The sequence below is a fragment of the Cupriavidus numazuensis genome (assembly GCF_905397435.1).
GTDB lineage: Bacteria > Pseudomonadota > Gammaproteobacteria > Burkholderiales > Burkholderiaceae > Cupriavidus > Cupriavidus numazuensis.
Genome location: NZ_CAJPVI010000004.1, coordinates 1 through 115343 on the forward strand (window position 1 = coordinate 1; position 115343 = coordinate 115343).

Here is a 115343-nt window from a genome sequence, read left to right on the forward strand (position 1 = left end):
GAAGGTCGGGCCGGCAATCAGCGTGCCGGCGGTGATCACGCCCGGTTGCACGGTCGTGCCAGCCACCAGGCTCGGCGCGCCCGCCACGTTCACGTTGATCTTGTTGCTGGCGGACAGGTCGGCGGTGCCGGTGACGACCAGCTTGCCGTACGAGCCGCTTTCGCCAATGCCGGTCTGGAAGACGCCGTTGGCGGTCTGGATGTAGTTGCCGGTGACGGTGGCGGTCACGCCCGGCGCGACGGCCAGCGTGCCCGAGTTGGTCATTGCAGCGTCCGTCAGACTTACGCCGCCGCCCATGTTGAACACGCCGCCATCCGCGATGTTGAAGGCGCCGACATTGAACGTGTTCGCCAGGCCCGACGTGTAGGTGCCGTTGACGTTGACGGTGCCGCCGCCGCTAACCTGGCCGCTGATGCTGGCCTGGGTGCCATTGAGATTCAGCGTGGCACTGCCGAGCGTGACATTGCCAACCAGATGGCCCGTCAGGTTGATGCCGTTGGTGACGGTGCTCGTGTTGTCGACGGAGATCGCGGTCGCGGCGGTGATCGTGCCGGCAACATCGATCGAGCCCACCGTGCTGTTGGATGCGACATTGATGCCGACGGGGCTGCTCGACAGCCCGATGATGCCGACAACGCCGCCTGTCGCATTGATCGTTCCCGCGACATTGATCGAGCCTACCGTGCTGCCGGATGTCACATCGATGCCGACCGGGGTGGCCGACGGCCCGATGCCCATCGTGCTGCCGATCGTCGCGGTAATCGCACCATCGTTGTGGATCGCGCCGACCGAGCTGCCCTCGACACGGATGCCCGTTGCCGCGCCACCCGATGACGACGAGGCAGAGATGGTGCCGGTGTTGGTAATGCTGCCGGTCACAGTGGCGGCATTGAGCTTGATGCCGTACGCCGCGCCGCCGACGCCGATGCCCATGAGACCGGGAGCACCGCCGCTACCGGTGATGCTCCCGTCATTGCTGATCGAGGCAATGGTGCTGTTCCCGACATTGATGCCGATACCGGCGCCACCAGTGCCGCCGGCCATGCCCATGCCTGCACTTCCGCCGGTGCCTGAGATCACGCTGGCAGCACCGCTATTGACGATCGCCCCGGTAGTACCCGACTGGATATCAATGCCGGTACCTGCACCGCCAATACCGGAACCGCCGATGGCGCCGCCGCCGGCGCCACCCGTGCCGGCGATGGTGCCAAGGTTGGTCAGCGTATTCATTTGGCCCGCGCTCAGGCTGACTGCAGTGCCTGCGCCGCCGCCGGTCGCCCCCATCGTGATGAGGTCGCTATAGCCTGCCCCGCCTGTCGCGCGAATGGTGGCGCCGGCGGCATTGGTCAGGTTGTCCAGCAACAGTGAGGACGGTGGGCTGTTGTCGACAATGCGGATCGCCGTTGCGGCACCGCCGGCGAGTCCGGGCCCGGCGCCAGGCGTGCCCAGGCTTTGAAGCAAGCCTTCATTGTTGATCGTCGGCAGTCCGGCCGACGACGACGGGGCCACCACTACAGCCTCGGCACCGCTCACGCTGATCACGCCGTTCGGCGATGTGACATGCAGGCTGCTGCCCGAGTAGAGATAGCAGGTGCCACCGAACGTGGCCCCAATGGTATTCACCCCGTATGGATTGCAAGTGCCGATGGCCATGGCCGGCGTAGCCGCCAGCACCCCGACCGCCATCATCACGGCAGTGGCCATGATGCGCGGCACGGACGGCGGCAGTTGGGAAACGGCCGCGGCTACGTCAGCTTCGCGGGGGACTTTGCGGTACGACTGTTTTCTGGAATGCATTTCTTCTGTTAATGGCTGACTACATGAAATCCCGATGGCCGGAGTGCAAAAGGACTCGGTAGACTCCCGTGCTCCGGCCGACTGCTTTTCCGTACTGCTCCACATGCAAGGCATCCACACGGGCGTTGCCGCCCGGCTTCGCTTCCAGTCTCCGCGACAATGGCTGCGGCTACCGCTACTGCTGTCCTTCGTCCTTCTGCTGGCCGCATGCACCAGCGTGTCTCCCATCGCCCGCAGGCAGGGCGCCGACACGCTGGCCTCGTCACACGGCTGGCAAGCGCTGCGCCTGCCGGTGCGCGACTTCATGCTGGCCGGCTACGCGCCACCGGCCGCGATGGCAGACGTGCTGACCATCTACATCGAAGGCGATGGCATGGCCTGGCTCAGCCCCTCGCGCCCTTCCGACGACCCCACGCCGCTGCGGCCGGTCGCGCTGGAGCTGGCCTTACTGCACAGCCACGGCACGGCCGCCTACCTCGCGCGGCCATGCCAGTACGTGCAGGACGCCGAACGCAGGGGCTGCGCCACGCCGTACTGGACCGACCGCCGGTTCGCCGCGGAGGTGGTGGAAGCCGCCAGCGAAGCCATTGACGCGCTCAAACAGCGCTACCACGCCAGCCGGCTGGTCCTGGTGGGCTACTCGGGCGGTGGCGCCATCGCCACGCTGGTCGCCGCGCGGCGCCACGACGTGGTCCGCCTGGTGACTGTCGCCGGCAACCTGGAACCGCTCGCCTGGACCCGTCTGCACGACCTGCCGCCGCTTGCTGGCTCGCTCAACCCGGCCGACGCCTGGCGCCAGTTGCAGGACATTCCGCAAGTGCATTTCGTCGGCGCCGAAGACACCAACGTCCCACGGGACGTCGCTGCCGCCTACGCCGCACGCTTCCCGGCGGACAAGCGTCCGGAGATCCGGGTCATCGATGGCGCTTCGCACACCTGCTGCTGGGCATCACGCTGGCCGACGCTAGCCGGCATGGCCTTTCCGTAGTGACTTGCTCCGCCTCCCATGCGGATTACGGATGTCAATGTCTAAACTTGAGGACAATCAAACATAGGTTCCGGGCGATATCCGCCCATGCCGATCGGCGGCGCAAATGAAATCGCCGGACGCGAGCGGTCCGGCGATGTGTTCGGAGGGAAGTTAGTAAGTGCGATACGCGCGGCTCGGGTGCCGAAGCTAGCCCGGGCGTCCTGCGCAGCCCTGCGGTCAGGCGCGCATTGTCTTCATTGTCTTTGCTGTCTGCATTGTCTTATGCCGGCGCCATGCCAGACTGCCGAGGTCGCCGAAACGGCCCGTCAGCCGGCCTTCCCATCGATCCTCGGCCTCATCAGCCGCGGCGCGTAGACCACCGCATAGATCGCGAACCCGGCCACCCAGCAAACCGCCGCGCCATAGATCCAATGCAGATAGCCGGCCGGCCACGCCAGCGGCCCGATCACGCGCAGCACCGCCGCCGCGGCCACCAGCCAGTACGCCGCGGTCTCGGCAGTACCCGCCGCGAGCATCCTTCCCGTGTGACCGAGCGCCGTGCGCGTGACCATCGCGATGATCGCGCCGCCCAGCACGCCCACCGTGAACGCATGCGTGGCGATGCCTGCCATCACGAGCCCGAGCGCCGCAGCCGCCTGCAGCACGAAAGCCAGCGGCAGCCACGCATAGGCAAGGTGCAGCGACCATAGCAGCGGCCGGTTACCCACCGCATAGCCACGCCAGCCAGCCACGCGGATGCCGAGCACCACCGCCGCGGGCACGGACAGTGCCGCAGCAAGCCAACCCGGCAGCGGAGCCAGGCCGGCCAGCAGCCCAAGCACCGCTGCAGGCACAACAAGCCGATCCACCTTCGGATACTGCCGCAGACGGAAGCCCGGGACCGCATTCGTGGTGAACATCGGGATCACGCGCCCGCCGATCACGATCACGAACAGCGTGATCAATGCCACGCCGGCCTGGCACGCACGCAACGCGCCATCCGTGTGGCCGCCGGCCTGCAGTCCGAGGCTCGACACATTGGCCAGCGCGAGCAGCCACAGTGCAAAGGCCAACGGATAGTTGCGGCGATTGCCGCCGCGGACCAGCGTGCGCGTGAATGCGAGCGCGGCCAGCGGCAGGAACGCAGCGTCGATCCATGAGGCGGGCGCACCGGAACCGAACCACATTGCCCCGCGTCCGGCCAGCCACAGCAAGAACAGGCAGGCCAGCAGCGCGCCGGTCGGCGTCGGCTGCCCCGTCCAAGCACGTCCTGCCGTGAAGAGGAAGCCCACCACGATGGCCGCCGCAAAGCCGAACACCATTTCATGCGCGTGCCACAGCATCGGCGGCAACGCGGCAGACGGCGCTGCGGCCAGCGTGCCGCCAAACATCGCTGCCCATGCGGCCACGGCAATCGCCGCGAAGATCGCGCCACCCAGGTAGAACGGTCGGAAGCCAAGTGCGAACAGCGCAAAGCCACGCGGCGGCGGCCCCGCTTCCGGCGACTTGCGCGGACCGCGTGCGGGCAGGATAGGGATGGTTTCCATGATGGGCGCGTGCGAGAGGTTTGATCCTTGTCACGGGTTGATACCGTGTCCAGGCGGGCTGCATTCACGATATCACCGTGATGCGGCCGCCGTCCTCCGCCGATGGAACTAGCTCCACCAGCAGGCTCCGTGGCGTGGCGGCTTGTGCTCCCGGCGAATGGTCAGCCGCAGCGGCCATGCCTACGCTGGCGTCATCCGTCAAAGTTGACACAGGAGCATGGCCATGGCCACCCCCACACGCGCGGCGCGCATGCCGGAGCCCGTCCCTCCCGGCGCATGGACGACGCTGGCATCGAGCACCTTCGCCTTCACCATCTGCTTTGCCGTCTGGATGCTGTTCGCGGTCCTCGGCATCCCGCTCAAGAAAGAACTCGGGCTTAACGAAACCGAGTTCGGCTTGCTGGCCGCCACACCCGTGCTGAGCGGCTCGCTGATCCGTGTGCCGCTTGGCATCTGGACCGACCGCTACGGCGGCCGCGTCGTGTTCTTCGTGCTGATGCTGGCCACGGTGATCCCGATCTGGCTGATCTCGTATGCGCACACGCTGTGGCAACTGCTGGTGCTGGGCCTGTTCGTCGGGCTGGCCGGCGGCTCGTTCTCCGTTGGCACGCCTTACGTCGCGCGCTGGTTTCCGCGTTCGCGCCAGGGGCTCGCGATGGGCATCTTCGGCGCCGGCAATTCGGGCGCAGCACTGACGAAGTTCGTCGCCCCGGCACTGATCCTGACTGCGGGCACGTGGGAAATCGTGCCGCGCGTGTATTCGGTGGCCATGCTGGTGACGGCTCTCGTGTTCTGGGTCGGTTCGCGCAGCAATCCTGCCCACCGCGTGGCGTCCAGCACCGGCTGGCGCGAACAGCTCGCCGTGATGCGCGATCCGCGCGTGTGGCGCTACTCGCAGTATTACTCGGTGGTGTTCGGCGGCTACGTCGGCCTGTCATTGTGGATGACCAAGTACTACATCGGCGAATACGGCTTCGACATGAAGGTGGCCGCCTTCCTGGCCGCTTGCTTCTCGCTGCCCGGCGGCGTGCTGCGCGCAATCGGCGGCTGGATCTCCGACCGCTATGGCGCGCACCGCACCACGTGGTGGGTGATGTGGGTGAGCTGGGTCGGCTTCTTCCTACTGAGCTACCCGCAGACGGATTTCGTGATCCACACCACCACGGGCCCGCAGAGCTTCCGTATCGCGCTGACGCCGATGGTGTTCACGTTCCTGCTGTTCGTGGTCGGCATTGCCTTCGCGATCGGCAAGGCTTCGGTCTTCAAGTTCATCTCGAACGATTTCACGCACAACATCGGCGCTGTCTCCGGCGTAGTCGGGCTCGCGGGCGGGCTGGGCGGCTTCGTGCTGCCGATCCTGTTCGGCGTGCTGGCCGACCTGACCGGCGTGCGCAGCAGCTGCTTCATGCTGATGTACGGCACCGTGTGCGTGAGCCTGGTCTGGATGCACTACAGCCAGCGCGCCGAACGCCGGCGCAAGGAGCAGGCGGTCGGCCTCACCCAGGCCGCCTGACGGCCCCCCTGACATCCCTTTCCACTCGAGCACACTGTCATGTCCACTTCCGTACTGACCCGCTGGGAGCCCGAAAACGCGGCCTTCTGGCAGAACACCGGCGAGCGCATCGCCTATCGCAACCTGTGGATCTCGATCCCGGCGCTGATGCTGGCCTTCGTGGTCTGGATGCTGTGGAGCGTGGTGGCGGTCAACCTGGACCGCGCCGGCTTCCAGTTCACCAAGAACCAGCTGTTCTGGCTCACGGCGCTGCCTGCGTTGTCCGGCGCCACGCTGCGCATCTTCTACTCCTTCCTCGTCCCGGTGTTCGGCGGACGACGATTCACCGCGATCTCCACGGCGCTGCTGCTGATCCCCGCGCTCGGCATGGGCTTCGCGCTGCGCGACCCGTCCACGAGCTATCCGACGCTGCTCGCGCTCGCACTGCTGTGCGGCTTCGGCGGCGCCAACTTCAGTTCGTCGATGGCCAACATCAGCTTCTTCTTCCCGAAGGCAAAGAAGGGACTGGCCACGGGCCTCAACGCAGGCATCGGCAATCTCGGCGTGTCGGTCGTGCAGTTCGTCACGCCGCTCGTGGTATCGGTGGCTGTGTTCGGCACGCTTGGCGGCGACCCGCAGCAATACCAGGCCGGCGACGCCATGAAGAACCTGTGGCTGCAGAACGCGGGCTTCATCTGGGTGCCGTTCATCGTGGTGTCGTCGCTGGCGGCATGGTTCGGCATGCATGACATCGCCGACGCCAAGGCGTCCTTCGCCGACCAGGCCATCATCTTCAAGCGCAAGCACAACTGGCTGATGTGCTGGCTCTATGTGGGCACGTTCGGCTCGTTCATCGGCTTCTCCGCCGGCCTGGCGCTGCTCACCAAGTCGCAGTTCCCGGGCGTAAACCCGACCGCGTATGCATTCCTGGGGCCGCTGGTCGGCGCGCTGACGCGTCCCGTGGGCGGCTGGATCTCCGACAAGCTTGGCGGCGCGCGCGTCACGCTGTGGACGTTTGTCGGCATGATCGCCGCCGTGTTCGCCGTGCTGGCCGCACTGCCGCATGACGGCGTGGCAGGAAGCTTCCCGGCCTTCCTGGCAGCCTTCGTCGCGCTGTTCGCACTGACCGGGGTCGGCAACGGTTCCACGTTCCGCATGATCCCGGTGATCTTCCTGACCGAACGCCAGCGTGCCGCCAGGGGCAAGGGCGATGCCGCACAGAAGCAGGCATTGCAGGATGCCGGCAAGGAATCCGCCGCGGTGCTCGGTTTCTCCGGTGCGATCGGCGCCTACGGCGGCTTCTTCATCCCGAAGAGCTTCGGCACCTCGCTGGAACTGACCGGCTCCGCCGACGCCGCGCTGTACTGCTTCATCGCGTTCTACGTGAGCTGCGTGCTCGTGACATGGTGGTGCTACGCGCGCCGCAACGCGGCCATGCCCTGCTGATGTGCTGCCGGCCGGCCTAGTTCTGTCGAACTAGGCCGGCGCCCGCCGACTAGCCCGAACGCACCGCGCGGCCTGTTCCACCAGCGAATTGGCGCGCACTTTCCTCCCCCATAAGCTACGAGTGTCCCTGCAACGGCCCCACGCCGCGCGCAGCAAGCATTCGCGGAGAACAAGAGATGAGTCACTTTCTGGATCGACTGAAGTTCATGTCGCGCGTCAAGTCCACGTACGCGGACGGGCACGGCGCGGTGGTGAACGAGGACCGCAAGTGGGAAGACGGCTACCGCAGCCGCTGGCAGCACGACAAGATCGTGCGTTCCACGCACGGTGTGAACTGCACGGGCTCGTGCTCGTGGAAGGTGTATGTGAAGAACGGCCTGATTACCTGGGAAACCCAGCAGACCGACTACCCGCGCACCCGGCCCGACCTGCCCAACCATGAACCGCGCGGCTGCCCGCGCGGTGCCTCGTACAGCTGGTACGTCTATTCAGCCCAGCGCGTGAAGTACCCGATGATCCGCGGCCGCCTGATGGAAATGTGGCGCGAGGCCCGCAAGACCATGGACCCGGTCGCGGCCTGGGAATCGATCAGCCAGGATCCGGAAAAGGCGAAGCGCTACAAGAGCGTGCGCGGCCAGGGCGGTTTCGTGCGCGCCGACTGGAACACCGCGACCGAGATGATCGCCGCCGCCAACGCGTTCACGGTCAAGAAGTTCGGCCCTGACCGCGTGATCGGCTTCTCGCCGATTCCGGCCATGTCGATGGTGTCCTACGCCGCCGGCGCGCGCTACCTGAGCCTGATCGGCGGTGCCTGCCTGTCGTTCTACGACTGGTACTGCGACCTGCCGCCGGCCAGCCCGCAGATCTGGGGCGAACAAACCGACGTGCCCGAATCCGCCGACTGGTACAACTCGACCTACCTGATGGTGTGGGGCTCCAACGTGCCGCAGACGCGCACGCCGGACGCGCACTTCTACACCGAGGTGCGCTACAAAGGCACCAAGACCGTGGCCGTGTCGTCCGACTTCGGCGAGATGGTCAAGTTCGGCGACATCTGGCTGGCCCCGAAGCAAGGCACCGACGCCGCGCTCGCGATGGCCATGGGCCATGTCGTGCTCAAGGAATTCCACGTCAGCCGAAAGTCCACCTACTTCCGCGACTACATCAAGCAGTACACCGACATGCCGATGCTGGTGCTGCTGCGCGACAACGGCGGCACGCTCGTGCCTGACCACTTCCTGCGCGCGTCGAACCTGGCCAACAACCTCGGCGAGGCGAACCATCCCGAATGGAAGACGCTGCAGATCGACGATGCAACGGGCGATATCGTCGCGCCCAATGGTTCAATCGGATTCCGCTGGGGCGAAGCCGTGCACAACGATGGCGAAAAGGTCGGCCGCTGGAACCTGGAGATGAAGGACGGCGGCAGCGGCCGCAACATCGATCCGCGCCTGTCGCTGCTGGGCAGCCACGACGAGGTCGCCGAGGTCGGCTTCCCGTACTTCGGCGGCGAGCACGACGCGCTGCTGCGCCGCCGCGTGCCAGCCCGCCGCGTGACGCTGGCCGACGGCACCACCGCGCTCGTGGCAACTGTGTATGACCTCCAGCTCGCCAACTATGGCGTCGACCAGGGCCTGGGCGGCCCGAACGTCGCGGCCTCCTATGAGGATGATGTCCCCTACACGCCGGCCTGGCAGGAAAAGCACACCTCGGTGCCGGCCAAGCTCGTCATCCAGGTCGCGCGCGAATTCGCCGACAACGCGGACCGCACGCAAGGCAAGAGCATGGTCATCGTCGGTGCGGCGTTGAACCACTGGTACCACAACGACATGATCTACCGCGGCATCATCAACCTGCTGATGATGTGCGGCTGCGTCGGCAAGAGCGGTGGCGGCTGGGCCCACTATGTCGGCCAGGAAAAGCTGCGTCCGCAGTTCGGCTGGGCGCCGCTGGCCTTCGGGCTCGACTGGTCGCGGCCGCCGCGCCAGATGAACGGCACCTCGTTCTTCTACAACCACACCAGCCAGTGGCGCCATGAGAAGCTCGGCGTCGACGAGATCCTGTCGCCGACCGCCGACAAGGGCAAGTACGACAAGATGTCGCTGCTGGATCTCAACGCCAAGTCCGAACGCATGGGCTGGCTGCCGTCCGCACCGCAGCTCGGCAGCAACCCGCTCGACGTGGTCGATGCGGCAGAGCGCGCCGGCAAGGACCCGGTGGCCTATACCGTAGAGCAACTGAAGTCCGGCAACCTGCAGTTCGCGTGCGACGACCCCGACAACCCGGCCAACTTCCCGCGCAATATGTTCGTATGGCGCTCGAACATCCTCGGTAGCTCGGGCAAGGGCCACGAGTACTTCCTGAAGTACCTGCTCGGCACGCAGAACGCCGTGTTCGGCGACGAGAACGACGCGATCAAGCCCACCGAAGTCAAGGTACGTCCGGCCGTCGAAGGCAAGCTCGACCTGCTGACCGTGCTCGACTTCCGCATGAGCACGACCTGCCTGTACGGCGACATCGTGCTGCCCACGGCCACGTGGTACGAGAAGGACGATCTCAACACGTCCGACATGCACCCGTTCATCCACCCGCTGTCGGAGGCCGTGCAGCCGCTGTGGGAAAGCAAGACCGACTGGGAAATCTACAAGGCCATCGCGAAGAAGTTCAGCGAGATTGCCGGGCCTTACCTCGGTACGCGCAAGGATCTCGTCTGCACGCCGCTGCTGCACGACACCCCGGGTGAACTCGGCCAGCCGTTCGAGCCGAAGGACTGGAAGCATGGCGAGTGCGACCTGATTCCTGGCAAGACCGCACCGTCGATGACGGTGGTCGAGCGCAACTACGCCGACATCTACAAGAAGTTCTCGTCGATCGGCCCGCTGCTCGACAAGATGGGCAACGGCGGCAAGGGCATCAACTGGGATACCAAGCATGAGGTCAGGGAGATCGGTGAACTGAGCAAGACCGTCACCGAGCCGGGCGTGAGCCAGGGCCGTCCGAAGCTGGAAAGCGCGATCGATGCGGCGGAGATGATCCTGACCTTCGCGCCCGAGACCAACGGCCACGTCGCCGTCAAGGCGTGGGATGCGCTGTCGAAGATCACGGGCCGCGACCACACGCACCTCGCCGAAGGCCGCGAGCACGACAAGATCCGCTTCCGCGACGTGCAGGCACAGCCGCGCAAGATCATCTCCGCGCCGACATGGTCGGGGCTCGAGTCAGAGGAGGTCAGCTACAACGCCGGCTACACCAACGTGCATGAGCTGATTCCCTGGCGCACGCTGACCGGCCGCCAGCAGTTCTGGCAGGACCATCGCTGGATGCTCGACTTCGGTGAAGGCTCGTGCGTGTACAAGCCCGCGATCGACACCAAGACGGTCAGCCCGATGCTCGGCAAGAAGCCAAACGGCAACCCGGAGCTGGTGCTGAACTGGATCACGCCGCACCAGAAGTGGGGCATCCACTCCACCTACTCGGACAACCTGCGCATGCTGACGCTGTCGCGCGGCGGTCCGCACGTGTGGATCTCGGAGGTCGAGGCCAAGGCCAACGGCATTCGCGACAACGACTGGGTCGAGGTGTTCAACGTCAACGGCACGCTGACCGCGCGCGTGGTGGTGTCGCAGCGCGTGCCGCAAGGCATGTGCCTGATGTACCACGCGCAGGAGAAGATCGTGAACGTGCCCGGCGCCGAAACCAGCCGCATGCGCGGCGGCATCCATAACTCGGTCACGCGCGCCGTGACCAAGCCCACGCACATGATCGGCGGCTACGCGCAGCTTGCCTACGGCTTTAACTACTACGGCACCGTGGGCAGCAACCGCGACGAGTTCGTGATCCTGCGCAAGATGAACAAGGTCGACTGGCTGGAAGGGCCGCTCGTGGAAAAGACTGCGACGTTGACCGAGAAGGAAGGAGCCTGAGAATGAAGATCCGTGCCCAGGTAGCCATGGTGCTGAACCTCGACAAGTGCATCGGCTGCCATACCTGCTCCGTGACCTGCAAGAACGTGTGGACCAGCCGTGACGGCATCGAGTACGCATGGTTCAACAATGTCGAAACCAAGCCCGGCATCGGCTATCCCAAGGAATGGGAAAACCAGGACAAGTGGCAAGGCGGCTGGAAGCGCAATGCCAACGGCAGCCTCGAGCCGCGCCAGGGCGGCAAGCTGAAGATCCTGGCGAACCTGTTCGCCAACCCGAACCTGCCGCAGATCGACGACTACTACGAGCCGTTCACGTACGACTACGAGCATCTGCAGAAGGCACCGCTCGTGCAGACGCCGCCGACCGCGCGCCCGGTGTCCGTGCTGACCGGCCGCAAGATGGAAAAGATCGAATGGGGCCCGAACTGGGAAGACGACCTCGGCGGCGAATTCAGCTCGCGCGGCCGCGACAAGCTGTTCGACGACGTGCAGAAGGAGATGTACTCGACCTTCGAGAACACCTTCATGATGTATCTGCCGCGCCTGTGCGAGCACTGCCTGAACCCGGCGTGCGTGGCGTCGTGCCCGTCGGGCTCGATCTACAAGCGCGAGGACGACGGCATTGTCCTGGTCGACCAGGACAAGTGCCGCGGCTGGCGCATGTGCATCTCGGGCTGCCCGTACAAAAAGATCTACTTCAACTGGCAGAGCGGCAAGGCCGAGAAATGCCTGTTCTGCTATCCGCGCATCGAGGCCGGCCAGCCGACCGTGTGTTCGGAAACCTGCGTCGGCCGAATCCGCTATCTCGGCGTGATGCTGTATGACGCGGACCGTATCGAGCAGGCTGCGTCGGTCGCCGACGAGCGCGACCTGTACCAGTCGCAGCTCGACATATTCCTCGACCCGCACGATCCCACCGTGCAGGCCGAGGCGCGCCGCCAGGGCATTCCGCAAAGCTGGCTGGACGCGGCGCGCAAGTCGCCCGTCTACAAGATGGCGTGCGAATGGAAGGTGGCCTTCCCGCTGCATCCCGAATACCGCACGCTGCCGATGGTCTGGTACATCCCGCCGCTGTCGCCGATCCAGTCCGCCGCCGAGGCGGGCCATATGGGCATGAACGGCGTGATCCCTGACGTCAAGAGCCTGCGTATTCCGGTGAAGTACCTCGCCAACCTGCTGACCGCGGGCGACGTCATGCCGGTGCTGTCCGCACTCGACCGCATGCTCGCGATGCGCGCCTACAAGCGCTCGCAGGTCGTGGACGGCATGCAGGACCTGGCGGTGCTCGAACAGGTCGGCCTGACGCCGGCGCAGGTCGAAGACATGTACCAGACCATGGCCATCGCGAACTATGAAGACCGCTTCGTCATCCCGTCGTCGCACAAGGAAATGGTCGAGGACAGCTTCGGCGACAAGGCCAGTTGCGGCTTCACCTTCGGCAATGGCTGCTCCGGCGGCACGTCCGAAGGCACGCTGTTCGGCAAGAAGCCGAAGCCGGCCATCGCTTATGCCGCCCTGCCGCGTTCGCGCAAGGCGTTTGCAGGCTGACCAGACAGGAGAACTCACATGCCCCACATGCCGCTTTACCCAGTCCTCAGCGCCCTGCTCTGCTACCCGGAGGAAGCCCTGCTCGACTGTCTGCCCGAGATCGACGCGGCCCTGGCCGAATGGCCGCAGGCCCGCGAGCTGCTGGCGCCGCTGACCGCCCTGCTGCGCAGCGAACCGCTCATCACGCTGCAGGAAAACTACGTGGCCACGTTCGACCGCAACCCGGCCCATTCGCTTCACCTGTTCGAGCACGTCCACGGCGAGAGCCGCGACCGCGGCCAGGCCATGGTCGATCTGATCGAGGAATACCGGCGCGACGGCTTTGAACCAACGGCGTCCGAGCTGCCTGATTACGTACCGCTGTTCCTCGAATACCTTGGCGCGCTGGCCATGGACGCTAAGGACGCCCGGGCAGAGCAGTTGCTTGGCGATGCCATCCATGTGCTGGCCGCCGTGGGCGACCGCCTGGCGCGCAACGAAAGCCCATATGCGAGCGTCTTCGCCGTGCTGCGCACGCTGACCGACGTGCAGCCGGAACCGCAAACCGAGCCGCCCGTGCGCGACATGGATGAAGCGCTGGAAACCTTCGGCCCTGGCGCGGATGGCGTCGAGCCGCTGCTCGGGCCCGCGACCGGCGGCCAGGCCGTGAAGTTCTACCCGCGTGGCACAACAGCGCAGCGTGCGCCGGTGTCCCCCGTCTGCTGAACACGCCAAGGTGACGACCATGAACCTGATCAACCAATTCCTCTTCGGCATCTACCCGTATATCGCACTCGCCATCTTCCTGTTCGGCAGCCTCGCGCGCTTCGAGCGCGAGCAGTACACCTGGAAGACCGACAGCTCGCAGGTGCTGTATCGCGGCAACCTGCGCACGGGCAACATCCTGTTCCACGTCGGCATCCTCGGGCTGTTCTTCGGCCACCTGGCCGGTCTGCTGACGCCCGTGGCGGTGTGGGACGCGCTCGGTGTCTCGCACAGTCTCAAGCAGGCGGTGGCAATGACCGCCGGCGGCGTGATGGGCACCATGTGCCTGGCCGGCCTGCTGATCCTGCTGCATCGCCGCCTGACCAACGCGCGCGTATCGGCAGTGACCCGTACTGGCGACAAGGTACTGCTGCTGTGGCTGCTGGTGACGCTGCTGCTCGGGCTGTCGACCATCTTCGAATCGGCCAGCCATATGGACGGCCACATGATGGTGCTGCTGATGACGTGGGCACAGCACATCGTCACGCTGCGCGGCGACGCCGCGAGCTTCGTGGCCGATGCCCCGCTGCTGTTCAAGGCACACCTGTTCATGGGCATGTCGCTGTTCGTGATCTTCCCGTTCACGCGTCTCGTCCATGTGTGGAGCGGCTTCGCTTCCGTGGGCTACCTTGGCCGCGCGTGGCAACTCGTGCGCAGCCGTTAAGCGCACTACATCCGAACCGGAGAACACCATGCCAGTCACCGTCAATGGCGTAGAGCTGACCGACGACGATATCGAACGTGAAATGGACCAGCATCGCGATGCGCGCAATCCCGCGCATATGGCGACAGTGTCGGCGATCCTGCGCCGCCTGATGCGCACGGAGGCCGAGCGCCTCGGCATCGCCGGCGACGACACGAATGACGATGCGCTCGCACTGGCACTGCTCGCGCATGAAGCGCCCGTACCGGACGCGGACGAAAGCAGCTGCCGCCGTCACTACGACAGCCGGCCCGACCGCTTCCGCGAAGGCGAATGGGTCGAGGTCGAGCACATCCTGTTCCAGGTCACGCCGCGCGTGCCGCTCGACGCGCTGCGCGAGGTGGCGCAGCAGACGCTAGCGCTGATCAAGGGCGATCCGTCGAGCTTTGCGAGCCATGCTCGCGCACTGTCGAACTGCCCGAGTGGCGCGGGCGGCGGTCGCCTGGGCCGTGTGTTCCGCGGCGAGACCGCGCCGGAATTCGAGCGCGTGGCTTTCTCCGCTCCGGCCCAAGGCCTGTTGCCGCAACTCGTCGAGACACGCTTTGGCTTGCATATCGTGTGCGTGCTCGACCGCTGCGACGGCACCCGCCTGCCGTTCGACATGGTGCGTTCGGATATCGCAAGCGCCTTGACAGCCGCCGCACGCGACCGGGCCTGGAAGCAGTACGCCAGCCTGCTGATCGGCAGGGCCAGCATCACAGGCATCGAACTCGACGGCGCCGACAGCCCGCTGGTGCAGTAGACGGGTTCAGGAGGCTAGTGGCATGCACGAGGTCGAACGTCTGCTGAAAGGCTTCGAACGCTTCCAGCAGCATTACTTCGAGGATGAGCCCGAGCTGTTCGATACGCTGCGCGACGGGCAGCGTCCGCCGACACTGGTAATCGGATGCAGCGATTCGCGCGTCGACCCTGCGCTGCTGCTGGGTTGCGATCCCGGCGAGCTGTTCACGGTGCGCAATATCGGCAACCTCGTACCGCCATGCACGGGTAGCCATGAAGGCAGCCTGCATGGCGTGTCAGCCGCGATCCAGTTCGCGGTGGAACAGCTGCAGGTAGCACGCATCATCGTGATGGGCCATGCCGGATGCGGCGGCATTCGCGCCTTGCTGGCGCAACCTGCAGATGCGGGACGGGACGAAGCTCCTGCAGGCGACGACTTCATCGGGCCGTGGGTGCGAATTGCCAGTCCGGCAAGGCGGCACGTCGACGAGACCCTCGCTGGCGCCACCAGCGCGCAACGCCAGCGCGCGTGCGAACAGGCGGCCATCTTGGTGTCGCTGCGCAATCTCGAGACGTTTCCGTTCGTCCGACGCCAAGTGGAGCGTGGACGATTGACGCTGCATGGATGGTATTTTGACCTGCAGGCGGGGGCGTTACTGGCGTACTCGCAACGGGCGGATTGCTTTCTGCAAGTGGTTTGTTCGGTGGAGGGGAAGGGGGGATGATGGCTCTTGTTGGAGGGGGATTATCGCTTTTGGCAGGCGTGGCTGTTTCGCTGGTGTAGTCGGCGGGGGGTTTGGGGTTGGGATTGGGGTGTCGTGCTTGGCTGGCGCCGCTGTTTCGCCGGCGTAGCCGGCGGGGGTTTGTGGTTGGGATTGAGGTGTCGCTCTTGGCTCGCGCCGCTGTTTCGCCGGCGTAGCCGGCGACCTACTCTTTTGTCCGAGCGACAAAAGAGTAGGCAGAAAAGCGCGTCGTTGCCGCTGGCCATCAATTCCACGGCGCCAGTGGTTCCAACGGCTTTGGACGCCTGCGATGGTGGTCAGTGGTTCGAGCCTGCTAACGCTATGTGAGTCAGAACCTGTGCCTTGCGCGGCACGGCGTTTGGACGATCCCCAAGACGGACTCGGGTACAGCGTTCCAACACGGTCAGTGGTGGGACGCCTTCGGCTGCGCTGCGCGCACGTCGTCGTCTGGGGGCAAGCTCGTCAACGTCGCTAGCGACCGAGTCCCCGTTCCAGTTCCTGTTCCAGTTCCAGTTCCCGACCCCCTGTCTCTACGCGCATGCAATGCGCCCAAGGCTTCGTCACTGAGGCGAGGTTAGGACTAGACCTCAGCGGTCTTACTCCGAGCCGCGCGTAGCGCAGCCGTAGGCGTCCCCGTGAAGGCATTATTAGCAGGGACCACTCCGTAATCCGGGTTCGCTCGTACGCGCTGGCCCATCCTAATCATCTACGCGGCAGGCAGTCCAGCGGTCCTCTGATGCAACAATGGCATTGAGCTCTTGGTTGACCACGTAAACGCGCTTTTGCCTACTTTTACCGCTCGGGTAAAAGTAGGTCGCCGGCTACGCCGGCGAAACAGCAGCGCCAGCGAAGAGCGACACCCCATCCCAAGCGAGAAGCCCCCGCCCGCTACGCCAGCGAAACAGCAGCGCATGCCAAGCACCAAAGCCAGTTCAAACATCCAATAAAAAATCCTCTACCCACCCCATATATCCCTTTAAAAAATCCACTCCACTATCATTGTTATTTAAATAAATTCCCCATATCAACCTCCCGTTGACAACAGTCAACCCGGCCACCCGGATTCTTCACGATCATCCTCATGACAGCCGGCGCGGCCAGCGCCCCAGGAACCCGCCGGCAGAGCAGCTTTCCCCAACCCGCTGAAGAACAGCAACATGAAAGCGAAATCCTGGAGGTTCACTGCGCTTGCGGCATTGCCGCTCTCTCTGTGGCTCAGCCACGCCAGCGCAGACACACCGGCAGCTGCATCTGCCACGCCGCCGATGGCAGCGGCACCCACCCTCACCCCCGCCGAGTTTGACCATGCCCGGCAGATCTACTTCGAACGCTGCGCCGGCTGCCACGGCGTACTGCGCAAAGGCGCGACCGGCAAGCCCCTGACGCCTGACATCACACGCGCACGCGGCAGCGAGTACCTGAAGACCTTCATCAAGTACGGCAGCCCCGCCGGCATGCCGAACTGGGGCACATCGGGCGACCTGTCCGACAGCGAGGTCGACCTGATGGCCCGCTATATCCAACTCGATCCTCCGACACCACCAGAGTTCTCGCTCGCGGACATCGAGAAGAGCCGCAAGGACATCGTCCCCGTGGCGAAGCGCCCTGCGCGCAAGATGAACCAGTACAACCTCGACAACCTTTTCTCCGTCACGCTGCGCGATGCCGGCGAGGTCGCGCTGATCGACGGCGACAGCAAGACAATCATCAACATCGTCAAGACCGGCTATGCGGTGCATATCTCGCGCATGTCGGCGTCGGGCCGCTACCTGTACGTGATCGGCCGCGATGCGCGCCTGGACCTGATCGACCTGTGGCTGCCCAAGCCCGACATCGTCGCCGAAGTAAAAATCGGGCTCGAAGCGCGTTCGGTGGAAACGTCGAAGTACAAGGGCTACGAGGACAAGTACGCGGTAGCGGGCTCGTACTGGCCGCCGCAGTACGTGATCATGGAAGGCGACACGCTCAAGCCGCTCAAGGTCGTGTCGACGCGTGGCATGACCGTGGACAACGAGTACCACCCCGAGCCGCGCGTGGCCTCCATCGTCGCAAGCCACTTCCATCCGGAGTTCGTGATCAACGCCAAGGAAACCGGCAAGATCATGATGGTCAACTACGCGGACCTGAACAACCTCAAGACCACCACGATCGACTCCGCGAAGTTCCTGCATGACGGCGGCTTCGATGCGACGGGCCGCTACTTCCTGGTGGCCGCCAATGCGTCGAACAAGATCGCGGTGGTCGATACCAAGGAGGACAAGCTCGCAGCGCTGGTCGATGTGGGCAAGACGCCGCACCCCGGCCGTGGCGCAAACTTCGTCCATCCAAAGTTCGGTCCGGTCTGGGCCACGAGCCATCTCGGCGACGAGACCATCAGCCTGATCGGTACCGACCCCGTAGGCCACAAGGCGCAGGCGTGGAAGGTCGTGCAGACCGTCAAGGGTCAAGGCGGGGGATCGCTGTTCATCAAGACTCATCCGAAGTCGTCCAACCTTTGGGTCGATACGCCGCTGAACCCCGACACAAAGCTCAACCAGTCGGTCGCCGTGTTCGATACGCGCAATCTGGAAGCGGGCTTCCAGGTGCTGCCGATTGCCGAATGGGCCGGCCTGAAGGGCGAAGGCGCGAAACGGGTGGTGCAGGCCGAGTACAACAAGGCCGGCGACGAGGTGTGGTTCTCCCTATGGGGCACCAAGGATGGCGAGTCCGCGCTGGTGATCGTCGACGACAAGACGCGCAAGCTCAAGACCGTCATCAAGGATCCGCGACTGATCACGCCTACCGGCAAGTTCAACGCCTACAACACGCAGCACGATATCTACTGATCGTGCGTCCGGCGCGCGGGCAGGCACAAGCCTGCGCGCCGCACGCCACCACGAGCCAAGACATGCAATCCATCCGAATCGCCATCGTCGCAGCCGCTTGTGTGCTGCTTTCCGCAGCCGCACACGCAAGCCCCGAACTCGCCACGAGCAAGGCCTGCATGGCCTGCCACAGCGTCGACAAAAAACTGGTCGGCCCGGCCTTCAAGGACGTGGCCGCGAAGTACAAGGGCAGCAAGGACGCCGCCACCCAGCTCTCCGGTTCCATCCTCAAGGGCAGCAGCGGCAAGTGGGGACCGGTACCGATGCCCGCCAACCGTGTCACCGAAGCCGAAGCGGACACACTCGCCAAATGGGTACTTACGCTGTAACCGGCATCGCGCTCGGGCTGCTGCTGGCGGCGGCAGCCACGTCGGCGGCAGAGCCGCTGCCGGCGCGGCAGGCGGAACTCGCACGGCTGCTGCGCGATGACTGCGGTGCGTGCCACGGTATGACGCTGCAGGGCGGGCTCGGTTCGCCGCTCACGGCGGCCGCGCTTTCCGGCAAGCCGCGCGATGGCCTGGTGGCCACCGTGCTGCAGGGCCGTCCCGGCACCGCCATGCCGCCCTGGCAACCTTTCATGACGCAGGACGAAGCCACATGGCTGATCGAACGATTGCAGACTGGACAGGCACCCGCTGTTTCGGGCCGGTAATCAGGCTGCCGCAATGGATAATGATGTACTTGCTGAAGGCACTGCCAAAGACAAAGGGAGCGACTGTTGTCTCCCCTCTCCCATTTATGGGAGAGGGGCGGGGGAGAGGGCAGGAGTCTCGACGAAGTGGGACGCCACAGTGCTTGCCATGCGCTTGCCCTCTCCCCCGACCCCTCTCCCGCAAGCGGGAGAGGGGAGCAAGCAGTCCGGCATTCCGCCTCAATCAGCAATGGCGCTCAATGAAGTACCTGCTGGTCGCTTTCCTGACCGGCGCACTGCTCTCAGGATGCGCGATGCCCTTGCGCGGCACAGGCGATCTCGGCGTGATCATCGAACGCGCCGAAGGCCGCATGCAGATCGTGGAGACCACAGGCATGACGCAGCTTGCCACCGTGGATGGGCTCGGCGACCTCTCGCACGCGAGCGTGGTGTTCTCGCGCGATGGCCGCTTCGCCTACGTCTTCGGGCGCGACGGGGGATTGTCGCGCGTGGACCTGCTACAGGCACGCGTCACGCATCGCGTGATGCAGGCCGGCAACAGCATCGGCGGCGCCATCACGCAGGACGGCCGCGTAGTAGCGGCGCAGAACTATGCGCCCGGCGGCATCAAGCTGTTCGATGCGGCGACGCTTGAGCCCCTGGCGGATATTCCTGCCATTGGCATGGATCGCAAGCGCTCCAAGGTCGTCGGTCTCGCCGACCTGCCGGGCCAGCGGCTCGCCGCAAGCCTGTTCGAATCGGGCGAGATCTGGCTCATCGACATCAAAGACCCGCGCAATCCGCAAATCACGCGAATGCGCGCCGGGCGCGAGCCGTACGATGGGCTTGTGACACCGGATGGACGCTGGTACGTCGCGGGCCTGTTTGGCGAGGACGGGCTGGCGTTGGTCGATCTCTGGCAATCCCCGCCTGAGGCACGCCGCATTCTCTCTGGCTATGGCCGCGGCACCGAGCCGCTGCCCGTCTACAAGATGCCGCACCTGCGCGGCTGGGCCATGGCACAGGGCATGGCGTGGCTGCCCGCGATCGGGCGGCACGAGGTACTGGTCGCCGATGCAGCGCAAGGCTGGAAGGAATCCGCTCGCGTTGCACTGGCCGGTCAGCCGGTGTTTGTCATGGCGCGTCCGGATGCCCGGCAGGTCTGGGTCAACTTCGCGTTTCCGGACAACGGCACGGTACAGGTCATCGACACCGCGACGCGCCAGGTCGTGCGCACCATGCACCCGTGCCGTGGCGTGCTGCATATGGAGTTCACACCCAAGGGCGAAGCCGTATGGCTGTCATGCCGCGACGATAACCGTGTGGAGGTCTACGACACCGCCACCTTCACGCGCCTCGCCACGCTGCCAGCCGACAACCCGAGCGGCATCTTCTTCACCGTGCGCGCCCAGCGCTTCGGCATGTAACGGAGACCATCATGTACGACGAAGCCAAGCTTTACGACCGGATCCAGCGCGACATGCCACTGCACCCGCGCCCTTACCGCGAACTGGCTGGTGAACTGAACCTGTGCGAGCACGACCTGCTGAGCCTGCTCGCGCGCGATCTCGGCGCCGGACGGATCAGCCGTATCGGCGCCGTGTTTGCGCCCAATGTGATAGGCGTCAGCACGCTTGGCGCGCTGGCCGTCGACGCTGCGCACCTGGACCGCGTCGCCGCATGCGTGAGTACCTGCAGCGCGATCAGCCACAACTATGCGCGGCGCGGTCATCGCCACAACCTGTGGTTCGTGGCGGGTGCGCGCGACCGCGATGCACTCAATGCGGTGTTCGCCGATATCGCGGCAAAGACCGGCCTGGAGCCACTGGACCTGCCGATGGAACGCGAGTATCACATCGACCTCGGCTTTTCGCTGCGCGACAGCGGTGTCCGACGGCCCCGGCGGGTGGCAAAGGCTCCCGGCCGCGTGCAGCCGGATGCTGACGACTGGCGGTTGATCGCGGCGCTCGAAGCGGGCCTGCCGCTTGCACCGCAGCCCTTCCACGCGCTGGCCCTGCGGACACGCATTCCGCTGGACCGCATTCTCGAACGGCTCGCGCAATGGTGCGAAAGCGGCGTGATCCGCCGGTTGGGAGTCGTCCTCCATCACGGCCGTTTCGGCTACCAGCACAACGCCATGTGCGTGTGGGACGTCCCCGACAGCCGCGTCGACGCGCTTGGCATCCGGCTTGCGCGCGTGCCCGGTGTGACGCTGTGCTATCGCCGCACACGCAGCACGCCCGACTGGCCCTACAACCTGTTCGCGATGGTCCATGCACGCGACCCGCAGGCTTCGCTCGACACGCTGGCGCGCATCAACGAACAAGTGGGACTCGGTGCACTACAGCGCGCGGTCCTGGTCGGCACGCGCTGCTACAAGCAACGCAATACGCGCTACGCCCCGCAGCAGGAGCCATCATGACATTCGTCCCGGACGCGCTCGACCGCCGCATCATCAACAGCCTGCAGCGCGGACTGCCGCTGACGCCGCGCCCCTATGCCGCCGCAGCCGAAGTTCTGGAGATCGATGAAACAACACTGCTCGCGCGTCTGCAGGCGCTGCTCGACGCGGGCATCCTGACGCGCTTCGGGCCCCTGTTCCAGATCGAGCGTGCCGGCGGGCGCTTCGTGCTGTGCGCGTGTCACGCGCCGGAAGAGAGGCTCGAAGCCGTGATCGACACGATCAACGCTCACCCGGAAGTGGCACACCACTACGCGCGCACGCATCACCTGAACCTGTGGTTCGTGCTTGCTGTCCGGCACGCGGCAGACGTCGGCCCAGCCCTGCAGCGCATCGGCCGCGATGCCGGTGTGGATATCCTGCCGTTCCCCAAGGAACGCGAGTACTTCGTCAACCTCTACCTGCCCGTCTGAACCGCCATGGAATGCCCTGCCCACGATGCCATCGACATTGCACTGATCCGCGCTACGCAAGGCGGCCTACCGCTTGTCAGTTGCCCCTTTGCTGTCGTTGGCGCACAGGTTGGCATCGATGAAGCCGAGGTCATCGCGCGTCTGAAAGCGATGCAGGAAAACGGCACGCTGCGCCGCATTGCCGCCATACCAAACCACTATGCGCTGGGCTGGCGTGCCAACGGCATGACGGTGTGGGAGGTGGACGATGCTCGCATCGACGCACTCGGCGAGCAGGTCGGCGCGCTGCCGTTCGTGAGCCATTGCTATCGCCGTCCGCGCCGGCCGCCGCTGTGGCCTTACAACCTCTTCGCGATGGTGCATGCCCACACGCAAGAAGAGGCATTGCCACTCGTGGCCCGCATCGCGGCGGTGCTCGGTGATGCCTGCCGCGCGCATGACGTATTGTGGTCCACACGCATCCTCAAGAAGACTGGCCTGCGCCTGCCGCCGGCCAGTACCGAGTAAGGAAGTCACCATGTTTCGCCTGTCCAGATTCATGGAAGCCTTGCGCGATGGCAGCCCCGTGCCAGCGCCGCGCAAGCCCGCCGGTCCGGTCGTCATCTGGAACCTGATCCGGCGCTGCAACCTCAACTGCAAGCACTGCTATTCAACTTCCGCCGACACCGATTTCAAGGGCGAGCTGAGCACGGACGAAGCGCTGGATGTGCTCGCGCAGCTCAAGGCTGCACGCGTGCCGGCGCTGATCCTGTCCGGCGGGGAGCCGCTGCTGCGCGCAGACCTGTACACGATCGCCGCACGCGCACGCGAGATGGGCTTCCATCTTTCGCTGTCGTCCAATGGCACGCTGCTCGATGCCAGCCATGCCGCGCGCCTGGCCGCGTGCGGCTTCGACTATGTCGGCGTCAGCCTCGACGGCCTGCCGTCCACGCATGATCGCTTCCGCCGCAGCGACGATGCCTTTGGGCGAGCGCTCGGCGGCCTGCGCGCTGCGCGCAGAGCGGGCCTGCGTGTCGGCGTACGCATGACGCTGACCGAAGAGAATGCAAACGAATTGCCAGCACTGGTGGCCTTGGCCGAATCCGAGGGCATCGACAAGTTCTATCTGTCCCACTTCAACTACGCGGGACGCGGACGCAGCCACCGTGCCGACGACGCGCGGCACGCGGCCACGCGCGCCGCGCTCGACTGGCTGTTCGACCACGTCTGGGAGCGCGCACGGAAGGGCCGTGCCGGCGATTTCGTCACCGGCAACAACGATGCCGACGGCGTCTACCTGCTGCACTGGATCGCGCAGCGCAAGCCTCACCGGCTTGGCGATATGCGGCAGCGGCTGATGAACTGGGGTGGCAACGCGACCGGCGTCGGCGTGGCCAATATCGACAATCTCGGCAATGTCCACCCCGACACGATGTGGTGGCATGTCACGCTCGGCAATGTGCGCGAACGCGCGTTCGGCGATATCTGGCTTGACCGAAGCGATCCGCTCATGGCTGGCCTGGCAGCGTCGCCGCGTCCGCTACAAGGGCGCTGCGCGGACTGTGCGCACCGGGACATCTGCAACGGCAATACGCGTGTGCGCGCTGTCGCGGTCACTGGCAACCCCTGGGCTGAAGATCCCGGGTGCTACCTGACGGACGAGGAGCTTGCCATGCCGCTTGGCGCGGAGGTCCTCGCATGAACGGTATCCTGCGATGGATAGCGGCCTGCATGCTTGCGGGCCTGTGCCAAACGGTGGCGATCGGTGCACAGCCAGCCTCCGGCAGCGCTGCGGCGCTGTACAGCCAGCATTGTGCGGCATGCCACGGCCCCGACCGTCTTGGCGGCATGGGTCCCGCGCTGCTACCTGAGAGCCTGGAACGCCTGCGGTCTGCCGAACTGGCCACCGTGCTCCGCGAAGGCCGAGCGGCCACGCAGATGCCGGGCTTTGCAGGCCAGTTGGGCGACACCGAACTCAACGATCTCGCCGCATGGCTGCGCACCGGACCGGCAAACTCGCCGCAGTGGGCCGCTGCGGACATCCGCGCCAGCCATGTCGTCTACCACGCGGCGGATAGCCTGCCCGCCAGGCCCACATTCAACGCCGATCCGGCCAACCTGTTCCTCGTCGTGGAAGCCGGCAGCCACCATATCAGCGTGCTCGACGGCGACCGCCTCGAGCCGATCCATCGATTCCGCACGCGCTTCGCGCTGCATGGAGGGCCAAAGTTCAGTCAAGACGGCCGCTATGTCTTCATGGCAAGCCGCGATGGCTGGGTCAGCAAGTACGACCTGTGGAACCTGACGTTCACGGCAGAGATCCGTGTCGGACTCAACACGCGGAACGTGGCCGTCAGCGACGACGGCAAGTGGGTGCTGGCCGGCAACACCTTGCCGCAGACGCTGGTGCTGCTGCGCGCGGATGACCTGTCACTGGTCAGAATCATCGATGTCAGGGGCCGGGATGGCCAGGCGTCGCGGGTATCGGCAGTGTATGACGCCGCGCCGCGGCACAGCTTTATCGCGGCGCTCAAGGACATTGCGGAAGTCTGGGAGATTCCCTACGCGGGCGCGGGCGCGGACGCCGTGTCCGAACTAAAGAGGATCGCGCTCGACGACGTGCTTGATGACTTCTACTTCGACCAGTCATACGCGCACATCCTGGGCGCATCACGCGACGGTGGCGGGCAGGTCGTCGATCTCACGCAGGGCCGCAAGGTGGCTGACCTCGCGCTGTCGGGCATGCCGCATCTCGGTAGCGGCATCACGTGGGTGCGCGACGGACACGAGGTCATGGCCTCTCCCAACCTGAAGCAGGGCAACATCAGCGTCATCGACATGCAGAGCTGGCGGACCGTCGCCACGGTGGCGACAAACGGTCCCGGCTTCTTCCTGCGCAGCCATGAGAACACACCCTATGCCTGGGCCGACGCGATGATGAGTCCGAAGCGCGACACGCTGCAACTCATCGACAAGCAGACGCTCGCTGTGGTCGGCAGCGTGACGCCGAGCCCGGGCCACACCGCCGCCCATGTGGAATTCACGCGCGACGGCCGCTATGCACTGGTCAGCCTGATGGAGCGCGATGGCGCCATCGTGGTGTATGACGCGTGCACGCTGCGCGAGGTCAAGCGCATTCCGATGGACAAGCCCATCGGCAAGTACAACGTATTCAACAAGACCACGCGCTCGTCCGGCACCAGCCACTGACGTGCGGCGCAGGCAAATACCAGGACTCCCCATGCACCCTCCCCTCAAGCCCGGCAAGGTATGGCTCGTCGGCGTCGGACCCGGCAGCCCCGATCTCGTCACGGTGCGCGCGGCGCGCGTGCTTGCCCGGGCGCAGGTCTGGCTGGTCGATGACCTGGTGTCGCCGCAGATGGCGTGCCACGCCAGTCCCGGCACGCATGTCGAATGGGTCGGCAAACGCGGCGGGCGCTGCTCGGTCAGCCAGGACCGAATCCAGCAGCTCACGCTGATGCACGCGTTGGCGGGCAAGGAGGTCGCACGCGTCAAGGGCGGTGACCCGCTGCTGTTCGGCCGCGGCGCGGAGGAATCGGCATTCCTGCGTGCGCATGGCGTACCGGTCGAGGTCGTCAACGGCATCAGCAGCGGCCAGGCCGCCGCGCAGGCGCTGGGCGTGGCGCTGACCCACCGCGCGCACTGCCATGGTGTGAGCTTCGTCACCGCGCACACGAGCGACCATGGCAGCCCGGACTGGAGCGCGTTGGCCCGCAGTGGCACAACGCTGGTGATCTACATGGGGATGAGCCGGCTCGCGGCAATCCGCGATGCGCTGCTGGCGGCAGGTATGCTGCCTGGCACGCTCGCGGCTGTGGTCATGCACGCTGGCAGCGACGGGCAGCAGTGCTGGACCGGCACGCTTGCCACGCTGGGCGAGGCGCTGGATGCGGGACTGGCAAGTCCAGCAGTGATCATGGTTGGTGCAGTGCTGTCGGATGCCCAGCTGCCGGCTGCGGCTGGCAAAGGCGTGGTCGCATTCGCGTAAGGCCGATACGCGACGACTGCTGTGGGGATGGATCAAGCATTACGTGAGAAACGCAGGCCCAAGCGCGCCCACCCGGACCATGGCTTCAAACTGATCCGCGCTCAGCGGCTTGCTGACAAGGTAGCCCTGCAACTCGTCGCAGCCCTGTGCCTTGAGGATTTCCAGTTGCTCAAGCGTTTCCACTCCCTCTGCAATCGTGAGGAGACCGAGGCTTCCCGCCATATGGGTAACCGCCTCCACGATGGCCCTGTCATCCACGTCCGTGTAGATGTCCCGCACGAACGAGCGGTCTATCTTCAGCTTGTACACCTTGAACTTCTTGAGGTAGTTGAGCGACGAGTATCCCGTGCCGAAGTCATCGATGGACAAGCGTACACCGCGCTCGTGCAGTGCATCCATGATCGCAATCGCTCGATCCGGCTCCCGCATCGCCACGCTTTCGGTCAGTTCCAGCTCCAGATACTCCGCCGGGAGACCCTCTTCTTCCAGAATCGTCGTGACCTGGCTGGGTAGCCCAGGATGCCGGAACTGTATCGCGGAAAGGTTCACGGCAATGACCAGTGGCGGCAGCCCGTCCCGCATCCACGCGCGCGCCTGCCTCACAGCGGTCCGTAAGACCCATTCGCCGATCGGGATGATCAGGCCGCTGTCCTCGGCAATCGGGATGAACTCCGCCGGGGGAACCTCCCCGAGTTCCGGGTGCGTCCAGCGGATCAGCGCTTCCGCGCCTACCAGCGTGCCATCGCACGCCGAAACCTGCGGCTGGTAGACCAGGCGGAACTGGCCACGCGCCAATGCGTGCCTCAGCGCGTTCGCGATCTGCAGGCCGCGCACCTTGTGCGCCTCCAGCTGCATCGAATAGAAGGTGTAGCCGTGGCGCCCGTCCCGCTTGATCTGGTACATGGCGGCATCCGCGCGGCGCGAGAGCACTTCAAAGTCCTCGCCGTGAGACGGATACATCGCGATGCCGATCGACCCGGATACATTTAGCTCATGGTGCTCTACCTGGCACGGCGCCGCTATGACATCCAGAATCCGCTGCGCCGCACTGGCCGCGCCTGCTTCCGATGCACCAAAGAGCAGGAAGATGAACTCGTCCCCGCCCACGCGGGAAATTGTGTCATCGTCCCCTGCCAGTGCGCGTAGCCGCCTTGCGAGATCCACTAGCAGCGCATCGCCAACGCCATGACCAAGGGTGTCATTGATGTCCTTGAACAGATCCAGGTCCAGGAGCATCAGCGCAATCGGCTTACCTTCCTGCCGCGCGCGGCCGAACGCCTGCACCGCCCGCTCCTGCAACTGCAGCCGGTTCGGCAGCCCTGTCAGCACATCGAAGTGCGCCAGGTATCGGATTCTCTCCTCTGCGTCGTTCCGCCTGGCATCGATCCGCGCGAGGTTGGCCTGCGTCTCGGACAACCAGCCAAGAATGCTGAATTCCCGTCCCTTCGGCACGGAAATGCTGGCCGAGAAGTCCCCGCTGCCGAGTCGCGCGATGCGCGCATGCAGTTCCTGCACCGACCCGCCCAGGATGGATGCAATCCGGAAGCGCATCGCCGCAAGCAGGGACAGCAGCAGCGCGCAAAAGACCACAAATGCCGTGCGCAGCTTGTCGGCGTAGGACTCTGCGCTGTACACGGCCGCTCTCGTACGCACATCGGCTTTGCGGTTGAAGGCCCCGATAGCCGTCTTGATGCTCGCCTTGGCCTGGTTGTAGGCAGCGTCATGGAGCATGGCGATGGCCTGGCTTCGCTGGGCAATATCGGGCGCATAGGTGGGATTCGCGAGTTCCATCGCGGCATACTCGGTCGCGGCCAGCAGGTCAGACTGGTTCTTGGCGCTCTCCAGGTCTTCGAGCTCATCCTCCGTGAACCCGGCTTCGCGGATGACCGCGACCAAAGGAATCCCTCGGCAATCCGGGCAGGAGTTCTGCGCAGGCGCCTGCAGGAGCTCCCAGTAGATATTCTGGTATTCGGCGACCAACGCGGTCTTCCCGTCGCGGGCATCCAGGATCTCATCAAACTGCTGCCGGTAGGCGGAATCGCCCGTCACCACGTAGGCGCGCGCGATTCTGGTGAGATCGTCCGAAGACTGACGCAGCGCCTCTGCAATCAGGAACGAGCGCCTGCGTGACTCGCTGACGCGGTCGCGATCGCGTACCGCCTGCAGGTAAAGGAGAAAGGTAACGAGGAACAGGACAAACGCGCCCAGCGTAAGCCAGAGATATCGCGAGTATCCTGCAGGATTGCTTTTCGCATTCATGGTGGCCGTTGATGCGCCGAGGCGGCGCATCAGGAGTAAGACCGTCTGTCCGAAGGCAGCGCGGTACAACTGCCGGCACGCGCGTCCGGCCCTGTCGGCCTGATCCGAGAACAAGCCGTCGCAGCCGTACTGCCGCGCAATGGTGGAACCGCGCCTGCTGGTGTCATCCGGAGACTTGCGGCATCCCTACGGTGACGGAAGTGACAAGGCGTCAGGCCGACTTCAGCAGCATGGCCCGATCCACACGGAAAACGGCAATCACCTCCTTCAGGCCGTGGCTCTGCTCCTCGAGCGACTGCGCGGCCGCGGCCGCCTCTTCTACCAGCGCCGCGTTCTGCTGCGTGATCTGGTCCATCTGGCCGATGGCGTGGTTCACCTGCTCGATCCCTCCGCTCTGCTCCTGCGATGCCGACGCGATTTCTCCCATCAGGCTGGTGACATGACCGATCGCCTGGCTGATATCGCCCATGGTCCGCCCGGCTTCCCCGACCAGCTCCGCCCCGGTCTGGACATCGCATACGGCCACTTCGATCAGGCTCTTGATTTCCTTGGCGGCAGACGCCGAGCGTTGCGCAAGATTGCGAACTTCGCTGGCCACCACGGCAAATCCGCGGCCCTGGTCGCCCGCCCGGGCTGCCTCCACGGCAGCATTGAGCGCCAGGATATTGGTCTGAAAGGCGATGCCCTCGATCATCCCCGTGATCTCGGCGATCTTGTGCGAGCTCTGGTCGATCGCACTCATGGTCTGCACGACCTTGCCGACCACCTCGTTGCCCCTGGCCGCAACCTCCGACGCGTTCGCGGCGGAGGCGCTCGCCTGCCGCGCGCTCTCCGCGTTACTGCGCACGGCGGCCGTCAGCTGCTCCATGCTCGCCGCGGTCTCCTCGAGCGAGGCAGCCTGCTGCTCGGTACGGGACGAAAGGTCAAGATTTCCCGCTGCGATCTGACCGGTCGCCGTACCGATTGAGTCGGTGCGCTCGAGCACCGCACCGACTGTGCGGATTAGCGCCTGCTGCATGCCATGCAGGCTCTTCATCATTACGCCCATCTCGTCGTTGGCACTCGTGTCGATGCGGCGCTGCAGATCCCCGCCCGAAATGTGCTCGAATTCGACAATGGCCGAATCGATAGGGCGCAAGATCGCGCGATACGTCAGCCACAGCGTGACAGCGAGGATGGCCATCGACAGCGCCAGCAGCCCGTAGATGGCATGTCCCAGCCATTCCGAGCGCTGGCGCGCCGCCTCCACTTCCTGCGCCGTACGCGCATCGAGCATGGCAAAGAACTCGTCAACCGGCTTCATGATCCGGGCCTTGTTGACATGGTAATTGCGGTCATGCATGAGCTTGCGCGCCAGTTCGAGGTCCGGCGGACCGGAAACAGTGAAGCCGCCCTTGCCGTCTTCGAACTTGCCCTTGACCGCATTCATCGCGATCACCTCGGTCCGCACCAAGTCGTCCGAGTTTCGCTTGGCCTCCTCGAGTTTTTCCATCTCGTCACTGGTGAATCCGGTTCGCTTCATCAGATCGGTCAGCGCCACGGTTTCGCCATCCGGACGTGGAGGCTTGTCCGTCGCCGCGACGAAGTCCCAGTAGATACGCTCATAGTGCTGCGGGCGCGGCCGCTTTCCGTCCCGGATATCCAGGATCGCGAGATACTGGGCCTCGTAGCGCGGGTCACTGGTCACGACATACGTCCGTGCAAGCCGGGTCAGGTCATCGGAACTCTGGCGAAGCTCGACGGCCAGTTGGTTGGCCAGGTAGCGGCTCAGGTGCGCGCTGTTCAGCCTCTCACGACTTTCGTTGAGGGCCAGCACGACGGCCACGATGCCGGCCATGAGGGCACCGACGATGAGCGCGAGCAACAGAAATCGTTGCCGAATGGAAAGTCTGCGGGATTTTGCGTTACTCATGTCAGCTCAGCAGGAAATGAAGCGGAAGGTGCCGACACTGCAAAGGAAGGAGATGGATCGCACGCAGGCCGGCTCTCACAGAGAACGGCCCGCCATGCAAACCATTTAGAGGCTGCGCGCAAATATCATGGATGTGATGGATTCTCCGTCGGAGTCTTTCCTGTACGGATTCGGGAAATGCATCGCAGCTTGCCGACGGTACCAACGGCTACGTGCTGATGGAGGCGCGCGATGCCGGGCGCGCCAACTCTTGTTCAGAGTCAGATGGTGTGGATCGGCGTCGTCGGGTCGATCTCGATCTGTACGTCAGGCAGGCATTCGCGCACGACGTCGTTCACGGCCGTGATGATCTCGGGCAGGCGAGCTTCCAGCACGTGGCGCTTGCCCGCCAGCGCCAGCCCCAGCAGGCTGGACTCGCGGCCAAAGTCGGAATCCCGTCCGCCAGACCGGCCCAGGCCGAACGAGAACGACGCCCTGCCGGCGTTTTGCAGCCGCGTGGAATAGGCAAAGCCAGTCCGGCGGACCTGTTCGACCATCTCCGTGACCTGCTCGACACTGCGCACAACGCTGGCCTGCATCTGAGGCAACAGGCAGGCTGTTGCCACGCGTCGGACCTCCTCGTCCGGCAAGGCTGCCATCAGTGAGTAGCCGAGCCCGGTTTCCACCAGTGGGCGCACGACGCCGATCGGTACGTCGTCATCACGCGAGCTGGACGCGAACACTACGTGCGCGTACTGCACGAAGCGGCCCATGCGTTGGCCCAGCACCACGCTGACCCCCGTGCGCCGGCTCAGCTCCTGCATGGCCAGCCGCAGATTGCTGCGCGGTAGCGCGATGTCGTGGACCCAGCCGCCGAGCATGTTGAGGCGCAGGCTTGGGACGTAGGTGCGGTCGTCCGGGTTCCAGCACAGGTATCCCATGCGGTGCAGGGTCTGCAGCAGCATGGACGTGCTGGATTGCGGAAAGCCAGTGGCTTGCACGATCTCCGATACGGTCGCCGGCCGGTTCATCTGCTCGAACAGCTCGAACAGTTCAAACACGCGGCGCGCCGACTTCACCACGCCCGAGCCGAGGTCACGCTCGCGATCCCGCACGGATAGCTGTGGCAGGCGGAATGTGTCCCGGGTACGTACCATGTCGTTGCTCTGCTTTTTTCGATCCAACCGCAAGCCCGAGCCGACCGGAAGTGCGCAACCGGCGCGGAGTGGTCCGCCGGGCCTGGAAGATGTGCGGCTGATCGTAGATTTGCCGCCCCCCCTGATGCAATCACATATGTGATATCGAAACGGCTGTGCCTGGCATGGGCTTTGGGGTCCTATCCCTTGCCTGCTTGCGCCCGTAAGGAAGCACCAAATGAAAGCGACGAAGGCAGGTTCTCCGCCTTCGCCGCTTTCCGCCACCGTCAGTGGCTATGCTGCGAGCCTGGTCGCACTCGGAATGCGGACGACTCTAGGAGTGCCGCCTCAACAGGTCCAATGCATATTTCGTATTCGCTCAATGTGCATAGCGCATACGTGCCGATGAAACCGGCGTAAGCCCGACACCGCGGAGCAATTTGTGATCGAGGGCGCGCGCAAACTATGGGTTTTCCTCTTCATCCTCTTCATCGTCGCGGGGCTCAGTCTTTCCCTAGTTGACGCAAATTGCTACGTATCCAAAACTAGCAGGACAAGATGGGGACGTTGAACGGGAAGCCGAACGACATGAGTTGGCGGCAAACAGGATCGGTGACTCCCCCGCCTCTACGCGATTGAATGCCGCACCAGTCGGCAACAACGGGGGAAGACACCATGCACCTCTCTGCAAAAGCGCCCGTCATGGCACCGCTCTATCGGAATAGCCTCTTTCATTCCGACGTACGTGCGGAAGTGCACCAGCATGTCGCCCAGGAACTGACCGACCACACGCTACATTGGAAGCCCGGCGTTCCCGATGCAGCAATGTGCAAGGGCGAGTTGAAACGCCTGCACGTCTACACCTTGCAATACGGCGCCGAGGTGGAAGTCAGGCCGCGTCCGTTCGATGATTTCGTGCTGATCCATACCTCCCTGGCCGGCGGCGTTGAAATCGACTGCGACGGGAACAGGCTCAGTGTTCGCGAAGGACGATCTGCCGTGCTCGCGCCAACGAAGAAGATTCACATGCGCTGGTTTCCCGGCACGCAGCAGCTGATCGTTCGCGTTCCGCGCAGCCTGCTCGACGAGGTCGGCGGCGCTCCGGACGGCAAAGAGCACGTGCCGCCGGGTTATCTGATTCCGCGCGCCCTGCAGAATCAGTGGGACCTGCTGATGCAATGCATGCTGAATCTGCTGTCCGTTTCCGGGCAGCAAATCCTGAATGGCGACTGGCTGGATCAGTTCGAGCGCAACCTGATTTCGTTTGTGCTCGGGCACCAGCCTTGCGGTGCCGACACGCACGCGGGCATCGCGCTGCCGGGATGCGCTGACCGCCACGCCGGTTCCGACATGCGCAGCATCAGCGCCAGGCAGATGGACGCCCTGATCGAATACATCGAATCGCGCCTTTGTGCACCGATTGCCCTTGAGGACATGGCCCGCGCCGCCGGCGCCAGCGTGCGCAAGCTCAATGTGCTGTGCCATCGCTACCATGGTGTTTCCCCCATGGAGTTGCTGCGCAATATGCGTCTCGACGCGGTCAGATCCCGCCTGTTGATTGACCCGGGCGTTCGCGTCACGGAAATCGCGCTCTCCCATGGCTTTGGCCATATGGGCCGCTTTGCGGCCTACTACGCGGCACGCTTTTACGAGCTTCCAAGCGACACGCTGAAGCGCGATCTTCAGTAGCATCGCCGGGAACCGCCTCCACAGCGAGGATCGATGCGGGGTCGTCGGATCGCACCGCTCCACCCGCACCTGCGGGAAGTCAGGCGGCTCGTTCGCCGTCATGGGCCCGGATAAACTGGCTCACGCGGGGATAGATACTTTCTCGCCATCTCCGGCCCGAGAAGATCCCGTAGTGGCCGCACTGCTCGGCCACGTAGTGGACCTTGCGCGCTGCCGGTATCCCTTCACAAAGTGCATGCGCGGCTTCCGTCTGCCCACTGCCCGAGATATCGTCCAGTTCGCCCTCGATGGTGAAGAGCGCGGTGGTCGTGATGTCCTGCGGCCGTACCGGCACGCCATCTATTTCCCAGGTCCCCGTGGCGAGACGGAATTCCTGGAACACCTCGCGGATGGTTTGCAGGTAATAGGCGGCATCCATGTCCAGCACCGCGTTGTATTCGTCATAGAAGCGGACATGGCTGGCCGCGTCCTCGGCATCGCCGGCGACGAGGTTCAGGTAGTAGTCATAGTGCGAATTGACATGCCGGTCCGGATTCATCGCGACAAAGCCGCCATGTTGCAGAAAGCCCGGATAGACCTTGCGGCCATGGCCCGGGAAGTTCTTGGGTACGGGGTAGATCACGTTGTTCTCGAACCACTGGTAGCTCATCCGCATCGCCAGGGAGTTGACCGCGGTCGGACTTCTGCGCGCGTCGATCGGGCCGCCCATCATGGTCATCGTCCTCGGCGTCTTTTCGCCGGCGGAGGCCATCAGCGAAATGGCCGCGAGGACAGGCACTGTCGACTGGCAGACGGAGATCACATGCAGGTTGTCTGCACCGAGGTGACGAATGAATGCCTGGATATAGCCGATGTAGTCCGTCAGCGAGAACTCTCCCTCGGTGGCAGGCACCACGCGTGCATCGAGCCAGTCCGTCATGTAGACCTGATGGTCCGCCAGCAGCGCGCTTGCGGTATCGCGCAGCAAGGTGGCGTGGTGGCCCGATAGTGGCGCGCACACCAGCACCACCGGTTGTTGCGCCAGCGCCTTGATGGTCGGCACATCATCGGCATAGCGCCTGAAGCTGATCAGGTCGCAGAACGGCTTCCTGAGTACGACCTGTTCCATGACGGGCACTTCGCGGCCTGCCGCAAGGACCGAGCGGATGCCGAACTCCGGCTTCTCGTATCCCTTGCCGATGCGGTGCGCCAATTGGAATGCTGCCGCCGCCCGCTGCGCGCCGGGAACCAGCGAGAGCGGGTTGAGTGGGTTGAGCAGGGTCTGCGCCACCGCCTCGCTCCATGCCGAAAGGGGATGAAGCAGGCTGCGCTGGGTTTCGTACGAGTGATAGAGCATGAGGATTTCTGGATTCACTGCCGGGTGCAGCGGCGCTGCCCCGGCCGGGCACGGGCATGGCCTGCTCGTGCCGGACTACGGGCGTTCGCCTTTCGGCGAAGGCGGCCATGCCGTCTTCTTGTCGGTCGTGGCAATCGGCGAGTTTCTGGTTCAGCGAGTCGGCCAGCGTCGGATCAGTCGCATCGCACCTTCACGTAGCGACCGGGTGCCGGTTCCACCGGCGGATATGCCGAATTGCCCAGCTGCGTGCGAGCTGGCACGGGCTTGCCGGCATGCCGCCCCAGCCAGTCGTTCCAGTGGGTCCACCAGCTTCCGGGCGTCGGCGTGGCCTGGGCAAGCCACGCATCCGCGTCCGCACCGGGCTTGCCGCCCGTCCAGTAGCTGCGCTTGTTGCGTGAAGCAGGATTGATCACGCCGGCGATGTGGCCGCTGGCGCCCAGCACGAACTCCGACTTGCCGCTCACCAGCTGCATGGTGCGGTAGGCCGACTTCCACGGCACGATATGGTCTTCCTGCGTGGCCAGTACATAGCTGGGCATGTCGATGCGGCCGAGATCGACCGGATCGCCGCACATGCTCAGCCTGCCGGGCGTGCGCAGGTTGTTTTCCAGGTACATGTTGCGCAGGTACCAGGCGTACATCGGCCCCGGCAGGTTGGTACCGTCGGCGTTCCAGTAGAGCAGGTCGAACGCGGCCGGCGACTTGCCCTTCAGGTAGTTGTTGACGACGTATGGCCAGATCAGGTCGTTGGCGCGCAGCGTCTGGAACACGAAGCCCAGTTCACGACCGGGATAGATGCCGCCCCGTCCGATGGTCTGCTCGCGCTGCTGCACCATCTGCTCGTCGACATAGGCGCCGAGATCGCCCGGCTCCTCGAAGTCCAGCATCGTGGTCAGCAGCGTCATGCTCGCTACGCTGCGGTCGCCGCGGCCGCGCAGCAAGGCCAGCGCGGACGACAGCAGCGTGCCGCCGACACACCAGCCGACCGTGTTGACCTTGTCGGCACCGGCGACCGCGCGTGCGACCTCGATCGCCTTCATCACGCCCTGTTCGACGTAGTCGTCCCAGGTGGCGTCCTTCATGGCCTGCGCGTCATTGCACCAGGAGACCAGGAACACCGTGTAGCCCTGCTCGCAGGCAAAGCGCACGAAGGAGTTCTCGGGCTGCAGATCCAGGATGTAGAACTTGTTGATGCAGGGCGGCACGATCACCAGCGGCCGTGCTGCGACCTCGCCGGTCTGCGGCGCATACTGGATCAGCTGCATCACGCCGTTCTCGAAGATCACAGCGCCTTCCGAGGTCGCCACATTGCGCCCGACCTCGAATGCGGTTTCGTCCGTGATGGCAATACGCCCGCGGCCAAGGTCCTCCAGCAAGTTGGCAAGCCCCTGCCGCAGGCTCTCGCCGCTGGTCTCCAGCGCCAGCCCGATCGCCTCGGGATTGGTACCCGCGAAGTTGGCCGGACTCATCGCGTCGATGAACTGCTGGGTAAAGAAGCGCAGCTTGTTCCGGTCCTTGTCGTCGCACCCGACACGCTCCACCAGGTCTGCAAGCAGGCGGGCGTGGATCAGGTAGTTCTGCATCAGCAGGCTATGCCACGGGCTCTCATGCCAGGCCCGTGCGTGGAATCGCCGGTCCCCGCCTTTGCCGCCCCTGGCGGACGTGCTGCCTTCGCCTCCTGCGGCGCCAAAGGCAGGCAACGCCGTCCACAGTGCCATCTGCTCCTCCCAGTAGCGCATCTGGATCTGCACCAGCGGCAGGGCCTGCTCCTGCGCCTTCCCTGCGCGCGCGACGATGGGATCGGCATGCAAGCCGCCCAGCAACTCCAGCAGGGATTGCGCGGACTTGAGGCACCCGTGGAAGTACTCGTCGGGAATGTGAAACGGCATCGCCATGTATCTCTCCTGGGCCACAAGCAGGCCGATGTCCCTTTACCTGGGCGTCAGCATGTTCCTGATCTCTTCCATGCGCTCCGCTGCGCGCTGGCTGATATGCGCGGTCGCATCAGTCTGCGCCTTGCGCATGATTTCGGCCAGCTCCGTCATGTCTTCCAGCGCCTTCTGGAACGCTGTCCGCGCCAGTTCTGCCTGCTTGCCCGGTTCCGCAAAAGCCGGGCCAGCGGCCGCTCCGCCCGCCGCAGCCTGGAAGGCCTGCATGGTCTTCATCAGCAGTTCGGCCTGCTTGTTGACCAGGTCGCGCATGGCTGCCTGCGCGACCTGGTTGGCTTCGAGCATCGCTTCGACATCCTTGCGCCGCGACGCCATGACCGCCGACATATCGAGACCCGGCACCTTGAACTGCTCAATCATCCTGGTCAGCTCGGCGAACGAGAAATTCTGCTGGCTCATGTTCTGCTCCTTTCTGGCGTTGAGTGGACTGCGAGTGGCCTACTTCTGATGGTCCCGGGCCGAGGTCGGCATGACCATGGCGTCGCCATCGATCACGACCTTGCCGTTGACCGTGCATACGGTGGTCAGCGAAACGCGCCGCTTTTCCGGGTGCAGCTCCTTGACCGTCACGGTCGCGTGCACCGTGTCGCCGGGCTTCACGGGCGCCCGGAAGCGCACGTTCTGGCCCAGGTAGACGGTGCCCGGCCCGGGCAGCCGGCCCGCAATGGCCGCCGAGATCACACTGGCCGTCAGCATGCCGTGCGCTATGCGTCCGTTGAACTGGGTGCTCCGCGCGAACTCCTCGTTGATGTGCATGGCGTTGTTGTCGCCCGAGGCGGCCGCAAACAGCACGATGTCGGCCTCGGTGATGGTCTTCGCGAACGAAGCGCTCATGCCCGGTTCGAGGTCTTCGTAGTCGTAACCATTGAGTTGGTTCATTTTCTTCTCCTGGCAATCGTGCGGGCTGGCTCAGGCCGACATGCGTTCCTGTACGGGCTGTGGCAGCGGTTTGCGGAAGGCAGCCAGCCGCTCTGCCTGCAGCCTTGCGGCGGCGTCCATGCTCTTTTCCTTGACGTGCCCGTAGCCCCGGATCTCGTCCGGCACACTGGCCAGCGACACCGCCGCAGCGTGGTTCTGTGCGTCCAGGCCGGCAGCGATCTCGTCGGCCTGCCGGATGTAGTCCTCGATCAGCTGACGCTCGCGGCGGCGCTCCTCGGTCTTGCCGAAGATGTCGAACGGTCCGCCGCGCAAGCCCTTCAGCTTCGCCAGCAGGCGGAAGCCGTGCAGCATCCACGGTCCGTACGGACGCTTCTGCAGCTCTCCGGTGGCCGGATCACGCTTGGACAGCAGCGGCGGCGCCAGGTGGTACTGCACCTTGTAGCCGGCCTTGAACCGTGCCTCCAGGCTGGCAAGAAACGCGGGCGCGGTTTGCAGGCGTGCCACTTCGTACTCGTCCTTGTAGGCCATCAGCTTGTAGAGGTAGCGCGCCACGGCCTCGCTCAACGCGCTGCTGCCTGGCACACGCTGGCGTTCGGCGTCGAACACCCGCTTCACCACGCTTGCATAGCGCCTGGCGTAGGCCTCGTCCTGGTAGGCAACCAGTTCCGGCACGCGCACTTCAAGCAGGCGCTTGGCCTCACCGGATGCACCCACCGAATCGACGATGGTGCGGGCCAGCGGCGTCAGCACCGGCACGCGCGGCAGCTCGGCCACGGCGCTGCTACCCTTCGCAATCTCGGCCTGCACAAAGGCCCGGTCGACCACAGCCATGCGGCCCCACTTGAACGCCGCGACCCCCATCTCCACGCCCACCCCTGCCTGCCGGATCGCGGCTTCGATGGATGCGCCCGACAGCGGCAGCGCCCCGGCCTGATAGGCCACACCCACCATGAACAGGTTGGTCGCCATGCTGTCGCCGAACAGCCCCTCGGCGAGTTGCTGGCCATCGAGGAACAGGTTATCGGCCTTGCGGGTGACCCGATCGATGCCCCGGGTCAGCGCACCTGCCGCCGGGAAGATCACGTTCCGGTTGGCCACCATCTGCCCGGTCGGCGTCTGGGTCGTCGAGATCACCGCGATGGTGCGCTCGGGATGGCATTTGGCGAGGTTCTTCGGGTCTGTCGCATTGAGGATGTCGAAGCCGAGATACAGGTCGGTACAGCCATCCGAGATCTTGTTCGAGCCGTCGAACGGCTGTGCGGTGACCTTGATGTCCGAGATCACTGCCCCGCCTTTCTGCGCCAGCCCGGTCTGGTCCAGGCCGATCACATGCTTGCCCTCCAGGCGTGCCGCGTTGGCAATGGTCGCGGCCACCGTTACCGAACCGGTGCCGCCGATGCCCATGATGTGCACGCCGAAATCGCCGGTGATCTTGAAGAGCGGGTCCGGCAGCGCGCGCTCGAGCGCGGGAATGCGGCCCTTCTTCTTTTTCGCGCCATCGGCAGGCGCGGCTTCCTCGGGCGCCGTGACGGTCAGGAAGGACGGGCAGAAGCCCTTGACGCAGGAATAGTCCTTGTTGCACGAAGGCTCATGGATACGCGTCTTGCGTCCGAATTCCGTGGCCACTGGTTCCACGCTCATGCAGTTGGACTTCACGCCGCAGTCGCCGCAACCCTCGCACACCTGCTCATTGATGACCACATGCTGCGCCGGCGTCTGCGCCTTGCCGCGGCTTCGCGCCCGGCGCAGCTCGGCGGCACATTCCTGGTCGTGGATCAGCACCGTAGTGCCCTTGGTCGCAGCCAGCTCGCGCTGCGCCTCGTCGAGGCGGTCGCGGTGCCAGACCTGGGTGCCGCCCGCAAGCTGCACGCCGTCAAAGGCATCGGGCGCGTCGGTCGTCACGATGACCTTCTTCACGCCGTTGGCGAGCAGATCGGAAACCAGGTCGGCCACGGGATGCGCCCCCATGATCTCCTGCCCGCCGGTCATCGAGGTATGGGCGTTGCGCAGCAGCTTGAACGTGATGTTGGCGTTGGTCGATGCCGCGTAGCGAATGGCCAGGCTGCCCGAGTGGGCGTAGGTGCCGTCTCCCATGTTCTGGAAGATGTGCTCGGTGTCGGTGAAGGGCGCCATGCCGATCCACTGTGCACCTTCCCCGCCCATGTGCGTGCCCATCACCACATTGCGGTCCATCCACATCGCCATGGTGTGGCAGCCGATCCCCGCGGAGACGATGCTGCCTTCCACCGCCTTGGTCGAACTGTTGTGCGGGCAGCCCGAGCAGTACCACGCCGTGCGCGCAGCGGTCGGCAGCGCCGTGCGTTCGTGGATCTCGTCGAGCCGCCGGAGCCAGGCATCGGCCGACTCGATGCGCGCCTTGCGCGACACGCGCCGGACCAGCGCGCGCGCGATGATGTCGGACTCGAACTCGCCGTACGCTGGCAGCAGCTCCTTGTCTTCCTCGTCGAACTTGCCGACGATGCGCGGCGCGTTGGCGCTGCCATAGAGCACGTCCTTGGCGAACATCTCCAGGAACGGCCGCTTTTCCTCGATGACGAAGATCTCTTCGAGGCCGCGTGCGAATTCGCGCACGATGGTCGGCTCCATCGGGAACAGCATCCCCATCTTCAGGATGCGGATGCCGTAGCGGCGCAGCGCGTCGTCGTCGAAGCCGAGTTCCAGGAAGGCCTGGCGCAGGTCGTTGTAGGTCTTGCCCGCGGTGATGATGCCGAGCCACGCGTCGGCATTGCCGAACACCACGTTGTTCAACCGGTTTTCACGCGCATAGCGCTTGGCCACCTCAAGCCGGCGGGTATAGAGCGATTGCTCCATCTCCAGCGCTTCGGCACGCACGTTCATGCCGAGGTTCATGTTCGGCACGAACGGCTTGCCGTCGAACGTCAGATCCGGCGTGACGAAGTTCAGGCGCTCCGGCGAAACGTCGGCACTACCGGTACCGTCCGCGACATTGGTGACGATCTTCAGCCCGACCCACAGGCCGGACAGGCGCGACATCTGGTAGCCATGCAGCCCCAGGTCGAGAATTTCCTGCACCGTGCCCGGATACAGCGACGGCATGCCGACGTGGTACAGCATCGGTTCCGACTGGCTGCACAGCGACGACGACTTGCAGCTCGGGTCGTCGCCCACCACCGCCAGCACGCCGCCGTTCTTGCCGATGCCGGTGTAGTTCGCGTGCTTGAGCGCATCGCCGCTGCGATCCACGCCGGGCGCCTTGCCGTACCACATGCCGGTGACGCCGTCGAACTTCTGCTTGCCGACCGTATGCAGCATCTGCGTGCCCCACACCGCCGTTGCCGCAAGGTCTTCGTTGATGCCGTCGACAAAGCGGATGCTGTGTTCGAGCAGCAGCTTCTGCTGCCGGATGAAGCTGGCGTCCAGCATGCCGACTGGCGATCCGCGATAGCCGGACACGAACATGCCGGTCTTCAGTCCGCGGCGCGTATCGGTGCGCACCTGGTCGAGCGTCAACCGAACCAGTGCGTCGATGCCACCGACCTGGATGACGCCGTCCTGCTGGGTAAACAAATTGGCGGAGTCTTTTTTGGAAGCCATGTTTTGTCCTACTGTGATACGGTCAGAATCGCCGACGCGTCGCCTTCGGCAGCCATGCAGCAAGCAAAGCCGCCCGGTCCGCTACCGGCCGAGATCCTTGGCGGACTTGCCGCCTATGCCCCAGCTTTCCTTGGGCACATCGTGCAGCAGGACCCGCACGTTCTGCTCGGGCGCGCCTACTGCTTCCGCCAAGGCCTGCGTGACTTTCTCGATCACCGCACGCTTCTGCGCCTCGGATCGGCCCTCTATCAAATAGATCTGTGCGACCGGCATGCCGCTCCTCCCTGGTATCTGTCCCGCACTGGATTCAAGCGTCGTGCCGCGGTAGCCACGGGTTTTGCACCCGCGGCTGCCGCGGCATCCGCTCAGGCGAACCGCATCGACACGGTGCCGAGGTCCTGGAAACGCACGGCCACGCTGTCGCCGGCCTCAACCGCGATAGCCTCGGTGACGCCGCCTGTCATGATGAAACTGCCAGCCGGGATCTCCTGGCCGCGCGCGCCCAGGTGGTTGGCCAGCATGGCCACCGCCACCAGCGGATTACCGAGCACCGCGGCGCCGGCCGCCATCGTGACCACTTCGCCGTTCTTCTCCAGCACGACGCCGAGCGTGCGCAGGTCCAGGTCCTCCAGGCTGCGCATGCGGCCGCCGATCACGAAGCGCGATGCCGACGTGTTGTCGGCAATCACGCTCTTGAGGTCGAACTTGAAATCGCGGTAGCGCGAATCGATGACTTCCACCGCGGGCACGACGAAATCCACCGCTGCCATCACGGCCGCGATATGGCAGCCCGGGCCCTTCAGCGGCGCCTTGGTGACGACGCAGATCTCGGCCTCGACCTTCGGATGGATCAGCTCGCCCGTCCGGATCTCGCTGCCGTCGGGGCAGGACATGTAGTCGGCGACGAAGCCGAACACGGGACTGGTCACCCCCATCTGCTTCATCTTGGCAAACGAGGTCAGCCCTGCCTTCAGGCCCACGATCTTGTTGCCGCGCGCCACCTTGCGGCGACGGATCTCGTCCTGGATGGCATAGGCGTCATCCCAGTCCATGTCCGGATGGTCGTCGGTAATCTTGGTGACGTCGCGGGCCTGCAGTTCGGCAGTCTCGAGATACTCGGCGAGCGCGAGGATGGTGTTGTTGTCGAGTTTCATAGGGATTTCTCAGGGCTTCAGATGAATCGGACCGAGGTCTCGCCGAGACCCCCAACGCTGCAGCTCAGGCTGTCGCCAGCCACCACCGGCACCAGCGGCGACTGCGAACCGGACAGGATCACCTCGCCCGCCTTGATCTTGATGCCGAGGCGCCCCAGCGTATTGGCCAACCACACGACCGCGTTGACTGGCGAACCCTGCACCGCGGCCCCCGTGCTGGTGCTGATAACCTCGCCGTTCTTCTCCAGCACCATGCCGGCCAGCGCGAGGTCGAGGTCGCGCGGATGCCTGCGCTGGCTGCCCAGGGTCAGCACGCCACACGACGCGTTGTCCGCCACCGTGTCCTGAATCTTGATCTTCCAGTCCCGAATGCGCGAATCGACGATCTCGAAGCATGGAATCACGTAGTCGGTGGCGCGCAGTACGTCGGCGGCGGTCACGCCCGGCCCCTCCAGATCGTGCTTGAGCACGAAGGCCACTTCGGCCTCGGCGCGCGGGGCGATCATGGTCTTCACCGGAATCGGCTCGCCTTCGTTGAAGACCATGCCCGAGGTGATCTGGCCGAAGTCCGGCTGATTCACGCTGAGCATCTCCATCACGATCTTGCTGGTGACGCCGATCTTCCTTCCGATGATGGTCTCGCCGCGGTCGACACGGCGTTGAACCATGCGCAGCTGGATCCGGTAGGCGTCTTCGATGCTGATACCGGGCTCGCGGTCCGTCAGCGGATCGACCGGCCGGCAGTTGGTGAGCGCGCCATAGAGCTCGTCACCGTAGTGTTCGATTTTCTGTTGGTCCATGTTGCTCTCAGAACTTGATCATCACGTTGCGCAGCTCGGTATAGAACTCGAGCGAATGCACGCCGCCTTCGCGGCCGATGCCGGACTGCTTGGAGCCCCCGAACGCCGTGCGCAGGTCGCGCAGGAACCAGCTGTTGATCCAGCACAGGCCCACGTCGATCTTTGCGGCGAGCCGGTTGGCGCGGCCGATATCAGAGGTGTAGATCGACGTGGCCAGGCCGTACGGCGTGTCGTTGGCCATGCGCAGCGCCTCCTCCTCGGTATCGAAGGGCTGGATATGGCAGCACGGCCCGAAGATCTCTTCGCGCACCACTGGCGAGGATTCCGGCAGCCCGGTCCAGATGGTGGGCTGCACCCAGGCGCCGTCCTTCAGGTCCGCCGGCATGTCGGGGACGCCACCGCCCGTGACGATGTTGGCGCCCTCTTCGCGCGCCTTCTGGTAGTACGACAGCACCTTCTGGCGGTGTTCCTGGCTGACCACGGGGCCGATCTTCGTGGCGGGATCATCCGGGCGGCCCGGGATCATGGCTTCAGCCTTTTCCTTGAGCGCGTTGACGAACTTGTCGAAGATCGGACGCTCCACGTAGACGCGTTCGGTGCCCAGGCAAACCTGGCCGCAGTTCTCGAACACCGAACGCGTTACCGTATCCACTGCCACCTGGAAGTCGCAATCGGCGAACACCAGCGCCGCATTCTTGCCGCCGAGTTCCAGCGAGACCGGCCGGATGCCATCCGCGCCGGCCTTCATGATGGCCGTGCCCGTGCGGGTCTCGCCGGTGAAGGTAATGCCGTTGACATCGGGATGCGAGGTCAGGAAAGCGCCGGCCGAATCGGGCCCAAAGCCTTGCACCACGTTGTAGACGCCCTTGGGCACGCCTACCTTGTTCATCACCTCGCCGAGCAGCGCAGCCGTGCTGGGGGTCTCTTCGGACGGCTTGACCACCACCGTGTTGCCGCACGCCAGCGCGGGACCCACCTTCCACGTCATCAGCAACAGCGGCAGGTTCCACGGGCAAACCACCGCGATCACGCCGCGCGGCACGCGCAGGCCGTAGCTCAGCGCCGTGCGCCCGTCCGGCGTGGCCATCCGGAACGATTCGGTAGCAGCGTTTTTGATGGTATCGGCGAAGATCTTGAAGTTGGCCGCACCACGCGGAATATCGACATGCGATGCGAGGTGGTTCGGCTTGCCGGTATCGGCCACTTCGGCCGCAAGGAAATCGTCGAAGCGACGGTTGATTTCATTGGCCACAGCGTCCAGCAGTTCGACACGTTCGACCACGGAGATTTTTCCCCAGGGTCCTTCGAGTGCTGCCTTCGCGGAAGCCACGGCAGCATCGACTTCGGGCTTGCCCGCCTCGTACACGGTGCCGATCAGTGTGTTGTCGATCGGCGTACGCTTCTCGAAGGTCTTGCCGCTGGCGTTCCTGACGTACTCGCCGTTGATGAAGTTGAGGATGTCTTTCATGATGGTTCTCGCATACAACAGTGATTTGACTTCGCAGCGGGCCTGGCCCCGGTCCGCGCGTTCATGCGCTCAGGCCGATCGCCGTCAGCCCCGCACGCGCGCAGACTTCGTCCTCGTGCTCCGATCCGCCCGACACGCCAATGCCGCCGATGACCCTGCCGTCGTGCCGGATCGGCAGTCCCCCGCCGAAGCAGACCATGCGCGGGCGCAACGGGATGCCAGTGCGCAAGGCCGGCGAATGCGTCGCGAGCGCTTCGGTCCAGGCACCGGTCGGAAGGCCGAAGCCGGCCGCCGTATAAGCCTTGTCGATGGCAATGTCGATCGAATGCAGGAAGGCACCCGGCATGCGCAGGAAGGCGGCAAGGTTTCCGCCCGCATCGACCACGGCGATATTGACCCGCACGCCGGCCTCTTCCGCCCAGCGTGCCGCGGCCAGCACGGCGGCGCTGGCTGCCTCCCAGTGCACGACTTCTTGTGGCGTACTGATCTTCATCGTCGTCATCAGGTGAACACCGACAGGAAGGCTTCGTTCAGCTTGCGATCGTGATAGAAGATCCCCGCCCCCAGTTCCTGTTCCCACCAGGTGATGGTGGGCTTGTCGGGGTAGTAGACATAGCCGCCGCAGAAGACCTCGTTGCGATTGCCGGAGGGATCGAAGAAATAGATCGTCTCGCCGCGCGTGATGCCGTGGCGCGTCGGCCCGATGTCGATCGATGTACGCGTACGCGAAATGATGTCGCCGGCGCGCAGCACCTGTTCCCAGCTACCAAGATGGAACGAGGCGTGATGGAACTTTCCCTTGACCGGCTGGCGGATGAAGGCCACGTCGTGAGCCTTGTTCGAGCAGCTCAGGAACGCCCCGATCATCAGCGACTTGTCGGGGCCCGCCATCACCTGCTCGGCAACGCCGAAGCCCAGCACCTTCGTGAACAGCTCGACGGTGCCATCCAGGTCGTCGCCATACAGCAGGCAATGGTCGAAGCGTGACGGCGCCATGCCGCGCAGCCCGTCGGGCCAGGGGCGCGGATTGATGTCCGGACCATCCTCGCCGCAGTCATTGCCGACCTTTTCCTTCTTTGCGTAGAGCTCCATGACGTGTCCGGTCGGGATCACGAAGCGGAACCGCACACCCGTGGCCGGATGCTCGCCGGCGGGAATCCATTCGAGGTTGGTGCACAGGCCCGATTCCTTGACCGCCGCCGCTAGCGCTTCGAGCGAGCCGTGGGAATCCACCAGCCATCCCATGTAGTCCATACCGGCCTCGTCGGCCTCGCGCAGCACCACGCTGTGGTGGTCATGCTCGTCCCAGGCCTTCAGAAAGACGCGGCCTTGGTCATCGCGCGCCACCTCGATCAGCCCCAGGACCTCGGTATAGTGCTTGAGCGCGGGTCCCATTTCGAGCACGCGGATCGCCACGTGCCCAGGGCGGAGTACGCCTGTCAGTGCCACTTGATATCTCCCAGTTCCATTCAATGTCCCGTACCTGTCGCCGGATACTTATGCCGACGAGGCACACCGGCCGGCAACGATGGCGCTCGCCATCCTGCCTGCCACCTCCACCTTCATTTCGCTGCGCGGATAAGCCTTGCAGGCCAGCGCAAAGCCTTCGCGCTGCTCCTGTTCGCTCAGCACCGCGCGGCTCGCCTTTTGCTGTGTGAAGCTGCCCGACAGCACCCTGACCTTGCACACACCGCAACCGCCATTGCGGCAGCCCACCGCAATTCCCTTGCGGCCAAGCTGCTCCATGGCACGCAGGACGCTGCTGTCTTCCCCACAAGCAAAGACTTCACCCGTGTTCTCGATCGTGATCTGATGCCGCATCAAGCCCTCGCTCGCCGCGCCATGCGGCGCGGCCGGTGCTATGCCTTCACGTTGGCGCCGACGCCCTGTACACCGTGCTGGACACCCGGCGCGCCGCCTTCGGCGATATGCATCGATGCCGAGCGCTTGTGGTTGATCAGCCCCGTTGCCACTGCCGCCAGCAGCGCCGGAATGCCGATCGCCAGGAAGTTCTGCTGCAAGGGCAACTGCAGGCTGACCAGCATGCCGATCACGATCGGCGCCAGGATCGCCCCGGCGCGGCCCACGCCGAGCATCAGGCCGATGCCGGTCGAGCGGATCGACATGGGATAGAACTGGCCGGCATACGCGCTGTTGACGATCTGGGTACCGATGGTCGATGCCCCGGCGAGACCCACCAGCAGGTACAGCAGCTCGGTGGACACCTTGTATCCAAGCATCGAGATCGAGAATGCGGCGAGCACGTACATGACAACCAGCACCCACTTGATGTGGAACTTGTCGGCCAGCCAGCCGCCGCCCACTGCGCCGATCATGGCGCCGAAGTTCAGGACCAGCACGAAGGTCAGCGCCGAACCGAGGCTGTAGCCTGCGCTCGCCATCAGCTTGGTCAGCCACGAGCTGAGCGAATAGACCATGAACAGGCAGATGAAGCAGGAGATCCAGAACATCACCGTGCTGAAGCCACGGCCTTCGCCGAACAAGTGGCGGACGGGCGCACTGTCGACCTTGTCTTCGCTGGGCACGACGAAGCGATCATCCGCGCGCGGCACGTAGGTCGGGTCCATCCTGCGGGCGATCCGTTGCAGCTCGTCGCGCCGGCCGCTCTTGATCAGGAAGGGGATCGACTCGGGCATCCACTTCAGGACCAGCGGAATCAGCAGCACCGGCATGCCTGCCGCGATGAACACCGACTGCCAGCCATATTGTTCGATCAGCCCCTTGCCCAGCAGGGCCGCCAGCATGCCGCCCACCGAATAGCCGCTGAACATCAGCGTGACCATGGTGCTGCGCACGCGGCGAGGCGAGTATTCCGTCATCTGCGCAATCACGTTCGGCATGACGCCGCCGATGCCCACGCCGGCAATGAACCGTGTCACGCCGAACATGATGGGATCGGAGGTCAGGCCTGCCGCCGCGGTAAAGACGCTGAACAAGGCAATGCAGAGCGTAATCGCCCAGCGCCGCCCGATGCGGTCGGCGATGGTGCCGAGGAACACATTGCCGAACATCATGCCGAACAGCGCCGAGCTGACCATCAGGCCTGCCTTGGCCGGCTCGACACCCATTTCCTTCATGATCGAAGGCAGCGCAATGCCCGCCACGGCCAGGTCGTAGCCGTCGAAGACGATGATCAACGCACACCAGAACAGCACGGCGTAGTGAAAGCCATTGAGCTTCGCTTCGTCAGCAAGCGCGTGTAGGTCTATTTGCCGCATGGAAACCTCGTTCGTAGTTAAGGCTTGGGGTCAGACACAGGACGTCAACCGGTGTCTGCGCATTGACTGGCTTGCTGGTCCCGGTCGGCAACGCTCGTCTCCGGTATCGGGATCGCCACCGCGGGTTCACTTGTGTGTAGCCGCACGTCGCAGGGCAACACCGCGCGGGGCACGCAGCGCGCTGCCACATCGAAACCCGCACACCGGTACCAGGGATCACGCTGGTGCCGCGCCCGCCTGGCAAGGGGTGCATGCCATCGAGGTTTGTGGGGTTGGTGTGAGGCAAGTCTAGGAACGCGGCGCCGTCGCGGCTATCCGGATATTGCAGGCGCCGCCCATGGTTCCGTCCGCTTTTTGCGCAATGGCCCATGGCTGTCCGGCGTTTGCACGCACACCGTGTTGCGCTGTCCGGTTCTTGCATCGCGCGGCTCGCCCGGCGCGTGCGCGCGGGCGCACGCAAGCGCTCTGCAAGGGTTTACACCGGACGGGTTAACACCGAATGGGGGCTGTGCAGGGCGCTCTGGCGCCGATGCGGCAGGCCTGGCCGGGCTGCGGCAGTCCGTTGGTGACCACCGTGCACGGCCAGGGAGTGCGCCTTCGCGCTGTACGTGCAGGACGAAGTACGGGTTGCGCATCCTTGCGCAAGAAGCGGACGGAACTCCGTGGCCTGCGTGCAATATCCGGATAGCCGCGCAACGCTCCTGTTTCTAGACTTCGGCTTACATCTGCGCGCCCCCTCAGCGCAGCACCGAGGCTAGAGAAGAATGGAGACCAGGCAATGAGCTACAACATCGCGCTCAATTTCGAAGACGGTGTCACCCGCTTCATCAACTGCAGTGGCGCCGAATCCGTGGTGGACGCCGCGTACCGCCAGGGCATCAACATCCCGATGGACTGCCGCGAGGGAGCCTGCTCCACCTGCAAGTGCCGCGTGGAAACCGGGACCTACTCGCTCGGCGACTATATCGAGGATGCACTCAGCAAGGAGGAAGCGACCAGCGGGTACGCGCTGGCCTGCCAGATGCGGCCCAAGTCGGACTGCGTGGTGCTGATCCCCACCGGGTCCGCCGCGTGCAATACGAAGCAGGAAAGCTATGCGACCCGGATTGCCGAGGTGCGCCGGCTCTCCGACAGCACCTTCTCGCTGGTGCTCGAGGGCGATGCGTTGAAAGGGCTGGAGTTCCTGCCTGGCCAGTATGCCAACCTGCAGGTTCCCGGCGAGGAGCAGCACCACCGCGCCTATTCGTTCAGCACCATGAACGGCGGCCGCGACAGCGTGTCTTTCCTCATCCGCAATGTGCCCGGCGGCCTCATGAGCAATTTCCTGCGCGAGCGCGCCCAGCCGGGCACCGCGCTGACCATGACCGGACCGTTCGGCAGCTTCTACCTGCGCCCGCGCGTGCGTCCGATCCTGATGCTTGCCGGCGGCACCGGTCTTGCGCCGTTCCTTGCCATGCTCGACAAGATCGTCGCGGAAGGCGGCAGTCCTTATCCGATCCATCTGCTCTATGGCGTCAACACGGATCGCGACATCGTCGAAGTCGAACGACTGGAAGCATTCACGCATCTGCTCCCCAATTTCACCTTCGCGGTCTGCGTGGTCGATGCCAACAGCGCACAGCCGAAGAAAGGGTATGTCACGCACCATATCGAGCCGTCCCATCTCAACGAGGGCGAGGTCGACATCTACTTGTGCGGGCCGCCTCCGATGGTCGAAGCCGTGGCGCAGCACCTGCGCGATGTAGACGTGAAATCGGCTTCGTTCCACTTCGAGAAGTTCTCGGCCAGCATCAGCTAGCGCGCATTGCGCCACTGACAGACAACGCCCTGCCCCGAAACGCATCGCCGCGGCGGCCAGCTTCCGCCGGCGGCCCCAGGCAAGAAACACGCCGATGACTACACCCACTGGCTTCCACTGGGACGACCGCTACCTGATCGGAAATCAGGCGATCGATCACGTCCACCACGAATTCGCCGCGTTGCTTGACACGCTGCTCACCGCCGACGATGCGACATTCCCCGCGGCGCTCGATGCCTTTGCCTGTCATACCGAGGCGCATTTCGAGCTCGAACAGGACCTGATGGAGCGGTACGCCTTCCCCGCCCGCGACTGCCATGTCGAGGAGCACGACAAGGTGCTGGCCTCGATCCGGGAAGTACAGGCGCTGGTCGCCGGTGGCGATCTCGAAGTGGGCCGCGAGCTGGCCCAGGCGCTCGCTGACTGGTTTCCAGGCCACTCCGACTACCTGGATTCCGCCCTCGCCATCTGGATCGTCAAGAAGACCGCAAACGGCGCGCCGGTGGTACTGCGGCGCTCGATGCAGCGAACCTGACCTCGCGAGGCGGCGACCAGCGCCGCCGATCGCTTCACCCACATCGCCCGTCCATAGGAGACAGCATGACCACCATCGCCAGAACCGCCAAAGAGTGGCGGGATTTCGTCACAGGATGCCTGGACTTCCGTCCGGAAGAACGCGTCTATCGTGTCGCGCGGGCCATGTTCACCGAGCCCGAGCTGTTCGATCTCGAGATGGAACTGATCTTCGAGAAGAGCTGGATCTACGCCTGCCATGAAAGCGAAATCCCCAAGCCGCACGACTATGTCACCATGCAGGCCGGCCGGCAGCCGCTCATCATCACCCGCGGCGCCAACGGCGACCTCAACGCGCTGGTCAACGCCTGCGCGCACCGCGGCGCTACGCTGACGCGCGTCAGCGCCGGGCACCAGTCCACCTTCGTGTGCTCGTTCCACGCGTGGACGTTCCGCTCGGACGGCAAGCTGCTCAAGGTGAAGGCGCCTTCCGAGTACCCGGAAGGCTTCGACCTTTCCAGCCGCAACCTGAAGAAGGCGCGTATCGAAAGCTACAAGGGCTTCGTCTTCGTCAATCTCGACACCGAGGGCACCAGCTCGCTGGAAGACCAGCTCGGCGATGCCAAGGTGTTCCTGGACCTGATGGTCGCCCAATCGCCGACCGGCGAGCTCGAGGTACTGCCTGGCAAAGGCCACTACACCTACGCGGGCAACTGGAAGCTGCAGAACGAAAACGGCCTGGACGGCTACCACGTCAGCACCGTGCACTACAACTACGTAGCAACGGTGACGCACCGCATGGAGATCAATGCCAAGAAGGGTGCGGACATGAACAACACGCTGGACTACCGCAAGCTCGGTGCCGGCGACGCGGCCACCGACGACGGCTGGTTCTCGTTCCCCAATGGCCACAGCGTGCTGTTCAGCGAAATGCCCAATCCCGAGGTGCGCCCGGGCTACGCGACCATCATGCCGCGCCTCGTCGAAGAGTACGGCCAGCAGAAGGCCGAATGGATGATGAACCGGCTGCGCAACCTGAACATCTATCCGAGCCTGTTCTTCATGGACCAGATCAGCTCGCAACTGCGCATCATCCGCCCGGTCGCCTGGAACAAGACGCAGATCCTCAGCCAGTGCATCGGCGTCAAGGGCGAATCGGACAAGGACCGGGAGAACCGCATCCGCCAGTTCGAGGACTTCTTCAACGTATCCGGCATGGGTACGCCGGATGACCTGACCGAGTTCCGGGAGGCCCAGCGCGGCTTCCAGGGCCGCGTGGAGAAGTGGAACGATATCTCGCGCGGCTGCGACAAGTGGATCACGGGCACCACGCCCAACGCCGAGACGCTCGGCATCAGGCCAAGCCTGACGGGCGCCGAACTGACGCACGAAGGCTTGTACGCGAACCAGCACAGCGCCTGGCGCGATGCCCTCGTCAAGGGACTGGACGCAAAGATCAGCAATGAGGAAGGAGCGATGAAATGAGGTCAGACTTGCAACAGAGCGTGGAGCAGTTCCTGTACCGCAAGGCGGAACTGTGCGACCAGCGCCAATGGGTGGACTACCTGGAGCTGTTTGACGAGAACGCTGAATTCCACATTCCGCAGTGGGACTCCGAGCATGTCTATACCACCGACCCGAAGCGCGGCATGTCGCTGATGTACTACGCGGACCGCACGGGCCTGGAAGACCGGGTGTTCCGTATCGGCACCGGCAAGTCGGCGGCGTCGACCCCGCTGCCGCGCACGCTGCACCAGGTCAGCAACGTGACGATCCAGGAAGTGTCGGACTCGCAACTGGAAGCCCGGGCCAAGTGGGTGACCCACGTTTACCGGTTTGGACAGTCTTCCTATTTCTATGGCAATGTCACCTATCTGCTGAAACCGGTCGGCTTCAGCTGGCTGATCCTGAAGAAGCATGTGGTGCTTCTCAACGACACCATCGATTCGGTGCTCGACTTCTACCACGTGTAAGCCGCGCGTATCACACCGGGGCGGCGCGCCACATGGCCCGCCCTGTCCGCCCTTCAACCCGTGCGACGGTGCCGCACCACTACCCCGGTTGCTCGACCTGCACCGCCAGACAAAACAAGTACGACAAGTGGCAATCGCCCCCTCTTCGATCCATCGGGTCAGCAAGGGAGCATCAAAACTAAGCCACGTCAGGAGGAAACATGTCTTTGTCCCCAAAGGCGCTGGCGCTTTCCGCACTGTATCGGAACTGCCTGTTCGCATCCGATGCCCACGTGGACGCGCACGAACACGTTGCCAACGAGCTGGCCGACCATGTCTTGCGCTGGAAGCACGGCGCCCCGGATTCGGCGATGTTCAAGGGTGAACTCAATCACCTGAGAATGTATGTGCTGCGCTATGGCGCAGGCGTGGAAGTCACGCCGAGGCCGTTCGACGACTTCTCGCTGGTCCACACCTCGCTCTCGGGCGGCGTCGAGATTGAATGCGACGGCCATACGCTGAGCGTGGCAGAAGGACGCACCGCGGTGCTGGCGCCCAAGCGCCGCATTCGCCTGCGGTGGCTGCCCGGCACCCAGCAACTGATCGTGCGGGTGCCGAACGTGCTGATGGAACTCGTCGCCAGCCCGGAGCGGGCCGAGGCCGGCCTGGTGCCTGGATTCATGCTGCCGCGCAGCCTGGGCTCGCAATGGGACCTGATCGCGCAATCGCTGCTGAACATCCTGTCGATGCCGGGCGATACGCCCGCCAAGCAGGACTGGGTCGAGCATTTCGAACGCAACCTTGCCCTCTTCATCCTCGCGCACCAGCCCGACCGGCCCGAGGACACGATGAGCCTGCAGCGCCCGCCGCATCCGGTGCTGCCCGGCAACGCCGGGGCTTCCGGCGGCGGCATCAAGCAACTCGACGCCGTGCTTGAATACATGGACTCCCGCCTGTGCGCGCCGATCTCGCTGGAGGATCTGGCACGCGTGGCCGGCGTCAGCTATCGCACGCTCAATGCCCTGTGCCATCGCTACTATGGCGCCACGCCCATGGAGCTGCTGCGCAATATACGGCTCGACGCCGTGCGGGCCAGGCTGCTGGTCGACCCCACCGCGAGCATCACCGAAACCGCACTGGCATTCGGCTTCGGCCACCTGGGACGGTTCGCCAACTACTACCACCAACGATTCATGGAGTTGCCGCGCGATACGCAAAAACGGCTGGAAGGCTGATTCCGGCCGCGGCACCCGACCATACCAGACTGGAGAAGTCATGCAGCACGTCTACCGGCACATGGACCGTCCGATGCTGGACGCCGCCTACAACAACACCAAGGCCGTCCGCGATTTCCCAGGCGTCTACGCCGGCTTCCAGAGCCGCAGCGCAGCGCTCTACGCGCGACGGCCATGCCGGCGCGATCTCGCCTACGGACCGGGGCCGCGCCAGCACTTCGACTGGTTCCCCGCGGAACTTGCCGATGCGCCCGTATTCGTCTTCATCCACGGCGGATACTGGCAGAACTGCACGAAGGAAGATTTCGCCTTCGTGGCCGAAGGGCCGCTGGCGCTCGGCTTTCACGTGGTCCTGGCCGAATACACGCTGGCCCCTGAAGCCTCGATGACGCAGATCGTCGCGGAGATCGGCAGCCTCATCGACCACCTGGCTGCGGATCGTTCCGCGCTGGGCATCGCCGGCAGTCCGATCTGCCTGAGCGGACATTCCGCCGGCGGGCATCTCACCGCCATGTACCGTTCGCACCCGGCGGTCACGCACGCCATGCCAATCAGCGCGCTAGTCGATTTGGAGCCGATCAGCCTATGCTGGCTCAATGACAAGCTGCAGCTGACCGGCGAGGAGATCGAACGCTTCAGCCCGATCCGTCACATCAAGGCCGGAGTGCCCACGCTGGTCACGGTGGGTGCTGCCGAACTGCCCGAACTCGTCAGGCATTCGCGCGAATATGCCGCTGCCTGCGAGGCCTTTGGCGAATCCGTCAGGTACCTGCCCGTCGACGGTTGCGACCACTTTTCGGTGCTGGAAGAGCTTGCCTTGCCCGATGGCAGCCAGATGCACGCACTGGCCGGGCTCATCCACGCACGCTAGCGCGGCTTGCCGGCTTCACGACAACGTGAAGCCGGCGCTGTGACGAGAGGCCAGTCAACGCAAGATGCGCGGAAATTCGAAACACGCTTGTGTTTCGCCGCACGCGTGCACGAGACGCATGCCCGCCTTTCCCGCGATATGCAGCATCGCAGCGTTGCTCGACAACAGGTGCATGCGCAAGTGGCCAATGCCTGATTGGCCACCACACGCAATGGCGTGCGCCAGCAGCATGGTCGCGACACCGCGCCCGCGCGCGCCGCGCAGCACCGAGATGGCGTACTCGGCGACGCGCGCCTTCGCTGCATCCGCGACGTTCGCGAAATGTCCCACCCCGACGAGTTCCCGCTGGTCGCCGCGAACACCGAACACAGTGTCGCGGCCAAAGTCGATGCGATCCACGTAAGCTTCGATCGTAGGGTTCTTCACCGGACAGTTGAAACGCAGCAGGCGATCGTTGTCATCAAGGGCCAGGAAATGCTGCAGCAATTCTGCGCGCGCATCGGGGCCCAGTTCGACAACTGAAATAGCAGAGCCGGCTCTTTGGGATCTGGACATGGTGACGAGAAGGCCTGCCTGCGACAGGCCGATCCGCGTTTCAATCGTCAGAAGATGTGCTTGACGCCAACCATGGTGCCCAGCTGGTTGCCCCCGGGGGCGGGATTGGAGCCGGTCGCGCCGCCGCTTACCGAGACCGCGAGGTTGCCATAGTTGTTGATATAGCCGGCCGTCAGGTAGGCCGAAGTCCGCTTGGAGAAAGCGTACGTACCCCGCGCGGCATACAGCCACGCCTTGTTGTCGCTGTTGTGGTACCGGAGGCAGAAGATTTCGCCATCCACGCTGAACTGCGGCGTGACGGCATACGACACGCCGCCGAACCACAGATCGCTGCGCGGCGTCGGACTGCCGTCGTTGTCGCGCCGGATCACGCCCGCTCCGATCTTGGCAGCGCCGATCACACCGTAGCCGTTGATGGACAGACGGTCATCCTTCATCGAACTCCTGACCAGGCCGCCGAAGGCACCCGGGCCGCCACGCTGCGAGTCATAGGACACCGCCACGCCCCAGGCCTTGGCATCGTACTTGAGCAACGCCGACCATTCGCGGCAAGCGCGTGCGTCGGCCGGGTTTTCGCCGGCGCAGTTCGTTCCGGACGGGCTCGGGCCGGCATTGACCGTGTCGCGGCCAAAGCTGTAGGTCGCACCCACGGTGAAGCCGCCGAACGTACCCTTATAGGCAATCGCATTGTCGGCGCGCGCATTGGGCAGGTAGCTGTCGAGTGACGACGAACCGTAGATGTTCGGTCCGAGCATGTCGGCCTCGAGGTTCGACCAGAACAGCATGGTGTACTGCCGCCCCACGCTGACCTGACCCCAGTTGCCTGACAGGCCGACCCACGCCTGGCGGCCGAACAGCCTGCCGCCCTGGTTGGCGACGCCGCTGTCCGGCGCGAAGCCGGACTCCAGTACGAACGCGGCCTTGAGGTCGCCGCCGAGCGCTTCGGTTCCGCGCATCCCCCAACGAGACGGCACCGTGGCCGTCAGGTTCGGCAGCCGGACCAGGCTGTTTTTGGCAGCACCGACGTTGTTGACCCACTCGACACCAGTATCGACAACACCATACAGCGTCACGGATTGCGCGGACGCAAGCAAGGGGGCCGAAGCTGCGAGCGCAGCGGCCCATTGATGGACTCTCATGATTCTCCCGTTGTGATTCGACTTCGAATGTGTTGCGCAGTCGCGGCGCACACAGGGATGCGAAGCCGCGCGTCATTGCGAGGCCAAGTCTAGGAATGCGTGACGTGCGAAGCTATCCGGTATCGGCAGCGGCGCTGCATGATCTCGTCCGCTTCTTGCGGGCAGCACCAGCAATATCCGCGGATTGCACCGGCCACCATGCCCGCTGTCCGATCCTTGCGAGACGGGCGGAAGATCACCGCTGTCGTCTGTCCAGGACGTTGGCGATATGCCAAGATCTCCGACAGCACCATCGCTCGCATCTTGCTGATGTGGCGATACCGCATAGCGCAATCGGATGTCTTCACCACGGGCGGTACAAGAGGCCTATGATCGTTCGTCCCCGCCCCAGCCTGCTGCAACTGTTCTTCATTGCACGCGGGTCCATCATCGGCCAGATCCTGCCGCAGCTTGCCACGGTCTTCGCCGTGTCGGCGTGCGTGGCCTGGGTACATGACACCCATCCCGACTGGCTGCCGCGCTTCACGAGCGCGCCGTTCACGCTGCTCGGCATTGCGCTGTCGATCTTTCTTGGCTTTCGCAACAATGCGGGCTACGAGCGTTGGTGGGAGGCTCGCAAGCAATGGGGGCACCTGATCGCGATTGCGCGCCGCTTTGCCCGGCAAGGCCAGCTGCTCGCGAACGCGCCGCCTGCGGGCGACCCCGCGCTGCGCGAGTGCCTGCAGAAGCTCACCATCGCCTTTGCGCATGCGCTGGTGCTGCACCTGCGCCCGGGGCAGGATGATGCGCGGGTACGGGCATGGCTGGACCCGGAGACCCTGGCTTCCTGCGATGCAGGCAGGAACCGTCCGGAGATCCTCCTGCGCATGCTCTCATCGAAGCTCGCACAGGCCTGCAGAAACGGCACGCTCAGCGACATCCAGTATCAGCTGCTCGAGCAATCGGTCGGCGAAATGGGCGCGGTGCATACCGCCTGCGAACGGATCGCGACCACGCCGGTGCCCTTTGCCTACACGCTGCTGCTGCATCGCACCGCCTACCTGTTCTGCTTCCTGCTGCCGTTCGGCCTGATCGACGCGCTGGGCGTGGGCATGCCTGTCATGACCGTGCTGGTCGCGTACACCTTCTTCGGCCTCGATGCACTCGCCGGGGAACTCGAACAGCCTTTCGGCGAGCGGCCCAACCACCTGCCTATCGGGGCCCTGGCGACGACCATCGAGATCAATCTTCGCGAGGCGCTGGGCGAGGTCGATCTTCCGCCCATGCCCGAGCCTGCGCAGTACGTGCTGATGTAACGGTAACGCGGACCGGGAGCCCGCACAGACCGCAGTGGACGATCAGGCCACCGCGTCAGGCACAAAGCCGCGCAGTGCACGAAGCAGCGGGCCATCGACTGCTTGCAAGGCCTGCAGCACGCTGAAGTGATCGCACCCCGCCACCGGCAGATAGCGGCCGTCGTTGCCGGCGGTGGACCAGGCCTGCGCCATCTGCTGGCTCTGCCAAAGGAAATCCCCGGTTTCTTCGCCGCCGACCATGAATACGGCGGGTGGCAAGCCGGCGCGTGCGCGATACAGCGGGGAACAGGCGCGCGCCTGCGTCAGGTCGAGCCGGAGCCGCTCATTGAGCGACGTGTCGACCAGCGGCGCCAGGTCATAGATGCCGCTGATCGGCACGATGCCCCGGATTCGCTCGGCCTTCGGTGTGGCAGCGTCCTGGGCGAGTGCCAGTTCGACGCACAAGTGGGCCCCTGCCGAATGCCCCGCCGCGATGACGGGGAGATCCGGCCCGCGCAACGCCTTCAGCGCCAGCACCGCGGGCAACGCCGCCTGGACCGCCCGCGTCAGTTCTGACAGCGACACATCCGGACACAGCGGATAGTTGATCATCGCGACATGGAAGCTGGCGTCGCTAAGCGCCGGTGCCAGGAAGCGGAACTGGGCCTTGTCGCGCGACTGCCAATACCCGGCATGGAGATACAGCACGACCGCCCTGGCCGGCCCGCTGGCCGCGCAAAAATCGAAAGTCTGGCGCGCGTGCGGGCCATATGGCAGATCCAGCTGCCAGGGGTGTGAATCCAGCGCCTGCGCAGCTTGCACCTCGAATGCGCTCAGCAGCGCCGGAAAGGTCGGACGCGCCTGACCGCCGATATAGTGGAATTCGGCGTTCTGAACTTGCATGGACGGCTCCCGTTAAACGCTGTCGACGTTGGAAAGCGGGCACGCATACCGTCCCCGCCCCGCTCGCCCTCACCACTGTGGGCGAGCGGAAAGACAGTGTAAGAACGGAGCAGGCTCCTGGCTATCCGGATCCGGCATCCTCGCCGCAAGTTTCGATCCACATCTTGCCGATCATGATGATGTGGGATCTCAGTAAGGCAGCCCCACATAGTTTTCCGCCAGCGCCTTGCAGGCAGCCTCCGAGCCGACCAGGAAATCGAGCTCGGCCTGCTGGATGCGCGACGAAAACGCGTCGGCATCCGGGAAGCGGTGCAGCAGCGACGTCATCCACCATGAAAAGCGCTCGGCCTTCCAGATCCGGCGCAGGCACTTCTCCGAATAGCTGTCGAGTTCGCGCACGTCGTCCTGCTGATAGCGCGCCGTGAGCGCATCGGCCAGGTACAGCACGTCGCTGGCGGCGAGGTTCAGCCCCTTGGCGCCGGTGGGCGGCACGATATGCGCGGCATCGCCGGCCAGGAACAGGCGGCCGAAACGCATCGGCTCGCATACGAAGCTGCGCAGCGGCGCGATGCTCTTTTCGATCGACGGCCCGCTTACGAGCGACTCGGCGGCGTGAGGGTCGAGCCGGCTACGCAGTTCATCCCAGAAACGTTCATCCGACCAGTCTTCGACGCGCTCGGTCGACGGCACCTGCACGTAGTAGCGGCTGCGTGCCTTGGACCGCATGCTGCACAGCGCGAAGCCGCGTTCGTGGCTGGCGTAGATCAGCTCGTCGGCGACAGGCGGTGTGTCCGACAGGATGCCCAGCCAGCCGAACGGATAGACGCGTTCGAACAGTTGCGTCGACGTTGCCGGCACGCTCTGGCGGCTGACGCCGTGAAAGCCGTCGCAGCCGGCGATGTAGTCGCATTCGATTTCATGCGTGGCGCCGTCCTTGCGATAGCGCACGACCGGGCGCGTGCCGTCGAAGCCGTGCAGGCTCACGTCGGCGGCCTCGTAGATGGTCGTGGTGCCCTCGGCCTGGCGCGCGGCCATCAGGTCGCGCGTGACTTCGGTCTGGCCGTACACCGTCACCGTGCGCCCGGTCAGCGCTTGCAGGTCGATCCGATGGCGCTGGCCGTTGAACGACAGTTCGATGCCCGCATGCGGCAGGCCTTCGTCATGCAGCCGTGCGGCGACGCCCGCGCGTTCCAGCGCGTCGACAGTCACGCTTTCCAGGATGCCGGCGCGGATGCGGCCCAGCACGTATTCCGGACTGCGCTGCTCCACGATGATGTTGTCGATACCCGCGCGGGTGAGCAGTTGTCCGAGCAGAATACCGGCGGGGCCGGCGCCGATGATGGCTACCTGGGTGCGCATGGGGCTTGTCTCCGTATGCGTTGTTCTGATGGGAGAAAAGATAGCGGCCGGGCTGGTTTTCCGGAATGGACAGACCGAACCAAGAACAGGACAATCCGAACATTGCTGGTAAACACTGACCCGCCGTGAAATCCGTCCCGACCTACTCGCTGTACGGCACCAGTTCTTCAGAGCCGCTGCTGGATCAGCTGCATTTCGAATCGATTGCGCAGCGCAGCAAGCTGCACGGCTGGGAGATTCAGCCGCACCGGCATGAACGCTTCCTGCAAATTCTGCACATCCATGCCGGCGGCGGGGAAGCGTTGCTGGAAGGCGGTCGCGAAGCATTGCGCGGCGGCTCGCTGGTCGTTGTGCCGCCGCAGCATATTCATGGCTTCCTGTTCCGGCCCGATACCGATGGCATCGTCGTGACCATGACGGACAGCCACCTGCGCACGCTGCTGGCCGGTGTGCCGGATACGCTGCCGCTGTTCGAGCGCCCGCGCCACGACCGCGTGCGGCGCGACGACCCGCTGGCCGATGCGCTGTCGCTGTTCAGAGGAGAGATGGAAAGCGTGTCCGCGTGGCGCGGCGCCGCGCTGTCAGCGCTGCTGACCGTGGTGCTGATCGGCATTGCTCGTCTGGCGGACGCGTCGGAGCCGGCCGCGGTGCGCAGCAACAGCCGGCCTGCGCGGCACTTCCAGCAGTTCCAGCAACTGCTGGAGTCGGGCTATCGCGAGCAAAGGGAGATTGGCGACTACGCCAGCGACATCGGCATCACGGGCACGCAGCTCAACCGTATCTGCAGGCAGATGGCCGGGCAGTCCGCGCTGCAGATGATCCACGCCAGGGTGCTCGCGCAGGCGCAGCGCGACCTGCTGTTCAGCGACCTCGAGGTCAAGCACATCGCGCTGTCGCTGGGCTTTGCCGATGCGGCGTATTTCTCGCGCTTCTTCGCAAAGCAGGTCGGGCAGACGCCAACCGAGTTCCGGCAGTCGGGGCGCGCCCGGCTGCCGGCATTTGCAACGCGATAGGACGGATCAGGCCTGCGGCCGGCGGTTGGCCTCGTCGATGGCGGCGAACACTTCCTCGGCCATATGGAAGGCCGAGTTCGCAGCGGGCACGCCGCAGTAGATGGCGGTCTGCAGCAGCACTTCCTTGATCTCGTCGCGCGTCACGCCGTTGTTGGCGGCGGCGCGCAAGTGCAGCTTCAGCTCTTCGGCGCGGTTCAGCGCCACCATCATCGCGATGGTCAGCAAGCTGCGCGTGTGCCGCGGCAGCCCTTCGCGCGTCCAGATCTCGCCCCACGCATAGCGGGTGATCAGGTTCTGGAACTCCTCGTTGAGCGGTGTCAGGTGCGCGATCGAGCGATCGACGTGCGCGCTGCCGAGCACCTCGCGGCGCACCGACAGGCCCGCGTCGTAGCGGGCGTGATCATCCGTGACCGGCAGGCGGCCGACGATGAAATCGAGCAGCGCGGCGGTAAAGCGGCCCGGTTGCTCGAAGTTGGAGATATGCGCGGCGGGCAGTTCGACGAAGCGCGCACCGGGAATCGCGGCTGCCATGTCGCGGCCTTCCTGCGCTGTAGTGGACGGGTCGCCGCTGCCGGCGATCACGAGCACGGGCACGCGGATGGTCCGTACCGCTTCGCGGAAATCCGCTTCGCGCACCGCGGCGCAGTTCGCGGCATAGCCGCGCGGATCGAGCGCGGCCAGCACTGCGCGCAGCGGATCGATGGTGCGGCTTGCCGTGGCGACAAACCCCGGCGTGAACCAGCGCTCGATGGACGGCTCCACCATGATGCCCATGCCGTCGCGCAGCACGCTGTCGATGCGCGTGTTCCAGCCCTCGGCATTGCCGATCTTCGCGGCGGTGTTGGCGAGCACGATCTTCGGGAAGCGCTCGGGCGCATGCACGCCCAGCCACATGCCGGTCAGGCCGCCCATCGACACGCCGCAGAACGCCGCCTGGGCGATGCCGAGCGCATCCAGGATGGCGACGGCATCGCCGCCCAGCTGATCCATGGTGAAGGCATCGCCCGGCGCCGTGGAACGGCCATGGCCGCGCGTGTCGTAGCGCACCACGCGGAAGCGTCCGGCCAGTGCGTCGGCCTGCGGCTGCCACATGGTGTGGTCGGTGCCAAGCGAGTTGGAGAAGAGGATGGCCGGCGCGTTATCGGGGCCGTCCACGGTGTAGTAGAGCCGGGCGCCGGCATGGTCGAGATAAGGCAATGCAGTCTCCTGGGAACCTTGTGTGGGGCGTGTCGTGTTCAGCCGTGCTGCCGCTGCGCGAGCGCGGCATGCCAGGCCTGCACGGCGGCATCGGCGAACGTGGCGGACTGGCCGGCGTAGTTGGCCGGATCAGCCAGGCGGTCGAGCGCGGCATCGTCGAGCAGGCTGGCGTGCGCCGGATTCTCGGCAAGCGTCTGTGCCAGCGCTTCACGCAACGTAGTGCCTTGCGCCACCGCGCGGCGCGAAGCGTGCTCGACCACATGGTGCGCTTCGAGCCGGCCGATGCGGCCGCCGAGTTCCAGCATGGCCGCCTCGCCGAGGATCAGGCCATGCGTCATGTCGAGATTGGCGCGCATGCGCGCGGCGTCGACCTGCAGGCCCGAGACCACCTCGCCCATCTGGCGCAAGGCGCCGGCGGCAAGCGCGACGATCTGCGGCAGCGTGTCCCACTCCGCCTGCCAGCCGCCAAGCGCGCGCTCGTGTTCCTGCACCATGCCCGACAGCATCGTCGCGACCAGCGGCGGCACGCGCACCGCTGCGGTCAGCACGGCGGCGCATCCAACCGGGTTGCGCTTGTGGGGCATGGTGCTTGAGCCACCGCGGCCGGGGCCGGATGGCTCGGCCACTTCCGCGACCTCGGTCTGCATCATCAGCGAAATATCGCGCGCCATCTTGCCGAGCGTGCCAGTGAGCATGCCCAGCGCTGCCGCGACTTCAACAAGCCGGTCGCGATGCGCATGCCAGGGCAGTGCGGGCATCTCCAGCTTCAGTTCACTGGCCAGCGCACGCGCCACCGCCGGCGCGGACGAGCCGAGGCTCGCGAGCGTGCCGGCCGCGCCGCCGAACTGCAGCGCATGGCCATGATCGCGTGCGGCATCGAGACGGCGCAGGTCACGGCGCAGCGCATCGAGCCAGCCCGCGGCTTTCAGGCCAAACGTGGTGGGCAGCGCGTGCTGGAGCCAGGTGCGGCCGACCATCGGCGTGTCGCGATGCGAAGTGGCCAGGCCGGCGCAGGCATTGCCGAGCGCAAGCAGTGCCGCCTGCAACTGCGGCAGGGCCTCGCCAAGCTGCAGCACCAGCGCGGTGTCGATGATGTCCTGGCTGGTGGCGCCCCAGTGCACGAAGCGCGCGGCCTCGGCATCGCGCGCCGCCACGGCGGCGGTGAGTTGCTTCACAAAGGGAATGGCGAGATTGCCTGCCGAGACGGCGGCCTGCGCCAGCGCATCGAGATCGATTGTCGAGACGTCCGAGCAGACCTCGGAGATGACGGTGGCCGCGGCGACGGGAATGACACCGCAGTGCGACTCGGAGCGGGCCAGTGCGGCTTCGACGGCAAGCATGCAGCGCACGGTGCCGGTATCGGAGAAAATCTCCAGCACGGCCGGGCTGCCGAACATGGGATCGGTAAGGCGGGTCGAGCTTGGCATTGGGGGGCGTAGTGGGTGTGCCGTCACGACGTTGGCGACGGCACGATTATGCGTGAAGCGTCAGATGTCGAAGAACACCGTCTCAGCCGGCCCCTGCAGCACCACGTCCCAACGCAGCGTGCCATTGCCTTGCGCGGTAGCGATCAGCGTGCCGCGGCGCTCCGCCGGCACCAGTGCCAGCACGCCGTCGGCGGCATTGGCAGCGGTCTCGTCCGGGAAGTAGACGCGCGTGGCCACGTGCTTGACCAGGCCGCGCATGAACACCGACACCATGATGTGCGGCGCCTGCGGCTTGCCGTCCGCGCCCGGTACCACGCCCGGCTTCACGGTGACGAAGCGGAACGAGCCGTCCTCGGCGGTCGGCACGCGGCCGAAGCCGGTGAAGCCGGCGACCAGCGGCAGTTCGCGCGTGTCTTCGGCATGGCGGTAGCGGCCGGCCGGGTTGGCCTGCCAGATCTCGACCATGCCATCTGGCACGGGCGCGCCGGTGCCGTCGATGACGCGACCTTCGATGACGATGCGCTGGCCGGCCAGTTCCGGTGCGTCAGCGGTGAGGTCGGCGCAGTTCAGGCCGGTCAGGCCGATATGCAGGTAAGGGCCGACAGTTTGCGAGGCGGTGGCGTACAGCATGCTCTTACTCCATCGGCGTGGCATCGCGGCCACGCAGGACGATATCGAAACGGTAACCGAGCGCGTACTCGGGCTGCGTGGTTTCCCAGTCAAAGGTCGAGATCAGCCGGTTGCGGGCTTTCTCGTCGGGCACGCAATTGAAGATCGGGTCGAACGCCAGCAGCGGGTCGCCGGGGAAGTACATCTGCGTGACCAGGCGCGTCGCGTAAGCGTTGCCGAACAGCGAGAAGTGGATATGCTGCGGCCGCCAGGCGTTGTGGTGATTGCGCCAGGGATAGGCACCGGGCTTGATGGTCTTGAACTGGTAGCGGCCGTTGGCATCGGTGACGGTGCGGCCTTCGCCCGAGAAATGCGGGTCGAGCGGCGCGTCATGCTGGTCGCGCTTGTGCGTGTAGCGGCCCGATGCGTTGGCCTGCCAGACCTCGATCAGTGCGTTCGGCACCGGGCGGCCATTCTCGTCCAGCACGCGGCCCGTGACCAGGATGCGCTCGCCGAGCGGTTCGCCGCCATTGCCAATGGTCAGGTCGTTGTCGCCGGCGCGCACGAACTCGGCGCCAAACGTGGGGCCGGTCACTTCGGACAGCGACTGCGGAATCTGCACCAGCGGCTGCGCGGGCGAGCGCAGCACCGTGGAACCATAAGGGTCGAAACGGTACTCGGGTTGGGTGTCCCAATAGGGGCGACGGTACTGGGCGAGGCGCTGCATGCTTCGTCTCCGTGTTGTAAGGGGGTGGAATGACTTTAAGACACACCCAAAGTCATGTAAATTGAGTTATTGACCGATTACGATGAATTTTCGATATGGAACGGCAAGAGCAGGCCGCGCAGGACATCTTCCGTAACCGGGTGCGACTGCGACATCTCTATTGCTTCGTCGCGGTGTCGCAAACCCAGCACCTGGGGCGCGCCGCGGATCGCCTCGGGCTGACCCAGCCGGCAGTTTCCAAGACCCTGAGCGAACTCGAAGAACTCGCCGGCACGCGGCTGCTGGTGCGGCAACGCGCTGGCACCGAGCTGACCACTGCGGGCACGCGTTTCCTGCAGCACGCGCTGCGCATCCTGGCTGATATCGACGCCGCCGCCGGCAGCGTCACGGGCGAAGCCGCGCAGACGCATGAACGTATCCGCCTCGGCGCGTTGCCGAGCGTGGTGCCGGCCGTGCTGACCGATGCCGTGCTGCGCTTTCGCGCCACGTATCCGGAGGTCGGCCTGGATGTGCGCACCGGCATGAACCGCAACCTGATCGACCAGCTCAAGGCCGACGTGCTCGACCTCGTGATCGGCCGCATGGACGACCCCGTCGCAATGGAAAGCCTGTGGTTCGAGTCGCTGGGGCCCGATTCGCTGGTGCTGGCGGTGCGGCCCGGGCATGCGCTGACGAAGGACTCGCGCCCGACGCTGATCGATTGCCTCGCATGGCCGCTGGTCATTGCCGCCGCGGGGTCGATTCCGCGGCACAACACCGAAAGCCTGCTGGCCCGCCACGGCCTGCGCCTGCCGGATGGCTGCGTGGAGACTTCCGATGCGTATCTGGGGCGCCTGCTGGCGGAACAGAGCGACTGCGTCTGGGCCGCGCCGATGTCGGCCACGCGCCGCGCGATGGATGAAGGCGGGCTGGTGGCGCTGCCCATCGACACGCTCGGCACCGAGGAGCCGGTCGGCCTGCTGCGGCACAAGGACCGCACCCTGACGCCGATGGCCGAGGCGCTGGCCGACTGCATCCGGGCGGCGGCGCATCCCGATGCTCCGCGGCGCGGACAGTCGCTCCCGTCTCAGTGAGTGGCCACGGGCCGGCCGCCCGCCTCGGTGGCCTGTGCCGGACGGCCGCCGAAGTGCTTCACCATCACCGCAATGGCGGCCAGGAACGCCGGCACCGCGAGCAGCGTGAAGATCATGTCGAAGCCGAGCTGCAGGCGCAGCAATTCCGCACCGAGCAGCGCGCCGGTGATCCCGCCGAAGCGGCCGATACCAAGCATCCACGCCACGCCGGTGGCACGGCCCTGCGTCGGGTAGAAGGCCGCGGCGAGCGACGGCATCGATGACTGGGCACCATTCATTGCGGTGCCGGCCAGGAAGATCAGTACGCCGAGCAGCACCTGGCTGCCGGTGCCCTGGCCGACCGCGTAGATCAGCACGCCGGTCGCGGCGTAGGTCAGCGCGATGACCTTGTTCGGATTGAAGCGGTCCATGAACCAGCCCGCGGCGATGGTGCCGATGCCGCCGCCGAGCGGGAACAGCGCGGTCAGGAACGAGGCACGCTCGATCGTGAAGCCCGCGTCCTTCATCAGCGTGGGCATCCAGCTCGTCAGCAGGTAGAAGATGACGAGACCCATGAAGTAAGTGCTCCACAGCATCGCCGAGCCCAGGCGATAGCCCGGCGACAGCACCGTGCCGATGGGCGAGCGCGTGGCCGGGGCCTGCTCGCCAATGACATACCCGCTTGCCGTGGCGCTCGCGCCCGTGACCCGCTGCAGCACCTTGCCGATCTGTTCGACGGGGTAGCTGCGCAGCACCATGTAGCGCACCGATTCCGGCAGCAGGAACACCAGCAGCACGGCCAGCACGACCGGCAGCACGCCGCCCAGCAGCAGCACGCTGTGCCAGCCGTAGTGCGGGATCATGGCCGCCGCGACGAACCCGCCCACCGCGGAGCCGAGCGGAAAGCCGCAGAACATGGTGTTGACCAGCACCGCGCGGCGGCGCTGTGGCGCGAATTCGGAAGTCAGCGTGACGGCGTTCGGCATGGCGGCGCCGAGCCCGAGACCGGTCAGGAAACGCAGCGCCGTCAGCCAGCCGAGGGTCGGCGCAAACGCCGTGGCCACGCTGCACAGGCCAAAGAAGAAGACGGAAAACACAAGCACGCGCTTGCGGCCCACGCGGTCAGCCATCGGGCCGGCGAAGATGGCCCCGAAGGCCAGGCCGAACAGCGCGGCGCTCATCACGGGGCCGAGTTCGGACTTCTGGATCCCCCAGTCCTGCACGAGCGCCGGCGCGATATAGCCAATGGCTGCGGTATCAAAGCCATCGACCGCGACGATCAGAAAGCACAGGATCAGGATCAGCCACTGGTAGCCGGTGAACGGCCGTTCGTCGATCAGGGTCTGGACGTCGATGACGCCGCCCTTGGCGGGTTGGGACTGGGGCACGGTTGTCTCCGTTTGATTCAGGAAATCGGCTCGGCTGCTGTCTCGGCAGGTCGCCATTTGTTCTTATAGCGAACCGAGGTTCTCTAATGGAACCGATCTTAGGTGTGGGGGCTAGAGAGCAAGAATCCGGGTTAACCCCTCGCGCAGACGTGCCGCGAGTGACGCTGGAGGGAGTGGATTACGCTGACGTGGAGGTAGATTGCGAGGAAAACTTGCGCGCACTGAGCGCGGCCCCTCAGAAGCGCGGCAGAAATACCGGACACGCGCAATTTCTCACCATCGCGCGTTCACCACATACCCCATACATGCGAAAATTTCATGGAAATAACGTCAGATGTTATTTTCCATGCCCTGACGTATTGCTTAGGATGAGCTAGGCAAGGGTTCATGCGACCGCAGCCCGCCAAGGGCAGCATCAGGCTCGGCCGGCCCGGGAACGGCCTCCGCAGCCGGACCGTCTCACTCCCCCTCCAACGATTCCAGCACTGCCAGGTTGCCCTCGCCGAAACCATGGTGCCCGTCGCGCTGGACGATCTCGAAGAAGAACTCGCCCGCCTCGCGCTTCGCGAACGCCTGGAGAAAGCGATCCTGCCTGCCGTCCGCGCGCACGGTGCCGTCCACGAGGATGCCGTAGCGCTGCAGTGTGGCAGCGTCCAGTCCATGGCCCGGCAGGCGCGCATCGAGCGTGCCGTAGTAGGCGGCCGGCGGCTGCACGAACTGCACGCCATTGGCGGCCAGGGCCGCGGCGCTAGTGGCCAGGTCGTCGGTGGCCAGCGCAATATGCTGGATGCCCTCGCCATGCGGGTCGGACAGGTATTGGCGCATGCGGTCGTGGCGCGGCGTCCCTTTCTCGTACAGCGGAATGCGGATCTGCCCGCACGGCGACAGCAGCACGCAGGCGTCGCTGGCCACCTGCCAGTCGGGATGGACTTCGTGGATTTCCCGAAAGCCAAGCACCTTGCGATAGAAGTCGCTCCATTCCTCAAGATGGCTGGGCTCGACCGCCTGCGTCAGGTGATCGACACGGACGAGGCCCGCATCGGGCGGGCGATTGCCCTGCGGCAAGGGGCGGAAATCCACGTCGTAGATCGAGATATCCCCGACGTCGCCGGGCCGTCCTTCCTTGCCGCGCCAGCGGTCGATGAAATAGATGACCGACTGGCCGATGCCCTGGATGGCCGGGATGTTCAGTTCCATCGGCCCCACCGTGCCGCCTTCGAACGGCCAAGCGCCGGCGTCGAGCGCGCGCGCGTAGGCTGCGGCGGCGTCGTTCACGCGAATGCCGACGGCGCAGATCGACAAGCCGTACTCGGCCGCGTAGCGCGTCGCGAAGGAATCGGGCTCCGCGTCCACGATGAAATTCATCTCGCCCTGGCGGTAGAGCCTGACCGCCTTGTGGCGGTGCTCGGCAATGGCCGCAAAGCCAAAACGCTCGAAGGTGCGGCCGAGCGCGGCGGGATCCGGCGAGGCGAATTCGATGAACTCGTAACCCTGGATGCCCAGCGGGTTGTCCCAGGCTTCAGCGGCGCTCATGTCGGGGCTCCTGTGATGGTGGGGCTGTGTGGCAGGCCGCCCGGACAATCAATGCGACAGGGCCGGCGGCAAGGTCGTCCGATCATAGCAATGTGCCTGCCGCCTGCTGCATCGCGCATGGCAACCACCGCCCTCCGTAGAAACCCGCACTGCGTTTCCTGATCGCCCACATGCGTTCGCTAATCGCGCCTTATGCGGACTACGTCGCTTGGTTCCCGGCTCACGGGCCACTAATCTCCGGTCATCGAGACATTCCCCGCCAAGCGCGGACCACGCATCCACGCCGACCCGGATTCCTCCGCCCCCAGGAACATCATGATCAACGGCAAGACCACCCTCATTGCGCACCTTGGCTTCCCCACGGAGTCATTCAAGGCGCCCATGATCTACAACCCCTGGTTCGAACAGCAGGACATCGACGCCGTCGTGGTGCCGATGGGCGTGAAGCCCGACGACTACCCCGTGTTCTTCCGCTCGCTGTTCCGCCTGAGCAATATCCGCGGTGCGCTGGTCACCATGCCGCACAAGGTCACCACCATCGAACTGGTCGACGAACTCACGCCGACCGCGCGCATCGCCGGTGCCTGCAACGCCGTGCTGCTGCGCGATGACGGAAAGCTGGTCGGCGACCAGTTCGACGGCGCGGGCTTTGTGCGCGGCATCCAGCGCAAGGGCTGCCGGCTCGAAGGCGCGCGCGCCATGGTGTCGGGCAGCGGCGGCGTAGGCAGCGCGATCGCTGCTTCGCTGGCCGCGGCGGGCGTGGCCGAACTGGCACTGTTCGATACACGCGAGGCTTCCTCGCTCGCACTGCGTGACCGCCTGCTCGCGCACTACCCGGCGCTGCGCGTCACCACCGGTTCGGCCGACCCGGCCGGCTACGACGTAGTGGTCAACGCCACCCCGCTCGGCATGAACCCCGGCGATGCGCTGCCGTTCGACGTGACCCGCATCGATGCGGGCGCGATGGTCGGCGAAGTGGTGATGAAGTCCGAATACACGCCGTTCCTGGAAGCCGCCATCGCGCGCGGCTGCAAGGTCCAAGTCGGCACAGACATGCTGTTCGAGATGATTCCCGCCTACCTGGAGTTTTTCGGCTTCGGCACCGCCACGCCGGAAGCGCTGCGCGCCGTGGCTCGCCTTAAATACTGATAGACAGCGCGGGAAGACGCGACGGCCCCGCGCCTGCGCACTCCCGCCACGAACAAGACCGGTTGCCAGCCTGTCCAGGCGCTACAGGGCATACTGGAAAGCACATTGCATCCAATGGTGGAGACAAACAAATGACCACGATTCACAAGGAGATCCCGGCCACCGCCGTGCCCGGCCACTCCCTGGCTGACAAGATCCGCGCCGGGTTCGCGCTCGGCAAGGTGCGCTGGGGCATGCTCGCGCTGGTGTTCTTCGCGACCACGCTCAACTACGTCGACCGCGCCGCGCTGGGCGTGCTGCAGCCGGTGCTGGCCAAGGCCATGGCCTGGACCGCCCAGGACTACGCCAACATCAACTTCTGGTTCCAGGTCGGCTACGCCATCGGCTTTGCGCTGCAGGGCCGCTTCATCGACATGGTCGGCGTCAAGCGCGCCTTCGCGCTGGCCGTGCTGCTGTGGAGCATCGCCTGCGGTGCGCACGCCTTCGCGGCCTCGGCGGTCGGCTTCATGATCTGCCGCTTCTTCCTCGGCCTGACCGAAGCCGCCAACTACCCCGCCTGCGTCAAGACCACGCGCACGTGGTTCCCGGCCAGCGAACGTGCCGTGGCGACTGGCATCTTCAATGCCGGCACCAATGTCGGCGCCATGCTCACGCCGATCATGTTGCCGCTGATCCTGCAGGTCTGGGGCTGGCAGGCCGCGTTCCTGATCGTCGGTGCGATGGGCGCGCTCTGGCTCGTGTTCTGGCTCATCAAGTACTACAACCCCGACGAGCATCCCACGGTCACGCAAGCGGAACTCGCACACGTCAGCCGCGATGTCGAGCCGGCGCCGCAACGCATCCCGTACTCGAAGATCCTGCGCATGCGCGGCACCTGGGCCTTCGCCTTCGCCTATGCCATCACCGCCCCGGTGTTCTGGTTCTACCTGTACTGGCTGCCGCCGTTCCTGAACCAGCAGTACCAGCTTGGTATCAGCGTCACGCAGATGGGTATCCCGCTGATCGTCATCTACCTGTGCGCCGACATCGGCAGCGTGGGCGGCGGCGCGCTGTCGTCCTGGCTCATCAGCCACGGCATGCCGGCGGTCCGTGCACGGCTGCTGTCGATGCTGATCTTCGCGGTCTGCATCACTTCGATCGTATTCGCCGCCGGCGCCAGCAGCCTGTGGACGGCCGTCGCCGCGATCTCGGTCGCCATCGGCGCGCACCAGGCCTGGACCGCCAATATCTGGAGCATGGTGATGGACTACACGCCCAAGCACGTGGTCAGTTCGGTGTTCGGCTTCGGCGGCATGATCGGCGCGGTCGGCGGCATGTTCATGACCCAGCTCGTGGGCTATGTCCTGACGGCCACGCACAACAACTACGCCGTGCTCTTCACGATGATCCCCTGCGCGTACTTCATCGCGCTGACCTGGATGTTCCTGACTGCGCCGCGCAAGGTGCCCGAGCACTGAGCCACACGCCAGCCTCCGACAACTCGCAACACGCCTGACGACAAGAAGGCATTCGAGCCAAACCGCAGCAGGACTTCCACCACATCATGAACAAGCAACTCATCACGTTGCTCGCGCTCGGCGCGGGCAGCGCGGGGGCAATCGCCCAGACCACCCCCGTCACCACCGGCCTCACCCTCTACGGCCTGATCGACACCACCATCCGCTACAGCACCAACGAAGATGCCGCGGGCCACGGCAGGGTCCAGATGACCGACGGCGTCCTGACCGGCAGCCGCTGGGGCCTGCGTGGCACCGAGGATCTCGGCAGCGGGCTGAAGTCGTGGTTCATTCTCGAATCCGGCTTCAGTCCCGATACCGGCACCAGCCAGCAGGGCGGCCGCCTGTTCGGCCGCACGGCGGCGATCGGGCTCGAGGGCGACTTCGGCAAGCTGGCGCTGGGCCGCCAGTACACGCTCGCGCATGAGGTGCTGTCGTCGTACGAAGCGATGGCCTTCGCCAACAACTCGATCGTCGGCTACCAGGGCGGCAACTACACCGGCCTGCGGTATGACAACACCGTCAAGTACATCAAGAGCTTCGGGGGCCTGCAGATTGCAGGTGCCTACACGTTCGGCGAGGTAGCGGGTAGCGTGAAGAACAGCTCGGCCGCGGCCGGATCGCTGGTCTATAGCTCCGGGCCGATCGAAGTCGGTGCGGTGTATCAGCAGACCTACAACGTATCGTCGGCGTTTTTCGGCGCCGTGCCTGCGGCGCAGGCCAGCAAGCAGACGGTGTGGGGGCTTGGTGGCACGTACAAGGCTGGGAGGTCGCAGTATTACCTCGGCTATACCAACAACCATCTGGATGTGGCGGACTATCGGAACAACGTTGGCTATGTGGGTACGCGGTTTGCGTTTAACGATGCGCTCGCATTCATCGGCACGCTTCAGTACGACTGGCTGCGCCACGCCGGGCAGAGCGGCAAGCGGCTGACTACGGCGGGGATGCTGGATTACAGCTTCAGCAAGCGGACGGATATCTACCTGGAAGTCGACTACACGCATCTGCAGGGCGCGTGGGTCGCGCTTAACAGTTCACCCGCGTTTAATAACAGTGGGAATACGTATGGGAATGGGAGTCGGCTGGGGGTGATGGCGGGGGTCAGGCATAAGTTTTGATGTTGCTGGGCGTCTGTCGGGATCGGGGTTTCGTTCTTGGCCAGCGGGCCTCTGGATGGGGGCGGGTTATCGCTCTTGGCATGCGCAGCTGTTTCGCCGGCGTAGCCGGCGACCTACTCTTTTGTCCGAGCGACAAAAGAGTAGGCAGAAAAGCGCGTCGTTGCCGCTGGCCATCAATTCCACGGCGGCAGGGGTTCAAACGGCTTTGGACGCCTGCGATGGTGGTCAGCCGTTCCAACCTGCTAACGCTATGTGAGTCAGAACCTGTGCCTTGCGCGGCACGGCTTTTGGACGATCCCCAAGACGGACTCGGGTACAGCGTTCCAACACGGTCAGTGGTGGGACGCCTTCGGCTGCGCTGCGCGCGCGTCATAGTCTGGATGCGAGCTCATCAACCTCGCGGACGCCCGAGGTCCATTACCTCTCTTTAGTTCGCGCATGTCATGGGGGGGCATCGTCACCGAGGCGTGGTTTGCCCTGGGCCTGTGTGCTCAGACTAGGGCTCTGCGCGTAGCGCAGCCGAAGGCGATCACACGATATCGCTCACAGCAGGGTCCACAGACGCTTGCAGGGCTCGTTCAATCAGCGCTGTAATTCTGACCACGGCCGTGCCCCACGCGGCAGGCAGCGTAACTCACTCTGAAGCCCATACCCGTACAACACCCTCAGCACACTACGATAAAAATTCGCCCCTTTGGGGCAACCAAAACGCGTTTTTGGTTACTTTTGTCGCTCGGACAAAAGTGACTCGCCGGCTACGCCGGCGAAACAGCAGCGCCTGCCAAGAACAACACCCTCGCCCTGACCAGAAGCCCCGTCGGCTACGCCGGCAAAACAGCGGCGCATGCCAAGCACGCGCCCTAAAAATCATCAATCCCCCACCATCCCAGCCAACGCCAAAACCGCCACCCCATACCCCCGAACCCCAAACCCCGCCATCACCCCCCGCGCCACCGGCGAAATCCACGATTGATGCCGAAACGCCTCCCGCGCATGCACATTCGAAATGTGATACTCGATCACCGGCACCCCAGCCCCTTTGATCGCATCATGCAGCGCAATCGAGGTATGCGTCAGCGCCCCCGCATTGAGCACCACGCCAATCATTTCCCCTTGCGCACAGGCCCGCCCGGCTTCGTGGATCCATTCGATGAGCTGGCCTTCGTAGTTAGTCTGCCGGCAATCGGCACGCAGTCCGAGCCCTTGCGCGGCTTCCGCGCAGATACGCTCCACGTCGGCCAGCGTTTCGCTGCCATATACCGCCGGCTCGCGCGTGCCGAGCAGGTTGAGATTGGGGCCATTGAGCACCAGTACTGTCTTCATGTCGTCTCCTGAAATGAACGCGGCCGCGCCTCTGGCGCGGCCCTCGTCGATAGCCTATCGTTAAGCCTGCGAATAACAATCCGGCAATATGGAAACTCAGAATGCGCTGTCAGCGAACAATGACCCGTTCCTGCGGGACTTGCGGCTGTTCTGCACCGTAGCGCAGCGTTCCAGCTTCATTGCCGCCGCGCATGAGATGGGCATCTCGCCCGCGCATGTCAGCAAGCGCATCGCCATGCTGGAGGCGATGCTCGGCACCCGGCTCTTTCATCGCACGACGCGACGCGTCAGCGTGACGGCGGAAGGCGAGAACGCGTTCGCGTGGGCCCGCAAGATCCTGGAGGACGTGGATGGCATGCTCGAAGCCGTCGGCGGTGCGGGCAAGGCGGACAGCGAGCCACGCGGGCTGCTGCGCATTGCTACCAGCCTGCGGCTCGGGCGGCGCTTCGTGGCGCCGGTGCTGGCGCTGCTGCGGCAACAGCATCCGGGGCTGGAGGTATGGCTGGAGCTGCTGGACCGTCGCGTGGACCTGATCGGCGAGAACTTCGATCTCGATATCCGCATCGGCGAAGTCGAGGAGCCGCATCTGATCGCGAGCCGCATCGCCAGCGGCAGCCGCGTGCTGTGCGCGGCGCCGGCCTACCTGGCACGGCGCGGCACGCCGCGCCATCTGGCCGAGCTTGCGCAGCATGATTGCCTGCTCCACCGTGAACGCGATCAGGCCTTTGGCGTGTGGCGGCTGCAAGGGCCCGCCGGCATGGAGATGGTCAAGGTGACCGGCCCGATGGCTTCCAACCACAGCGACGTCACGCGCCAGTGGGCCCACGAAGGCTACGGCATCATCATGGCGTCGGTCTGGGATGTGGCCGACAGCATCCGCGAAGGCGAACTCGTGCAGGTGCTGCCGGCCTGGCAGCAGCCGGCGGACGTCTGGGCCGTGACCAGCGCGCGCGCATCGTCGTCGGCGCGGATGCGCGTGTGCATCGACTTCCTCAAGGACCGCCTGTCGCAGGGGCCGTTCGCGCTGGCGAGTTCACTGCACAAGTAAGCCACTGCACGCTCAGCTAACGACAGAGGCCTGCAAACTACAGCGTACGCATGATCGACAGCGCGGTGTCCTGCAGCACCTGCAGCACGCGCGCGCATGCCGCTTCCGCGCTCTCCTCGCCGATCTGCATATTGACCGACAGCGCCGCGATCACCTTGCCGTGGCGATCACGCAGCGGCACCGCCACGCCACGCACGCCGATCTGCAACTGCTGCTCCACCACGGCATAGCCCTGCGCGCCCGCCTTGCGGATTTCCTGCAGCAACCGGTCGTGCTGGAGGATGGTGTATGGCGTATAGGGCGTCAGCACGCACTGGTCCAGCCACTCCCGCACCGTGTCTTCCGGCTGCGACGCCAGCATCATCACGCCGGCCGAGGCCAGCGGCGCCGGCACGCGCGCGCCGAGCACGAAGCCCGTGCTCATCACGCGGCTGGTGCTGGTGCGGGAGATGAACACCAGCTCCCAGCCATCGAGCACGCTCAGGTAAGCGGCCTCGCCCAGTTGGGCCGTGATCTGCTGCAGGAACGGCTGCACCAGCCGCGGCAGCCGCGCCGAATCGAAGTAGGACCAGCCGACCTTGAGCACGCGCGGCGTCAGGCTGAACAGCGTGCCGTCGCTGGTGGTGTAGCCCAGGTGCTCGAGCGTGAGCAGGTAGCGCCGCGCGGCGGTGCGGGTCAGGCCCGTCAGCTGCGCTGCCTGGCTCGGCGTCAGCCGCGGATGGTCGTTGTCGAAGGCCTCCAGGATAGCGAGGCCCTTCTCCAGCCCGGCGATCCAGTCACGCCGGTTCAGCGGTTCTTTTTCCATGGTTAACCCGAGTAATGCACGACAGTCGCGCGCCATCGCGCGATTATCGCTCGTTCGTGCGCGAATTGCGATTGTTTGGCGCCCGGTTGGCTCCTAACCTTGCGGCATGCCCTCCCCCGCCGACCGTGCCATGCCCGCAGCCCTTCCCCTCAAGCCGCTCCCCAAATCCATCGCCACCGTCTCGCTGTCCGGCACGCTGCCGGAGAAGCTCGAAGCCGCCGCGGCGGCCGGGTTCGACGGCGTGGAAATCTTCGAGAACGACCTGCTCAACTTCGACGGCTCGCCCGCCGAGGTGTGCCGCATGGCGACCGACCTCGGGCTGCGCATCATGCTCTACCAGCCGCTGCGCGATTTCGAGGCGATGCCGGCGGAACTGTTCGCACGAAACATGGCGCGCGCCGAGCGCAAGTTCGACGTGATGGAACAGCTTGGCGCCGATACGGTACTGGTCTGCAGCAACGTGCTGGACATCGCCATCGACGATCCCGCGCGCGCCGCCGCCGATCTGCGCCAGATGGCCGAGGCCGCCGCGCGGCGCGGCCTGCGCGTCGGCTTCGAAGCGCTGGCATGGGGCCGCCACACGCGCACCTGGCGCCAGGCATGGGACCTCGTGCAGCGCGCGGACCACCCGGCGCTCGGGCTGGTGCTGGACAGCTTCCATACGCTGGCGCTGGGCGACGACCTGTCGGGGCTCGATGCCGTGCCGGCGGACAAGATCTTCTTTGTGCAGCTTGCCGACGCCCCGCGCATGTCGATGGACGTGCTGGGCTGGAGCCGGCATTACCGCAACTTTCCGGGCCAGGGCGATCTGCCCGTCACCGCATTCGCGCGCGCCGTGCTGCAGGCCGGCTATACGGGCCCGCTGTCGCTGGAAATCTTCAACGACGAGTTCCGTGCCGCACCGGCGCGGCAGACCGCGCTGGATGGGCTGCGCTCGCTGATCTGGCTCGAGTCCGAGGCGGGCGGACATGCGCTGCCGGCACCGCCGGTTTTCGACGGGGTGGATTTCATCGAATTTGCCGTCGACTATGTGGCCGGCCGCGAACTGGCCCAGCGGCTGGAATCGCTTGGCTTCGTGCATGCCGGACACCATCGTTCCAAGGCGGTCGACCTGTACCGGCAGGGTGGCATCAACCTGATCCTCAATGCCGAGCAGGACAGCGCCGCCGCCGAGCACTTCCAGCTCCACGGTCCCTCCGTATGCGCGATCGGCCTCAAGGTGGACGACGCCGGCCGCGCCATCTCGCGCGCCCGTGCGCTGCTGTGCAAGGAGTGGCGCGAACCGGTAGGCCCCGACGAACGCGTAATTCCCGCGCTGCGCTCGCCAGACGGCATGCTGTTCCACCTGATCGATGATCTCGACGCCGCACGCAGCATCTACGAGAGCGATTTCGATCTGCGCGTCCCAGCGCAGGCCGACTCTGCAGGTGCGGGACTAACGGCGATCGACCACATTGCGCAGGCCCTGCCCGCGCACAAGCTCGACACCTTCGTGCTGTTCTACCGCTCGGTGTTCGGCATGCAGGCCGAAAGCGTGCACGAGATCGCGGACCCGTACGGGCTGGTCAAGAGCCGCGCCATGGTCAGCGCCGACCAGCGCGTGCGCATCCCGCTCAATGTGTCGGAGAGCGGCCGCACCGCCACGGGCCGATTTGTCGCCGCCTATGCGGGATCGGGTGTGCACCACATCGCCTTCCGCTCCGCAGAACTCACGCAGACGGTGGAGCAGATCGACCGCAGCCGTTCCGCGATGCTGCACGTGCCGGACAACTACTACGACGACCTCGCCGCCCGGCTCGCGCTCGACGACACGCTGCTGGCCCGCCTGCAACGCCTTGGCCTGCTGTACGACCGCGACGGCCATGGCGAATTCCTGCACACCTATACCGAGCCGTTCCACGAGCGCTTCTTTTTCGAGCTTGTGCAGCGCAGCGGCTACCTGGGCTATGGCGCGGCCAATGCCTCCGTACGCATGGCGGCACAGGCGAAGCTGCGCCAGGGCTGAAGCGACTCCCCGGAACCATCACCTCCCGACTTCCACGACATCCCCTAATGGAGACATCCATGCAAGACCCCTGCATCATCTCGGTTGCCATCACCGGTTCCGTGCCGCGCAAGAAGGACAACGCCGCCGTGCCGGTCACGGTGGCCGAACAGATCGAAAGCACCCACGCCAGCTTCGAGGCCGGCGCCACGCTGGTCCACCTGCATGTCCGCGACGACGAGCAGAACCCCAGTTCCGATCCGGAACGCTTCGCGACCTTGCAGGAAGGCATCCGCAAGCATTGCCCGGGCATGATCGTGCAGTTCTCCACCGGCGGACGCGGTCGCGAGGCCAGCCAGCGTGGCGCCATGCTGAACCTGTGCCCGGACATGGCCTCGCTGGCCACCGGATCGGTCAACTTCCCGTCCAGCGTCTACGAGAACTCGCCATCTCTGATCCGCGAGCTGGCAGGCAGCATGCGCGAGTACAACGTCAAGCCGGAGATCGAGATCTTCGATGTGTCGATGATCTACAGCACGGCCGACCTGGTCGAGGAAGGGCTGATCGCGCCGCAGCCGCATGTGCAGTTCGTGTTCGGCATCCGCAATGCGATGCCGGCGCGCCGTGAAGTGCTGGAGTTCGAGGTAGCGCAACTGCACAAGGTCCTGCCAGGCGCCACGTGGACGGCGGCGGGTATCGGGCGGCACCAGCTCGAGGTCAATCACTGGACCCTGGAGCTGGGCGGCCATTGCCGGACCGGCCTCGAAGACAATGTCCGCTGGGACAAGGACACGCTGGCGCGCAGCAACGCGCAGCTGGTGGAACGCGTGGCGCAACTGTGCGGCGAGTATGGCCGCGCCGTGGCGACGCCCACGCAGGCGAGAGCGCTGCTCGGCCTGGCCGCAGTTGCCGAGGTGGCCTAACCTGAATCCGATGTTATGCCGGTGCGTTCACCGCGCGCCGGCCACGTTCGCGCGCCGCGGCAGCGGTCCCGCCCACGCCGCTGGCGGCGATCATCGCGACGCCCATCAGCGACCACGCGTCCGGCACGTGCGAGAACACCATCCAGCCCCCGAGCATCGCGAACGCGATCTGCAGGTAGAGGTAAGGCGTCAGCACGCCAACCGGTGCGCGCGCATAGGCAAAGACCAGGCACAGGTGGCCGGCACAACCGGCCAGCGCCATGCCGGCAAGCAGGAGCCAGTGCAGCGCGCTCACGTGCCAGACCCAGGCGAACGGCAATGCCGCGGTCAGCAGCAGCGTGGCGACGCATCCCGTGTAGAAATGCGTCGTACCGACCCCGTCGGCACGGGTCAGCGCGCCGGTCAGCAACTGGTAGCCCGCATTGGACAGCACCACGCCCAGCGGCAGCAGCATGGCCGGCTGGAATTCGGGGCCGGGCCGTATCACCATCAGCGCGCCGGCAAGTCCCAGCAGCAGGAACAGCCAGCGAACGGGCGAGACATGCTCGCCCATCAGCGCGGCGGCGGCCAGCGTGATCGCCAGCGGCGTCAGCATGGCCACGGCGGTGAAATCCCCGACCGGCAGGACCTTCAGACTGAAGAACGCGCACAGGCTCGATGTCAGCATCAGCACGGCGCGCAGGCTCTGGAGCACCGGCCGGCGCGTATGCAGCAGCGTCCGCCCCCGCGCCGGCAGTAGCACCGCGCCTGTCAGCGCGGTCTGCGCGAGATAGCGCACCCATAGCGCCATCACCACCGGCACGGCGCTGCCGACAATCTTGGTCAGCGTGTCGAGCATGGCAAAGCAGGCGACCGCCGCGATCATCAGCGCAATGCCTTGCGGCGTGTGGTTGTCCTTCATTGGGGGCCTGGCCTGCTCGTTGCGCCGCTCGAGGTGCGTGGCGCGGCGTGAATGGGGGGATGGGAGCAGGTTACCGTTGCCGGAAGGAAAAACAATCAGCCTGGACGGAAAGTCAGAATGCGCTGGAAGCGAATAATCGATACAGCAAGCCGGGCGCAATCTGTGCTTGATGCTGCGCCCGGGTATCGCGCACGTCGTACTACGCCTGTGCCAGCAGTTCCCGCAGCTTCGCCTTGGCCACTTTCTCGAGCGTGGCGCGCGGCAGGCTGTCCATCAGGCGCACTTCGTGCGGACGCTTGAAATCGGCGAGCTGTGCCGCACACGCGGCAAGGATCCGTTTTGTCAGACCTTCGTCAGCCCCAGGTGCGGGAATGACGAAGGCCACCGGTACTTCATCGAGCATCGGGTGTTTCTTCGCCACGACAGCGGCTTCCGCCACGCCGGGCACGAGCGCGATCACGCGCTCGATCTCTGACGCCGCCACGTTTTCGCCGCCGACCTTCAGCATGTCCTTGGCCCGGTCGGCGAAGTACAACGCACCATCCTCGCCGAGCCGCACGCGGTCGCCAGTGATGAACAGGCCATCTTCGCGGAACGCCGCGGCCGTGGCGGCGGGATCGTTGAAGTACTCAAGGAACAGCGACACCCCGCGCTGTCCGCGCACGTAGAGATCGCCGGTCTGGCCCGGCGCCACCGGCCGGCCATCCGCATCGAGCACATGGATTTCATACCCCGGCGACGGCCGCCCCATCGACATCGGCGCATTGGCGCGATGCGGCGAGCCCACCGTGCCGTGCGAGACGGTCTCGGTCATGCCCCACCAGCCGATGGTCTTCACGCCGAAGTGGGCGTCGGTCGGCGGCTCGCAGACGCCGCTGCCCCAGTGGCGATAGCTGTGATGCTCGGGCCGCGGCTGGGCCATCAGCGCGCGCACGCAGAACGGCACCACCGACGTCCAGGTGCAGCCATGCCGCAGCGACACCGGCCAGAAGCGCGATACCGAGAACTTCGGCAGCAGCACCACGGTCGCGCCGACCCACAGCGAAGCTGCCACCGAATACACCTGCGCGTTGGTGTGGAACAGCGGCAGGTGAACAAGGTGGACATCGTCCGCGCGCAGGTCTTCGTGCCGCGCGCAAAGCTGGGCGCCCCACAGCGCGTTGGCATGGCTCCACAGCACCGCCTTCGGCCGCGACGTGGTGCCCGAGGTGTACTGGATGCCGAACGGCGCCATCGGGTCGTGCGGGCGGCTGGCCAGCGTGGCCGGATCGGCATCGATGGCCGCGAACGGTGTGAAGCCGGCCACATCCGCTTCCGCCGGCGCACCGTTGTCGGTCGCCGTGACGGCCACCCAGGCCAGCGACGGGGCAGCCGCGCGCACCATGGCCGCGAAGCGCGGCTGCGTGATGCCGGCCACGGCGCCGCTGTGGCGCGCGAAGTAGGCCAGTTCGTCGGCGCTGGAGCGCGTATTCGTGGTCACGGGCACCGCGCCCGCATACGCGCAGCCCAGCCAGGCGATGACCGATTCCGGGCAGTTGTCCAGATGCACGAGCACGCGCTCGCCGGCCTTTACGCCGCGTGCCTGCAGACCGGCGGCAAAACGTCGAACCGCATCGCCGAACTGCGCGTAGGACCACGTGGCGCCCTCGCCGTCAAAAGGCTCCCACACCAGGAATGGATGGCTGCCGCGCCGGGCGGCCTGTTCATCGATCAGGGTGCGGATGTCGGTGGCTTCAAACGGCGTCAGGGCGGCAGGAGTCATGGGGGCGGGTCCGCGGCAACAGACAGGAGTCAAGGGTGCCGACGAGTATCGCGAAGCGGCGCGCGGCGGCAACTCGTCCAAAGCGACGAATCTGCCCCGTCATGGCGTGCGCGGGCGCTGCGGACCGGGACGCCGGTCCCACGCCCGGGGCGGCGTTCTGTCCTATATTGGAAAGCCTGCGGTATGTGGGAACACACCCGAGGAGACGCGCCATGGCCACCTGGAAGCCGGATCCGAGCTTTTACCCATCCCCCCGCCTGGCAGCCAAGGCGCCTCCGGAGACCATTGCCTACGTGGCGATGTTCGATCCCGAGCGCAAGCAGCCCGACGCCATCGCCGTGGTCGACGTGGACCCGGCGTCACCGCGCTACGCGAGCATCGTCGGCCAGGTCGCCATGCCGCATGCTGGCGACGAGCTGCACCACTTCGGCTGGAATGCGTGTTCCTCGTGCCTGTGCCCGAACGCGCCGCATCCGCATATGGAGCGCCGCTATCTGGTGGTGCCCGGGCTGCGCTCGTCGCGCATCTATATCCTCGACACCAAGCCCGATCCGCTCAAGCCCTTCCTGGCCAAGGTGATCGAACCCGAGACGCTGGCCGAGCGCACCGGCTACAGCCGCCCGCATACCGTGCACTGCGGCCCGGGCGGCATTTACGTGACCGCGCTCGGCAATGCCGAGGGCAAGGGCCCCGGCGGCATCGCCATGCTCGACGCGCAGAGCTTCGAGCCGCTCGGCCGGTGGGAGGTGGAGCGCGGTCCGCAGTACTTCGCCTATGACGGCTGGTGGCATCTGGGCTACGACACGCTGGTCACGAGCGAATGGGGCACGCCCGACATGGTCGAGGACGGCCTGGTGCCCGACATCCTGCTCGGCGCGCGCTATGGCCGCCGCCTGCACTTCTGGGACTTCACGCGGCGCAGGCACCTGCAGGAAATCGACTTCGGCGAGGAACACCAGCTCGTGTTCGAGCTGCGCCCGGCGCATGACCCGACCAAGGCCTACGGTTTCGTCAACTGCGTGATCAGCCTGAAGGACCTCTCGTCGTCGATCTGGACCTGGTATCGCGACAAGGACAAGTGGGCCGTGCGCAAGGTCATCGAAATCCCGGCCGAAGCCGCCGACCCTGACCAGCTGCCGCCCGTGCTCAAGGGCTTCAAGGCCGTGCCGCCGCTGGTCACGGACATCGACCTGTCGATGGACGACCGCTTCCTCTACGTGTCGTGCTGGGGGACGGGGGACCTGCTGCAATACGATGTCTCCGACCCGTTCGCACCGAAGCTCACGGGCAAGGTGCGCATCGGCGGCATCGTCTCGCGCGCCACGCATCCGGGCGCGAAGAACGGCGCGCTCAATGGCGGGCCGCAGATGGTCGAGATCAGCCGCGACGGCCGCCGCGTCTACTTCACCAACTCGCTCTACGGCGCGGTGGATCCGCAGTTCTATCCCGAAGGCATCGACGGCTGGATGGTGAAGCTCGACGCCGGGCCCGAAGGCGGCCTCGATTTCGATCCGAAATTCTTCCTTGCATGGCCGAAGGGGCATCGCCCGCACCAGGTGCGGCTGCAGGGCGGCGACTGTTCGTCGGATTCGTACTGCTATCCGTGATGGACTCGTCCGCCGCGCTGACAACCGCATCGGCGCAGTGGGCGTCCTGGTGGCCATGGCTGTTGATTGCGGCACTGGGCCTGTTCCACGGCATCAACCCCGCCATGGGTTGGCTGTTCGCCGTGGCGCTCGGCCTGCACCGCCACAAGCGCAGCGTGGTAATGCTGTCGCTGCTGCCAATCGCGCTCGGCCATGCGCTCGCGGTCGCGGTGTTCGTGGCGGTGGCGCTATGGCTAGGCAGCGTGATCGACACGCGCGTGTTCGCACGCGTCGGCGGGCTTATCCTGATCGGCTGGGCAGCATGGCATGTGCTGCGCGGCCATCGCGGCCGGCCGCGCGTGGGCATGCAGGCCGGCATGGCCGGGCTGGCATGCTGGTCGTTCCTGATGGCGGGCGTGCATGGTGCGGGGCTCATGCTGGTGCCGGTGCTGATGCCGCTGTGCGCCTCGCCACTGTCCGGCCAGATCAGCCGCGACAGCGCCGTGGCACCTGCCGTGCTGGCGCTGGGCCTGCATACCGGCGCGATGCTGGTGGCCATCTGCGCCGTGGCGCTGCTGGTCTACGACCGCATTGGCGTGGCTTTCCTGCGTACGGGGTGGATCAACCTGGACCTCGTGTGGAGCGCCGCGCTGGTCCTGTGCGGCGTGGCGTTGCTGCTGCGTTGACAAAGCCCGACCTGTCGGCGCCGGCAGTCAACGCATCTCGAACAGCACATCGATGACGCGTCGGCCATAGTGGATCGCTGCCTGCTCGGCTGCGGCACGCGTGTAGTAGTCCTGCCTGTCGAGCTCGCGGTCGTACTGGATATCGTTGGTCGGTGCATCCGTGTATCCGACACCGAGCAGATAGCCCCACTTGGCACCGGGCGAAGTCTCGTCCCTTGTCGCGTCCACGCGTTCGAATGCCATCGCGTGGATGAACATGCCGCGATATTGTTCGCTTATCCATCTCAGACGTTCCGTCATCTTTGCCTCCACGTCGGCCTGGCGCGAGCGCCGGCGTCGGCGAATCAGAATATCAATTCCTTCTTGATCGACACGCAGCCCTGTCCGGCCGGCATCAGGAACACGCGCAGGTTGCCGCGCCCTTCCAGCGTCTGAATGTTGCGCAGCAGCGGCCCGGCAAACGTCAGCTCGGGAAACGCCTTGGCTGCGACATCGCTGCAGCTTGCCGGCCAGTAGGTGACCGCTTCGTACATCGCGCCGCAGCCGTTGCCCGTGGGCGCGAAACTGGACGACGTGTATGACAGCGAATCCTTGCCAAGACTCTCCGCCGACAGCGAGAACAGTTTCTTGTTCGCATCCGCCGGCGGGTTGAACAGGAAGAGGCCCATGTCGACGCCCTGGCCCAGGAAACTGCTGACCTCCTGCACACGGCCCAGGCATGTCTTGACGCCGCGCTGCGCGGCAGCTCGTGCTGCTGGATTCAACACAGGCGCCTTGGCTGGCGGCTTTTCCGCTGCCGCGGTGTGTGCCGGGTTCCAGAGAAGAAGTGCGGCGGCTGCGACGGCGCCGATGGATTTCTTGAAAACTTGCATTGCTGAGGTCCTGCAGCGCATGACAGCATCACCGCCAACCGAACAGCCCGAGGACTGTCCGGGCTGGCGGATTCGCGTGTCAGCGCAAAGTCGATTGCCTTACCACGCGTACATCGCGCCAACGCTGTAGGCGCTGTCGCCACCGCTGGCGCCGACCGAGACGTTCGCACGGACGACGGCATCGCGCGTCACACGGTATTGCGCACCCAACGCCACGGCCTGTTCGCCCTTGAAGCCGCCGACGCCAACCCCAAGACCAAAGGTTTTGCTGGTGTCGAGACCGGCAATCGCATTCATCGCCGCAGTTCCGGCCACGCCGCGATAGGCGGCACGCATCTGGCGGTAGTTGACGGCGTCAAAGTCGTTGCGGCCGTCAGCGACGCCGGTCACACGTACGGGCGCGCCGGTCTGTGCGTTCGAAAACGTCGCGCCACGGTCATCGAGCACCATATTGGTCGAGTGCACGCCGCCCGACAGCACTGTCTGCGACTCCTGCACCACGATACCGTGCGTATTGCCCACGCCGTTGGTCAGCGTCAGCGACGCGGACGACTGCTCCGCCACGCCGCTTGCCATCGAGATGGTGCCGTTGGCATCGGCCGTGGCATACGTGGCCGCCTGCCCGCGGTTGACGATGGACGTGCCGCCGCTGGTCGTGCCGTTCGAGGACAGCACGCTCGCGCCCGACGACACCGTCGTGGTGGCCGACGAGTTCGACACATAGTTCAGCGTGCCGTTGATGTACATATTGCCGTCGACCAGCGTATTGCCGCTGATCTTGTTGACGTAGCGCGCACCGCTGAGCTGGTTGTTGATCGTCGTGTTGTTGGCAACGGCCTGCGCGGTGTTGTACGTGGCAATCCCGCCCGCGCCATTCACGCCCGCATTGAGGCTGGTGGCGTTGGTGCCATTGGTCGCCAGCGTGCCGCTGCCGCCGGCACGGATCACGGCCGACGCTGCATCCGCCGCAAAGCTGCCGCCGCCGCTCACGCCGATCGCCGCCGAGCCATTGGCCAGCGCCACGCCGGCGTTCCCTGCAGTGGCGTTGACGATCGTGGCCGCATGGGCGTTGCCGATCGTATTGGTGCTGGCGTAGCTCGCATCGGCGCCAATGCGGTTGGTCGCGCTGTTCAGCGCAGTGGTGTTGCTCGCATTGCCGATCGTGACATTGCCCGTGGCGTTGCCGGCATTGATCGCGGTCGCGGCATTGCCGGAGCCGTTGATCATGGTCTGCCCAGTCACGGTAGTCGCGCCGACGATGGCGTTGCCCGTGTCATTGACGGCAACGCTGCCGTTGCCGTTGTTGCTGACCATGCGCACGGATGCGCTGTCGGTGACGAGGCTGTTGCCGGCACCATCCCCCGCGCGAAGGACCGCGCCGCCGTTGACGGTCTGTCCGTTGTTCACGGTCTGCCCGCCATTGATGGTCTGTCCGCCACTGACAAGCTGGCCATTGTTGACGGTCTGGCCGCCGTTCATCTGCGCCGCGCCCTGCACCGTCAGTCCACCACCGACATTCGCGCTGCCAGTGGCCTGGAAGGTGGTGCCGCTGACCGTCCCGGTCGCACCATCGAGCATCGCCTGCCCGGCCTGCACGGTCGCGCCGCTCACCGTGCCGGTTGCCGTGACGCTGCCGGCGTTGATGGTCGTCGCACCGCTGATTGCGCCGGCATTGGTGATGCCGCTGCCGTTGTTGTTGATGCCACCGGAGTTCGTCAGCGTGCCGGTGTTGGTCAGGCTGCCGAAGTTGGTCAAGCCCCCGCTGTTGGTGAGCCCGCCGCTTACCGACGCTCCGCCCGACAGCACGGCCTGATTGTCGATGTAGGTCGTACCGCCCCCGGTCACCTGGAAAATGCCGCCGCCCGTGTCGACCACCACGCCGCCCGCCACCGGACCGCCGCTCACCCCGGATGTCCCGTCAGCCATATAAGAGGTGCCGGTGTTCGTCGTTTCGATGACGAACACCGTACCCGCCGCATGACCCGCGGCAGGTGCCAGCGCACCCGCGAGCGCCAGCGCCATGACCGATTTCTTGAGTTGCTCTTGTACCTTCACGTTGTTGCCTTCCCCTGCGTTGTGCGTCGCCGCGCGAGGGACACGCCGTCCCGCCCGGCGGCCCGCGCCGCAAGGTGTGTTTCTTGTCTTGTGGAAAAAAAGACCCGTGCCCCTTACCGGGCACGGGGGGCCGTAACGGACAGGGAACACTGCCCGACGGTACGGGAGGATACGCACCGCCGCGACACGATATATTGGAAATGAAACCTAAACAACGCAAAAAGTACACCTAAAACGCGTTGTGCTGGGGAAGGAACAAAAGAACGAAGGCCGGCAGGCGCCAGTCGCAGCGCCTGCGTGATACAAGTTATTGATTTAATGGAATATCCCGAACATTTCCGCAAATCTGGCGAACACACCGTGATGTGGAAAAAATGATACTCCACGTAACTCACGTAACAAAATGTTGCAGATATGCGATTTTGCGGTTAGATGAGCGCTCAGAAAGCGTCACCTATGAGAGGTGACCGCCGCAGGCACCTGGCGGGCTTTCGTTCGGGAAAGGAAATGCGGCGCTTGACGTCCGGGGAAGCAGCGCGCGGAAACTCAGGCGGCCGCGGCTTCCTGGCCGGCAGGCAGCTTGAGCAGCAGTTCGATCGTTTCGGGAAGTGCCAGCACGCCTTGAGGCTTGCGCAGCACGGTGACCGCAGCGGGCAGGCCGCCGTGCGCGGAGATTTCCTCGTCCGTCAGGCCCGTCATGACGACGGTGCCGATTTCGCAGTAGTGAGGAATCCTGCCAAGGGCGTGAATCAGCCGGAATCCGTCCATCCCCGGCATCATCAGGTCGAGCACGATCAGGTCGGGATTGACCTTGCCGATCATGAGCAGCCCTTCAAATCCGTTCTGCGCCACTTCCAGCCGCACGGCCGGCAGCCTTGCAGAAATTACACGCTGGTAGAGGTCCAGCATGTACGGGTCGTCATCGATCAGGATGATGGTGGGGGGCCGCGACGACGCGGCGCGTGCCTGATCCTGCTCCATCGCAAGCATTTCCACCGCAGTGCGCGGGATGCGCCGATGGCCGCCGTCGGTCTTCCAGGCGGGCAGGCGTCCGCTCTCCACCCATACCTGGATGGAGCGCAGCGACACACCTAGCCGCCTGGCTGCCTCGCGGGTGGAGTAGAAGTCGGATTGTTCTGCCATGGAGCCTGCTCAGGGTCTTGCTCCGCAGGGCGCGTGAGCCAGATGCCGCCGCCCAACCATACATGGCGAAAGCGGCGAGGATGGAAATGATACAACGCCCGACTCCCTTTTTTTCAATTTCGGCCTGAGCAGGGACTCCAATCCCTGCTCAGGCGCTCCGGCGGCAACATATCAGGCCGGCTAGGACATCACAGTTCTGTGCTAGCATGCGCGAAAATGTCATTTATGCGTTAGTTAAGTTTCACTTAAATCATATTAGCGCTCGACCGCTAGCGATCCCACACCGACGCCAAACGCCCGCTTCCTATGTCAACGTCCGAAGAGACGCACGTCCCGGCCCGCCATGGCGACGACGTCACTGCCCGAACGCAGGCGGCAGACCACCGCGACCCGTTGCTGGAACTGTCGCTGGACCTCATCTGCGAGGCCTCCGGCGACGGCTATTTCACGCGCGTCAATCCCGCCTTCACGAGCGTGCTGGGCTGGTGCGCGGACGAACTGCTCGCGCGTCCGTTCCTCGAATTCGTCGCACCCGAGGACCGGGCGCGTACGCAGGAGCTCGTCCGGACCCATGTCAAAGGCCATCCGATCGAGGATTTCCAGAACCGCTATCTCTGCAAGGACGGTTCCGTGCGCTGGCTGTCCTGGCGGGCCGTGCTGCGCGACGACGGCACGCTCTACGCCACCGCGCGTGACGTGACGCAGAGCCGCATCGCCCAGCTTGAAATCGAACGGGCCCGGCAGGAGGCCGAGGCGGCGTCGCGCGCCAAGAGCGCCTTCCTCGCGACGATGAGCCACGAGATCCGCACGCCGATGAACGGCGTCATCGGCATGATCGAAGTGCTCACGCGCACGACGCTCTCGGCAGACCAGCGCGAGATGGTGGCGACCGCGCGCGAATCGGCTGCCGCACTGCTGACCATCATCGACGACATCCTCGATTTCTCGAAAATCGAGGCAGACAAGATGCGCATCGAATGCGTGCCGCTGTCGATCGAGCATACCGTCGAGACGCTGTGCGCGTCGCTGGTGCTGCTCGCCGAGCGCAATAACGTGGCGCTCTATCTCGACATCGATCCGGGGCTCCCTGCACAAGTGCTGGGCGACGATCTGCGGCTGAGGCAGGTGCTCTACAACCTGATCGGCAACGCGATCAAGTTCTCCGGCGGCGCGCTGCCCGGCGGCCGGATCTACCTGCGCATCGCCCCCGCCGGGGGTGATGTGGTCCGGTTCGAGATCGAAGACAACGGCATCGGCATGCCCCCCGATGCAATGGCGACGCTGTTCCAGCCGTTCGTCCAGGCCGAGACCACGACCACGCGGCGCTTCGGCGGCACGGGCCTGGGCCTGGCGATCTGCCGCCGGCTCACCGAACTGATGGGCGGTTCGATCGCGGCGGCAAGCCAGCCCGGCGCTGGCGCCACCTTCACCGTCTGCCTGCCGCTGCGCGCCGCCGGAGACCCGCTCCCCAGGCCGTCGCTGATCGGCGGCGTGCACTGCGCGATCATCGGCATTGCCGAGCCGCAACGCGACACTGTCGCACGTTACCTGCGCCATGCGGGCGCTGTCGTGACGATGCACGACGACTTGCCAGCACGCATTGCTCCTATGGCCGATCGCACCGAGGCCGTGGTGCTGCTGCACGGCGACGATGCAAATCCCGCTGCGATCTCCGCGCTCATCGCGCAGATGCCCACGGGCGCCGGGCGTGTGCGGCTGCGTGCGGGCTACAGTCCCGGCCCGGCATCAGAGGCCGGCCACGCAGTTTCCATTGGCCGGCATGCATTGCGCCGGCGCACGCTGGAAGATGCCGTGGCACTGGCCGCGAAGCGCCTGCCGCCAGCGGCCTCACCGCTAGTCGAGTTTGCGGAGTTTGCCGAACCCGAGATTGCGCAGGCCGGTACCTCGGCATCCGCTCACGGCTATCGCCTGCTCGTAGCGGAGGACGACGAGATCAACCGCCGTGTCATGTCGCGCCAGCTCCAGTTGCTCGGCTACCGCGCAGACTTCGCCGCCGATGGCGCCGACGCGCTGGACCGGTGGCGCCGCGGCAGCTATGCGCTGCTGCTGACCGACCTGCATATGCCGCGGCTCGATGGCTATGCACTGTGCGACCAGATCCGCGCCGAAGAAGCACAAGCCGGGCGGGCACGCATGCCCGTCATCGCGCTGACCGCCAACGCCATCAAAGGTGAAGCGTTGCAGGCGCGGGATGTCGGCATGGACGACTACCTGACCAAGCCACTGACGCTATCCGCGCTGCAGCAAACCCTTGCGCACTGGCTGCCGCCGCCATCACCAGCGCTGGCGGAGCCGATGCCCACGGCCGGCTCGCATGCACTGCCCGTCTTCGATGCGGAAGCGCTCAGGGCCTTTGTCGGCGACGACGCCGCTTCGATTCGCGAACTGCTGAACGAATATGAACGGGCCGCTCAGACGCTTGCCGCCGGCATCCGGCGCGATATCGCCGCGCAGCGCCCGGACGGCGTTGCGCATGGCGCGCACCGGTTGAAGTCGTCGTCGCGCGCCGTGGGCGCGTTTGCGCTGGGGGAGGTCTGCCATCGCATGGAAGCGGCGGCACGGCACGGAAACCTGACCGCACTCGGCCCGCTCGGCGAGGAATTCGACGCCTCCTTTGCACGGCTGGGCATGGCCATTCGTGCCCGGCTCGAACTGCGTGGATGACATCTCACCCCAGCAGGAATGGCAGCACCGTCTCCAGCAGCAGCGCCGGCGCCTCCTCGGCAATGTAGTGGCCGCACGGCAGGCTGTAGCCGCTGACGCGAGTCGCCACCTTGCGCCACTCGTCCAGCGGCCGGAAGCACTGCCCCACTGCGCCCTGCTCGCCCCATAGCGCCAGCATCTCGCACTCGACCTTGCGTCCGTCGGCAAGGTCGGCGCGGTCGTGTTCCAGGTCGATGCCCGCGCTCGCGCGGTAGTCCTCGCACAGGCCATGGGCGGCGCCGGGACTTTGCAGGCAGCGCAGGTATTCGGCCATGGCCGCATCGGTGAACGGTGCCAGACCGGCGCTGCGTGCGCCCATGGTGCTGCGCAGGTACAGTGCCGGGTCGGCCTCGATCAGCGTCTCGGGAAACGGCGCGGGACGGATCAGGAAGAACCAGTGCCAGTACGCCGTGGCAAACGCCAGGCCGGTCTGTTCGTACATTGCCAGCGTGGGCGCAATGTCGAGCGTGACCAGGCGCTCGACACGCCCGGCGTGGTCCAGCGCCATGCGGTGCGCCACACGCGCGCCGCGATCATGCGCCATGACGCGGAAGCGCTCGAAGCCAAGCGCTCCCATCAGATCGACCTGGTCGCGCGCCATGGTGCGCTTGCTGTAGTTGCTGTGATCGGGCAGGCCAAGGGGCTTGTCGCTGTCGCCATAGCCGCGCAGGTCGGCCGCCACGACGGTGAAGTGCTGCGCCAGCGTCGCGGCCACCTTGTGCCAGATCGCGTAGGTCTGCGGATGGCCATGCAACAGCAGTAGTGCAGGACCTTGCCCGCCGATGACTGCGTGAATGCTGGCGTCCGTGCACTGCACTTGGCGATGTTCAAATCCTTCGAAGCCTTCGAGCACGGTCTGTCTCCTCTTCTGTTCAATGTCCGGCAAGGCGCGCCATGGTCTTGGCCGCCATTTCGTGCAGCCACGGCTGCGCGCTGTGATGGCGGCGCGCGAAGTCGTCGATCTGCGCCTGCTGCGTCAGCGTCAGGCCGATCACATCGAGCCCCTGCACGAACATGCGGCGATGCCGCTCGCTCAGTTCGAATGCTGCGCTGAACTTGCCGGCGCTAACGGTCATGCTCTGCAAGTCGATGGCGATGCGCGGGGGCGCCTCGCACGATACCGCGTCCATCAGCCGGTCCACTTCCGCCTGCGGCAGCACCACCAACAGCAGCCGGTTGTTGATCGCGTTCGAATAGAAGATCTCGCCGAAGCTTGCCGCGATCACCGCGCGGATGCCGTACTGCTGCAAACCCCAGACCGCATGCTCGCGGCTGGAACCGCAGCCGAAGTTCGGCCCCGCCACGAGGATACCGGCTTCCCGGTACGCGGGCTGGTTGAGCACGAAGCCGGGCCGGGGCTCGCCCGTCTCGTCGAAGCGCAGGTCATGGAACAGTCCCCGGTCGAGCCCGGCCTTGTCGATGATGCGCAGGAACTGCTTCGGCATGATCTGGTCGGTGTCGAGATTGGGCATCGGCAGCGGCGCGCCGATTGCGTCGATGCGCGCGAGCGTGGTGTCAGGCATGGGTCGGCTCCGGTTCCTGTTTGCGTACGTCGGTGATGCAGCCGGCCAGCGCGGCGGCTGCGGCCATGGCGGGGCTCATCAGGTGCGTGCGGCCGGCACGGCCCTGGCGGCCTTCGAAGTTGCGGTTGGTGGTGGAGGCGCAGCGTTCGCCGGGCGCCAGCACATCGTCGTTCATCGCCAGGCACATCGAACAGCCGGGCTGGCGCCATTCGAAGCCGGCATCCGTCAGAATCTGTGCCACACCCTCCGCCTCCGCCTGCTGGCGCACGGCGCCCGACCCCGGCACCACCATGGCCCTCACGCCTGGTGCGACGCGCCGCCCGCGCACCACGTCCGCGACCGCGCGCAGGTCTTCGATGCGCCCGTTGGTACAGGAGCCAATGAACACGCGCTGCACCGGCAAGCCCAGCAGCGAAGCGCCGGCGTCGATGCCGATATAGTCGAGCGCCCGCTGCGCCGCGGCACGTGCGAGCGGATCGTCCAGTTCGTCCGGCCGCGGCACGCACGCATCGATCGGAACCGCCTGGTCGGGACTGGTGCCCCAGGTGACATACGGCGCAACGGCACTGGCATCGAACACGAGCTCCTGCGCGAACGCCGCATCGGCATCCGAGTGCAGCGACTGCCAGGCCACGCGTGCGCGTTCCGCCATGGCCGCGTCGATGTCCGGCGCGCGCTGCAGCACGTAGTCGATGGCTGCGGCATCGGGCGCTATCAGCGCGCCGCGCGCGCCCGCTTCCACCGCCATGTTGCACAAGGTCATGCGAGCCTCCATCGACAGGGAATGGATCGCTGCGCCCGCGAATTCGACCACATACCCGCGCGCGCCCTGCGCGCTGATGCGGCCGATGATGTGAAGGATCAGATCCTTGGCCGATGTCCCCGGCGGCAGCGCGCCGTCCACGCGGATGCGCATGTCGCCCGCCACGCGATAGACCAGCGTCTGCGTGGCCAGCACATGCTCGACCTCCGACGTGCCGATGCCAAACCCTAGTGCACCGAAGGCGCCGTAGGTCGTGGTGTGGCTGTCGCCGCAGAGCACCACCATGCCGGGCCGGATCATGCCGTGCTCGGGCGCAATCACGTGCTCGATGCCCTGCAGCGGATCGTTGGTATCGAACAGTGGAATTCCATGCTGCTCGCAATTGCGCCGCAGGTTGCGCGCCTGCAGCGCCGAAGCCGGGTCGCGGATCACGCGCGGAGACTCCGCATGGGTGGGGATGATGTGGTCCACCACCGCCAGATTCTGTCCCGACGCCGCCACGCGGCGCGCTTGGGCGGCCAGCCCCGCGAACGCCTGCGGACTGGTGTACTCGTTCATGATGTGCAGGTCTGCGTACAGCAGCACGTGCTCGGCGTCGAGCGCGGCCACGGTGTGCGCATCGACGAGCTTGCGGTAAAGGGTGCGACCAGCCATGGGATTGCCTGCAGATCGTTGAGGGTGAAGGCAGTGTAACTACGGAATCGATCGCTATAATTTCCGACAACGACCTTCATTAGTTCCTGCCATTCACGAATGGACGCCTTCTCCGATCTCGCCTTCTTTGTGCTGCTGGTCAAGCGCGGCAGCCTGGCCGGCGCGGCCCAGCAGATCGGCATCACACCATCGGCGGCCAGCAAGCGGCTCGCCGCGCTGGAGTCGCGGCTGGGCGTGCGCCTGCTCCACCGCACTACGCGGCGGCTCAGCGTCACGCAGGAGGGAGAGGCTTATCTCGCGCAAGGCGGACGTATCCTCGCCGAGCTGGAGGAACTGGAGCAAGGTCTGGCGGGCAGCCGAGTCACGCCGCAGGGGCTCCTGCGCGTCAATGCGACGCTGGGCTTCGGACGCCGGCATCTGGCGCCGGCCGTCGCCGCATTCCTGCGCAAGCATCCGCAGGTAGAAGTTCAACTGGAACTGAGCGACCGCCCGCTCAATCTTGCCGAGCAGGGTTTCGACATCGGTGTGCGCGTGGGCGGCTTGCCCGATACGCGGTTGAGCGCGCGGCGGCTGGCCGGCAACCGGCGGCTGCTATGCGCGTCGCCGCAGTATCTCGCTGCGCATGGCATGCCCGCTTCCCCGCGCGAACTCGCGCAGCACCGCTGCATCGTGATCCGCGAAAGCGATGAAACGTACGGCACGTGGCAACTGTATGCGGGCACGCGGCAGGAGACCGTCAAGGTGCGCGGCCCCGCCACCACCAACGATGGCGAGACCGCGGTCGGCTGGGCGCTCGAAGGGCTCGGTGTACTGCTGCGCTCGGAATGGGATGTCGCACCGCTGTTGCGCACGGGCCGCTTGCAACCCGTGCTGCCCGAGTGGAGCGCAGCACCGGCCGACATCTTCGCGGTCTACCTGAGCCGCGATCACCTGTCCGCGCGGGTGCGCGCCTTTATCGACTTCCTGGCCGAGCGCTTCGCCACCGCACCCGCGCAACCGTACAACGGCTGGTAACGCGAGCGCCCGACCGCGTCAGACCACGTTGAAGAAATGCGTGCCGTCCCGGTCGAGTTGCGCGATCAGCCCAAACTCCCAGTCGAGGTAAGCCTGCATCGCCGCGGCCGCATTGTCGGTGCCTTCGTACGGGCGACGATAGCGATCCGTGCGCGGCACGGCCAGGTGCGTCTCGCCGCTTTCGACCGGCAGGCCGGCCGCGATCCACGCGAGCGTGCCGCCGTCCAGCACGTAGATTTCCGCCTGCGTGAGCGCACGCAGATCCGCGGCGGCAAAGCGCGCTAGCTGGCTGGTGCCGCAGGTCAGCACATAGCGCTGCGCCGTCGGAATGCGCTTCAGCGCATCGGCAAGCTGCGCGCGGATGACGAACCACGCGCCGGGGATATGGCGCTTCACGTAGTTGGCGCTGGCCGTGACATCGAGCACGACGGTCTGTCCGTCCTGCGCCTGCAGCCACGATGCGAGCGTGGCCGGCGACACGGCCGCTACTGGCGCCGCGTCGGGCGCAGGCACGCGCGGCACGCCGGCTTCACTGCGCAGCGCCGCATCGACCGACTCGACCACGCGGACATCCCAGCCCATCTGCGCGAGCCAGGACGCGCTCATGTCCGCACGCACGCCATCATCATCGGCCAGCACGATGCGCGCGCCGCGCACGGGCGCGCTGTGGTCGGTCTCCTGCACGAGCTGCCCGCCCGGTGCGTTGACGAAGCCCGGCAAGTGGCCATCGGCATATTCCTCGGGCGTGCGCACGTCGAACCGGTAGACCGTGCGACCCGGTGCTTCCAGCGACGCCAGCGCGTCGTAGGCAATGCGCGGCACGCCCGCGCGCGCGGCGATATCGCGCGCGCCGCGGCGTGCGTGCTCGCGGTTGGCTTCTGGGATTTCCAGCGGCGCGCGACGGCTCGCGCCGTGGTCCAGCGTCTGCCCCGCCAGCGTCCAGCCGATGGTGCCGTTGCGCAGCGCCGCGACCGGGTTAGGAATGCCAGCGTTGATCAGCGACTGCGTGCCGATGATGCTGCGCGTACGGCCCGCGCAATTGACGATGACCTGCGTCGCCGGGTTCGGCGCGAGCTCGCGCACGCGCAGCACCAGTTCGGCACCCGGCACGCTTGTGGCAGTGGGGATGCTCATGGTCTGGTACTCGTCGAACCGCCGCGCGTCCACCACGACCACGTCGGCACCGCTATCGATCAGCGCCTTGACCTCCGGCGCGGGCAGCGATGGCGTGTGGCGCTTCGCTTCCACGACCTCACCGAACGACTTGCTCGGCACGTTGACGTCGCGGAACACTTCGCCGCCGGCGGCAATCCATGCATCGAGGCCACCGTCGAGCAGGCTCACGTCGGAATAGCCGAGCCCGCGCAGCACGTTCGCCGCGCGCGGCGCGAGGTCGGTGCCTTCATGCTCGCCATAGACCACGATGCGCGTATCGCGGCGCGGAATGCGCGGCCACGCTTCGAGTTCGAGCTTGGACAGCGGGAAGTTCGCGGCCCACAGCGGATGCGACTGCGCAAACGGATCTTCCTCGCGCACGTCGATCAGTGCAATTTCCTTGCGGTCGAGCAGCGCCTGGCGCACGGCCTGGCTGGTGATCAGCGGAAACGGTTGTGCAGAAACGGTCATGATGCGGCGGAATCCTTCGAGCGGTCCCACGGATTGGGCAGGTAAGGGTTGGAGTAGCCGGAGATGAACGGCTTGCGTTCGCCGGCTTCGGTATAGACGCTGCGGCGTACGCCGCCGATATTGGCACCGTACACGTGGATGCTGATCGAGACGCGGTCGTCGTACGCGTTGTGCACGCGGTGGATATCGCCAACGGTCGGCGACACCGCCTCCACATGGCCCGGCTCGATCCGTGTCGGCTCGCCATGCAGAACCGGCCGGCCCGATGCGTCGAGCTTGAACGGCTGCGAATACTCGGCGCCGCGCAGCATGCCGATCAGGCCCCACACCGTGTGGTCATGGATCGGCGTGCGCTGGCCCGGTCCCCACACGAAACTGACGATCGAAAAGCGCTCGGCCGAATCGCAGTGCAGCAGCATCTGCTGGTAGTACTCGGGATGCGGCTGCGCGAACGCATCGGGCAGCCAGTCATCGCGTGCGATCAGGCGCGCCAGCAGCGCGCCGCCTTCGCGCAGGATGCGCGGCTCGTCGGGCTGCTCGTCGAGCAGCGCCGACAGGCCGGTGATGAAATCGCGCAGCGGCGCGAGCGAAGCGCGGCTGGCGGTGGGGGACTCACTCATCCCGTGTCTCCTGATATGTCATTGTCCGAGCGCCACGCGGCCCGCTGCCACCAGGATCGAATCGTTCTGCGGCGTATGGATGCGGCTGCACAGCACGTCGCGGTAATGGCGCTCCAGCGGGTTGTTGCGGCTCAGGCCGTGGTTGCCCGACAGCTGCAGCGCCAGCTCCACCGCGCGGATCGCATTGCCCGTCACCGTGAACTTTAACAGTCCGCTGTCGGTCGGTGTCGGCGGCGTGCCGGCGTCGGTGCGCGCCGCGGCATCTTCGAGCAGCGCCTGGCTGGCATGCAGCAGCGCCGCTATCTCGCCGATCGCTTCCTGCACGCGTGGCAGCGTCGCGAGCGGCGCGCCAAGGCTACCGGGTGTCCGCTCCCGCACAAAGGCGCGAATCCAGTTGAAGCCCGCACGCGCCACGGCGTCATAGAGGCTGCCGAGCAGCACCACCATCCAGGCCTGCTGGTCGGCATTGGCATCGACATCGGCCTGGCTCGCACCTGCCGGCGCCCACGCCGAAGGCTCGCGGATGTCGACGGCGTTTTCGGGCGGAATCCACACATTGTCGAGCACGGTTTCATGGCTGCCCGACGCGCGCAGGCCCATGTGGTTCCAGTTCTCCACGATGCGGATCCCCGCCGTGTCCCTCACGGGCCGGGGCACGAGGAACACCCCCACGCGCGGCTGTGGCTCGTCGGTGCGTGCCCAGACCGACAGCCAGCGCAATGCCGGAATGCCGGTGCTGTACAGCTTGCGGCCGCTAAGCCGCCATCCGTTCGCCACGCGCGTGGCAACGGTGCCGGGCAAGCCACCGCGTGCAGGCGAGCCAAGGTCCGGCTCGACGCGCAGCGAATTGATCAGTCCGCCGTCTTCGACCGCACTCGCGAACACCTGTCGGCGTACCGCTTCGGTCCAGTGCGTATCGGCACGGCCGATCGCGCGATGCTGCAGATAGGTCATGGTCAGCACCAGCGCGGTGGCAGGATCGCCGCCGGCGACCGCGCCGATGATGCGGCGCGCCTCGGCCAGCCCGGCTCCGCCGCCGCCATGCGCGCGCGGCACTACCTGAGAAATCAAACCGTACTGGTGCAGCAGCGCGAAGTTCTCGTGCGGAAAGCTCGCGGCGGCGTCGTGCTGCGCGGCGGTCGCCGCAAGGCGCGGCGTCAACTGCGCGAGCACATCGCCGAGCAGCGCCTCGCTGCTTGGCAGCCGGCGCAAGGAAGACAGGGACATGGTGGATTCCTGGCAAGGGGCGGTGCGCGAGCGCGCATCGCCTTTGAATGCCACATAGCGTACCGCCACCGCGCCATTTCGATAACGACGCATCCTGCATATGGTCTGTCGTTTTTATTCGTTCGGCCGCGCGGCGTTTGGGCGTACGTTGTGGCCCTGTCCCTTTGTCGTCTCTTCCTTTGCACATCGCCTTGCGCCGTCTGCGCAAGCGCTACGTTGTGCCCTTCCATTCAGGAGAAATTCGCATGAGCGTCGATATCATCGGCATGATCCAGAGCCAGAAGCAGTCCGAAATCCACAGCCCCACGGGCCCGGTGATCGACCGAGACTACGTACGTGCATTCGCGCAGGCCCATGAACAGGCCGGCTTCGACCGCATCCTGGTGCCGCACCATTCCACCGGCCCGTCGGCGACGCTGACGATCTCCTATGCGGCCACGGTCACCGAACGCATCCACTTCATGCTGGCCCATCGCCCGGGCTTCACCGCGCCGACGCTGGCCGCGCGCCAGATCGCCACGCTCGACCAGTTCAGCGGCGGCCGGCTCGGCGTGCATTTCATCTCGGGTGGCTCCGACGACGAACAGAAGCGCGATGGTGACTACCTGAACCACGACGAACGCTACGCGCGCACCGACGAGTACCTCGGCATCCTGCGCCGCATCTGGACCGAGGACAAGCCGTTCGACCACGAAGGCAAGTACTACCGCTTCAGCAATGGCTTCTCCGAGGTCAAGCCGGCACAGAAGCCGCATGTGCCGATCTATTTCGGCGGCGCATCCGAGGCGGCGCTGAAGGTCGCCGGCAAGCATGCCGACGTGTATGCGCTGTGGGGCGAATCGCTCGACCAGGTGCGCGATCTGACCACACGTGTGCGCGCCGAAGCCGCGAAGCATGGCCGCGAGGTGCGCTTTTCGGTGTCGTTCCGTCCGGTACTGGCCGAGACCGAGGAGAAGGCCTGGGCCCGCGCCGACAGCATTCTCGAGCGCACCCGCGCGCTGCGCGTGCAGCAGGGCTACAGCCGCGGCGGCCCGCAGCAAAGCGAAGGCGCGCGCCGCCTGCTCGCGGCGGCAGAACAGGGCGACCGCGTCGACCAGCGCCTGTGGACCGCGATCGCGCGCGAGACTGGCGGACGTTCGAACTCTACGGGCCTCGTCGGTACGCCCGAGCAAGTGGCCGAAGCGCTGCTGGAGTACTACGACCTCGGCGTCACGACCTTCCTGATCCGCGGCTTCGATCCGCTTGAAGACGTCGTCGACTACGGCCGCGAACTGATTCCGCGCGTGCGTGAGCTGGTCGCGCAGCGCGATGCGCAGCAGCAGCGAAATCGCAAAGCCGCCTGAGCGCGAGCCGTCGTCACTGACCCGCCGGACTGACCCAACCACAACGACACAACGAAAACGGGGAGCCGAATCCATGAGCCAGAACCGCATCCTTACCCAACCCGCCGGCGGCGTAAGCCGCCGCCGCGTGCTGCGCGCCGCCGGTGCCGCGGCCATCGCCGCGCCCGCGCTGATCCTCGGCCGGCAGGCCTGGTCCGCGCCGCGCAAGCTGACCTTCGCGTGGAACCAGAACTCGTTCTGCCTGACGCCCGTCGTGGTCGCGCAGGAACGCGGGTTCTTCGAGAAGAACGGCCTGCAGGTCGATCTGATCAACTACAGCGGCTCGACTGACCAGCTGCTCGAATCGATCGCGACCGGCAAGGCCGATGCCGCGATCGGCATGATCCACCGCTGGCTCAAGCCGCTCGAAGCAGGCTTCGACGTCAAGATCATCGGCAGCTCGCACGGCGGTTGCGTGCGGCTGGTCGGAGCGAAGGCGGCCGGCGTCACCAACCTCCAGCAGCTAAAGGGCAAGACCGTCGGCGTGAGCGACCTGGCCGCGCCGGGCAAGCACTTCTTCACGATCCTGCTCGCCAAGCATGGCATCGATCCGGACAAGGACATCACGTGGCGCCAGTACCCGGCCGACCTGCTTGGCGTGGCGGTGGACAAGGGCGAGATCCAGGCGATTGCTGACGGCGATCCCAACCTCTACCTGCTGGAAAAACGCACCAACGGTGCCTACGTCGAACTCGCCACCAACCTGACCGGCGAATACGCGCGCAAGGTCTGCTGCGTGGTCGGTGCGCGCGGCGAACTGGTGCGCAATGACCGCCCCGCGGCGGCATCGCTCGCGCGTGCGATCGTGCAGGCCACGGAGTTCGTCAACGAAAACCCGAACGAGGCCGCCAGGATCTTCGCCAAGTACTCGCCCAAGATCAACCCCGATGACCTGCGCAAACTCTATGCGACGCTGACCTACACGCACCACCCGACCGGCGTGGACCTGCAGGAAGAGATCGCGTTCTACGCCGACGATTTCCGCCGCATCGGCGTGCTCAAGAAGTCGACCGATGCCAAACGACTGGCGCAGCATGTCTACGCCAATGTCCTGGGGTAACAGCATGAGCACAAGCCAATCCGCACTGGCGCCGGCGCTCGCGCGCGGTGCTGCCACGCCGGAGTCGCGCACCACATGGCGGCCGTGGCCGACCGGCATCGCTGCCGCCATCGCATGGGCCGCGTTCGGCGCCATCACGTGGCGCTGGCCGAACAAGGTCGCGGGCTTCTCCGACTGGGCCTACACCGAAGAACTCGGCATCGCCGCGCTGGCCGCCGCCGCGCTGCTGGCACTGATCGCGCTTGCGGGACCGCGCGCGCCGCTGCCGCGCGGCACGCTCGCGAAGCTGCACGCGGCCGGACCATGGCTGATTGCACTGGCCGTGGTGCTGTCCGGGTGGGAGATCCTGACTGCCAAGACAGGGACTCTGCCCACGCCATTCTTCGCGCCGCCGCAGGCGCTGATCGAGGTCTATGTCGACGACTGGCCCCGGCTCGGCGACAGCGCGCTCAACACGCTCAGGCTGCTCGGTCTCGGTGTGGCTTATGGCGGCGTTGCGGGCTTCCTGATCGGCGTGTCGATCGGCTGGTCGCGCCGTATCGGCTACTGGGTGCATCCTGTGCTGCGCGTGCTCGGCCCGTTGCCGTCCACCGCACTGTTGCCGCTGACGTTCTACTTCTTCCCGTCGAGCTACTCGGCAGCCGTATTCCTGATCGCGCTGGCCACGGCCTTTCCGGTCGCGGTGCTGAGCTGGTCCGGCGTCGCGAGTGTCAGCAAGAGCTACTACGACGTCGCACGAACGATGGGCGCATCGGGCTGGTTCCTGGTGCTGCGCGTGGCGATCCCCGCTGCACTCCCGCAAGTGTTCGTGGGCTTGTTCATGGGCCTCGGGGCATCGTTCTCCGTGCTGGTGACGGCCGAGATGATGGGCGTGAAATCTGGCCTCGGCTGGTATCTCACGTGGGCACAGGGCTGGGCCTCGTACGTCAACATGTATGCCGCGCTGATCGTAATGGCGCTGCTCTTCTCCGGCGTCATCACGCTGCTGTTCACCGTGCGCGACCGTGCGCTGTCGTGGCAGAAAGGAACCGTCAAATGGTAGCCGTTGCTGAACGCCCCGTTTCCGCGCCCGACCATGCCGCGACGGGCACCGGCGCGCGCATCGATATCCGCAACGTCAGCCACTGGTTCGGCAGCGGCGAAAGCCGCCTTCAGGTACTCGACAGCGTGGACCTTGCGGTCGAGCCCGGCGAATTCGTCGCGCTGCTGGGCCCAAGCGGCTGCGGCAAGTCCACGCTGCTACGCCTCGTCGCGGGCCTTGACACGCCCGTCAGCGGCGAGCTGCTGCAGGACGGCGTGCCCATCACCGACCCCGATCCGTCGCGCATCGTCGTGTTCCAGGACCCGACGCTGTACCCGTGGCGCCGCGTGTGGGACAACGTCGCGCTCGGGCTGCAGGCACGCGGCATTCTCAAACAGGAACGCCATCGCGTCGATGCCGCGCTCAAGCGCGTTGGCCTCGAATCGTTCGACCGCGCGTTTCCGCACCAGCTCTCGGGTGGCATGGCACAGCGCGTGGCGCTGGCGCGCGCGCTCGTCAATGATCCGCGCCTGCTCGTGCTCGACGAACCGCTCGGCAAGCTTGACTCGCTGACGCGGCTCGCCATGCAGAGCGATCTCGTCGAACTGTGGCAACGCTCCGGCTTCTCGGCACTGCTCGTCACGCATGACGTGGAAGAAGCGCTGTTCCTGGCACAACGCGTGATCATCTTCAGCGACCGCCCGGCGAAGATCCGCGCCGAGCTGACCGTCGACCTGCCCTACCCGCGCCATCGCGGCGACCCGCGCCTGACGGCACTGCGGCACGAAGCGCTTCGGCATCTGGGACTGGACGCAAGCTGGTAATGATGTCGCAGTTTGAAGGGCGGGCGCGCCCATGAACGGCCTGCCCGCGCAGGCGTGGCTCAATACCCTGCTTGTCCTGCTACAGGATGCCCAGCTCGCACTGCTGCAGCTCTGGCACGCGCTGGGTCTGACCGGCGACAGCCACGGCCAGCCCGCCTGGCCGTGGGCGCGGCGCATCGCCGGGGAAACGCTGCTGATCGATCTCGGCCTGGCGCGCCAGCTTGCCTGGTCGCTTGGTGTGTTGGCCGTGACCCTGGTGCTGGTAGTCCTTGCGGTGGCATGGCGCCGACATCGTGGCGTACTGCTGGCCGTGGCCGCACTCGCATTGATCCTCGCCCCGTGGCCATCGCCTTCGCTTTTGCTCAGCGCCGCAGCGCCGACCAGCTTCCACACGAGTCCGACCGGATTCTCGGTCAATGCGATTGCGCGTGGTGCCGAGGTCTACGCGCATCACTGCGCCGCCTGCCACGGCGAGGATGGGCGCGGTGAAGGGCCGCTGGCGGCATCACTCTCGCGGTGGCCGCCGACGCTGGTGAGCCCCTTGCTCGCCCGCCGGGCGGATGGCGATTTGTTCTGGCATGTCGTGGATGGCATGCGGGATGCTCGGGGGCAGGCAACCATGCCAGCGTTTGGTGGCGCAATCAGCGATGCCGATACCTGGGCGGTGCTCGACTACATGAAGGCACTGGCAGCTGGCACTGGGGCGGTTGCCAACGGCAGTTGGCCGACGCCGCTGTTGTTGCCGGATACGCCAGTACGGTGTGGAGACGACGCGCCGCTTACGCTGGCACAGTGGCGTGGTGGTCAGCGTGTACGCGTAGTTGCCTTTGATGGCGATCCGCAATCGCTGCCGGGGCTGGATCCCCGGTTCCAGACGTTGCTGCTTACGCGTGACGGCACCGTGCCACGAGACATTCCTCAGCTTCGCGCCGACTGCGTGGCCGCGTCCTCGCAAGCGTGGGGCGCATTTGCGCGGATCGCCGGGGTGTCGATCGACAAGCTGGGCGGAACGGAGCTATTGGCGGATCGCGATGGCTGGCTGCGAGCGCGCGGGGCGCCCGGGGAACGGGGATGGTCAGAGGCGGATATGGTCTGTAAATCAGGGACGCCTGCGCGGGAGAGCCGTGGGCTGGCGGGCCTGGATGGGCTGACGGCGTTGTTGTTGAAGATGGATGCGGAGCGGGTCAGGTTTGTTAAGGGGGGATTTGTGCATTAGGGGTTCTTGTTCTTGGCCGGCGGTGGTGTTTCAACGGCGTAGCCGGCGGGGGCTTGTCGTTCGGGCTTGGTTATCGCTCTTGGCATGCGCTGCTGTTTCGCCGGCGTAGCCGGCGACCTCCTTTTGTCCGAGCGACAAAAGGAGGCAAAAGCGCGTTTACGTGGTCAATCGAGAGCCCAATGCCATTGTTGCATCAGAGGACCGCTGGACTGCCTGCCGCGTAGATGATTAGGATGGGACAGCGCGTACGAGCGAACCCGGATTACGGAGTGGTCCCTTCTAATCAGGACATCACGGGGACGCCTACGGCTGCGCTACGCGCGGCTGGGAGTAAGACTGCGAAGGTCTGACCCGAACGGCGCCTCGGTGACGAAGCCTTGGGCGCATTGCATGCGCGTAGAGGCAGGACATCGGGAACTGGAACTGAAATCGGGACTCGGGCGCCAGCCACGTTGATGAATTCGCCTCCCGACGACGCCGTGCGCGCAGCGCAGCCGAAGGCGTCCTACCACTGATCCAATTGAAACGCTGTACCCGAGTCCGTCTTGGGGATCGTCCAAACGCCGTGCCGCGTAAGGCACAGGTTCTGACTCACATAGCGTAGCAGGGTCGAACCACTGACCACCGTAGCAGGCGTCCAAAGCCGTTTGAACCCCTGCCGCCGTGGAATTGATGGCCAGCGGCAACGACGCGCTTTTTGGTTACTTTTTGTCGCTCGGACAAAAAGTGACTCGCCGGCTACGCCGGCGAAACCGCGGCGCCAGCCAAGAGCGACAACCCAAGCCTAGTCCCAGCCCCCCTCCTCCACTCCCCCGCACTACACCCAAACATCATCCGAAACCAGTGACTAAAACAGCTTTGCGCAGAAAATCCAAGCAATGCCGAGACCTCGCCCACCGGCAGGTCACTTTCCTGCAGATGGCGTATCACCAACTCCGCCCGCACTTCATTGAGCAACTCTGAGAACGTCACCCCTTCCGCATTGAGATACCGGTATAGCGTGCGACGATCGACGCGCAGATGGTGCGCCAGCAGCTGCGCAGTACATCGCCCACCCGGCAGCAGCGCCAGAATCAACTCCCGGCACGATTCGCGAATCCCTTCACCACGCTGTCGCAGCGCTGTCTCCAGATAGTCGCGAGCAAAGCGCGCCGCGCCGGGGTTCTCCGTGGTTCGTGCCACCTGCAAGTCCACAGCCGCACAGACCAACCCATTGAACGACTGGTTGAACATCGGCTTGCAACCGAAGAAGGCACGATGCGCCGATACATCGAGCGGGGCACGATGCGTGAAACACACCTCGACAGGCCGCCACCGCGGCCCGATCAGCTCGCGCAGGATGCGAAACTTGACGCCCACGGCGAGTTCCATCGCCTGCCGCGTGGCAAGCCCCGGGCTCGGCAGGAGTTCCTCGCGGACGATCACGGTGTTGCCGCTGTCCTCGATACGCGTGATCAGCGACGCGCTGAGCAGCTTGAGGTAGCGGCACAGCGTTTCGAGCGCCTGCCGCGGCGTCGGCTCTTCCTTCAGCACCAGACTGATCGGCCCGAGGTTCGAGAACGTGCGCCGGCCCGCGAGCCGCAGTGCGAAGTCTTCCACGCCGGTGGCGCCCGCCGTGACTTCGAGCAGTTCGCGAACGGCATGGCTCGGAATCAGCCGTTCCGGGTCTTCCAGCAGCCGCGCCGACAATCCGACTCCGCGCAGGAACGCGTAGGCGTCCAGCCCGAGCGACTCCACCAGTTCGATGTAGCCGTTCAGGCTCGCGCTGCGGATCAGCTTGCCGACGCTGGGCGTCTGCACGATCACTCCGGCTTGAAGTCGATCGAGCGCAGCAGCTTGCCCTGGCGTTCGTAGGATTCGCGCACGTCCTTGACCAGCTCCTCGGTGGTGGCCGCCGAACCGACCTCCATGCCAAGGTCCTCAATCTTCTTCCTGACATCCGGCGATTGCATCGCCTTGAGCAGCGCCTCGCGCACCTTCGTGACGATCGCAGACGGTACGCCCGGCGCGGACCACAGGCCCATCCAGCTCACTTCCTTGAGATCGGGGTATCCCAGCTCGGTGAACGTCGGGACATCGGGCAGCGCGGCGATGCGCTTCGGGTAGGCAATGGCGAACGCCTTCAGCTGGCCTGATTTGATGAACGGCAGCGACGTGGCCGGGCCGTCGAACATCAGCGGCACATGGCCGCCCATGACGTCCTGCAATGCGGGCGGCGATCCCTTGTAGCTCACCGCGCCTGTGGTCAGTCCCGCCAGTCGGTTGAACTGCACGCCAATGGTCTGCCCGCGCAAGCCAGCGCCGTAGTTCGCGTAGTCGATCTTGCCCGGGTTCGCCTTGATATAGGCGATCAGTTCAGCGAGGTTCTTCGCCGGCAGGCCCGGCTTGCCGACCAGCACAAGGCCCTGGCGGGTCAGCTGCGCGATCGGGATCAGATCCTTGAAGGGATCGAACGACACCTTCATGACGTGCGGCACTTCCGCGGCAATGCCCTTCTGGATCAGCAGGAAGGTGTACCCGTCGCGCGGCGCGGACAGCAGGCCGTGTACGCCGATGGTTCCCGCTGCGCCGGCCTTGTAGTCGACGATCACAGGCTGTCCGAGCGGACGCTGCAGTTCATGCGCGAAGAGGCGCGCCACAATGTCGGCGGTCCCGCCGGGGGGCGCCCCGACGAGGATCCGCACGGGCTTGGTTGGCCAGTCCGCGGCCTTGGCCGGCTGTGCGGCCGGCAGCAGCGAAACGGTGGCAGTCATCAACGCCAGCGTATGGCGCGCAATCCTGGTGAACGGCTTCATGGCAATTCCTTGGGGGTCTCTTGTTCCTGCGCCCGGCATCTCCGATGCCGTGGCGTGGCGCTGAAATGGCCTTGCAGCGCATTCTGCGGGGCCGATTCCGCCCGCGCTTGGCATCGCGCGACAGATTTGTGCCGATGGTGACAAGTCTGTCCGGCTGGCATGCCCGGCCTGCGCCGCCCCAAAAAAGCAAACGATTGTCCCGGATAAGCAAGTCCGGGCGGGTCGATGAATCCGATACTCGACGCACCGGATCGAAGCCGGGAACAGGAGACACACGCTGCACGCCATGCGAGGCGGCAACTCCTGGCAACGACAGCAGCCCTTCCCCCCTGGAGACCACCATGAACTTTCTCGACGGCCATCTTTTCCCGGAAAACCAGCAACCGCTGATCATCACCGCCGCACCGTATGCGCCGGGCTGGCTGCCTTCCGATTTCCCCGAGGACATCCCGGTCACGATGGAAGCGCAGATCCAGAAGGCAGTCGATTGCTACAACGCGGGCGCCACCGTGCTGCACCTGCATGTACGCGAACTCGATGGCAAGGGCAGCAAGCGCCTGTCCAAGTTCAACGAGCTGGTCGCCGGCGTGCGCAAGGCGGTGCCGGAAATGATCATCCAGGTGGGCGGCTCGATCTCGTTCGCACCGGAGAACGAGGGCCAGGCCGCCAAATGGCTGTCCGACGACACCCGGCACATGCTGGCCGACCTGGAGCCCACGCCGGATCAGGTGACGGTCACGGTCAACACCTCGCAGATGAACGTCACCGACCATGCCGAGGATGCCGACTTCGAGGGCACCTCGCGCGAGAACCCGGCCATCTTCCACGCCTACAAGGAAATGACAGTGCCCGCGCAGCCTGGCTGGGTCGAGGAACACGTCCGCCGCCTGACGGCCAAGGGCATCCAGAGCGCGTTCCAGTGCTACAACACGAACAGCTTCGAGTCGGTGGAACGCCTGATGCGGCGCGGCTTCTACAAGGGCCCGCTGGTGATGAACTGGGTCGCCATCGGCGGCGGCATGGACACACCCAACGTCTACAGCCTCGGCAATTTCATGCGCGGCGTGCCCGACGGCGCGGTGGTGACCGTGGAGAGCAATGTGCGCAACGTGCTGCCGGTCAACATGATGGGCATTGCCATGGGCTTGCATGTGCGTTGCGGGACCGAGGACGTGCTGTGGAACCAGAAGCGCACAGCGAAGATGAGCACCGTGAAGCAGATCGAGCAACTCGTGCGCATCTCGCACGAGTTCGGCCGCGAGATCGCTACGGCCAAAGAGGCGCGCGAGATCAGCAGGATCGGCGTGTTCTACGACACCGTGGAAGAGTCGCTGCAGGCCAATGGCTTTGCGCCGAACCGCAACGGGGGCACACAGGGCTATCTGCGCAAGACGCGCTAAGCCCGTCCAGTGTGATGGCTAGGTGTTTACGATAGCTCCGGAGTGCTGAAGGTTGACACGCCCCGGGTGCCTGAATACCTTGAGTGACGGCACCGCGGCGTCGCAACGGCGCGCCGCAAGCCACGGAATCGTCCCCTGAGCCATCACATGAGCACCCTGATTCGCAGCGCCCTACTGGTCAAGTTCTCCGAGATCGCACGCACGCTCAGCGTCGACCCGGAGCGCATGATCCGTCATGTCGGGGCGGACCGCTCCTGCATCGTTTCGCCGGACCTCCATGTTCCGGAACCCTGGCTGGCGAATGTACTCGATGCCTCCGAGCAGGCGTCCAGCGGCGCGGCGGTCGGATTGCTGATGGCCGAGTCGTGGCGCCTGTCCGATTTCGGCCCGATCAGCCTGCTGCTGCAGCACCAGCCGACTTTGCGCCACGCACTTGGCCAGCTCGAGACGTACCGCCACCTGCTGAGCGAGTCCGTGCTCGTCCATGTCGAGGAAGCCGATGCTGTCGCCATCGTCCGGCTGCAGTTGATCACCGACCGCCCGACTCCCGGGCGCCAGCCGGTCGAGCTGTCGATCGGCGCGATGCTGTGCCTGATGAAATCGATGCTCGGCGGAAAGTGGAAGCCGCGCAGCGTGCATTTCTCGCATGGCGCGCCCGCGAACCTGCACGTGCATCGCCGGCTGTTCGGCACGAACGTCGAGTTCGGCAGCGACTTCGATGGCATCGTGCTGGATCGGCACGATCTCGATCGTCCCAATCCGCTTGGCGATGTAAATCTCGCGCGCTACGCCAGGGAGTTCCTCGACCAGCACCCGCGCGGCCGCAAGATTTCCACGGCATCCAATGTCCGCCGTTCGGTGCATATGCTGCTGCCGCGCGGACAAGGCAGCATCGAGCAGGTCGGCCAGCAGCTCGGCATGAGCGCGCGGACCCTGCAACGCCGACTCGGACAGGAAGGGCAAGAGTTCTCTTCGCTCGTCAACGAAGTCCGGCGCGGGCTGGCCAGCCGCTATCTCGCGGATAGCCGCTACCCCGTCTCCCAGGTGGCGATGCTGGTTGGCTTCGCGGAAGTCAGCACCTTCTCGCGCTGGTTCAGTTCCCAGTTCGGCATGCCGCCGACGCGCTGGCGTGCCGGCACGGATCACTGATCGCGCCACCCGTCCCGATACATCCCTTCTTTGCGCCGTCGGCCTGACGGCGCCCCGCTCCCGCTTTGCTTCCCGGCGCCCGCGTGCGCCAGAGCTTTGTACGCACGGTCCGCACGCCTGACGCGATAGGCCAAGTTGTGGCGCCGCCCGTCAAGCGATGAATGCCCGCCCTGCCGACAATCCAGCCAACGCCCTGCCATGCAGGGGAAAGCAAAGGAGAAGGCATGAAAGCGGCACAAGTCATAGCCGGCGCCGACGGTGGTCGGCTTGAGGTGCGGGATATCCCCGTTCCTCGGCCCGGCGCCAACGAGGTCCTGGTCCGCGTTCGCGCGTCCGGCCTCAACTACGGCGAGATCAAGTACATGCGCGAGCATCGGAGCGGTAACCCGATGACCGCCGGTGTCGAATTCGCGGGAGAGGTCGTGCGCGTCGGCGAACAGGTGAGCCAATGGCGTGAAGGCGACCGCGTCATGGGCCATGGCCGCGGCTGCCATGCGCAATATGTGGTCGCGGCCCCGCTGGCGCTGATGGCCGTGCCCGACGATGTGTCATGGGTCGATGCCGCCGCATTTCCCAATGTCTTCATCACCGCCCACGATGCGCTGGTCAGCAACGGCGAACTGAAGGCCGGCGAATCGGTGTTCGTCAACGGCGCCTCGGGCGGCGTGGGCATGGCCGCAATCATGATCGCGGCAACGATGCGCGCGCGGCCCGTGATCGCATCGTCGCGATCCGCCGCAAAGCTCGAACGCCTGGCGGACTTCGGCGTCAACGTCGGCGTCAATGCGTCCACGGACTCCCAGGTGGACGCCATCATGTCAGCCACCGACAGGCGCGGCGTGGACATCATCATCGACACGGTCGGCGGCACGGTCTTCGAAGACCATGTCAGGAGCCTTGCGGTGAAAGGGAGGCTCGTCAACCTCGCCCGCCTTGGTGGCGCCAGCACCGCGCAACTCGACCTGAACCTGCTGTGGCAGAACCGCCTGAAGCTGATCGGCGCAACCTTCCGCACGCGCACCGAGCAGGAACGCCTCGATTGCATCCAGGCCTGCGCACGCGACCTGCTGCCGTTCTTCCGCGGAGGCAGGCTGCGCCTGCCGATCGACAAGACCTTCCCGATGGCTTCGATTGGCGAAGCCTATGCCTATATCGCGAGCAGCCAGCACATGGGCAAGATCGTGCTCACGGCTGACTAGCCGCTGACTGACTGCTGACATTCAGACCTTCAACGAGTAGCCACCATGCAAGTCAACCCCCTTACCTGTTCGATCGGCGCCGAACTGACCGGCGTGAGTCTCGCCGATGTCGCGCGCGACGATTCCCTGTACGCGGAGATCAAGGCTCTGTTGCTCAAGCACCGCGTGCTGTTCTTTCGCGACCAGGAAATCACGCGCGATGATCATGTCGCGTTCGCGAAGCGCTTCGGCGACCTCGAGGACCACCCCGTCGCCAATACGGTTCCAGGCTATCCGGGTCTTATCGAGATCGTCAAAAGCGAGAAGCGGGACCATTTCGAGAACACCTATCACAGCGATGCCTCGTGGCGCGCGAATCCTCCCAGGGGTGCGGTGTTGCGTTGCATCTCCTGCCCGGATGTTGGCGGCGACACGATCTGGGTGAACATGGTCGACGCGTACAAGAACCTGCCCGAAGAGATCAAGCAGAAGATCGAAGGGCTGCGCGCCAAGCACGGCATCGAGCATTCGTTTGGCGCGATCATGTCGACCGAGGAGCGCGAGGAACTGGTGCGCAAGCATCCGCTGGTCGATCATCCGGTGGTCAGGACGCATCCGGACACCGGCGAGAAAATCTTGTATGTGACGCCGTTCTCGACGCACTTCATCAACTACCACACGCCGGAGAACGTGCGCTTCGGACAGGACAAGACGCCTGGCGCGAGCCTGCTGCTGAACTACCTGCTGAGCCAGGCAGCGATTCCGGAGTACCAGGTGCGTTTCCGCTGGCGGCCGAACAGCGTGGCGATCTGGGACAACATGGCCACGCAGCACTATGCGGTTAGTGATTACTGGCCGGCACCGAGGAGGATGGAGCGGGCGACGATTATGGGGGAGAGGCCGTTTTGAATGAGCGTGGGTTGTCGCTCTTGGCTGGCGCCGCTGGTTCGCCGGCGTAGCCGGCGGGGGCTTTGTGGTTGGGGTTGATGTGTCGCTCTTGGCTGGCGCCGCGGTTTCGCCGGCGTAGCCGGCGAGTCACTTTTTGTCCGAGCGACAAAAAGTAACCAAAAAGCGCGTCGTTGCCGCTGGCCATCAATTCCACGGCGGCAGTCGTTCAAACGGCTTTGGACGCCAGCGATGGTGGTCGGCCGTTCGACCCTGCTACGCCATGTGAGTCAGAACCTGTGCCTGGCGCGGCACGGCTTTTGGACGATCCCCAAGACGGACTCGGGTACAGCGTTTCAACACGGTCAGTGGTGGGACGCCTTCGGCTGCGCTGCGCGCACGTCGTCGTCGTCGGGAGGCGAGCTCATTAACGTCGCTGGCGCCCAGGTTCGTCCAAGGTCCTTTCTCTACTTCGGCATGCCATGCGCGGGCGTCGTCCCCGAGGCGTGGTTTGCCCTGGGCCTGCGTGCTCAGACTAGGGCTCTGCGCGCAGCGCAGCCAAAGGCGATCACACGATATCGCTCGCAGCAGGGTCCACAGACGCTTGCAGGGCTCGTTCAATCAGCGCTGTAATTCTGACCACGGTGGTGCCCCACGCGGCAGGCAGCGTAAATCACTCTGAAGCCCATACCCGTACAACACCCTCAGCACACTACGATAAAGATTCGCCCCTTTGGGGCAACCAAAACGCGTTTTTGGTTACTTTTGTCGCTCGGACAAAAGTGACTCGCCGGCTACGCCGGCGAAACAGCAGCGCCAGCGAAGAGCGATAACCAAGCCCAAACGACAAGCCCCGGCCGGCTACGCCGGCGATACACCGGCGCTGGCCAAGACCAAAACCCCACCCCTCACCTCCCAGCCACCTCCAACCCCACCGCCCGCGCATCCGCCACGACCGTCCGGTTAGCCAGCCCCAACACCACCTGCAGCGCAAACGACACGGCTCCAACAATAAACACCACATCACCGAACGTCCGCACCCAACGTAATGTCTGCAGGATCGGCTGCTGCATGAACGCTTCGCTGCGCGCATACCATGTCCCGTATTCCACGCTCGCCAGGAACTGGATGATGCCGACGGGCAGCAGGCTGGTGCCGATCATCAGCACGAGGCCCGCGTTCATGCCCCAGAACGCGGTCTTCATCAGCGCCGGGCTCAGGCGGTAGGCCGGCCGCACATAGCGCAGCACCAGCAGCGTGAAGCCCAGGGCCAGGAAGCCATAGACCCCGAACAGTGCAGCGTGCGCGTGTACCGGCGTGGTGTTCTGGCCCTGCACGTAGTACAGCGAGATCGGCGGGTTGATCATGAAACCGAATACGCCGGCGCCAAGCATGTTCCAGAACGCCACCGCCACGAAGCACATCAGCGGCCACTTCAGGTCGGCCATCCACGGCGCACGATCCTTTAGGCGCCAGTTGTCCCAGGCTTCATGGCCAAGCACGATCAAAGGCACTACTTCCAGCGCGCTGAACGCGGCACCGACCGCCATCACCGGCGTGGTGGTGCCGGCAAAGTACAGGTGGTGGAACGTGCCCGGGATACCGCCCAGCATGAACAGCGATGCAGAGGCCAGGCTGGCAGCCGTCGCCATCGGGCGCGATACCAGGCCGAGCGTGCAGAACACGAACGCCAGCGCCGTCGTAGCAAACACTTCGAAGAAGCCCTCGACCCAAAGGTGGACCACCCACCAACGCCAGTACTCCATCACCGTCAGGCTGGTGCGCTCGCCGTAGGCCAGGCCGGCGCCATAGAACAACCCGATCGCGACGACTGACGAGGTCAGCAGCGCAAGCAGGTTCTTGTCGCCGCCGCGCGTACGCAGCGCCGGCCAGATGCCGCGCATCATCAGCACGAGCCAGATCAGGATGCCCGCGAACTTGCCGATCTGCCACAGGCGGCCCAGGTCCACATACTCATAACCTTGATGGCCCAGCCAGAAGTTCAGGTTTGCCGGCAGGATCTGCGCGATCGCCAGGTAGTTGCCCGTGAACGAGCCGACCACCACGACGACAAGCGCCCAGAACAGGACATTCACGCCGAGGCGCTGGAACTTCGGGTCCTTGCCGCCGTTGATCAGCGGCGCGAGGAACAGCCCCGCGGCCAGGAAGCCTGTGGCGATCCAGAACAGCGCGCTCTGGATGTGCCACGTGCGCACCAGCGAGTACGGGAACCACTGCGAGACATCGAGCCCGTAGAACTTCTGGCCCTCGACCGTGTAGTGCGCGGTGAAGCCGCCCAGGAATACCTGGAACACGAACAGTGCGACGACGAGGAACAGGTACTTGCCCAGCGCGCGTTGCGACGGCGTGAGCGGCACGGCGAGCAGCGGATCGCGCGTCGGCGCTTGCGGCAGGTTCTCTTCCTGCCCGCGCAGGAACGCCCATGCCCACACCAGCAGGCCAACGCCAGCCAGCAACACCACTACACTGACCACCGACCACACCACGTTTTCGCTGGTTGGTTGATTGCCGATCAGCGGCTCATGCGGCCAGTTGTTGGTGTAGGTCGCTTCGTGCCCCGGACGCGACGTGGATGCGGCCCATGCCGTCCAGAAGAAGAAGTGCGTGAGCTGCACGCGGCGTTCGGCGCTCGGCAGCGTGTTCTCCTTCATCGCGAAGTGCTCGCGGCTCGTGTGCAGGTCGGGCGAGTCGGAGAACAGGCGGTCATAGTAGCTGGCGGTCTGCGCCATGGCTTGCGCGCGCAGCGGCGAGACGGTCAGTACGCCGGTCTGTGCGTCGGCATGGTTACCGCGGTACTCGGCGCGCAGTTGCTCGCGCAAGCCGGCTTGCGTCGGCCCGTCGAGCTTCGCGTAAGGCCGGCTGTACTGCTTCTGCGCCGCCAGGTCCAGCCACGCGGTCAGCTCGCGATGCAGCCAGTCGGCGGTCCAGTCCGGCGCCTGGTAGGCGCCGTGGCCCCAGATGGAGCCGAGCTGCATGCCGCCGACCGATTGCCAGGCGGTCTGGCCATCGAGGATATCGTCGCCGGTGAACAGCGCGCGGCCATCGCTGGCCACGACCTTCGCCGGTATCGGCGGCGCTTGCCGGTAGACCTCGACACCGTAGTAGCCGAGCAGGGAGAACGTGACCGCCAGCACGGCGATCAGCAGGAACCAGAGTCTGCGATAGGGACCCATGATGAGGCTCGCTTATTGGTAAGTTTCCTGGGGGATGTGTCCGGGGGACTCAGTCGTTCGCGGCGACCGCGGCGGCCGGCTCGAACAGGATGTTGTTTTCCAGGTGGATGTGTTCCATCAGGTCTTCGCGCAGCGTGCGCAGGCCCAGGTACAGCGCGCGCCAGGTGTTGCAGGCCGCGCGCGGCAGCGTGATGTCGTTGGTCAGCGAGGCCAGGCGCTGCAGCGCTTCACCGTGATCGTCATGCTCCATGCGCATCACCCGGATCGGCGCCGTGGCGGCCACTTGCAGCCCGCGCGCGAGCATCGGGAACAGGATCTGCTCTTCCTTCTGCATATGGGCTTCCAGTTCGCTGCGCATCGCCACCAGGTGGTCGGCCAGGCCGACCGGGCAATCCGGCCGGTCGCCGTGCACATGCTCGACGCGGCGAGCCAGGCGGATCAGTTCCGGAAGCTGCTCGCGATGGCGCTCGTGGAAACGCGTCAGGATGTGGGCAATCAGCGACGCCGGCGGCACCGTGCCCCAGTCGGTCTGCGCGGGCTCGCTGTCGCGCTGCAAGGTCTGCAGGCGTGTTTCGATGGCATCGGCGTCGAGTCCCTTGGCGAACGCGGCATCGCGCAGCGTCTGCTTGCCCCCGCAGCAGAAGTCGAGGTCATAGTCGTGGAAGATGCCGGTGGCACCAGGAATCCGGCGGGCCAGTTGGCCCAGAGGCTGGTCTTGCAAGCGCATGATGTGCTCCTTCTCAAATGTGTCGCAGATCACTACGCGAGTACCGTGCCAGATTTTCTTCCAATAAAATCATTAGGTTAGATTAGTCAAGGTATAATTCACCCGGTTAAAGTTGTGGTGCAATTTACCCATCAAGGTATTTATGACCCTAATCCGGCGTGGTATCTATTCGGAACTCCTGGCGGACCTGGCAGCCGACCTGCCGCACGCGGTTCGCCTGCAGCGGCTGGTGAGCGCGCTGCGCGCGTGTTTCCGTTGCGGTGCCGTGGCACTCCTGCGGCTGGAAGAGGAGCACTTGCGGCCCGTGGCAGTGGACGGGCTCGTCCGCGACGCGCTGGGGCGCCGCTTTGCGGTGGGACTGCATCCGCGGCTCGGCGCCATCCTCGCGCGGCGCGGTGTCACTTGCTTCCACCATGACAGCGTGTTGCCCGATCCCTACGACGGTCTCATCGACGAACATGTGGGCGAGCCTCTGCCCGTGCATGACTGCATGGGCATCCGCCTTGAGCTTGAGGGTCGCGCCTGGGGCGTGCTCACGCTGGATGCCCTGCAGGTCGGCACCTTCGACGATGCCGCACAGGCCGAGCTGGACGGACTGACGCTGCTGGTCGAGGCCGCCATCCGCACCACGCGGCTGGAGGCGGACATCCGCGCGCTGCAACTGTCGCGCGGCAAGACACCCGACAATGAGTTGCCGCCGGACGAGGGCGAGATCATCGGCCAGAGCGAGGCCATCACAGGGCTGCTGCATGAACTGGATGTGGTGGCCGATTCGGAACTGCCGGTGCTGCTGCTTGGGGAGACCGGTGTCGGCAAGGAGCTGTTCGCACACAGGCTGCATCGCCTGTCGCGCCGGCGCGACCGTCCGCTGGTCCACGTGAACTGCGCCGCGCTGCCGGAGTCGCTCGCCGAGAGCGAGCTGTTCGGCCACGTCAAAGGCGCGTTCTCGGGCGCCACCGGCGAGCGTCCGGGCCGCTTCGAGGCTGCTGACGGCGGCACGCTATTCCTCGATGAGGTCGGTGAACTGCCGTTGGCGATCCAGGCCAAGCTGCTGCGCACGCTGCAGAACGGCGAGATCCAGCGGCTGGGCTCCGACAAGCCGCGCCGCGTGGACGTGCGCGTGATCGCCGCGACAAACCGTAACCTGCGCGAGCATGTACGGGACGGCTCGTTCCGCGCCGACCTGTATCACCGGCTGTCGGTCTATCCGATCCCCATTCCGCCGCTGCGCGAACGTGACAACGACGTGCTGCTACTGGCCGGCCGCTTCCTCGAACTGAACCGCGCACGGCTCGGCATGCGCAGCCTGCGCCTGTCGCCGGGCGCGCAGGACGCGCTGCGCCGGTACCGCTGGCCCGGCAATGTGAGAGAGCTGGAGCATGTGGTGAGCCGTGCGGCGCTGCGGTCAGTGAGCCGGGGGGCCAACCGGAATGACATCGTGACGCTGGAGGCGGATCTGCTTGACCTGGATAGTCCGGCACTGCCATCGGAAGCGTCCGTCGTAGACGTGGAGAGCGCGCCGTCAGCGGTGCATACCCGTGCGACGCTGGCCGCAGGCGTCACGTTGCGCGATGCCGTAGAGCAGACTCAGCGG

95 protein-coding genes (1 of these 95 running past the window's edge) are annotated in these 115343 nt (G+C 65.4%); 49 read left to right on the forward strand and 46 right to left on the reverse strand.

Annotation, left to right across the window (positions count from 1 at the left end; genetic code table 11):
* Nucleotides 1-1797: beta strand repeat-containing protein (locus KHO41_RS04665; RefSeq protein WP_407065373.1), on the reverse strand; the 1797-nt coding region annotated here is incomplete at its 3' end.
* A gap of 217 nt (nt 1798-2014) precedes the next feature.
* Between KHO41_RS04665 and KHO41_RS04670 the strand changes: the two genes are divergently transcribed.
* The gene (locus tag KHO41_RS04670) at nt 2015-2785 is read left to right on the forward strand and encodes an alpha/beta hydrolase (protein ID WP_244873712.1); all 771 of its coding nucleotides are present in this window, start codon (nt 2015-2017) and stop codon (nt 2783-2785) included.
* A gap of 308 nt (nt 2786-3093) precedes the next feature.
* Here KHO41_RS04670 and KHO41_RS04675 read toward each other — a convergent pair whose 3' ends face one another.
* Nucleotides 3094-4314, reverse strand: coding sequence for an NnrS family protein (locus KHO41_RS04675; RefSeq protein ID WP_211952144.1), 1221 nt, complete (start codon nt 4312-4314; stop codon nt 3094-3096).
* Nucleotides 4315-4537: 223 nt separating this feature from the next.
* On the opposite strand from KHO41_RS04675, the gene KHO41_RS04680 reads away from it, so the two are divergent.
* The 18 genes from KHO41_RS04680 to cobA all read left to right on the forward strand — a co-directional run bounded on the left by KHO41_RS04680 (nt 4538) and on the right by cobA (nt 25992).
* Nucleotides 4538-5827: an MFS transporter gene (locus KHO41_RS04680; protein WP_376989186.1), complete on the forward strand. Its 1290-nt coding sequence runs from the start codon at nt 4538-4540 to the stop codon at nt 5825-5827.
* Between the two features lie 39 nt (nt 5828-5866).
* Nucleotides 5867-7252 carry a NarK family nitrate/nitrite MFS transporter gene (locus KHO41_RS04685; protein WP_211952145.1) on the forward strand — a complete coding sequence of 462 codons (1386 nt, stop codon included), beginning with the start codon at nt 5867-5869 and terminating at the stop codon, nt 7250-7252.
* 176 nt (nt 7253-7428) lie between these two features.
* Nucleotides 7429-11175: a nitrate reductase subunit alpha gene (locus tag KHO41_RS04690; RefSeq protein ID WP_211952146.1), complete on the forward strand. Its 3747-nt coding sequence runs from the start codon at nt 7429-7431 to the stop codon at nt 11173-11175.
* A gap of 2 nt (nt 11176-11177) precedes the next feature.
* Nucleotides 11178-12725, forward strand: a complete 1548-nt coding sequence (gene narH, locus KHO41_RS04695; RefSeq protein WP_211952147.1) for a nitrate reductase subunit beta — start codon at nt 11178-11180, stop codon at nt 12723-12725.
* 27 nt (nt 12726-12752) lie between these two features.
* Nucleotides 12753-13430 (forward strand): nitrate reductase molybdenum cofactor assembly chaperone, encoded by a 678-nt coding sequence (narJ, locus tag KHO41_RS04700; RefSeq protein WP_211952308.1) that lies wholly within the window; start codon nt 12753-12755, stop codon nt 13428-13430.
* A 19-nt stretch (nt 13431-13449) separates the two neighbouring features.
* Nucleotides 13450-14133: a respiratory nitrate reductase subunit gamma gene (gene narI, locus KHO41_RS04705; RefSeq protein ID WP_211952148.1), complete on the forward strand. Its 684-nt coding sequence runs from the start codon at nt 13450-13452 to the stop codon at nt 14131-14133.
* A 28-nt stretch (nt 14134-14161) separates the two neighbouring features.
* A complete protein-coding gene (locus KHO41_RS04710) occupies nt 14162-14914 on the forward strand; it encodes a peptidylprolyl isomerase (RefSeq protein ID WP_211952149.1) in 753 nt (250 codons plus the stop codon).
* Nucleotides 14915-14936: 22 nt separating this feature from the next.
* On the forward strand, nt 14937-15617 hold the full coding sequence (locus KHO41_RS04715) for a carbonic anhydrase (protein WP_211952150.1): 681 nt from the start codon (nt 14937-14939) through the stop codon (nt 15615-15617).
* A gap of 1175 nt (nt 15618-16792) precedes the next feature.
* Nucleotides 16793-18460 (forward strand): nitrite reductase, encoded by a 1668-nt coding sequence (locus tag KHO41_RS04720; protein ID WP_211952151.1) that lies wholly within the window; start codon nt 16793-16795, stop codon nt 18458-18460.
* Nucleotides 18461-18522: 62 nt separating this feature from the next.
* Nucleotides 18523-18828, forward strand: a complete 306-nt coding sequence (locus KHO41_RS04725; protein WP_211952152.1) for a c-type cytochrome — start codon at nt 18523-18525, stop codon at nt 18826-18828.
* Nucleotides 18810-19151 (forward strand): c-type cytochrome, encoded by a 342-nt coding sequence (locus KHO41_RS04730; RefSeq protein WP_211952153.1) that lies wholly within the window; start codon nt 18810-18812, stop codon nt 19149-19151. Before KHO41_RS04725 ends, KHO41_RS04730 begins: the two co-directional genes overlap by 19 nt.
* Nucleotides 19152-19390: 239 nt before the next feature.
* Nucleotides 19391-20557 carry a cytochrome D1 domain-containing protein gene (locus KHO41_RS04735; protein WP_211952154.1) on the forward strand — a complete coding sequence of 389 codons (1167 nt, stop codon included), beginning with the start codon at nt 19391-19393 and terminating at the stop codon, nt 20555-20557.
* Nucleotides 20558-20568: 11 nt separating this feature from the next.
* Nucleotides 20569-21552, forward strand: a complete 984-nt coding sequence (ahbB, locus tag KHO41_RS04740; protein WP_211952155.1) for a siroheme decarboxylase subunit beta — start codon at nt 20569-20571, stop codon at nt 21550-21552.
* Nucleotides 21549-22004: an Lrp/AsnC family transcriptional regulator gene (locus tag KHO41_RS04745; RefSeq protein ID WP_211952156.1), complete on the forward strand. Its 456-nt coding sequence runs from the start codon at nt 21549-21551 to the stop codon at nt 22002-22004. Before ahbB (KHO41_RS04740) ends, KHO41_RS04745 begins: the two co-directional genes overlap by 4 nt.
* Nucleotides 22005-22010: 6 nt before the next feature.
* A complete protein-coding gene (ahbB, locus tag KHO41_RS04750; RefSeq protein WP_211952157.1) occupies nt 22011-22511 on the forward strand; it encodes a siroheme decarboxylase subunit beta in 501 nt (166 codons plus the stop codon).
* A 10-nt stretch (nt 22512-22521) separates the two neighbouring features.
* A complete protein-coding gene (gene nirJ, locus KHO41_RS04755; RefSeq protein WP_211952158.1) occupies nt 22522-23685 on the forward strand; it encodes a heme d1 biosynthesis radical SAM protein NirJ in 1164 nt (387 codons plus the stop codon).
* Nucleotides 23682-25193, forward strand: a complete 1512-nt coding sequence (locus tag KHO41_RS04760) for a nitrite reductase (RefSeq protein WP_211952159.1) — start codon at nt 23682-23684, stop codon at nt 25191-25193. The genes nirJ and KHO41_RS04760 overlap by 4 nt, the downstream gene beginning before the upstream one ends.
* A gap of 31 nt (nt 25194-25224) precedes the next feature.
* Nucleotides 25225-25992, forward strand: coding sequence for a uroporphyrinogen-III C-methyltransferase (gene cobA / locus KHO41_RS04765; protein WP_211952160.1), 768 nt, complete (start codon nt 25225-25227; stop codon nt 25990-25992).
* A gap of 39 nt (nt 25993-26031) precedes the next feature.
* Here the strand turns inward: cobA and KHO41_RS04770 are convergent, their stop codons facing one another.
* The 3 genes from KHO41_RS04770 to KHO41_RS04780 form a co-directional block, all read right to left on the reverse strand.
* Nucleotides 26032-28251 (reverse strand): putative bifunctional diguanylate cyclase/phosphodiesterase, encoded by a 2220-nt coding sequence (locus KHO41_RS04770; protein WP_211952161.1) that lies wholly within the window; start codon nt 28249-28251, stop codon nt 26032-26034.
* A 211-nt stretch (nt 28252-28462) separates the two neighbouring features.
* Complete coding sequence (locus tag KHO41_RS04775; protein WP_211952162.1) at nt 28463-30163, reverse strand: methyl-accepting chemotaxis protein; 1701 nt, start codon at nt 30161-30163, stop codon at nt 28463-28465.
* Nucleotides 30164-30423: 260 nt separating this feature from the next.
* Entirely contained in the window at nt 30424-31299 is an 876-nt protein-coding gene (locus tag KHO41_RS04780) for an IclR family transcriptional regulator (RefSeq protein ID WP_211952163.1), read from the reverse strand.
* 654 nt (nt 31300-31953) lie between these two features.
* Here KHO41_RS04780 and KHO41_RS04785 point away from each other — a divergent pair.
* Nucleotides 31954-32967, forward strand: coding sequence for an AraC family transcriptional regulator (locus KHO41_RS04785; RefSeq protein WP_211952164.1), 1014 nt, complete (start codon nt 31954-31956; stop codon nt 32965-32967).
* 79 nt (nt 32968-33046) lie between these two features.
* Here the strand turns inward: KHO41_RS04785 and KHO41_RS04790 are convergent, their stop codons facing one another.
* From KHO41_RS04790 to KHO41_RS04850, 13 genes are all read right to left on the reverse strand, one after another.
* Complete coding sequence (locus KHO41_RS04790) at nt 33047-34303, reverse strand: polyhydroxyalkanoate depolymerase (protein WP_211952165.1); 1257 nt, start codon at nt 34301-34303, stop codon at nt 33047-33049.
* 173 nt (nt 34304-34476) lie between these two features.
* On the reverse strand, nt 34477-36198 hold the full coding sequence (gene phaC / locus KHO41_RS04795) for a class I poly(R)-hydroxyalkanoic acid synthase (protein WP_211952166.1): 1722 nt from the start codon (nt 36196-36198) through the stop codon (nt 34477-34479).
* A 36-nt stretch (nt 36199-36234) separates the two neighbouring features.
* Entirely contained in the window at nt 36235-36651 is a 417-nt protein-coding gene (gene phaP, locus KHO41_RS04800) for a phasin family protein (RefSeq protein WP_211952167.1), read from the reverse strand.
* 39 nt (nt 36652-36690) lie between these two features.
* Nucleotides 36691-37131: a MaoC family dehydratase gene (locus tag KHO41_RS04805; RefSeq protein WP_211952168.1), complete on the reverse strand. Its 441-nt coding sequence runs from the start codon at nt 37129-37131 to the stop codon at nt 36691-36693.
* Nucleotides 37132-37161: 30 nt separating this feature from the next.
* Nucleotides 37162-40707 carry an indolepyruvate ferredoxin oxidoreductase family protein gene (locus KHO41_RS04810; RefSeq protein WP_211952169.1) on the reverse strand — a complete coding sequence of 1182 codons (3546 nt, stop codon included), beginning with the start codon at nt 40705-40707 and terminating at the stop codon, nt 37162-37164.
* 81 nt (nt 40708-40788) lie between these two features.
* Nucleotides 40789-40980: a 2-hydroxymuconate tautomerase gene (locus KHO41_RS04815; protein WP_211952170.1), complete on the reverse strand. Its 192-nt coding sequence runs from the start codon at nt 40978-40980 to the stop codon at nt 40789-40791.
* A 92-nt stretch (nt 40981-41072) separates the two neighbouring features.
* Nucleotides 41073-41861, reverse strand: a complete 789-nt coding sequence (gene dmpH, locus KHO41_RS04820) for a 2-oxo-3-hexenedioate decarboxylase (protein WP_211952171.1) — start codon at nt 41859-41861, stop codon at nt 41073-41075.
* Nucleotides 41862-41878: 17 nt separating this feature from the next.
* A complete protein-coding gene (gene dmpE / locus KHO41_RS04825; RefSeq protein WP_211952172.1) occupies nt 41879-42661 on the reverse strand; it encodes a 2-oxopent-4-enoate hydratase in 783 nt (260 codons plus the stop codon).
* 7 nt (nt 42662-42668) lie between these two features.
* Nucleotides 42669-44129 carry a 2-hydroxymuconic semialdehyde dehydrogenase gene (locus KHO41_RS04830; RefSeq protein WP_211952173.1) on the reverse strand — a complete coding sequence of 487 codons (1461 nt, stop codon included), beginning with the start codon at nt 44127-44129 and terminating at the stop codon, nt 42669-42671.
* 61 nt (nt 44130-44190) lie between these two features.
* Entirely contained in the window at nt 44191-44622 is a 432-nt protein-coding gene (locus tag KHO41_RS04835; protein ID WP_211952309.1) for a GlcG/HbpS family heme-binding protein, read from the reverse strand.
* An 8-nt stretch (nt 44623-44630) separates the two neighbouring features.
* On the reverse strand, nt 44631-45578 hold the full coding sequence (locus KHO41_RS04840; protein WP_211952174.1) for a catechol 2,3-dioxygenase: 948 nt from the start codon (nt 45576-45578) through the stop codon (nt 44631-44633).
* 48 nt (nt 45579-45626) lie between these two features.
* Nucleotides 45627-45950, reverse strand: a complete 324-nt coding sequence (locus KHO41_RS04845; RefSeq protein ID WP_211952175.1) for a 2Fe-2S iron-sulfur cluster-binding protein — start codon at nt 45948-45950, stop codon at nt 45627-45629.
* Nucleotides 45951-45988: 38 nt separating this feature from the next.
* A complete protein-coding gene (locus KHO41_RS04850) occupies nt 45989-47368 on the reverse strand; it encodes an MFS transporter (RefSeq protein WP_211952176.1) in 1380 nt (459 codons plus the stop codon).
* A gap of 778 nt (nt 47369-48146) precedes the next feature.
* Between KHO41_RS04850 and benC the strand changes: the two genes are divergently transcribed.
* The 6 genes from benC to KHO41_RS04880 all read left to right on the forward strand — a co-directional run bounded on the left by benC (nt 48147) and on the right by KHO41_RS04880 (nt 53737).
* On the forward strand, nt 48147-49166 hold the full coding sequence (benC, locus tag KHO41_RS04855) for a benzoate 1,2-dioxygenase electron transfer component BenC (protein WP_211952177.1): 1020 nt from the start codon (nt 48147-48149) through the stop codon (nt 49164-49166).
* A 94-nt stretch (nt 49167-49260) separates the two neighbouring features.
* Nucleotides 49261-49701: a bacteriohemerythrin gene (locus KHO41_RS04860; protein WP_211952178.1), complete on the forward strand. Its 441-nt coding sequence runs from the start codon at nt 49261-49263 to the stop codon at nt 49699-49701.
* A 65-nt stretch (nt 49702-49766) separates the two neighbouring features.
* The gene (gene antA / locus KHO41_RS04865; protein WP_211952179.1) at nt 49767-51164 is read left to right on the forward strand and encodes an anthranilate 1,2-dioxygenase large subunit; all 1398 of its coding nucleotides are present in this window, start codon (nt 49767-49769) and stop codon (nt 51162-51164) included.
* Nucleotides 51161-51652: an anthranilate 1,2-dioxygenase small subunit gene (gene antB / locus KHO41_RS04870; protein WP_211952180.1), complete on the forward strand. Its 492-nt coding sequence runs from the start codon at nt 51161-51163 to the stop codon at nt 51650-51652. The genes antA and antB overlap by 4 nt, the downstream gene beginning before the upstream one ends.
* Nucleotides 51653-51852: 200 nt before the next feature.
* Nucleotides 51853-52866 carry an AraC family transcriptional regulator gene (locus KHO41_RS04875; RefSeq protein ID WP_211952181.1) on the forward strand — a complete coding sequence of 338 codons (1014 nt, stop codon included), beginning with the start codon at nt 51853-51855 and terminating at the stop codon, nt 52864-52866.
* A gap of 40 nt (nt 52867-52906) precedes the next feature.
* Nucleotides 52907-53737, forward strand: coding sequence for an alpha/beta hydrolase (locus KHO41_RS04880; RefSeq protein ID WP_211952182.1), 831 nt, complete (start codon nt 52907-52909; stop codon nt 53735-53737).
* Nucleotides 53738-53791: 54 nt separating this feature from the next.
* Here the strand turns inward: KHO41_RS04880 and KHO41_RS04885 are convergent, their stop codons facing one another.
* The gene (locus KHO41_RS04885; protein ID WP_211952183.1) at nt 53792-54223 is read right to left on the reverse strand and encodes a GNAT family N-acetyltransferase; all 432 of its coding nucleotides are present in this window, start codon (nt 54221-54223) and stop codon (nt 53792-53794) included.
* A gap of 116 nt (nt 54224-54339) precedes the next feature.
* Complete coding sequence (locus tag KHO41_RS04890; RefSeq protein WP_211952184.1) at nt 54340-55431, reverse strand: porin; 1092 nt, start codon at nt 55429-55431, stop codon at nt 54340-54342.
* Nucleotides 55432-55799: 368 nt separating this feature from the next.
* Between KHO41_RS04890 and KHO41_RS04895 the strand changes: the two genes are divergently transcribed.
* Nucleotides 55800-56726, forward strand: coding sequence for a bestrophin family protein (locus KHO41_RS04895; RefSeq protein WP_211952185.1), 927 nt, complete (start codon nt 55800-55802; stop codon nt 56724-56726).
* A 42-nt stretch (nt 56727-56768) separates the two neighbouring features.
* On the opposite strand, the gene KHO41_RS04900 is transcribed toward KHO41_RS04895, so the two are convergent.
* Both KHO41_RS04900 and pobA read right to left on the reverse strand, forming a co-directional pair.
* On the reverse strand, nt 56769-57608 hold the full coding sequence (locus tag KHO41_RS04900) for an alpha/beta hydrolase (RefSeq protein WP_211952186.1): 840 nt from the start codon (nt 57606-57608) through the stop codon (nt 56769-56771).
* A gap of 189 nt (nt 57609-57797) precedes the next feature.
* Nucleotides 57798-58967, reverse strand: a complete 1170-nt coding sequence (pobA, locus tag KHO41_RS04905) for a 4-hydroxybenzoate 3-monooxygenase (protein WP_211952187.1) — start codon at nt 58965-58967, stop codon at nt 57798-57800.
* Between the two features lie 125 nt (nt 58968-59092).
* Between pobA and KHO41_RS04910 the strand changes: the two genes are divergently transcribed.
* Nucleotides 59093-59980, forward strand: coding sequence for a helix-turn-helix domain-containing protein (locus KHO41_RS04910; RefSeq protein ID WP_211952188.1), 888 nt, complete (start codon nt 59093-59095; stop codon nt 59978-59980).
* 6 nt (nt 59981-59986) lie between these two features.
* Here KHO41_RS04910 and pcaDC read toward each other — a convergent pair whose 3' ends face one another.
* From pcaDC to pcaH, 4 genes are read right to left on the reverse strand one after another with little or no spacing between them, the layout of a single operon-like run.
* A complete protein-coding gene (gene pcaDC / locus KHO41_RS04915; protein ID WP_211952189.1) occupies nt 59987-61177 on the reverse strand; it encodes a bifunctional 3-oxoadipate enol-lactonase/4-carboxymuconolactone decarboxylase PcaDC in 1191 nt (396 codons plus the stop codon).
* A gap of 38 nt (nt 61178-61215) precedes the next feature.
* On the reverse strand, nt 61216-62604 hold the full coding sequence (locus KHO41_RS04920; protein WP_211952190.1) for a 3-carboxy-cis,cis-muconate cycloisomerase: 1389 nt from the start codon (nt 62602-62604) through the stop codon (nt 61216-61218).
* Between the two features lie 60 nt (nt 62605-62664).
* A complete protein-coding gene (gene pcaG / locus KHO41_RS04925; RefSeq protein ID WP_211952191.1) occupies nt 62665-63234 on the reverse strand; it encodes a protocatechuate 3,4-dioxygenase subunit alpha in 570 nt (189 codons plus the stop codon).
* A gap of 4 nt (nt 63235-63238) precedes the next feature.
* Nucleotides 63239-63940: a protocatechuate 3,4-dioxygenase subunit beta gene (pcaH, locus tag KHO41_RS04930; protein WP_211952192.1), complete on the reverse strand. Its 702-nt coding sequence runs from the start codon at nt 63938-63940 to the stop codon at nt 63239-63241.
* 95 nt (nt 63941-64035) lie between these two features.
* Here pcaH and KHO41_RS04935 point away from each other — a divergent pair, with 95 nt between their 5' ends.
* Entirely contained in the window at nt 64036-65013 is a 978-nt protein-coding gene (locus KHO41_RS04935) for a LysR substrate-binding domain-containing protein (protein ID WP_211952193.1), read from the forward strand.
* Here the strand turns inward: KHO41_RS04935 and KHO41_RS04940 are convergent.
* A complete protein-coding gene (locus KHO41_RS04940) occupies nt 65007-66380 on the reverse strand; it encodes an MFS transporter (protein ID WP_211952194.1) in 1374 nt (457 codons plus the stop codon). The genes KHO41_RS04935 and KHO41_RS04940 overlap by 7 nt on opposite strands.
* A 459-nt stretch (nt 66381-66839) precedes the next feature.
* A complete protein-coding gene (locus tag KHO41_RS04945; RefSeq protein ID WP_211952195.1) occupies nt 66840-67913 on the reverse strand; it encodes a 4-hydroxyphenylpyruvate dioxygenase family protein in 1074 nt (357 codons plus the stop codon).
* A gap of 315 nt (nt 67914-68228) precedes the next feature.
* On the opposite strand from KHO41_RS04945, the gene KHO41_RS04950 reads away from it, so the two are divergent.
* The 3 genes from KHO41_RS04950 (at nt 68229) to KHO41_RS04960 (ending at nt 71679) form a co-directional block, all read left to right on the forward strand.
* Nucleotides 68229-69062 (forward strand): shikimate dehydrogenase family protein, encoded by an 834-nt coding sequence (locus KHO41_RS04950; protein ID WP_211952196.1) that lies wholly within the window; start codon nt 68229-68231, stop codon nt 69060-69062.
* Between the two features lie 131 nt (nt 69063-69193).
* Nucleotides 69194-70519, forward strand: coding sequence for an MFS transporter (locus KHO41_RS04955; protein ID WP_211952197.1), 1326 nt, complete (start codon nt 69194-69196; stop codon nt 70517-70519).
* A gap of 86 nt (nt 70520-70605) precedes the next feature.
* On the forward strand, nt 70606-71679 hold the full coding sequence (locus KHO41_RS04960) for a porin (protein ID WP_211952198.1): 1074 nt from the start codon (nt 70606-70608) through the stop codon (nt 71677-71679).
* A gap of 870 nt (nt 71680-72549) precedes the next feature.
* Here KHO41_RS04960 and aroQ read toward each other — a convergent pair.
* Nucleotides 72550-73002 carry a type II 3-dehydroquinate dehydratase gene (aroQ, locus tag KHO41_RS04965; RefSeq protein ID WP_211952199.1) on the reverse strand — a complete coding sequence of 151 codons (453 nt, stop codon included), beginning with the start codon at nt 73000-73002 and terminating at the stop codon, nt 72550-72552.
* Between the two features lie 88 nt (nt 73003-73090).
* On the opposite strand from aroQ, the gene KHO41_RS04970 reads away from it, so the two are divergent.
* Nucleotides 73091-74050: a LysR family transcriptional regulator gene (locus tag KHO41_RS04970; protein ID WP_211952200.1), complete on the forward strand. Its 960-nt coding sequence runs from the start codon at nt 73091-73093 to the stop codon at nt 74048-74050.
* 37 nt (nt 74051-74087) lie between these two features.
* On the opposite strand, the gene KHO41_RS04975 is transcribed toward KHO41_RS04970, so the two are convergent.
* Nucleotides 74088-74855 (reverse strand): IclR family transcriptional regulator domain-containing protein, encoded by a 768-nt coding sequence (locus KHO41_RS04975; RefSeq protein WP_011301148.1) that lies wholly within the window; start codon nt 74853-74855, stop codon nt 74088-74090.
* A 130-nt stretch (nt 74856-74985) separates the two neighbouring features.
* On the opposite strand from KHO41_RS04975, the gene KHO41_RS04980 reads away from it, so the two are divergent.
* A complete protein-coding gene (locus tag KHO41_RS04980; protein WP_244873713.1) occupies nt 74986-76860 on the forward strand; it encodes a bifunctional sugar phosphate isomerase/epimerase/4-hydroxyphenylpyruvate dioxygenase family protein in 1875 nt (624 codons plus the stop codon).
* Nucleotides 76861-76919: 59 nt separating this feature from the next.
* Complete coding sequence (locus KHO41_RS04985; protein WP_211952202.1) at nt 76920-77762, forward strand: BKACE family enzyme; 843 nt, start codon at nt 76920-76922, stop codon at nt 77760-77762.
* 13 nt (nt 77763-77775) lie between these two features.
* Here the strand turns inward: KHO41_RS04985 and KHO41_RS04990 are convergent, their stop codons facing one another.
* On the reverse strand, nt 77776-78663 hold the full coding sequence (locus KHO41_RS04990; RefSeq protein ID WP_211952203.1) for a DMT family transporter: 888 nt from the start codon (nt 78661-78663) through the stop codon (nt 77776-77778).
* Nucleotides 78664-78862: 199 nt separating this feature from the next.
* A complete protein-coding gene (locus tag KHO41_RS04995) occupies nt 78863-80425 on the reverse strand; it encodes an AMP-binding protein (RefSeq protein WP_211952204.1) in 1563 nt (520 codons plus the stop codon).
* Nucleotides 80426-80637: 212 nt separating this feature from the next.
* Here KHO41_RS04995 and KHO41_RS05000 point away from each other — a divergent pair, with 212 nt between their 5' ends.
* Together KHO41_RS05000 and KHO41_RS05005 are read left to right on the forward strand one after the other, a co-directional pair.
* Nucleotides 80638-82032 carry a selenium-binding family protein gene (locus KHO41_RS05000; protein ID WP_211952205.1) on the forward strand — a complete coding sequence of 465 codons (1395 nt, stop codon included), beginning with the start codon at nt 80638-80640 and terminating at the stop codon, nt 82030-82032.
* Nucleotides 82032-82697, forward strand: a complete 666-nt coding sequence (locus tag KHO41_RS05005; RefSeq protein ID WP_211952310.1) for a hypothetical protein — start codon at nt 82032-82034, stop codon at nt 82695-82697. Before KHO41_RS05000 ends, KHO41_RS05005 begins: the two co-directional genes overlap by 1 nt.
* Nucleotides 82698-82724: 27 nt before the next feature.
* Here KHO41_RS05005 and KHO41_RS05010 read toward each other — a convergent pair whose 3' ends face one another.
* The 4 genes from KHO41_RS05010 to KHO41_RS05025 form a co-directional block, all read right to left on the reverse strand.
* Nucleotides 82725-82997, reverse strand: a complete 273-nt coding sequence (locus tag KHO41_RS05010) for a hypothetical protein (protein ID WP_211952206.1) — start codon at nt 82995-82997, stop codon at nt 82725-82727.
* 44 nt (nt 82998-83041) lie between these two features.
* The gene (locus KHO41_RS05015) at nt 83042-83569 is read right to left on the reverse strand and encodes a hypothetical protein (protein WP_211952207.1); all 528 of its coding nucleotides are present in this window, start codon (nt 83567-83569) and stop codon (nt 83042-83044) included.
* A gap of 99 nt (nt 83570-83668) precedes the next feature.
* Entirely contained in the window at nt 83669-85624 is a 1956-nt protein-coding gene (locus KHO41_RS05020) for a beta strand repeat-containing protein (RefSeq protein WP_211952208.1), read from the reverse strand.
* Between the two features lie 546 nt (nt 85625-86170).
* Nucleotides 86171-86767, reverse strand: coding sequence for an excisionase family DNA-binding protein (locus KHO41_RS05025; protein ID WP_211952209.1), 597 nt, complete (start codon nt 86765-86767; stop codon nt 86171-86173).
* Nucleotides 86768-87073: 306 nt separating this feature from the next.
* Here KHO41_RS05025 and KHO41_RS05030 point away from each other — a divergent pair, with 306 nt between their 5' ends.
* Complete coding sequence (locus tag KHO41_RS05030; RefSeq protein WP_211952210.1) at nt 87074-89452, forward strand: PAS domain-containing hybrid sensor histidine kinase/response regulator; 2379 nt, start codon at nt 87074-87076, stop codon at nt 89450-89452.
* A 4-nt stretch (nt 89453-89456) separates the two neighbouring features.
* Here the strand turns inward: KHO41_RS05030 and KHO41_RS05035 are convergent, their stop codons facing one another.
* From KHO41_RS05035 to leuC, 3 genes are read right to left on the reverse strand one after another with little or no spacing between them, the layout of a single operon-like run.
* Nucleotides 89457-90344, reverse strand: a complete 888-nt coding sequence (locus tag KHO41_RS05035; RefSeq protein WP_244873714.1) for an alpha/beta fold hydrolase — start codon at nt 90342-90344, stop codon at nt 89457-89459.
* A 19-nt stretch (nt 90345-90363) separates the two neighbouring features.
* Complete coding sequence (leuD, locus tag KHO41_RS05040) at nt 90364-91014, reverse strand: 3-isopropylmalate dehydratase small subunit (protein ID WP_211952211.1); 651 nt, start codon at nt 91012-91014, stop codon at nt 90364-90366.
* Complete coding sequence (leuC, locus tag KHO41_RS05045; protein WP_211952212.1) at nt 91007-92431, reverse strand: 3-isopropylmalate dehydratase large subunit; 1425 nt, start codon at nt 92429-92431, stop codon at nt 91007-91009. The genes leuD and leuC overlap by 8 nt, the downstream gene beginning before the upstream one ends.
* A 99-nt stretch (nt 92432-92530) precedes the next feature.
* Here leuC and KHO41_RS05050 point away from each other — a divergent pair, with 99 nt between their 5' ends.
* Entirely contained in the window at nt 92531-93445 is a 915-nt protein-coding gene (locus tag KHO41_RS05050) for a LysR family transcriptional regulator (RefSeq protein WP_211952213.1), read from the forward strand.
* Between the two features lie 18 nt (nt 93446-93463).
* Here the strand turns inward: KHO41_RS05050 and KHO41_RS05055 are convergent, their stop codons facing one another.
* The 3 genes from KHO41_RS05055 to KHO41_RS05065 are packed head-to-tail and all read right to left on the reverse strand — an operon-like array spanning nt 93464 to nt 96918.
* The gene (locus KHO41_RS05055; RefSeq protein ID WP_211952214.1) at nt 93464-95071 is read right to left on the reverse strand and encodes a rhodanese-related sulfurtransferase; all 1608 of its coding nucleotides are present in this window, start codon (nt 95069-95071) and stop codon (nt 93464-93466) included.
* Entirely contained in the window at nt 95068-95691 is a 624-nt protein-coding gene (locus KHO41_RS05060; RefSeq protein WP_211952215.1) for a cysteine dioxygenase family protein, read from the reverse strand. The genes KHO41_RS05055 and KHO41_RS05060 overlap by 4 nt, the downstream gene beginning before the upstream one ends.
* An 18-nt stretch (nt 95692-95709) precedes the next feature.
* Nucleotides 95710-96918, reverse strand: a complete 1209-nt coding sequence (locus tag KHO41_RS05065; protein WP_211952216.1) for an acyl-CoA dehydrogenase family protein — start codon at nt 96916-96918, stop codon at nt 95710-95712.
* Nucleotides 96919-97163: 245 nt separating this feature from the next.
* Between KHO41_RS05065 and KHO41_RS05070 the strand changes: the two genes are divergently transcribed.
* From KHO41_RS05070 to KHO41_RS05090, 5 genes are all read left to right on the forward strand, one after another.
* Nucleotides 97164-98261: an LLM class flavin-dependent oxidoreductase gene (locus KHO41_RS05070; protein WP_211952217.1), complete on the forward strand. Its 1098-nt coding sequence runs from the start codon at nt 97164-97166 to the stop codon at nt 98259-98261.
* A gap of 73 nt (nt 98262-98334) precedes the next feature.
* Nucleotides 98335-99360 carry an ABC transporter substrate-binding protein gene (locus KHO41_RS05075; RefSeq protein WP_211952218.1) on the forward strand — a complete coding sequence of 342 codons (1026 nt, stop codon included), beginning with the start codon at nt 98335-98337 and terminating at the stop codon, nt 99358-99360.
* 4 nt (nt 99361-99364) lie between these two features.
* Nucleotides 99365-100402 (forward strand): ABC transporter permease, encoded by a 1038-nt coding sequence (locus KHO41_RS05080; protein WP_211952219.1) that lies wholly within the window; start codon nt 99365-99367, stop codon nt 100400-100402.
* Nucleotides 100396-101205 (forward strand): ABC transporter ATP-binding protein, encoded by an 810-nt coding sequence (locus tag KHO41_RS05085; RefSeq protein ID WP_211952220.1) that lies wholly within the window; start codon nt 100396-100398, stop codon nt 101203-101205. The genes KHO41_RS05080 and KHO41_RS05085 overlap by 7 nt, the downstream gene beginning before the upstream one ends.
* 31 nt (nt 101206-101236) lie before the next feature.
* Nucleotides 101237-102421 (forward strand): c-type cytochrome, encoded by a 1185-nt coding sequence (locus KHO41_RS05090; RefSeq protein WP_211952221.1) that lies wholly within the window; start codon nt 101237-101239, stop codon nt 102419-102421.
* 738 nt (nt 102422-103159) lie between these two features.
* Here KHO41_RS05090 and KHO41_RS05095 read toward each other — a convergent pair.
* On the reverse strand, nt 103160-104221 hold the full coding sequence (locus KHO41_RS05095; protein ID WP_211952222.1) for an AraC family transcriptional regulator: 1062 nt from the start codon (nt 104219-104221) through the stop codon (nt 103160-103162).
* A gap of 2 nt (nt 104222-104223) precedes the next feature.
* Nucleotides 104224-105216, reverse strand: coding sequence for a Bug family tripartite tricarboxylate transporter substrate binding protein (locus tag KHO41_RS05100; RefSeq protein ID WP_211952223.1), 993 nt, complete (start codon nt 105214-105216; stop codon nt 104224-104226).
* Between the two features lie 341 nt (nt 105217-105557).
* Here KHO41_RS05100 and KHO41_RS05105 point away from each other — a divergent pair, with 341 nt between their 5' ends.
* The 4 genes from KHO41_RS05105 to KHO41_RS05120 all read left to right on the forward strand — a co-directional run bounded on the left by KHO41_RS05105 (nt 105558) and on the right by KHO41_RS05120 (nt 109852).
* The gene (locus KHO41_RS05105; RefSeq protein WP_211952224.1) at nt 105558-106616 is read left to right on the forward strand and encodes a BKACE family enzyme; all 1059 of its coding nucleotides are present in this window, start codon (nt 105558-105560) and stop codon (nt 106614-106616) included.
* A gap of 147 nt (nt 106617-106763) precedes the next feature.
* Nucleotides 106764-107765, forward strand: a complete 1002-nt coding sequence (locus KHO41_RS05110; RefSeq protein ID WP_211952225.1) for an AraC family transcriptional regulator — start codon at nt 106764-106766, stop codon at nt 107763-107765.
* 224 nt (nt 107766-107989) lie between these two features.
* The gene (locus KHO41_RS05115; RefSeq protein WP_211952226.1) at nt 107990-108964 is read left to right on the forward strand and encodes a quinone oxidoreductase family protein; all 975 of its coding nucleotides are present in this window, start codon (nt 107990-107992) and stop codon (nt 108962-108964) included.
* A gap of 45 nt (nt 108965-109009) precedes the next feature.
* Nucleotides 109010-109852: a TauD/TfdA dioxygenase family protein gene (locus KHO41_RS05120; protein ID WP_211952227.1), complete on the forward strand. Its 843-nt coding sequence runs from the start codon at nt 109010-109012 to the stop codon at nt 109850-109852.
* A gap of 884 nt (nt 109853-110736) precedes the next feature.
* On the opposite strand, the gene KHO41_RS05125 is transcribed toward KHO41_RS05120, so the two are convergent.
* Complete coding sequence (locus KHO41_RS05125; RefSeq protein WP_211952228.1) at nt 110737-113022, reverse strand: nitric-oxide reductase large subunit; 2286 nt, start codon at nt 113020-113022, stop codon at nt 110737-110739.
* A gap of 49 nt (nt 113023-113071) precedes the next feature.
* Nucleotides 113072-113749 (reverse strand): iron-sulfur cluster repair protein YtfE, encoded by a 678-nt coding sequence (gene ytfE / locus KHO41_RS05130; protein ID WP_211952229.1) that lies wholly within the window; start codon nt 113747-113749, stop codon nt 113072-113074.
* 142 nt (nt 113750-113891) lie between these two features.
* Between ytfE and norR the strand changes: the two genes are divergently transcribed.
* A protein-coding gene (gene norR, locus KHO41_RS05135) for a nitric oxide reductase transcriptional regulator NorR (protein ID WP_211952230.1) crosses the window boundary here: on the forward strand, nt 113892-115343 show its 5' portion. The gene runs 117 nt beyond the window's last position; the window shows 1452 of its 1569 coding nt (coding positions 1-1452); it begins with the start codon at nt 113892-113894; the stop codon falls past the right edge of the window.

What these genes read in the sequence shown, in the direction of transcription:
- KHO41_RS04675 (WP_211952144.1), bottom strand. Translation starts at nt 4,314, where the DNA reads ATGGAAACCATCCCTATCCTGCCCGCACGCGGTCCGCGCAAGTCGCCG.
- KHO41_RS04680 (WP_376989186.1), top strand. Translation starts at nt 4,538, where the DNA reads ATGGCCACCCCCACACGCGCGGCGCGCATGCCGGAGCCCGTCCCTCCC.
- KHO41_RS04685 (WP_211952145.1), top strand. Translation starts at nt 5,867, where the DNA reads ATGTCCACTTCCGTACTGACCCGCTGGGAGCCCGAAAACGCGGCCTTC.
- KHO41_RS04690 (WP_211952146.1), top strand. Translation starts at nt 7,429, where the DNA reads ATGAGTCACTTTCTGGATCGACTGAAGTTCATGTCGCGCGTCAAGTCC.
- narH (WP_211952147.1), top strand. Translation starts at nt 11,178, where the DNA reads ATGAAGATCCGTGCCCAGGTAGCCATGGTGCTGAACCTCGACAAGTGC.
- narJ (WP_211952308.1), top strand. Translation starts at nt 12,753, where the DNA reads ATGCCGCTTTACCCAGTCCTCAGCGCCCTGCTCTGCTACCCGGAGGAA.
- narI (WP_211952148.1), top strand. Translation starts at nt 13,450, where the DNA reads ATGAACCTGATCAACCAATTCCTCTTCGGCATCTACCCGTATATCGCA.
- KHO41_RS04710 (WP_211952149.1), top strand. Translation starts at nt 14,162, where the DNA reads ATGCCAGTCACCGTCAATGGCGTAGAGCTGACCGACGACGATATCGAA.
- KHO41_RS04715 (WP_211952150.1), top strand. Translation starts at nt 14,937, where the DNA reads ATGCACGAGGTCGAACGTCTGCTGAAAGGCTTCGAACGCTTCCAGCAG.
- KHO41_RS04720 (WP_211952151.1), top strand. Translation starts at nt 16,793, where the DNA reads ATGAAAGCGAAATCCTGGAGGTTCACTGCGCTTGCGGCATTGCCGCTC.
- KHO41_RS04725 (WP_211952152.1), top strand. Translation starts at nt 18,523, where the DNA reads ATGCAATCCATCCGAATCGCCATCGTCGCAGCCGCTTGTGTGCTGCTT.
- KHO41_RS04730 (WP_211952153.1), top strand. Translation starts at nt 18,810, where the DNA reads ATGGGTACTTACGCTGTAACCGGCATCGCGCTCGGGCTGCTGCTGGCG.
- KHO41_RS04735 (WP_211952154.1), top strand. Translation starts at nt 19,391, where the DNA reads ATGAAGTACCTGCTGGTCGCTTTCCTGACCGGCGCACTGCTCTCAGGA.
- ahbB (WP_211952155.1), top strand. Translation starts at nt 20,569, where the DNA reads ATGTACGACGAAGCCAAGCTTTACGACCGGATCCAGCGCGACATGCCA.
- KHO41_RS04745 (WP_211952156.1), top strand. Translation starts at nt 21,549, where the DNA reads ATGACATTCGTCCCGGACGCGCTCGACCGCCGCATCATCAACAGCCTG.
- ahbB (WP_211952157.1), top strand. Translation starts at nt 22,011, where the DNA reads ATGGAATGCCCTGCCCACGATGCCATCGACATTGCACTGATCCGCGCT.
- nirJ (WP_211952158.1), top strand. Translation starts at nt 22,522, where the DNA reads ATGTTTCGCCTGTCCAGATTCATGGAAGCCTTGCGCGATGGCAGCCCC.
- KHO41_RS04760 (WP_211952159.1), top strand. Translation starts at nt 23,682, where the DNA reads ATGAACGGTATCCTGCGATGGATAGCGGCCTGCATGCTTGCGGGCCTG.
- cobA (WP_211952160.1), top strand. Translation starts at nt 25,225, where the DNA reads ATGCACCCTCCCCTCAAGCCCGGCAAGGTATGGCTCGTCGGCGTCGGA.
- KHO41_RS04770 (WP_211952161.1), bottom strand. Translation starts at nt 28,251, where the DNA reads ATGAATGCGAAAAGCAATCCTGCAGGATACTCGCGATATCTCTGGCTT.
- KHO41_RS04775 (WP_211952162.1), bottom strand. Translation starts at nt 30,163, where the DNA reads ATGAGTAACGCAAAATCCCGCAGACTTTCCATTCGGCAACGATTTCTG.
- KHO41_RS04780 (WP_211952163.1), bottom strand. Translation starts at nt 31,299, where the DNA reads ATGGTACGTACCCGGGACACATTCCGCCTGCCACAGCTATCCGTGCGG.
- KHO41_RS04785 (WP_211952164.1), top strand. Translation starts at nt 31,954, where the DNA reads ATGCACCTCTCTGCAAAAGCGCCCGTCATGGCACCGCTCTATCGGAAT.
- KHO41_RS04790 (WP_211952165.1), bottom strand. Translation starts at nt 34,303, where the DNA reads ATGCTCTATCACTCGTACGAAACCCAGCGCAGCCTGCTTCATCCCCTT.
- phaC (WP_211952166.1), bottom strand. Translation starts at nt 36,198, where the DNA reads ATGGCGATGCCGTTTCACATTCCCGACGAGTACTTCCACGGGTGCCTC.
- phaP (WP_211952167.1), bottom strand. Translation starts at nt 36,651, where the DNA reads ATGAGCCAGCAGAATTTCTCGTTCGCCGAGCTGACCAGGATGATTGAG.
- KHO41_RS04805 (WP_211952168.1), bottom strand. Translation starts at nt 37,131, where the DNA reads ATGAACCAACTCAATGGTTACGACTACGAAGACCTCGAACCGGGCATG.
- KHO41_RS04810 (WP_211952169.1), bottom strand. Translation starts at nt 40,707, where the DNA reads ATGGCTTCCAAAAAAGACTCCGCCAATTTGTTTACCCAGCAGGACGGC.
- KHO41_RS04815 (WP_211952170.1), bottom strand. Translation starts at nt 40,980, where the DNA reads ATGCCGGTCGCACAGATCTATTTGATAGAGGGCCGATCCGAGGCGCAG.
- dmpH (WP_211952171.1), bottom strand. Translation starts at nt 41,861, where the DNA reads ATGAAACTCGACAACAACACCATCCTCGCGCTCGCCGAGTATCTCGAG.
- dmpE (WP_211952172.1), bottom strand. Translation starts at nt 42,661, where the DNA reads ATGGACCAACAGAAAATCGAACACTACGGTGACGAGCTCTATGGCGCG.
- KHO41_RS04830 (WP_211952173.1), bottom strand. Translation starts at nt 44,129, where the DNA reads ATGAAAGACATCCTCAACTTCATCAACGGCGAGTACGTCAGGAACGCC.
- KHO41_RS04835 (WP_211952309.1), bottom strand. Translation starts at nt 44,622, where the DNA reads ATGAAGATCAGTACGCCACAAGAAGTCGTGCACTGGGAGGCAGCCAGC.
- KHO41_RS04845 (WP_211952175.1), bottom strand. Translation starts at nt 45,950, where the DNA reads ATGCGGCATCAGATCACGATCGAGAACACGGGTGAAGTCTTTGCTTGT.
- KHO41_RS04850 (WP_211952176.1), bottom strand. Translation starts at nt 47,368, where the DNA reads ATGCGGCAAATAGACCTACACGCGCTTGCTGACGAAGCGAAGCTCAAT.
- benC (WP_211952177.1), top strand. Translation starts at nt 48,147, where the DNA reads ATGAGCTACAACATCGCGCTCAATTTCGAAGACGGTGTCACCCGCTTC.
- KHO41_RS04860 (WP_211952178.1), top strand. Translation starts at nt 49,261, where the DNA reads ATGACTACACCCACTGGCTTCCACTGGGACGACCGCTACCTGATCGGA.
- antA (WP_211952179.1), top strand. Translation starts at nt 49,767, where the DNA reads ATGACCACCATCGCCAGAACCGCCAAAGAGTGGCGGGATTTCGTCACA.
- antB (WP_211952180.1), top strand. Translation starts at nt 51,161, where the DNA reads ATGAGGTCAGACTTGCAACAGAGCGTGGAGCAGTTCCTGTACCGCAAG.
- KHO41_RS04875 (WP_211952181.1), top strand. Translation starts at nt 51,853, where the DNA reads ATGTCTTTGTCCCCAAAGGCGCTGGCGCTTTCCGCACTGTATCGGAAC.
- KHO41_RS04880 (WP_211952182.1), top strand. Translation starts at nt 52,907, where the DNA reads ATGCAGCACGTCTACCGGCACATGGACCGTCCGATGCTGGACGCCGCC.
- KHO41_RS04890 (WP_211952184.1), bottom strand. Translation starts at nt 55,431, where the DNA reads ATGAGAGTCCATCAATGGGCCGCTGCGCTCGCAGCTTCGGCCCCCTTG.
- KHO41_RS04895 (WP_211952185.1), top strand. Translation starts at nt 55,800, where the DNA reads ATGATCGTTCGTCCCCGCCCCAGCCTGCTGCAACTGTTCTTCATTGCA.
- KHO41_RS04900 (WP_211952186.1), bottom strand. Translation starts at nt 57,608, where the DNA reads ATGCAAGTTCAGAACGCCGAATTCCACTATATCGGCGGTCAGGCGCGT.
- pobA (WP_211952187.1), bottom strand. Translation starts at nt 58,967, where the DNA reads ATGCGCACCCAGGTAGCCATCATCGGCGCCGGCCCCGCCGGTATTCTG.
- KHO41_RS04920 (WP_211952190.1), bottom strand. Translation starts at nt 62,604, where the DNA reads ATGCCAAGCTCGACCCGCCTTACCGATCCCATGTTCGGCAGCCCGGCC.
- pcaG (WP_211952191.1), bottom strand. Translation starts at nt 63,234, where the DNA reads ATGCTGTACGCCACCGCCTCGCAAACTGTCGGCCCTTACCTGCATATC.
- pcaH (WP_211952192.1), bottom strand. Translation starts at nt 63,940, where the DNA reads ATGCAGCGCCTCGCCCAGTACCGTCGCCCCTATTGGGACACCCAACCC.
- KHO41_RS04935 (WP_211952193.1), top strand. Translation starts at nt 64,036, where the DNA reads ATGGAACGGCAAGAGCAGGCCGCGCAGGACATCTTCCGTAACCGGGTG.
- KHO41_RS04945 (WP_211952195.1), bottom strand. Translation starts at nt 67,913, where the DNA reads ATGAGCGCCGCTGAAGCCTGGGACAACCCGCTGGGCATCCAGGGTTAC.
- KHO41_RS04950 (WP_211952196.1), top strand. Translation starts at nt 68,229, where the DNA reads ATGATCAACGGCAAGACCACCCTCATTGCGCACCTTGGCTTCCCCACG.
- KHO41_RS04955 (WP_211952197.1), top strand. Translation starts at nt 69,194, where the DNA reads ATGACCACGATTCACAAGGAGATCCCGGCCACCGCCGTGCCCGGCCAC.
- KHO41_RS04960 (WP_211952198.1), top strand. Translation starts at nt 70,606, where the DNA reads ATGAACAAGCAACTCATCACGTTGCTCGCGCTCGGCGCGGGCAGCGCG.
- aroQ (WP_211952199.1), bottom strand. Translation starts at nt 73,002, where the DNA reads ATGAAGACAGTACTGGTGCTCAATGGCCCCAATCTCAACCTGCTCGGC.
- KHO41_RS04970 (WP_211952200.1), top strand. Translation starts at nt 73,091, where the DNA reads ATGGAAACTCAGAATGCGCTGTCAGCGAACAATGACCCGTTCCTGCGG.
- KHO41_RS04975 (WP_011301148.1), bottom strand. Translation starts at nt 74,855, where the DNA reads ATGGAAAAAGAACCGCTGAACCGGCGTGACTGGATCGCCGGGCTGGAG.
- KHO41_RS04980 (WP_244873713.1), top strand. Translation starts at nt 74,986, where the DNA reads ATGCCCGCAGCCCTTCCCCTCAAGCCGCTCCCCAAATCCATCGCCACC.
- KHO41_RS04985 (WP_211952202.1), top strand. Translation starts at nt 76,920, where the DNA reads ATGCAAGACCCCTGCATCATCTCGGTTGCCATCACCGGTTCCGTGCCG.
- KHO41_RS04990 (WP_211952203.1), bottom strand. Translation starts at nt 78,663, where the DNA reads ATGAAGGACAACCACACGCCGCAAGGCATTGCGCTGATGATCGCGGCG.
- KHO41_RS04995 (WP_211952204.1), bottom strand. Translation starts at nt 80,425, where the DNA reads ATGACTCCTGCCGCCCTGACGCCGTTTGAAGCCACCGACATCCGCACC.
- KHO41_RS05000 (WP_211952205.1), top strand. Translation starts at nt 80,638, where the DNA reads ATGGCCACCTGGAAGCCGGATCCGAGCTTTTACCCATCCCCCCGCCTG.
- KHO41_RS05005 (WP_211952310.1), top strand. Translation starts at nt 82,032, where the DNA reads ATGGACTCGTCCGCCGCGCTGACAACCGCATCGGCGCAGTGGGCGTCC.
- KHO41_RS05010 (WP_211952206.1), bottom strand. Translation starts at nt 82,997, where the DNA reads ATGACGGAACGTCTGAGATGGATAAGCGAACAATATCGCGGCATGTTC.
- KHO41_RS05015 (WP_211952207.1), bottom strand. Translation starts at nt 83,569, where the DNA reads ATGCAAGTTTTCAAGAAATCCATCGGCGCCGTCGCAGCCGCCGCACTT.
- KHO41_RS05025 (WP_211952209.1), bottom strand. Translation starts at nt 86,767, where the DNA reads ATGGCAGAACAATCCGACTTCTACTCCACCCGCGAGGCAGCCAGGCGG.
- KHO41_RS05030 (WP_211952210.1), top strand. Translation starts at nt 87,074, where the DNA reads ATGTCAACGTCCGAAGAGACGCACGTCCCGGCCCGCCATGGCGACGAC.
- leuD (WP_211952211.1), bottom strand. Translation starts at nt 91,014, where the DNA reads ATGCCTGACACCACGCTCGCGCGCATCGACGCAATCGGCGCGCCGCTG.
- leuC (WP_211952212.1), bottom strand. Translation starts at nt 92,431, where the DNA reads ATGGCTGGTCGCACCCTTTACCGCAAGCTCGTCGATGCGCACACCGTG.
- KHO41_RS05050 (WP_211952213.1), top strand. Translation starts at nt 92,531, where the DNA reads ATGGACGCCTTCTCCGATCTCGCCTTCTTTGTGCTGCTGGTCAAGCGC.
- KHO41_RS05055 (WP_211952214.1), bottom strand. Translation starts at nt 95,071, where the DNA reads ATGACCGTTTCTGCACAACCGTTTCCGCTGATCACCAGCCAGGCCGTG.
- KHO41_RS05060 (WP_211952215.1), bottom strand. Translation starts at nt 95,691, where the DNA reads ATGAGTGAGTCCCCCACCGCCAGCCGCGCTTCGCTCGCGCCGCTGCGC.
- KHO41_RS05065 (WP_211952216.1), bottom strand. Translation starts at nt 96,918, where the DNA reads ATGTCCCTGTCTTCCTTGCGCCGGCTGCCAAGCAGCGAGGCGCTGCTC.
- KHO41_RS05070 (WP_211952217.1), top strand. Translation starts at nt 97,164, where the DNA reads ATGAGCGTCGATATCATCGGCATGATCCAGAGCCAGAAGCAGTCCGAA.
- KHO41_RS05075 (WP_211952218.1), top strand. Translation starts at nt 98,335, where the DNA reads ATGAGCCAGAACCGCATCCTTACCCAACCCGCCGGCGGCGTAAGCCGC.
- KHO41_RS05080 (WP_211952219.1), top strand. Translation starts at nt 99,365, where the DNA reads ATGAGCACAAGCCAATCCGCACTGGCGCCGGCGCTCGCGCGCGGTGCT.
- KHO41_RS05085 (WP_211952220.1), top strand. Translation starts at nt 100,396, where the DNA reads ATGGTAGCCGTTGCTGAACGCCCCGTTTCCGCGCCCGACCATGCCGCG.
- KHO41_RS05090 (WP_211952221.1), top strand. Translation starts at nt 101,237, where the DNA reads ATGAACGGCCTGCCCGCGCAGGCGTGGCTCAATACCCTGCTTGTCCTG.
- KHO41_RS05100 (WP_211952223.1), bottom strand. Translation starts at nt 105,216, where the DNA reads ATGAAGCCGTTCACCAGGATTGCGCGCCATACGCTGGCGTTGATGACT.
- KHO41_RS05105 (WP_211952224.1), top strand. Translation starts at nt 105,558, where the DNA reads ATGAACTTTCTCGACGGCCATCTTTTCCCGGAAAACCAGCAACCGCTG.
- KHO41_RS05110 (WP_211952225.1), top strand. Translation starts at nt 106,764, where the DNA reads ATGAGCACCCTGATTCGCAGCGCCCTACTGGTCAAGTTCTCCGAGATC.
- KHO41_RS05115 (WP_211952226.1), top strand. Translation starts at nt 107,990, where the DNA reads ATGAAAGCGGCACAAGTCATAGCCGGCGCCGACGGTGGTCGGCTTGAG.
- KHO41_RS05120 (WP_211952227.1), top strand. Translation starts at nt 109,010, where the DNA reads ATGCAAGTCAACCCCCTTACCTGTTCGATCGGCGCCGAACTGACCGGC.
- KHO41_RS05125 (WP_211952228.1), bottom strand. Translation starts at nt 113,022, where the DNA reads ATGGGTCCCTATCGCAGACTCTGGTTCCTGCTGATCGCCGTGCTGGCG.
- ytfE (WP_211952229.1), bottom strand. Translation starts at nt 113,749, where the DNA reads ATGCGCTTGCAAGACCAGCCTCTGGGCCAACTGGCCCGCCGGATTCCT.